This is a genomic window from Mesorhizobium sp. LSJC285A00 (genome assembly GCF_000503155.1).
Lineage (GTDB): Bacteria > Pseudomonadota > Alphaproteobacteria > Rhizobiales > Rhizobiaceae > Mesorhizobium.
This window is the reverse complement of sequence record NZ_AYVK01000001.1, coordinates 57,672-171,142: the sequence shown is the minus strand read 5'-3', so window position 1 is coordinate 171,142 and position 113,471 is coordinate 57,672. Positions and strand designations below refer to the sequence as shown.

General features: G+C 62.7%; 111 protein-coding genes, 1 tRNA gene and 2 pseudogenes (2 of these 114 cut by a window edge). 55 read left to right on the top strand and 59 right to left on the bottom strand.

The window, feature by feature from the left end:
• A protein-coding gene (locus X726_RS165755) for an S-(hydroxymethyl)glutathione dehydrogenase/class III alcohol dehydrogenase (protein WP_023667586.1) crosses the window boundary here: on the bottom strand, positions 1-974 show its 5' portion. Its footprint begins 154 nt before the window's first position; the window shows 974 of its 1,128 coding nt (coding positions 1-974); it begins with the start codon at positions 972-974; its stop codon lies beyond the left edge, outside the window.
• 237 nt (positions 975-1,211) lie between these two features.
• Between X726_RS165755 and X726_RS165760 the strand changes: the two genes are divergently transcribed.
• The 4 genes from X726_RS165760 to X726_RS165775 all read left to right on the top strand — a co-directional run bounded on the left by X726_RS165760 (position 1,212) and on the right by X726_RS165775 (position 8,610).
• Entirely contained in the window at positions 1,212-3,224 is a 2,013-nt protein-coding gene (locus X726_RS165760) for an acetyl/propionyl/methylcrotonyl-CoA carboxylase subunit alpha (RefSeq protein ID WP_023667585.1), read from the top strand.
• A gap of 259 nt (positions 3,225-3,483) precedes the next feature.
• Positions 3,484-7,011, top strand: a complete 3,528-nt coding sequence (dnaE, locus tag X726_RS165765) for a DNA polymerase III subunit alpha (protein ID WP_023667584.1) — start codon at positions 3,484-3,486, stop codon at positions 7,009-7,011.
• Positions 7,012-7,180: 169 nt separating this feature from the next.
• Entirely contained in the window at positions 7,181-7,579 is a 399-nt protein-coding gene (locus tag X726_RS165770; protein WP_023667583.1) for a nuclear transport factor 2 family protein, read from the top strand.
• A gap of 227 nt (positions 7,580-7,806) precedes the next feature.
• A complete protein-coding gene (locus X726_RS165775) occupies positions 7,807-8,610 on the top strand; it encodes a potassium channel family protein (protein ID WP_023667582.1) in 804 nt (267 codons plus the stop codon).
• 7 nt (positions 8,611-8,617) lie between these two features.
• Here the strand turns inward: X726_RS165775 and X726_RS165780 are convergent, their stop codons facing one another.
• On the bottom strand, positions 8,618-9,499 hold the full coding sequence (locus X726_RS165780; protein ID WP_023667581.1) for a DMT family transporter: 882 nt from the start codon (positions 9,497-9,499) through the stop codon (positions 8,618-8,620).
• A 183-nt stretch (positions 9,500-9,682) separates the two neighbouring features.
• Here X726_RS165780 and X726_RS165785 point away from each other — a divergent pair, with 183 nt between their 5' ends.
• Complete coding sequence (locus X726_RS165785) at positions 9,683-10,189, top strand: hypothetical protein (RefSeq protein WP_023667580.1); 507 nt, start codon at positions 9,683-9,685, stop codon at positions 10,187-10,189.
• Positions 10,190-10,195: 6 nt separating this feature from the next.
• Here the strand turns inward: X726_RS165785 and X726_RS165790 are convergent, their stop codons facing one another.
• On the bottom strand, positions 10,196-11,524 hold the full coding sequence (locus X726_RS165790; protein ID WP_023667579.1) for a DNA polymerase IV: 1,329 nt from the start codon (positions 11,522-11,524) through the stop codon (positions 10,196-10,198).
• A gap of 67 nt (positions 11,525-11,591) precedes the next feature.
• Between X726_RS165790 and X726_RS165795 the strand changes: the two genes are divergently transcribed.
• Together X726_RS165795 and X726_RS165800 are read left to right on the top strand one after the other, a co-directional pair.
• Positions 11,592-12,167 (top strand): GNAT family N-acetyltransferase, encoded by a 576-nt coding sequence (locus tag X726_RS165795; RefSeq protein WP_023667578.1) that lies wholly within the window; start codon positions 11,592-11,594, stop codon positions 12,165-12,167.
• A 100-nt stretch (positions 12,168-12,267) separates the two neighbouring features.
• On the top strand, positions 12,268-13,755 hold the full coding sequence (locus X726_RS165800) for a hypothetical protein (RefSeq protein WP_023667577.1): 1,488 nt from the start codon (positions 12,268-12,270) through the stop codon (positions 13,753-13,755).
• Between the two features lie 24 nt (positions 13,756-13,779).
• Here X726_RS165800 and X726_RS165805 read toward each other — a convergent pair whose 3' ends face one another.
• The gene (locus X726_RS165805; protein ID WP_023667576.1) at positions 13,780-14,433 is read right to left on the bottom strand and encodes a hypothetical protein; all 654 of its coding nucleotides are present in this window, start codon (positions 14,431-14,433) and stop codon (positions 13,780-13,782) included.
• Entirely contained in the window at positions 14,430-14,729 is a 300-nt protein-coding gene (locus tag X726_RS165810) for a DUF3572 domain-containing protein (protein WP_023667575.1), read from the bottom strand. The genes X726_RS165805 and X726_RS165810 overlap by 4 nt, the downstream gene beginning before the upstream one ends.
• A 238-nt stretch (positions 14,730-14,967) precedes the next feature.
• On the opposite strand from X726_RS165810, the gene X726_RS165815 reads away from it, so the two are divergent.
• Positions 14,968-15,339: a response regulator gene (locus X726_RS165815; protein WP_023667574.1), complete on the top strand. Its 372-nt coding sequence runs from the start codon at positions 14,968-14,970 to the stop codon at positions 15,337-15,339.
• A 24-nt stretch (positions 15,340-15,363) separates the two neighbouring features.
• Positions 15,364-16,737 carry a PleD family two-component system response regulator gene (locus X726_RS165820; RefSeq protein WP_023667573.1) on the top strand — a complete coding sequence of 458 codons (1,374 nt, stop codon included), beginning with the start codon at positions 15,364-15,366 and terminating at the stop codon, positions 16,735-16,737.
• A gap of 404 nt (positions 16,738-17,141) precedes the next feature.
• On the opposite strand, the gene rpmG is transcribed toward X726_RS165820, so the two are convergent.
• The 8 genes from rpmG to X726_RS165860 form a co-directional block, all read right to left on the bottom strand.
• Positions 17,142-17,309, bottom strand: coding sequence for a 50S ribosomal protein L33 (gene rpmG / locus X726_RS165825; protein ID WP_006201775.1), 168 nt, complete (start codon positions 17,307-17,309; stop codon positions 17,142-17,144).
• 420 nt (positions 17,310-17,729) lie between these two features.
• Positions 17,730-18,185, bottom strand: a complete 456-nt coding sequence (locus X726_RS165830; RefSeq protein ID WP_023667572.1) for a hypothetical protein — start codon at positions 18,183-18,185, stop codon at positions 17,730-17,732.
• A gap of 115 nt (positions 18,186-18,300) precedes the next feature.
• Entirely contained in the window at positions 18,301-19,476 is a 1,176-nt protein-coding gene (locus tag X726_RS165835) for an MFS transporter (protein WP_023667571.1), read from the bottom strand.
• Between the two features lie 79 nt (positions 19,477-19,555).
• Complete coding sequence (locus X726_RS165840; protein ID WP_023667570.1) at positions 19,556-20,296, bottom strand: NUDIX hydrolase; 741 nt, start codon at positions 20,294-20,296, stop codon at positions 19,556-19,558.
• An 87-nt stretch (positions 20,297-20,383) separates the two neighbouring features.
• On the bottom strand, positions 20,384-20,836 hold the full coding sequence (locus tag X726_RS165845; RefSeq protein ID WP_027050375.1) for a DUF983 domain-containing protein: 453 nt from the start codon (positions 20,834-20,836) through the stop codon (positions 20,384-20,386).
• Complete coding sequence (gene rnr, locus X726_RS165850; protein ID WP_023667568.1) at positions 20,836-23,142, bottom strand: ribonuclease R; 2,307 nt, start codon at positions 23,140-23,142, stop codon at positions 20,836-20,838. Before rnr ends, X726_RS165845 begins: the two co-directional genes overlap by 1 nt.
• Before the next feature lie 4 nt (positions 23,143-23,146).
• Complete coding sequence (topA, locus tag X726_RS165855; protein ID WP_023667567.1) at positions 23,147-25,825, bottom strand: type I DNA topoisomerase; 2,679 nt, start codon at positions 25,823-25,825, stop codon at positions 23,147-23,149.
• A gap of 316 nt (positions 25,826-26,141) precedes the next feature.
• Complete coding sequence (locus tag X726_RS165860; RefSeq protein WP_023667566.1) at positions 26,142-26,519, bottom strand: hypothetical protein; 378 nt, start codon at positions 26,517-26,519, stop codon at positions 26,142-26,144.
• Between the two features lie 217 nt (positions 26,520-26,736).
• On the opposite strand from X726_RS165860, the gene X726_RS165865 reads away from it, so the two are divergent.
• The 4 genes from X726_RS165865 (at position 26,737) to X726_RS165880 (ending at position 31,863) form a co-directional block, all read left to right on the top strand.
• Positions 26,737-27,486: a cytochrome c biogenesis CcdA family protein gene (locus tag X726_RS165865; RefSeq protein WP_023667565.1), complete on the top strand. Its 750-nt coding sequence runs from the start codon at positions 26,737-26,739 to the stop codon at positions 27,484-27,486.
• A gap of 122 nt (positions 27,487-27,608) precedes the next feature.
• Entirely contained in the window at positions 27,609-28,982 is a 1,374-nt protein-coding gene (glmU, locus tag X726_RS165870) for a bifunctional UDP-N-acetylglucosamine diphosphorylase/glucosamine-1-phosphate N-acetyltransferase GlmU (protein ID WP_023667564.1), read from the top strand.
• Positions 28,983-29,176: 194 nt separating this feature from the next.
• The gene (gene glmS, locus X726_RS165875) at positions 29,177-31,000 is read left to right on the top strand and encodes a glutamine--fructose-6-phosphate transaminase (isomerizing) (RefSeq protein ID WP_023667563.1); all 1,824 of its coding nucleotides are present in this window, start codon (positions 29,177-29,179) and stop codon (positions 30,998-31,000) included.
• 92 nt (positions 31,001-31,092) lie between these two features.
• The gene (locus tag X726_RS165880; RefSeq protein ID WP_031214500.1) at positions 31,093-31,863 is read left to right on the top strand and encodes a DUF502 domain-containing protein; all 771 of its coding nucleotides are present in this window, start codon (positions 31,093-31,095) and stop codon (positions 31,861-31,863) included.
• On the opposite strand, the pseudogene recG reads toward X726_RS165880, so the two are convergent.
• Positions 31,815-33,933, bottom strand: a pseudogene (gene recG / locus X726_RS01000000166570) (ATP-dependent DNA helicase RecG). The gene X726_RS165880 and the pseudogene recG sit on opposite strands and share 49 nt — an antisense overlap.
• Positions 33,934-34,247: 314 nt before the next feature.
• On the opposite strand from recG, the gene X726_RS165885 reads away from it, so the two are divergent.
• From X726_RS165885 to X726_RS165895, 3 genes are all read left to right on the top strand, one after another.
• On the top strand, positions 34,248-34,535 hold the full coding sequence (locus X726_RS165885; RefSeq protein WP_023667561.1) for a succinate dehydrogenase assembly factor 2: 288 nt from the start codon (positions 34,248-34,250) through the stop codon (positions 34,533-34,535).
• A gap of 10 nt (positions 34,536-34,545) precedes the next feature.
• Positions 34,546-38,043 (top strand): transcription-repair coupling factor, encoded by a 3,498-nt coding sequence (mfd, locus tag X726_RS165890; protein ID WP_023667560.1) that lies wholly within the window; start codon positions 34,546-34,548, stop codon positions 38,041-38,043.
• Between the two features lie 135 nt (positions 38,044-38,178).
• The gene (locus tag X726_RS165895; protein ID WP_023667559.1) at positions 38,179-39,552 is read left to right on the top strand and encodes a 3-deoxy-7-phosphoheptulonate synthase class II; all 1,374 of its coding nucleotides are present in this window, start codon (positions 38,179-38,181) and stop codon (positions 39,550-39,552) included.
• Positions 39,553-39,614: 62 nt separating this feature from the next.
• On the opposite strand, the gene X726_RS165900 is transcribed toward X726_RS165895, so the two are convergent.
• The 3 genes from X726_RS165900 to X726_RS165910 all read right to left on the bottom strand — a co-directional run bounded on the left by X726_RS165900 (position 39,615) and on the right by X726_RS165910 (position 41,916).
• The gene (locus X726_RS165900) at positions 39,615-40,385 is read right to left on the bottom strand and encodes an RES family NAD+ phosphorylase (RefSeq protein ID WP_023667558.1); all 771 of its coding nucleotides are present in this window, start codon (positions 40,383-40,385) and stop codon (positions 39,615-39,617) included.
• Positions 40,345-40,740, bottom strand: a complete 396-nt coding sequence (locus tag X726_RS165905) for an MbcA/ParS/Xre antitoxin family protein (RefSeq protein ID WP_023667557.1) — start codon at positions 40,738-40,740, stop codon at positions 40,345-40,347. The genes X726_RS165900 and X726_RS165905 overlap by 41 nt, the downstream gene beginning before the upstream one ends.
• A 105-nt stretch (positions 40,741-40,845) precedes the next feature.
• Positions 40,846-41,916, bottom strand: a complete 1,071-nt coding sequence (locus X726_RS165910; RefSeq protein ID WP_023667556.1) for a GGDEF domain-containing protein — start codon at positions 41,914-41,916, stop codon at positions 40,846-40,848.
• 338 nt (positions 41,917-42,254) lie between these two features.
• Here X726_RS165910 and X726_RS165915 point away from each other — a divergent pair, with 338 nt between their 5' ends.
• The 3 genes from X726_RS165915 to X726_RS165925 all read left to right on the top strand — a co-directional run bounded on the left by X726_RS165915 (position 42,255) and on the right by X726_RS165925 (position 43,740).
• Entirely contained in the window at positions 42,255-42,674 is a 420-nt protein-coding gene (locus X726_RS165915) for a GFA family protein (RefSeq protein WP_023667555.1), read from the top strand.
• Positions 42,675-42,749: 75 nt separating this feature from the next.
• Positions 42,750-43,109: a diacylglycerol kinase gene (locus X726_RS165920; protein WP_023667554.1), complete on the top strand. Its 360-nt coding sequence runs from the start codon at positions 42,750-42,752 to the stop codon at positions 43,107-43,109.
• A 43-nt stretch (positions 43,110-43,152) separates the two neighbouring features.
• Positions 43,153-43,740 (top strand): hemerythrin domain-containing protein, encoded by a 588-nt coding sequence (locus X726_RS165925; protein WP_023667553.1) that lies wholly within the window; start codon positions 43,153-43,155, stop codon positions 43,738-43,740.
• A gap of 3 nt (positions 43,741-43,743) precedes the next feature.
• On the opposite strand, the gene X726_RS165930 is transcribed toward X726_RS165925, so the two are convergent.
• On the bottom strand, positions 43,744-44,352 hold the full coding sequence (locus tag X726_RS165930) for a DedA family protein (RefSeq protein ID WP_023667552.1): 609 nt from the start codon (positions 44,350-44,352) through the stop codon (positions 43,744-43,746).
• Entirely contained in the window at positions 44,349-44,912 is a 564-nt protein-coding gene (locus X726_RS165935; protein ID WP_023667551.1) for a DUF1003 domain-containing protein, read from the bottom strand. The genes X726_RS165930 and X726_RS165935 overlap by 4 nt, the downstream gene beginning before the upstream one ends.
• A gap of 91 nt (positions 44,913-45,003) precedes the next feature.
• Here X726_RS165935 and X726_RS165940 point away from each other — a divergent pair, with 91 nt between their 5' ends.
• The 6 genes from X726_RS165940 to X726_RS165965 all read left to right on the top strand — a co-directional run bounded on the left by X726_RS165940 (position 45,004) and on the right by X726_RS165965 (position 52,046).
• Positions 45,004-45,720, top strand: coding sequence for a DNA-3-methyladenine glycosylase I (locus X726_RS165940; RefSeq protein ID WP_023667550.1), 717 nt, complete (start codon positions 45,004-45,006; stop codon positions 45,718-45,720).
• A 62-nt stretch (positions 45,721-45,782) separates the two neighbouring features.
• On the top strand, positions 45,783-47,498 hold the full coding sequence (locus tag X726_RS165945; RefSeq protein ID WP_023667549.1) for an NAD+ synthase: 1,716 nt from the start codon (positions 45,783-45,785) through the stop codon (positions 47,496-47,498).
• A 32-nt stretch (positions 47,499-47,530) separates the two neighbouring features.
• The gene (locus X726_RS165950) at positions 47,531-48,415 is read left to right on the top strand and encodes an SPFH domain-containing protein (protein ID WP_023667548.1); all 885 of its coding nucleotides are present in this window, start codon (positions 47,531-47,533) and stop codon (positions 48,413-48,415) included.
• A gap of 13 nt (positions 48,416-48,428) precedes the next feature.
• Entirely contained in the window at positions 48,429-49,379 is a 951-nt protein-coding gene (locus X726_RS165955) for an NAD(+)/NADH kinase (RefSeq protein WP_050588495.1), read from the top strand.
• A 70-nt stretch (positions 49,380-49,449) separates the two neighbouring features.
• Complete coding sequence (locus X726_RS165960) at positions 49,450-49,860, top strand: GNAT family N-acetyltransferase (protein WP_023667546.1); 411 nt, start codon at positions 49,450-49,452, stop codon at positions 49,858-49,860.
• A 389-nt stretch (positions 49,861-50,249) separates the two neighbouring features.
• Positions 50,250-52,046 (top strand): ABC transporter ATP-binding protein, encoded by a 1,797-nt coding sequence (locus X726_RS165965; RefSeq protein WP_023667545.1) that lies wholly within the window; start codon positions 50,250-50,252, stop codon positions 52,044-52,046.
• A gap of 42 nt (positions 52,047-52,088) precedes the next feature.
• Here X726_RS165965 and X726_RS165970 read toward each other — a convergent pair whose 3' ends face one another.
• The 7 genes from X726_RS165970 to X726_RS166000 all read right to left on the bottom strand — a co-directional run bounded on the left by X726_RS165970 (position 52,089) and on the right by X726_RS166000 (position 56,457).
• The gene (locus X726_RS165970; protein ID WP_023667544.1) at positions 52,089-52,502 is read right to left on the bottom strand and encodes a GFA family protein; all 414 of its coding nucleotides are present in this window, start codon (positions 52,500-52,502) and stop codon (positions 52,089-52,091) included.
• Positions 52,503-52,522: 20 nt separating this feature from the next.
• Entirely contained in the window at positions 52,523-52,987 is a 465-nt protein-coding gene (locus X726_RS165975; protein WP_023667543.1) for an SRPBCC family protein, read from the bottom strand.
• Entirely contained in the window at positions 52,984-53,304 is a 321-nt protein-coding gene (locus tag X726_RS165980; RefSeq protein WP_023667542.1) for a helix-turn-helix domain-containing protein, read from the bottom strand. Before X726_RS165980 ends, X726_RS165975 begins: the two co-directional genes overlap by 4 nt.
• Before the next feature lie 185 nt (positions 53,305-53,489).
• Positions 53,490-53,987, bottom strand: a complete 498-nt coding sequence (locus tag X726_RS165985; protein ID WP_023667541.1) for an NUDIX hydrolase — start codon at positions 53,985-53,987, stop codon at positions 53,490-53,492.
• A gap of 209 nt (positions 53,988-54,196) precedes the next feature.
• Positions 54,197-54,697, bottom strand: a complete 501-nt coding sequence (gene gpt, locus X726_RS165990) for a xanthine phosphoribosyltransferase (protein ID WP_023667540.1) — start codon at positions 54,695-54,697, stop codon at positions 54,197-54,199.
• A gap of 87 nt (positions 54,698-54,784) precedes the next feature.
• Complete coding sequence (locus X726_RS165995; protein WP_023667539.1) at positions 54,785-55,618, bottom strand: universal stress protein; 834 nt, start codon at positions 55,616-55,618, stop codon at positions 54,785-54,787.
• Positions 55,619-55,716: 98 nt separating this feature from the next.
• Positions 55,717-56,457, bottom strand: a complete 741-nt coding sequence (locus X726_RS166000; RefSeq protein ID WP_023667538.1) for a competence/damage-inducible protein A — start codon at positions 56,455-56,457, stop codon at positions 55,717-55,719.
• A gap of 173 nt (positions 56,458-56,630) precedes the next feature.
• Here X726_RS166000 and X726_RS29150 point away from each other — a divergent pair, with 173 nt between their 5' ends.
• Both X726_RS29150 and X726_RS166005 read left to right on the top strand, forming a co-directional pair.
• The gene (locus X726_RS29150) at positions 56,631-57,632 is read left to right on the top strand and encodes an alpha/beta hydrolase (protein WP_050588494.1); all 1,002 of its coding nucleotides are present in this window, start codon (positions 56,631-56,633) and stop codon (positions 57,630-57,632) included.
• A gap of 65 nt (positions 57,633-57,697) precedes the next feature.
• Positions 57,698-57,970, top strand: a complete 273-nt coding sequence (locus X726_RS166005; RefSeq protein WP_023667536.1) for a hypothetical protein — start codon at positions 57,698-57,700, stop codon at positions 57,968-57,970.
• 115 nt (positions 57,971-58,085) lie between these two features.
• Here X726_RS166005 and X726_RS166010 read toward each other — a convergent pair whose 3' ends face one another.
• From X726_RS166010 to X726_RS166025, 4 genes are all read right to left on the bottom strand, one after another.
• Positions 58,086-58,325 carry a DUF2188 domain-containing protein gene (locus X726_RS166010; RefSeq protein WP_023667535.1) on the bottom strand — a complete coding sequence of 80 codons (240 nt, stop codon included), beginning with the start codon at positions 58,323-58,325 and terminating at the stop codon, positions 58,086-58,088.
• 59 nt (positions 58,326-58,384) lie between these two features.
• Complete coding sequence (locus X726_RS166015) at positions 58,385-58,663, bottom strand: DUF982 domain-containing protein (protein WP_032891817.1); 279 nt, start codon at positions 58,661-58,663, stop codon at positions 58,385-58,387.
• Positions 58,664-58,747: 84 nt separating this feature from the next.
• Complete coding sequence (locus X726_RS166020; RefSeq protein ID WP_023667533.1) at positions 58,748-59,062, bottom strand: SH3 domain-containing protein; 315 nt, start codon at positions 59,060-59,062, stop codon at positions 58,748-58,750.
• 124 nt (positions 59,063-59,186) lie between these two features.
• Positions 59,187-60,284 (bottom strand): NADH:flavin oxidoreductase/NADH oxidase, encoded by a 1,098-nt coding sequence (locus tag X726_RS166025; protein WP_023667532.1) that lies wholly within the window; start codon positions 60,282-60,284, stop codon positions 59,187-59,189.
• Between the two features lie 143 nt (positions 60,285-60,427).
• On the opposite strand from X726_RS166025, the gene X726_RS166030 reads away from it, so the two are divergent.
• On the top strand, positions 60,428-61,006 hold the full coding sequence (locus X726_RS166030) for an NUDIX domain-containing protein (RefSeq protein WP_023667531.1): 579 nt from the start codon (positions 60,428-60,430) through the stop codon (positions 61,004-61,006).
• A gap of 89 nt (positions 61,007-61,095) precedes the next feature.
• A complete protein-coding gene (locus tag X726_RS166035) occupies positions 61,096-62,067 on the top strand; it encodes an ATP-grasp fold amidoligase family protein (RefSeq protein ID WP_023667530.1) in 972 nt (323 codons plus the stop codon).
• A gap of 279 nt (positions 62,068-62,346) precedes the next feature.
• Here the strand turns inward: X726_RS166035 and X726_RS1000000170315 are convergent, their stop codons facing one another.
• Both X726_RS1000000170315 and X726_RS166040 read right to left on the bottom strand, forming a co-directional pair.
• Positions 62,347-62,535, bottom strand: coding sequence for a hypothetical protein (locus X726_RS1000000170315; RefSeq protein WP_023688348.1), 189 nt, complete (start codon positions 62,533-62,535; stop codon positions 62,347-62,349).
• Between the two features lie 724 nt (positions 62,536-63,259).
• On the bottom strand, positions 63,260-63,481 hold the full coding sequence (locus X726_RS166040; protein ID WP_023667528.1) for a hypothetical protein: 222 nt from the start codon (positions 63,479-63,481) through the stop codon (positions 63,260-63,262).
• Positions 63,482-63,567: 86 nt separating this feature from the next.
• On the opposite strand from X726_RS166040, the gene X726_RS166045 reads away from it, so the two are divergent.
• Positions 63,568-64,431, top strand: a complete 864-nt coding sequence (locus X726_RS166045) for an ATP-dependent DNA ligase (protein ID WP_023667527.1) — start codon at positions 63,568-63,570, stop codon at positions 64,429-64,431.
• On the opposite strand, the gene X726_RS166050 is transcribed toward X726_RS166045, so the two are convergent.
• The 5 genes from X726_RS166050 to X726_RS166065 form a co-directional block, all read right to left on the bottom strand.
• Complete coding sequence (locus tag X726_RS166050; protein WP_023667526.1) at positions 64,428-64,676, bottom strand: hypothetical protein; 249 nt, start codon at positions 64,674-64,676, stop codon at positions 64,428-64,430. The genes X726_RS166045 and X726_RS166050 overlap by 4 nt on opposite strands.
• Positions 64,677-65,573: 897 nt before the next feature.
• Entirely contained in the window at positions 65,574-65,765 is a 192-nt protein-coding gene (locus tag X726_RS0134365; RefSeq protein WP_023667524.1) for a hypothetical protein, read from the bottom strand.
• 1,098 nt (positions 65,766-66,863) lie between these two features.
• Positions 66,864-66,949 (bottom strand) — tRNA-Leu (locus tag X726_RS166055).
• A gap of 128 nt (positions 66,950-67,077) precedes the next feature.
• Complete coding sequence (locus X726_RS166060; protein ID WP_023667523.1) at positions 67,078-67,740, bottom strand: outer membrane protein; 663 nt, start codon at positions 67,738-67,740, stop codon at positions 67,078-67,080.
• A gap of 127 nt (positions 67,741-67,867) precedes the next feature.
• A complete protein-coding gene (locus X726_RS166065; protein WP_023667522.1) occupies positions 67,868-68,719 on the bottom strand; it encodes an alpha/beta hydrolase in 852 nt (283 codons plus the stop codon).
• Between the two features lie 261 nt (positions 68,720-68,980).
• Between X726_RS166065 and ade the strand changes: the two genes are divergently transcribed.
• A complete protein-coding gene (gene ade / locus X726_RS166070; protein ID WP_023667521.1) occupies positions 68,981-70,792 on the top strand; it encodes an adenine deaminase in 1,812 nt (603 codons plus the stop codon).
• Between the two features lie 21 nt (positions 70,793-70,813).
• Here the strand turns inward: ade and X726_RS166075 are convergent, their stop codons facing one another.
• From X726_RS166075 to X726_RS166085, 3 genes are all read right to left on the bottom strand, one after another.
• Positions 70,814-71,977, bottom strand: a complete 1,164-nt coding sequence (locus X726_RS166075; protein WP_023667520.1) for an alpha/beta hydrolase — start codon at positions 71,975-71,977, stop codon at positions 70,814-70,816.
• Positions 71,978-72,110: 133 nt separating this feature from the next.
• Positions 72,111-73,184, bottom strand: a complete 1,074-nt coding sequence (locus tag X726_RS166080) for an alpha/beta hydrolase (protein WP_023667519.1) — start codon at positions 73,182-73,184, stop codon at positions 72,111-72,113.
• 100 nt (positions 73,185-73,284) lie between these two features.
• Positions 73,285-74,688, bottom strand: a complete 1,404-nt coding sequence (locus X726_RS166085; RefSeq protein ID WP_031214497.1) for a hypothetical protein — start codon at positions 74,686-74,688, stop codon at positions 73,285-73,287.
• A gap of 124 nt (positions 74,689-74,812) precedes the next feature.
• On the opposite strand from X726_RS166085, the gene ilvA reads away from it, so the two are divergent.
• From ilvA to X726_RS166100, 3 genes are all read left to right on the top strand, one after another.
• Positions 74,813-76,069 carry a threonine ammonia-lyase IlvA gene (ilvA, locus tag X726_RS166090; protein ID WP_023667517.1) on the top strand — a complete coding sequence of 419 codons (1,257 nt, stop codon included), beginning with the start codon at positions 74,813-74,815 and terminating at the stop codon, positions 76,067-76,069.
• Positions 76,066-76,644 carry a DUF1697 domain-containing protein gene (locus tag X726_RS166095; protein ID WP_050588493.1) on the top strand — a complete coding sequence of 193 codons (579 nt, stop codon included), beginning with the start codon at positions 76,066-76,068 and terminating at the stop codon, positions 76,642-76,644. The genes ilvA and X726_RS166095 overlap by 4 nt, the downstream gene beginning before the upstream one ends.
• 150 nt (positions 76,645-76,794) lie before the next feature.
• The gene (locus X726_RS166100) at positions 76,795-77,493 is read left to right on the top strand and encodes an outer membrane protein (protein ID WP_023667515.1); all 699 of its coding nucleotides are present in this window, start codon (positions 76,795-76,797) and stop codon (positions 77,491-77,493) included.
• 112 nt (positions 77,494-77,605) lie between these two features.
• Here X726_RS166100 and X726_RS166105 read toward each other — a convergent pair whose 3' ends face one another.
• Positions 77,606-77,899, bottom strand: coding sequence for a DUF2218 domain-containing protein (locus tag X726_RS166105; protein ID WP_023667514.1), 294 nt, complete (start codon positions 77,897-77,899; stop codon positions 77,606-77,608).
• Positions 77,900-78,032: 133 nt separating this feature from the next.
• Positions 78,033-78,473: a VOC family protein gene (locus X726_RS166110; protein WP_023667513.1), complete on the bottom strand. Its 441-nt coding sequence runs from the start codon at positions 78,471-78,473 to the stop codon at positions 78,033-78,035.
• Between the two features lie 357 nt (positions 78,474-78,830).
• On the opposite strand from X726_RS166110, the gene X726_RS0134360 reads away from it, so the two are divergent.
• The 6 genes from X726_RS0134360 (at position 78,831) to X726_RS166135 (ending at position 82,259) form a co-directional block, all read left to right on the top strand.
• Positions 78,831-79,427: a cold-shock protein gene (locus tag X726_RS0134360; protein ID WP_031201193.1), complete on the top strand. Its 597-nt coding sequence runs from the start codon at positions 78,831-78,833 to the stop codon at positions 79,425-79,427.
• A gap of 128 nt (positions 79,428-79,555) precedes the next feature.
• Positions 79,556-80,128 carry a DUF192 domain-containing protein gene (locus X726_RS166115; protein ID WP_023667512.1) on the top strand — a complete coding sequence of 191 codons (573 nt, stop codon included), beginning with the start codon at positions 79,556-79,558 and terminating at the stop codon, positions 80,126-80,128.
• A gap of 10 nt (positions 80,129-80,138) precedes the next feature.
• A complete protein-coding gene (locus X726_RS166120; protein WP_023667511.1) occupies positions 80,139-80,906 on the top strand; it encodes an alpha/beta hydrolase in 768 nt (255 codons plus the stop codon).
• 56 nt (positions 80,907-80,962) lie between these two features.
• Complete coding sequence (locus X726_RS166125) at positions 80,963-81,334, top strand: hypothetical protein (protein ID WP_023667510.1); 372 nt, start codon at positions 80,963-80,965, stop codon at positions 81,332-81,334.
• A 70-nt stretch (positions 81,335-81,404) separates the two neighbouring features.
• A complete protein-coding gene (locus X726_RS166130; protein WP_023667509.1) occupies positions 81,405-81,719 on the top strand; it encodes a hypothetical protein in 315 nt (104 codons plus the stop codon).
• A gap of 39 nt (positions 81,720-81,758) precedes the next feature.
• Positions 81,759-82,259: a GNAT family N-acetyltransferase gene (locus tag X726_RS166135; RefSeq protein ID WP_023667508.1), complete on the top strand. Its 501-nt coding sequence runs from the start codon at positions 81,759-81,761 to the stop codon at positions 82,257-82,259.
• Here X726_RS166135 and X726_RS166140 read toward each other — a convergent pair.
• Positions 82,256-82,870 (bottom strand): hypothetical protein, encoded by a 615-nt coding sequence (locus tag X726_RS166140; RefSeq protein ID WP_023667507.1) that lies wholly within the window; start codon positions 82,868-82,870, stop codon positions 82,256-82,258. The genes X726_RS166135 and X726_RS166140 overlap by 4 nt on opposite strands.
• Positions 82,871-83,002: 132 nt before the next feature.
• Between X726_RS166140 and cysE the strand changes: the two genes are divergently transcribed.
• On the top strand, positions 83,003-83,851 hold the full coding sequence (gene cysE, locus X726_RS166145; protein WP_023667506.1) for a serine O-acetyltransferase: 849 nt from the start codon (positions 83,003-83,005) through the stop codon (positions 83,849-83,851).
• Between the two features lie 255 nt (positions 83,852-84,106).
• Complete coding sequence (locus X726_RS166150) at positions 84,107-84,310, top strand: DUF3126 family protein (protein WP_006200852.1); 204 nt, start codon at positions 84,107-84,109, stop codon at positions 84,308-84,310.
• Between the two features lie 255 nt (positions 84,311-84,565).
• Here X726_RS166150 and X726_RS166155 read toward each other — a convergent pair whose 3' ends face one another.
• A complete protein-coding gene (locus X726_RS166155; protein ID WP_023667505.1) occupies positions 84,566-85,291 on the bottom strand; it encodes a hypothetical protein in 726 nt (241 codons plus the stop codon).
• A gap of 110 nt (positions 85,292-85,401) precedes the next feature.
• Between X726_RS166155 and X726_RS166160 the strand changes: the two genes are divergently transcribed.
• Positions 85,402-85,770, top strand: coding sequence for a hypothetical protein (locus tag X726_RS166160; RefSeq protein WP_023667504.1), 369 nt, complete (start codon positions 85,402-85,404; stop codon positions 85,768-85,770).
• Between the two features lie 85 nt (positions 85,771-85,855).
• Positions 85,856-86,383 carry a gamma carbonic anhydrase family protein gene (locus X726_RS166165; protein WP_023667503.1) on the top strand — a complete coding sequence of 176 codons (528 nt, stop codon included), beginning with the start codon at positions 85,856-85,858 and terminating at the stop codon, positions 86,381-86,383.
• A gap of 244 nt (positions 86,384-86,627) precedes the next feature.
• On the opposite strand, the gene X726_RS166170 is transcribed toward X726_RS166165, so the two are convergent.
• The 3 genes from X726_RS166170 to X726_RS166180 all read right to left on the bottom strand — a co-directional run bounded on the left by X726_RS166170 (position 86,628) and on the right by X726_RS166180 (position 88,906).
• Complete coding sequence (locus tag X726_RS166170; protein WP_023667502.1) at positions 86,628-87,236, bottom strand: transglutaminase-like cysteine peptidase; 609 nt, start codon at positions 87,234-87,236, stop codon at positions 86,628-86,630.
• Between the two features lie 289 nt (positions 87,237-87,525).
• The gene (locus X726_RS166175) at positions 87,526-88,143 is read right to left on the bottom strand and encodes a PilZ domain-containing protein (protein ID WP_023667501.1); all 618 of its coding nucleotides are present in this window, start codon (positions 88,141-88,143) and stop codon (positions 87,526-87,528) included.
• Positions 88,144-88,267: 124 nt separating this feature from the next.
• A complete protein-coding gene (locus tag X726_RS166180) occupies positions 88,268-88,906 on the bottom strand; it encodes a PAS domain-containing protein (protein ID WP_023667500.1) in 639 nt (212 codons plus the stop codon).
• Between the two features lie 400 nt (positions 88,907-89,306).
• Here X726_RS166180 and X726_RS166185 point away from each other — a divergent pair, with 400 nt between their 5' ends.
• From X726_RS166185 to X726_RS01000000166565, 4 genes and pseudogenes are all read left to right on the top strand, one after another.
• On the top strand, positions 89,307-90,074 hold the full coding sequence (locus tag X726_RS166185; RefSeq protein WP_023667499.1) for a rhomboid family intramembrane serine protease: 768 nt from the start codon (positions 89,307-89,309) through the stop codon (positions 90,072-90,074).
• A gap of 138 nt (positions 90,075-90,212) precedes the next feature.
• Positions 90,213-90,644, top strand: a complete 432-nt coding sequence (locus tag X726_RS166190; protein WP_023667498.1) for a CBS domain-containing protein — start codon at positions 90,213-90,215, stop codon at positions 90,642-90,644.
• 202 nt (positions 90,645-90,846) lie between these two features.
• Positions 90,847-92,346 carry an Asp-tRNA(Asn)/Glu-tRNA(Gln) amidotransferase subunit GatB gene (gatB, locus tag X726_RS166195; RefSeq protein ID WP_023667497.1) on the top strand — a complete coding sequence of 500 codons (1,500 nt, stop codon included), beginning with the start codon at positions 90,847-90,849 and terminating at the stop codon, positions 92,344-92,346.
• 4 nt (positions 92,347-92,350) lie between these two features.
• Positions 92,351-92,849: pseudogene (locus tag X726_RS01000000166565) on the top strand (GNAT family N-acetyltransferase).
• Between the two features lie 16 nt (positions 92,850-92,865).
• Here X726_RS01000000166565 and X726_RS166200 read toward each other — a convergent pair.
• The 5 genes from X726_RS166200 to panB form a co-directional block, all read right to left on the bottom strand.
• On the bottom strand, positions 92,866-93,747 hold the full coding sequence (locus X726_RS166200) for a hypothetical protein (protein WP_198037260.1): 882 nt from the start codon (positions 93,745-93,747) through the stop codon (positions 92,866-92,868).
• On the bottom strand, positions 93,677-94,342 hold the full coding sequence (locus tag X726_RS166205) for a glycosyltransferase family 39 protein (protein WP_023667495.1): 666 nt from the start codon (positions 94,340-94,342) through the stop codon (positions 93,677-93,679). The genes X726_RS166200 and X726_RS166205 overlap by 71 nt, the downstream gene beginning before the upstream one ends.
• A 182-nt stretch (positions 94,343-94,524) precedes the next feature.
• On the bottom strand, positions 94,525-95,685 hold the full coding sequence (locus X726_RS166210; protein WP_023667494.1) for a helix-turn-helix transcriptional regulator: 1,161 nt from the start codon (positions 95,683-95,685) through the stop codon (positions 94,525-94,527).
• Positions 95,686-95,909: 224 nt separating this feature from the next.
• Positions 95,910-96,767 (bottom strand): pantoate--beta-alanine ligase, encoded by an 858-nt coding sequence (gene panC / locus X726_RS166215; protein ID WP_023667493.1) that lies wholly within the window; start codon positions 96,765-96,767, stop codon positions 95,910-95,912.
• A gap of 11 nt (positions 96,768-96,778) precedes the next feature.
• Positions 96,779-97,609 carry a 3-methyl-2-oxobutanoate hydroxymethyltransferase gene (gene panB, locus X726_RS166220; protein ID WP_023667492.1) on the bottom strand — a complete coding sequence of 277 codons (831 nt, stop codon included), beginning with the start codon at positions 97,607-97,609 and terminating at the stop codon, positions 96,779-96,781.
• Positions 97,610-97,932: 323 nt separating this feature from the next.
• Between panB and X726_RS166225 the strand changes: the two genes are divergently transcribed.
• The 3 genes from X726_RS166225 to X726_RS166235 all read left to right on the top strand — a co-directional run bounded on the left by X726_RS166225 (position 97,933) and on the right by X726_RS166235 (position 99,457).
• On the top strand, positions 97,933-98,331 hold the full coding sequence (locus X726_RS166225) for an NADH:ubiquinone oxidoreductase subunit NDUFA12 (RefSeq protein ID WP_023667491.1): 399 nt from the start codon (positions 97,933-97,935) through the stop codon (positions 98,329-98,331).
• Between the two features lie 115 nt (positions 98,332-98,446).
• Complete coding sequence (locus tag X726_RS166230) at positions 98,447-98,998, top strand: DUF2155 domain-containing protein (protein WP_023667490.1); 552 nt, start codon at positions 98,447-98,449, stop codon at positions 98,996-98,998.
• Positions 98,999-99,073: 75 nt separating this feature from the next.
• Positions 99,074-99,457: a hypothetical protein gene (locus tag X726_RS166235; RefSeq protein WP_023667489.1), complete on the top strand. Its 384-nt coding sequence runs from the start codon at positions 99,074-99,076 to the stop codon at positions 99,455-99,457.
• Between the two features lie 42 nt (positions 99,458-99,499).
• On the opposite strand, the gene aat is transcribed toward X726_RS166235, so the two are convergent.
• From aat to X726_RS166265, 6 genes are all read right to left on the bottom strand, one after another.
• The gene (aat, locus tag X726_RS166240) at positions 99,500-100,117 is read right to left on the bottom strand and encodes a leucyl/phenylalanyl-tRNA--protein transferase (protein WP_023667488.1); all 618 of its coding nucleotides are present in this window, start codon (positions 100,115-100,117) and stop codon (positions 99,500-99,502) included.
• Positions 100,118-100,144: 27 nt separating this feature from the next.
• On the bottom strand, positions 100,145-101,488 hold the full coding sequence (gene accC, locus X726_RS166245; RefSeq protein ID WP_023667487.1) for an acetyl-CoA carboxylase biotin carboxylase subunit: 1,344 nt from the start codon (positions 101,486-101,488) through the stop codon (positions 100,145-100,147).
• Between the two features lie 10 nt (positions 101,489-101,498).
• The gene (gene accB / locus X726_RS166250) at positions 101,499-101,954 is read right to left on the bottom strand and encodes an acetyl-CoA carboxylase biotin carboxyl carrier protein (protein ID WP_023667486.1); all 456 of its coding nucleotides are present in this window, start codon (positions 101,952-101,954) and stop codon (positions 101,499-101,501) included.
• A gap of 26 nt (positions 101,955-101,980) precedes the next feature.
• Positions 101,981-102,415, bottom strand: coding sequence for a type II 3-dehydroquinate dehydratase (gene aroQ, locus X726_RS166255; RefSeq protein WP_023667485.1), 435 nt, complete (start codon positions 102,413-102,415; stop codon positions 101,981-101,983).
• A 150-nt stretch (positions 102,416-102,565) separates the two neighbouring features.
• The gene (locus X726_RS166260) at positions 102,566-103,369 is read right to left on the bottom strand and encodes a DsbA family protein (protein WP_023667484.1); all 804 of its coding nucleotides are present in this window, start codon (positions 103,367-103,369) and stop codon (positions 102,566-102,568) included.
• A 57-nt stretch (positions 103,370-103,426) separates the two neighbouring features.
• Positions 103,427-104,839 (bottom strand): M48 family metalloprotease, encoded by a 1,413-nt coding sequence (locus X726_RS166265; protein ID WP_023667483.1) that lies wholly within the window; start codon positions 104,837-104,839, stop codon positions 103,427-103,429.
• Between the two features lie 144 nt (positions 104,840-104,983).
• On the opposite strand from X726_RS166265, the gene X726_RS166270 reads away from it, so the two are divergent.
• Together X726_RS166270 and X726_RS166275 are read left to right on the top strand one after the other, a co-directional pair.
• On the top strand, positions 104,984-106,132 hold the full coding sequence (locus X726_RS166270) for an aminotransferase class I/II-fold pyridoxal phosphate-dependent enzyme (RefSeq protein WP_023667482.1): 1,149 nt from the start codon (positions 104,984-104,986) through the stop codon (positions 106,130-106,132).
• Between the two features lie 11 nt (positions 106,133-106,143).
• A complete protein-coding gene (locus X726_RS166275; RefSeq protein WP_023667481.1) occupies positions 106,144-107,073 on the top strand; it encodes a glutaminase in 930 nt (309 codons plus the stop codon).
• 93 nt (positions 107,074-107,166) lie between these two features.
• Here X726_RS166275 and X726_RS166280 read toward each other — a convergent pair whose 3' ends face one another.
• A complete protein-coding gene (locus X726_RS166280) occupies positions 107,167-110,085 on the bottom strand; it encodes a ribonuclease E/G (RefSeq protein ID WP_023667480.1) in 2,919 nt (972 codons plus the stop codon).
• A gap of 647 nt (positions 110,086-110,732) precedes the next feature.
• On the opposite strand from X726_RS166280, the gene X726_RS166285 reads away from it, so the two are divergent.
• Positions 110,733-111,992 (top strand): N-acetylmuramoyl-L-alanine amidase, encoded by a 1,260-nt coding sequence (locus tag X726_RS166285; RefSeq protein WP_023667478.1) that lies wholly within the window; start codon positions 110,733-110,735, stop codon positions 111,990-111,992.
• A 213-nt stretch (positions 111,993-112,205) separates the two neighbouring features.
• Positions 112,206-113,471: the 5' portion of a penicillin-binding protein 1A gene (locus X726_RS166290; protein ID WP_023667477.1), read on the top strand. It continues 1,191 nt past the right edge of the window; 1,266 of the gene's 2,457 nt are visible here — the first part of the coding sequence; its start codon is at positions 112,206-112,208; the stop codon falls past the right edge of the window.

The following is a 113,471-nucleotide window of genomic DNA, read 5'->3' as shown; positions in this document are numbered from 1 at the left end:
CCGCGCGCGCCGCCGAAGGCGGTGCCCATCCAGGTGCGGCCGGTGACCAGCTGGAACGGCCGGGTCGAAATCTCCTGGCCGGCGCCGGCCACGCCGATGATAACCGACTTGCCCCAGCCGCGATGCGAGGCTTCCAGCGCCTGGCGCATCACCTTGGTGTTGCCGGTGCAGTCGAATGTGTAGTCGGCGCCGCCGATCTGGTCGGCGCCGCGCTTGGTCAGGTTGACGAGGTGAGGAACGATGTCGCCGTCGATCTCCTTCGGATTGACGAAATGCGTCATGCCGAAGCGCTCGCCCCATGCCTTCTTGTCGTTGTTGAGGTCGACACCGATGATCATGTCGGCGCCGGCGAGTTTCAGGCCCTGGATGACGTTGAGGCCGATGCCACCGAGACCAAAGACGACAGCAGTCGCGCCTTGCTCGACCTTCGCGGTGTTGATGACCGCGCCGATGCCGGTGGTGACGCCGCAACCAATGTAGCAGATCTTGTCGAAGGGCGCGTCCGGGTTGACCTTGGCGACGGCGATCTCGGGCAAAACGGTGAAATTGGAGAAGGTCGAACAGCCCATATAGTGGAAGATCTTGTCCTTGCCGATCGAGAAGCGCGACGAGCCGTCCGGCATCAGGCCCTGGCCCTGCGTGGCGCGGATGGCGGTGCACAAATTGGTCTTGCGCGACAGGCAGGACGGGCACTGCCGGCATTCCGGCGTGTAGAGCGGGATGACGTGGTCGCCCTTCTTGACCGAGGTGACGCCCTTGCCGACATCGACGACAACGCCAGCGCCTTCATGGCCGAGGATTGCCGGAAACAGACCTTCGGGATCGGCGCCCGACAAAGTGAACTCGTCGGTGTGGCAGATGCCGGTCGCCTTGATCTCGACCAGCACCTCGCCTTCGCGCGGTCCGTCGAGGTCGACCTCCATGATTTCCAGCGGCTTTCCGGCGGCGACAGCGACAGCGGCGCGGGTTTTCATCAGGCAATTCCTCCCAAGGCGATTGGTCTTCAGGCTTTCAGGGTTTTTATACTGTTTCAACCCGATTTGGCGACCAAATATGGCGCAAATCTTGGCCCAGTCGTCGGCGAGCCCAACCTTCGCCCCTCGGCACGGGCCTGGCGGGCAGGGAGTGTCTTGATGGGTGCGCTGCCGGCGGTGCTTGAGCCCGGCTGCCGAAGCCCATAAGAAGGACGAAAGACCGAGGAAACGCCTTCGATGTTCACGAAAATCCTGATCGCCAATCGCGGCGAGATTGCTTGCCGCGTCATCAAGACGGCGCGCAGGATGGGGATTGCCACCGTAGCGATCTATTCCGACGCCGATCGCGACGCCGTGCACGTCGAAATGGCCGACGAAGCCGTGCATATCGGGCCATCGCCTGCCGCGCAAAGCTATCTTCTGCCTGAAAAGATCATCGCTGCCTGCAAGGAGACGGGCGCGCAGGCCGTGCATCCCGGCTACGGTTTTCTGTCGGAGCGGGCCGCCTTCTGCGAAGCGCTTGAGGCTGAGGGCATGGTCTTCATCGGTCCAAAAGCCAAGGCGATCAAGGCGATGGGCGACAAGATCGAATCGAAGAAGTTCGCCAATGCCGCAGAAGTGTCGACGGTACCGGGCTGGCTTGGTGTCATCGAAAATGCCGACCATGCCGAAAAGATCGCCGGCGAGATCGGCTATCCCGTGATGATCAAGGCCTCGGCCGGCGGCGGCGGTAAAGGCATGCGCATTGCCTGGAGCCAGTCGGAAGTGCGCGACGGCTTCGACCGGGCGCGCTCGGAGGCGAAAAGCTCGTTCGGCGACGACCGCGTCTTCATCGAAAAGTTCGTCGTCGATCCGCGTCATATCGAAATCCAGGTGCTGGCCGACGCGCATGGCACCGCCCTCTATCTCGGCGAGCGCGAATGCTCGATCCAGCGCCGGAACCAGAAGGTTGCGGAAGAGGCGCCGTCGCCATTCCTCGATGCCAGGACGCGCAAGGCCATGGGCGAGCAGGCCGTGGCGCTGGCCAAGGCGGTCGACTACCAGAGCGCCGGCACCGTCGAGTTCATCGTCGATGCTGAAAAGAACTTCTATTTCCTTGAAATGAATACACGATTGCAGGTCGAGCATCCGGTGACGGAGCTTGTTACCGGCATCGACCTAGTCGAGCAGATGATCCGTGTCGCCGCCGGCGAGAAGCTGGCGATCGAGCAGAGCGACGTCAAGCTGAACGGCTGGGCGGTGGAAAGCCGGCTCTATGCCGAGGATCCCTATCGCAATTTCCTGCCCTCGATCGGCCGTTTGACGCGCTACCGGCCGCCGGAGGAGGGCACGTTCGGCGACATCGTCATCCGCAACGACACCGGCGTCACCGAAGGTTCCGAGATTTCGATGTTCTATGACCCGATGGTGGCAAAACTCTGCACATGGGCGCCGACACGGCTGGCGGCAATCGACGCCATGTCGGAAGCGCTGGACAGTTTCGTCGTCGACGGCATCGAGCACAACATTCCATTCCTGGCGGCGCTGATGCAGCATCCGCGCTGGCGCGAGGGGCGGATATCGACGGGCTTCATCGCCGAGGAATATCCTGACGGCTTCGCGCCGATCGTGCCCAATGGCGATGAAAAGGCAGTGCTGGCGGCGATCGCCACCGCGGTCGAGCTTCTGCGCCGCGACCGGCTCGACCGGCTGGGCGGGCGGCTGGCGCCGCATTCGGGCGCACTCAAGCGCGATTGGGTGGTGAAGCTCGGCGACGACTATCTCCAGGCTTCGATCATCGAGGGCATGATCTCCATTCCGATGGAAATCGATCTGTCGGTCGATGGCGGCAAAGCGCTGACGGTGGCGTCCGACTGGCGGCCGGGCGACCTCATCTGGCGCGGCACTGTCGGTGCCCGCAAGGTCACGGCGCAGATCAGGCCGGCGCCGAACGGCCTGCGCATTGCCTGGAAAGGCATGTCGGTGAGGGCACGCGCCATGCTGCCGCGCACGGCTGAACTGGAAAGGCTGATGCCGGAGAAGGTGGCGCCGGACACGTCCAAGATGCTGCTTTGCCCGATGCCGGGCCTGGTCGTGTCGATCGCGGTTGCCGAGGGGCAGGAGGTCAAGGCCGGCGAGACGCTGGCCGTGGTCGAGGCGATGAAGATGGAAAACGTGCTGCGCGCCGACCGCGATCTTGTCGTGTCGAAGCTCAACGCCAAGCCGGGTGACAGCCTGGCTGTCGATGCGGTGATCATGGAGTTCGCCTAGAGATTGTTTGGAAATTCTACTCCGGCGGCCATCTGAAGGTGGTTCTGCGCTTCCCGTGCTCACGGACCAATGGCCGCTGCGCTCCGGTTCTCGAAACCACCATCATATGACTCGCCAGTGCGAATTTCGAACAATCTCTGAGCCGTGCGGCTGGGTACGGAAGCCTGTGGTCGGTGGTCATTTGTGCTGGACTGGCATCGCCCGGTCCGGGACAATACATCTCCATCGACTCAAAGCCCTTCGAGCAATTTGAAACATCATGGCGGATGACAAACTTCCACGCGATCCCCTGAGGCGCGAAGCAGCGCTCGCTGCTGCGCGCCCGGAGGCGCCGGCGCGGCCGTTCATCCATCTGCGGGTGCATTCGGCGTATTCGCTGCTCGAGGGCGCCTTGCAGGTCGCCGCCGTTGTCGGTCATGCCGTCAAGGACGAGTGCCCGGCAATCGCAGTCACCGACACAAACAATCTGTTCGGCGCGCTGGAATTTGCCCAGAAGGCGGTGAAGGAAGGCATCCAGCCGATTATCGGTTGCCAGATCGATCTCGCCTTTTCCGGCGAGACCAGCGACGCGCAGCGCGACCGCCGCCGCCATGGTCCGGAGATGCACGCCGTGGTGCTGCTCGCCGCCACCGAGGCCGGCTACAGCAACCTCGTCAGGCTGGTCAGCCAGGTCTATCTGGAGACGCCGCCGGGCGAGCCCGTGCATCTGACGTCAGCAATGCTGGAAGGCCATAGCGATGGCCTGATCTGCCTCAGCGGCGGGCCGCGCGGCCCGATCGGCCGGGCGCTGAAGGAGGATCGCCGAGATCTTGCCGAGACGCGGCTTCTGGCACTCAAGGCGCTGTTCGGCGACCGGCTCTATGTCGAGCTGGACCGTGTTTCCGGTTATGACCGCGCTATCGAGAAATCATCGGTCGACCTTGCCTATATCCATGATCTGCCGCTGGTCGCCACGAATGAGGCGTTCTTCGCCGCCCGCGACGACTATGACGCGCATGATGCTCTGATCGCCATTGCCGAGGGTTCGGTGGTTGCCGCCGACAACCGTCGCCGGCTGACTTCGGACAATTTCCTGCGCAGCCAGGCGGATATGGCGCGGCTGTTCGCCGACCTGCCGGAAGCGACCGACAACACCGTCGAGATCGCGCTGCGCTGTTCCTATTATCCCAAGACCCGCAATCCGATCCTGCCACGCTTTACCGGCGGCGATGTCGCCGACAATGAGGTGGCGCTGAAAGCGGAGGCCGATGAACTGCGCCGGCAGGCCCATGAAGGTCTCGACGCCCGGCTGGCGGCGCATGGACCCACCGCCGGCTACACGGTCGAACAATACCGCGAGCGGCTCGATTTCGAGCTCTCCATCATCGAGAAGATGAAATTTCCCGGTTACTTCCTGATCGTCGCCGACTTCATCAAATGGGCGAAGGCGCAAGGCATTCCGGTCGGGCCGGGCCGTGGTTCGGGCGCCGGATCGCTGGTCGCTTATTCCACCACCATCACCGATATCGATCCGCTGCGCTTCTCGCTGCTGTTCGAGCGCTTCCTCAATCCGGACCGCGTGTCGATGCCCGACTTCGACATCGACTTCTGCCAGGATCGGCGCGAAGAGGTCATCCGCTACGTCCAGCAGAAATATGGCCGCGACCAGGTGGGACAAATCATCACCTTCGGTACGCTGCAGGCGCGCGCGGTGCTGCGCGACGTCGGCCGCGTGCTGCAAATGCCTTACGGCCAAGTCGACAAGCTCTCCAAGATGGTGCCGCAGAACCCGGCCAATCCGGTCAAGCTGGCGGATGCCATCGCCAACGAGCCGCGCTTTGCCGAGGAGGCCGAGAAGGAGCCGATCGTGCAGACGCTGCTCGATATGGCGCAAAAGCTGGAAGGGCTCTACCGCCACGCTTCGACGCACGCCGCCGGCATCGTGATCGGCGACCGGCCCTTGTCGGAACTGGTGCCGATGTACCGCGATCCGCGCTCCGACATGCCGGTCACCCAGTTCAACATGAAATATGTCGAGCAGGCCGGGCTGGTAAAATTCGACTTCCTCGGCCTGAAGACGCTGACGGTGCTGGAGACGGCGGTGAAGCTGATCCGCCGGCGCGGCATCGAGATCGACCTGGCGACGATCCCGCTCGACGATCCTGAAACCTACGCCATGCTGTCGCGCGGCGAAGTGGTCGGTGTGTTCCAGGTGGAAAGTGCCGGCATGCGCAAGGCGCTGATCGGCATGCGGCCCGACTGCATCGAGGACATCATCGCGCTGGTGGCGCTCTACCGTCCCGGCCCGATGGAGAACATCCCGACCTACAACGCCAGAAAGCATGGCGAAGAGGAGATGGCATCGATCCATCCCAAGATCGACCATCTGGTGAAGGAGACGCAAGGCGTCATCGTCTACCAGGAACAGGTGATGCAGATCGCGCAGGAGCTGTCGGGCTATTCGCTCGGCGAAGCCGATCTGCTGCGTCGCGCGATGGGCAAGAAGATCCGCGCCGAAATGGACAAGCAGCGCGAGCGCTTCGTCACCGGTGCGGTCGAACGCGGCGTCGGCAAGCCGCAGGCCGACTTCATCTTCGACCTTCTGGCCAAGTTCGCCGACTACGGCTTCAACAAATCGCACGCGGCCGCCTACGCCGTCGTGTCCTACCAGACCGCCTATCTCAAGGCGCATTACCCCGTCGAGTTCCTGGCGGCGTCGATGACGCTCGACATGGGCAATACCGACAAACTCGCCGATTTCCGCCAGGATGCGCTGCGTCTCGGCATCGAGGTGGTGGCGCCGTCGGTGATGACCAGCTTCCGCAATTTCGAGGTCGGCGAGAACCGCATTTACTATTCGCTGGCGGCCCTCAAGGGCGTCGGCGACGCTGCGGTCGAGCACATCGTCGCCATGCGCGGCGAAAAGCCGTTCAAGAATCTCGCCGATTTCTGTGAAAGGGTCGATCCCAAGATCGTCGGCAAGCGCGTCTTCGAAAGCCTGATCATGGCCGGCGCGCTCGACTGCTTCGGCCACGACCGCGCCCAGATGATGGCCGGCGTCGAACGGATGATGGGGCTGGCTTCGCTGGCGCAGCAGAATGCCATTTCGGGCCAGCACGACATTTTCGGCGCGTCGCTCGGCGCGCAGCAGCAGGCGCTCAATTTGCCGCAGACCGATCCGTGGCTTGCCGCCGACCGGCTGCACCGTGAATTCCAGGTCGTCGGCTTCTATCTTTCGGCGCATCCGCTCGACGAGTACAAGGCGGCCCTGCAGAAGATGCGCGTGCAGAACTGGGGCGAGTTCTCGGCTGCGGTCAAACGCGGTGCCGCCGCGGGCCGGCTCGCCGGCACCGTCACCACCAAGCAGGAGCGCAAGACCCGAACCGGCAACAAGATGGGCGTCATCGCCTTTTCCGACACATCTGGCCAATATGAAGCCGTGCTGTTTTCGGAAGGGTTGGCGCAGTATCGCGATCTGCTCGAGCCCGGACGTTCGGTGGTGATCACCGTTTCCGCCGAGGATAGGCCCGAAGGGGTCAATCTGCGCATCCAGACGGTGCAGTCGCTGGAGGATGAGGCCAGCCGTATCCAGAAGGCGCTGCGCATCTTCGTTCGAAATGACGGGCCTGCGTCGGCGATTCAATCGCAGCTTACCCAGCGTGGGGAAAGTCAGGTAAGCATTATCGTCATCAAAGAAGAGGCGCAGGGCGAGATCGAGATCGAATTGCCCAACCGCTACCGCATCTCGCCGCAGATCGCGTCGGCCATGCGCGCGGTGCCGGGTGTGGTCGAAGTCGAGCTCGTCTAGGCTGCGCTGATATACACGGCAATCGCATCGACGTCGGCCAGTGCATGACGGCATAAAGATGCTCTGGGCCTGACATTGCAGCCGATAGGGCCAGCGTGCGGGGCGTGGTTGACCTGACCTTCCTTTGAACCACATGCGTTGAGCAGAAACTTCAAAGGAACGCACAATCATGCCCAGCCGCGAACGCGTCGAAGCCTTCCTCAAGGAGGTGGTCGAAGGCAGCCACGTCAAAGCGATCGCCGACTTCTACCATGACGATGCCACCATGCAGGAAAATCTCGGCGTCCCGCGGCGCGGCAAGGAAACACTGATGGCGCATGAGCAGGCAGCACTCGATCGGATCGAGAAGATGCACACCCATCCTGTCCAGACATTCCTGGTCGATGGCGACAATGTCGCCATCCGCTGGACCTTCGACCGTGTCGACAAGGCCGGCACCGTGCGCCGGCTGGAAGAGGTGGCCCTGCAGCGCTGGCGTGGTGACCGGATTGCGGAGGAGCGGTTCGTCTACGACACCGCCTCGGCCTGGCGCCTCGTCGGGCCGGACGGCAAGGTGGTGGAGGGGTGACGATCACCGGGTCAGATCATGATGAGATTTGGTTGAAATCTCATCATGATCTAACCCTTTGTTGGAGCATGATCTTTTCCAAAAACCGGNTAGATCATGATGAGATTTGGTTGAAATCTCATCATGATCTAACCCTTTGTTGGAGCATGATCTTTTCCAAAAACCGGCACCCACTTTTTGGGATCATGCTCTAGACGGCCCCGGCTGGGACAGTTACGCACTTGGTGATGAAAGCAGCCGAGAAGGACGGATTGCAGCAAAGCTCAGCGATGGCGCGGCTGCGTGACCGGCTGCGCAAGCTCTATCACGGACGCACGCCGGCGGCGTTCCGGTTTCAGCTGGTGGCGGTCATCATCGACCTCGCCATCATCGCCTTCTTCGTTGCCACGCCGGTGCTCCAGGACAAGCCGTCATTCCTGTGGCTCGACTATACCGTCGCCGCATTGGTCGCCGCCGACCTGATTGCCCGGCTGTTAGCCTCCAACGACATGCTGCGGCTGATGAAACAGCCGACATCCTGGGTCGATGTCTTCATCCTTCTGACGCTGCTGATGCCGACGGCGCTGGCAAATCTGGCGTTCCTGCGCATCCTGCGGCTGTGGTCGCTGTCGCGCAGCGGCTCGCTGTGGCGGCATTTCGAGATGCGCGGGCTAAGGCCATGGCGCGAGGCGAGCCAGGCGGTCATCAACCTTTTGACGTTTCTCTTCGTCATCACCGGTTTCGTCTACACCTTCTTCTTCCGCTCCGGCGCCGGCCTCGAAAACTATGTCGATGCTCTTTATTTCACCGTTGCCACGGTGACGACGACCGGTTTCGGCGACATCGTGCTGCCGGGAATTGCCGGCAAGCTGACCGCAATCGTCACCATGATCATCGGCATCTCGCTGTTCGTCAGGCTGGCGACAGCGATCTTCCGACCCGCCAAGGTGTTCTTTCCCTGTCCGCAGTGCGGACTGCAACGGCATGAGCCGGACGCCGTGCACTGCAAGGCCTGCGGGCATCTTCTCAACATACCGGATGAGGGGAATTGACCGACCGCTACGAGGCCGCGACCTCGGCCGGCTTTGGCGCCTTGCGCTGCAGGTTGAGCAGGTTGCCCATCAGGATCAGCAGGGCGCCGCCGGCTGTAAAGATGTCGATCTGTTCGCTGTAGAGCAGCCAGCCGATCAGCGCCGACAGTGGCATGCGCAGGAAATCCATCGGTGAAATCACCGTAGCGTCGGCATAGGTGAGGGCACGCGCCATGCAGAAATGCGACGACATGCCGGTGAAGGCAATCAGCAGGATCCATGGCCAGAGTTCGAGCGGTGGGTTGCGCCATTCATAAAGCGCCGGGATCAGGCCGACCACTGACTGGATGATCAGCATCCAGAAGATGATGCGCACGACACTGTCCGTGCGGGTCAGCGACTTGACCAACACCACCGATACGCCAAAGCACACGGCCGCGCCGAGAACGACGAGGTGACCCGGATCCATGGAGCCGACGCCGGGGCGAACGATGACCACCACGCCGATCAGGCCAAGCACGACCGCCGCAATTTTCGGGCGGGAGAGCCTTTCGCCAAGAAAGGTCACCGCCAGGATCGCGGTCCAGATCGGCGTGGTGAATTCGATCGATATGAGCACCGCAAGCGGGATCAGCGTCAGCGCATAGAGCCATGCCGCCTGGCCCGTATAGTGGATGACATTGCGAGCGATATGGGCCAACGGGCGCTGCGTGCGCATTGCGGCGAATCCGCCGCTCATCGTCACCAGCGGCAACAGGATGAAGAAGCCGATCACCGAGCGCAGTTCCAGCACCTGGAAGACGTTGAGCTCGGCGGTGGTTGCGCGGCCGGCGACCGACATCGCCAGAAACGAGGCGATCGACAGCGCCATCCAGAACGCGGCTTTGGGGATCGATGGGGAAGGTGCCATAGGCGCTATGTCGCAAGCCGGGACTTCTATCGCAACCGTTAGGCGACGCATTCGACTGGGCCAGACCCGTTGCAAAACAGCCATGCTGGAAGTGGAACCTGACGCAACGGCAGGCGTTGGTTCCCGGTATTGGCCAATTGCTGGACGCATCGTTTCTTCAACATCAACGGGGGAGAGATTCCGATGAAATCATTCGCGCGGTTTCTGCTAGCCGGCTGCCTGGTAACTGCAAGCGCCACGGCCGATGCCGACGAGGCGAATTTTCTCAGCTCCTTGCAAGGGAATTTCTCCGGCAAGGGGACAGTCAAGGTCACCACCGACGCACCGACGGTGAATGTGTCCTGCACCTTCAATTCCGACGCGACCTCGAGTTCATTGTCGCTTGACGGCAATTGCCGTGGTCTTGTCGTGGTGACGCGCGCCATCAGCGCCAATCTGAAGGCCCGCGGGGCGAAGTATACTGGCGTCTATGTCGGGTCGCGCACCGGGCCGGCACAGCTCGCCGGCAGCCGTTCCGGGAACGCGATCAGTCTCGGCATTCGCTGGGCGGCGGAGGTCAATGGCGATCGCAAGGCGCGGTTGACGGTCGAGAAAACCAGCGGCGACGGAATGCGGTTGACCGTTACCGACGTCGATCCGAAAACCGGCAACAACGTGGTGACGAGCCGCATCGATCTCAAGCGTATCTAAGCCGTCTCACTCCTCGATCGGCTCCGGCGGGTTGGCGTTGCGGCCTTTACCGAAGGTGTAGCCGGTTTCCACCGCCTTCTTGCCGAACTTGTCGCGCAGCGTATCGATGGCGCTTTCGGCCATGGCGCGCTTGCGCGAGCCGACGTCGACGAGATCGGGCGGATCGGCCTTCTCGTCATCCGAGAGATCGCTGACACCGATGCCGAGCAGCCGGTACTTTGTCCCGTCCGCCTCCTTGCGCAACAGGTCGAGCCCGGTCTGGAAAATACGGTCGGCCAGCCTTGTCGGGTCGCCGAGCTGGCGGTTGCGGGTGCGCAGCTTGAAATCCTGCGTCTTCAGCTTCAGCACCACGGTGCGCCCGGCAATGCCTGACTTCTTCAGCCGCGCCGAGACCTTTTCCGACAATCCCCTCAGCACTGGAACCAGTTCGCCCATTTCAGCTATGTCGGTGTCGAAAGTGGTTTCGGCCGACACACTTTTCGCATCCTGGTCGGGATCGACACGGCGGTCGTCCTGGCCGCGCGAGAGATGGTAGAGCCGGGTGCCCATCACGCCATAGCGGCGCATAAGATCGGCGCGCTCCATGCGCTGCAACTGGGCGATGCTGCGGATGCCGTCGCGTTCTAGCGTTGCGGCAAAAGCCTTGCCGACGCCCCAGATCAGCGTCACCGGCTGTTCGGCCAGGAAACCCAGCGCCTCGGCTTCGCCGATCACCGAAAAGCCGCGCGGCTTGCGGAAATCGGAGGCAACCTTGGCCAGGAACTTGCAGTAGGAAAGGCCGGCCGAAACGGTGATGCCGATTTCCTTTTCGACGGTCTGCGCAAAGCGTGCCAGCACCACTGCCGGCGGCATGCCGTGCAGGCGCTCGGTGCCGGCGAGGTCGAGAAACGCCTCGTCGATGGAGAGTGGCTCGACCAGCGGCGTCAGCGCCTGCATCAGCGCGCGGACCTCGCGGCCGACGCGGACGTATTTCTCCATATTGGGCGGGATGACAACCGCTTCCGGACAGGCTTCGAGCGCCTTGAACATCGGCATTGCCGAGCGCACCCCCTTGATGCGGGCGATGTAGCAGGCGGTGGAGACGACGCCGCGCTTGCCGCCGCCGATGATCAGCGGCTTGTCCTTCAGCGCCGGATTGTCACGCTTTTCGATCGCCGCATAGAAGGCGTCGCAATCGATATGCGCCAGATGCAGCTGGTAGAGCTCGGGATGGCGGGTGAGTCGAGGGCTGCCGCAACGCTCACAGCGCCTGGTATCGCTGCGCTGAAAGGTCAGGCAGTCGCGGCAAAAACCGTGCTCGGGATTGTTGACAGGGGCCGCCATCGCTGCGAACATAAAGAGAACAGATGCAATGGTACGTCAGGACGGAAGCCGCCACAAGCGGTTAGCCGGGAGATAACTCATGAGCACGACCATAGCGCCGCTGGCGCCCGACCTGTGGGCGGATTTCGAGGATCTTTTCGGCAAGCAGGGCGCCTGTTACGGGTGCTGGTGCACGCATTTCCGGATGGCGCCGGCGGTCCGGCGGGCCAGCGACAAACAGCGCAACAAGGATCATATCAAGGCGCGTATCGAGGCCGGGCCGCCGCCGGGGCTTTTGGCCTTCGAGGACGGCCAGGCGGTCGGCTGGATGCAGATCGGTCCACGCGCCGACGTGCCCGAATGGAACAATCGGGGCCGGGGCTCGGCGCCGGTCGATCCAACCGACGCCGTAGATCCCGGCGTCTGGGCCATCTCCTGCTTCTTCATCCGCGCCAGCGCGCGCGGCCGGGGCGTCAGCCACCGCCTGGTCGAGGGCGGCATCGCTTTTGCCCGCCAGAACAAGGCGCGGCTGGTCGAGGCGTGTCCGATCGACGTGTCGCGCGATTCGCGTTCGATCGGGCTGTTCGTCGGCTCGTCGCGTGTGTTCGAAAGGGCCGGCTTCGAGCGGCTTGTCGAACGCAAGGCCGGACGGCCGCTGATGCGGCTGGTGTTGTAGTCTAATTACCCGTCGGCGTTTGTTGATGTCCTGTGGAAGCTGTAGGTTGGTTTCATAGCAGACGAACGAAGCGTTCCTTTTTGGTCAAATGGAGAATTTTGTGAACCGTGTCTTGCCGCTTGCTTTCCTTCTCGCCCTCAGCGCTCCTGCCTTTGGCCAGGCTGTCGATGCCCAAGGTGCCAAGCAACTTTCCGATGAGCTCTCTCGCTATGTCGGCAAACAGGCGCTCAATGAAGGCATTTTGAAGATCTCAGCCGAGGAGGGTGCCTACAAGATCACCTTCGATGTGATGGCGCTTGTGGCGAAGATGCCGAAGCAGGATCTGAAGCGGTTCGATTTCCCGCCCGTCACGCTGCGGGTCAAACCGCGCAGCGACGGAGGCTGGGATGTCGCCTCGGATTTCTCTACGACTGGGTCCATCGAGGTAAATGGCCCAAATGGCCTGAACACCGGGCAAATCGTTGTCAAGGATGGCAAGTTCACGGGCGTCTATGACCCGGAACTGGCGGCATTTACCAGCGGCACCAGTTCGATTGCGGGCATGACGATGACGTCGCGCCAAGTCAGTCAATTGACCGATTTGAGCGTGGGGCTGGGCTCTTCCAAATTTGACGCCAGGAAGTCGGCCAACGGCGGCGTCGATCTTAAACTCACACAGGCGATGGCGGACTTCGTCGAAACGGTCAAAATCGATGACCGGTCAATCGCAGCGCTCCGGGCACCGGAGCTCGCTGTGAACGTGACCGCTAAGGCCATTCAGACCAAGCCGCTTCTGGATCTTTTGGCGTTCGCCGTCGCCCATGAGGACGAGGCCCGGCTGAAGGCCGATCAAGCAGAGTTCAAAACGCTTCTGCTCGGTGCGCTGCCGCTATGGGAACGGATCGATGGGACCTACGCATTCAAAAACCTTGCCATTGAAACATATGCCGGCAATTTCGGCGCGGCGCAGCTGAACACCGTTGTCGGCATGGACGGCATCAGCAAGGACGGCAAGATCAGCTACGCATTCAAGGTTTCCGGCCTGACAATACCGCAGCAGATGCTGCCCAGTTGGACCGTTGCGTTGCTGCCGACGGATCTCGACCTGAATTTCGGCGGCGCCAACATCGATCTCGACAGTATGGCCAGGAAAACCATCGACACCCTCGATTTCAGCAAGGATCCACCGCTGCCGCCAGATTTCGGCGACGAGATTTCCGCCAATTTCCTGGCCAAGATACCAAAATTCGTTCTCGGGCACAGCACGGTGAAGAACGGCGACATCGAGGTCGCCATGGAGGGCGAAATGACGTTCCCCGGCAAGAAGCCGGATGCGAGCGTGACCGTCAACGTAACCGGCTACGACAAGATCGTTGAAACCTTGCAGGCGGCGGCTAAATCTGACCCGGAGGCCTCGCAGGCTTTCACAGGGGCGCTTGCGATTAAGGGATTCGCCAAGACGCTGCCGGACGGCCGTATCGAATGGGTGATCAACGCCAGGCATGATGGGTCGGTGACGGTCAACGGCGCGATGCTGAAGGGGCCTGATCCGGTCGTGGAAGACAACGCCGATCCGGATGCGATCCCTGGGACAGCAACGAAGCCTTGAGCACTGACCTCGGGGGCGGCTAACTCAGAGTCCCAGCGCGCTAGCAATCTTTGGCGCGGCTTCGTGCCAGTCCTCGACGGAGATGATGTCGTCCGGCACCGGCGGCAGGAAGGCGCGCAGCGAATTGTCGGCCATCAGGTGGAAGAGATGGGCGTCGGCAACCGAGTTGCGTGCCGAGATGAGGTTGGCGGGCTGGTCGTCGACAAAGGCTACCGGCCGGCCTCTGCTACCACGCAATTTGGCCACCGCCGGTCCCTTGGCCATCTCGGTGGTCAACAGCGGATAGGGCAGCCCGAGCGCATCGAGATGGGCGCGGCGCGCAGCGCGATGCCGGTGCGGCATGGCGGTCAAAAGGACGATCTCGGCGCGGTCGCCAAGGCTGGCAAGCGCTTGTTCGGCACCATCGGTGACGCTCTGCCAGTCGGCCTGCGTATCGAAGAAATCTCCGAGAAGTGCCGTCACCTCCGGCTGTTCGATCAGCCGGCCGCTCGCCGTTTCGGCAATGTTGCCGGTGAGACGGAACGAGGCCAGCGTCAGGCCGAAGCCGCGCGATTTCAGGAAATGCGGAAACGGCCGGATGAATTCGAGCACGACATCGTCGACATCGAGGATCAGCAGAGGCCGGTCGTCGGCTGCAAGTTCGGCGATCTGGCGTGCCGTCTCGGGATCGTCGCTCATATCGAATGCTCATGGTCGTCGCCGCCAAGAGGCAGCGCGCGCAACGCCTTGCCGATGGCGGCCGGGGGGGTGCCGGTTTGCTCGGCAAAGCGCAGCAAGGTCGGCTCGTGGGCAAGGATGAACTGCAGCACTCCGGCCAGGAATCCCGGTTCGGCCGCGGCGCGGCGGATGGCGGACGCCTCGATGCCGGTGATGGCCAGGAAGCGCGGCAGGAGTTCGGGGTCGGCGGCGACGAAGCCCAGTGCCTTCACGGCAATGGTTCCCGCTTCCTCGCGCATTGACGCTGCGTTTGCCATCACTACCTTCTCGTTGCGGAAATGAGTCTCTTTTCCGCAGTAATCGCAAGCGTCGCCTGCGGCAAGCCACAGCCCCGATCCAATGTGGTTTTCGAGGTGGAATCCAAATGGCTTTTGCCGTTTCGGGTTTCCGTTTCGTCAATCATATTGCCTTAAGAGTGAGCGAGGGTTGGTGTGCTTCGACAAGGGCGCATAGCGGCAGGGCTTCGGGCAGAAGCCTGGCCGGGACGGGAAATCGATGCCTAAGAAGGTCATGATCGTCGAGGACAACGAGCTCAATATGAAGCTCTTTCGCGACCTCATCGAAGCCAGCGGTTACGAGACGGTGCGCACGCGCAACGGGCTCGAGGCGCTCGATCTGGCGCGCCAGCACAGGCCCGACCTGATCCTGATGGACATCCAGCTGCCCGAAGTGTCGGGGCTGGAAGTGACGAAATGGCTGAAGGAGGACGACGACCTCCATTCCATTCCGGTCATCGCCGTCACCGCCTTCGCCATGAAGGGCGACGAGGAACGCATTCGCCAGGGCGGTTGCGAGGCCTACATCTCCAAGCCGATCTCGGTGCCGCGTTTCATCGAGACCATCAAATCCTATCTCGGTGATGCCTGATGCCTTCAGCCGGAGCCTTGTGACATGACCGCGCGGATCCTCGTCGTCGACGACATCCCTGCCAATGTCAAACTTCTCGAGGTTCGGCTGCTGGCCGAATATTTCGAGGTGTTGACGGCCTCCAACGGGCCGGACGCGATCGAGACCTGCGAAAACGGCAAGGTCGATGTCGTGCTGCTCGACGTGATGATGCCCGGCATGGACGGGTTCGAGGTCTGCAAGCGGCTGAAAAGCGATCCGGCGACCGCGCATATACCGGTGGTCATGGTGACCGCGCTGGGCCATGTTGCCGACCGGGTGCGCGGCCTCGAGGCAGGCGCCGACGACTTTCTCACCAAGCCGGTCAACGATCTGCAACTGATGACGCGGGTGAAGAGCCTGGTCAGGCTGAAGTCGCTGACCGACGAGCTGCGGCTGCGCGCATCGACCACCCGCAACATCGGCATCGAGGCGCTGTTGAGCCGCAGCTTCGCGTCGGAGGACGCCACGCCGAAGGTGCTGTTGATCGACGAGCGCAAATCGTCGTTCGAGCGCATCCAGAACATGCTGCGCGGCAGCGCCGAGCTCGACATTGCCACCGATCCGCATGCCGGCTTCTTCCAGGCCGCCGAGGCGCCCTATGAGTGCGTGCTGATCTCGACCGGTTTTACCGATTTCGATCCGCTGCGGTTGTGTTCGCAATTGCGTTCGCTCGACCGCACCCGCTTCCTGCCGATCATCCTGATTGCCGACGAAGGCGAGGAGGGCCGCATCATCAGAGGCCTCGAACTCGGCATCAACGACTATCTGATGCGGCCGATCGACCAGCAGGAGCTGACGGCGCGGCTGCGCACGCAGGTGCGCCGCAAGCGCTACAACGACCAGCTGCGCGCCAGCGTCACCCAGACCATAGAGATGGCGGTGACCGACGCATTGACCGGGCTGCACAACCGCCGCTACCTCGACAGCCATTTGCAGACGCTGTTCGACCGCGCCGTGGCGCGGCGGCGGCCTCTGTCGGTGATGATCACCGATCTGGACCGCTTCAAGACCGTCAATGACTCGCATGGCCATGATGGCGGCGACGATGTGCTGCGCGAGTTCGCAAGGCGGCTGCGCAAGAACGTCAGGGGCATCGACCTTGCCTGCCGCTTCGGCGGCGAGGAATTCGTCGTTGTGATGCCGGACACGGACGGCGCGGTGGCGGAGAAGGTTGCCGAGCGCATTCGCGCCGAAATCGCCCAGCTGCCCTTTGCCATCGGCCCTGAAGGCAAGGCGATCGAAGTCACGGTCAGCGTCGGCGTGTCATCGGTTCTGAAGGGCGCGGACACGGTCGCGGCGTTGATGAAACGTGCCGACGTGGCGCTCTACGAAGCCAAAAGTGGCGGCCGCAACCGGGTCGTCGCCAAGGCAGCGTAGGCTAGACCACCGATTATGCAGTCAATCGGACAGGGTTAGGAATTTACCTTAATCCAAGCGATTCGGCAGGCTTGGTTAAGAAACTATTGATTTTCAAACATTGTTGCGCAAATGTGCGGTGCAAGAACAAGGGCGATGCGGCGCGAGGGTAGACAGCCGCATCGCTTCGCCGAATACCCCATGATGCTCAGGTCCGCCGCATCTCCTGGGTCCGTGGGGTCGGCCGGCCGGCGCTGGCACATAGTGGCCTCCTCGTACCGCTGCCATACGCCGACCGGCCCCCTTTTTTGCCAAAATTTGATGAGCACTTCGCGCCAAACAGCGGAGGGTTCTGGCTTTCGGGGCCTTGAATCAAAAACGCCGCCCGGAGGGCGGCGCTTTTGACAGAGCGTATGAAAACCAGATTACTTGATCTTGGTTTCCTTGAACTCGACATGCTTCTTGGCGACCGGGTCGTATTTGCGGAACGACAGCTTGTCGGTCTTGGTACGGCTGTTCTTGCTGGTCACGTAGAAGAAACCGGTGTCGGCGGTCGACAGAAGCTTGATCTTGATGTTTGCGGCTTTGGCCATTGTATCAGTCCGTTATGTTCGTGGGGTTTTGGCCGCTGGAGCGGGGGAAAACACCCGGACGCGGGAAACTTGGCGCGACACATAAAGAACGTGCCCGGAAAGTCAAGCCCGACGCCTTGCCTGTGTCGTAAGCACATGAGTTGTCCGGATTAGGTAGCACATGAGTTGTCCGGTTTTATCATCGGCCCGATGGAGGCTGAGGATGAGACGGACAGCATGGCTATAGGCCGGCGAATGCCGGGACGCTGCGAAGCGGCGGGGTTCGGCAGGGTGGATTGGTCACCCCGAACAACTCTTCGCAGGCTCAGGGCGTTCGAATCTCGAAAAAGCAAGCAATTGGCTTTTCGTCCGCTACGGACCGCTTCTCACCTCACAACGGGAGAAGGTAAGGTCGCTGCTTCCCCTCAGCGGGCCGGATTTCTAGGCTTCTTCCTTAACTGGAAGCGCTTTCTTCCAGTCCCCTGTGGTGTTCCACCAGCGATTCGGATTGGCGCGGTCGTCCAGGCCCTTGGAGCGGCTGGCGAGGATTGGCTGGATGCGGATCACCGGCTCCTGGTAGGAATGCGCCTGGAAAATCGCCTCGACGATGCGGGCGGCGAGCACCTGGTCGTCGGGCAACTCGAACGAGACCTCGACGGTGCCGGGGCGGCGGCGCAGTTCGGTTTCGACCCCGGCGGCTGCACCTTCCAGCGGTCGGTAGCGTTCGATGCCGTGCGCCGTTTGATAGGCGTTGCGGTCGTATTTGCCCATTGCCAGCGGCGCGATCGCGACCACGGCGTCCATGATGCGGTCGACATCGGCTGCCGGGGCCTGGAAGCTGACAAGCAGCAGAAGCGTCATGCGCAGAGATGTGGTTTCAAAGCCGCTGTCGATCATCGCCGTATCCTCAAACTCGGGTTTTTTGGGACACCCTTTTAGCTGAGGTCTCCTGACACGGTTCTGTCAGCAGGGGCGACATCCGGTCAGGATTGCGCAGGCTGCGGCGGACAGGCTACCAGATCTTGCGGATCAGCCTGGCGCTGACCAAGGCGATATAGGCGGCAAAGAACAGGCCGAGCGACCAGCCGAAGCCGGAGGGCCCGAAGGCATCCATGCCGATGCCGATCGCCTGCGGGCCAAGCACCATGCCGACGCCGTAGCAGAGCACGAAGGCGGCGTTGGCCGAGGCCAGTTCATGGCCGGAGAGCTGCGAGCCCAGATGGGCAAGGCCGATCGTGTACATGGCGGCCACCACGCCGCCCCAGACGAACAAAAGCGCCGCCATCAGGTGCCAATTGCCGGCGAAGAACGGCATGAAGATGGTGCCGGCAAGTCCGACCGTGGCGCAGGCCAAAAGCAGATAGCGGCGGTCTGAGACGCGGTCGCTGATCATGCCGATAGGGATCTGCAACAGCACGTTGCCGAGGCCGATCATGGTGAGCAGGAGGGCTGCATCCGCCTCGGAATAGCCGATGCGGTTGCCATAGACGGGGAACAGCGCAAAGCCGCCGGTCTCGACAGCGCCGAACACCAGCACGGCGGCGGTAGCTGTCGGCACCAGCCAGATATAGTGCAGGAAGTTGCTGGTTTCGCCGTCAACCACGATTGTGGGACTTTCATTCCGTGCGGCCAGCACCGGGATTGCGGCCAGCGCGACCAGGACGATGATGACGCCGAACGGCAAGAAGCCGGTGCTGCCGATATGGGCGAAGATCCATGGCCCGGCGGCGAAGCCGAGCGACAGCACGGTGGCGTAGATGCCGAGCACCAGGCCGCGCCGGCGCGGCGGCGCCGAGGTGCTGATCCAGAATTCCGACAGGATGAACAGCACCGTCAGCGCGATGTGCAGCACGATGCGTAGTGGGAACCACATCCAGAAGTCCGGCGCGAAGTGGAAGCCGACAAAGGCGAGCGCGCCGGCGGCGATCATGGCGATCATCGTCCAGGCGACGCCGAAGCGCATCGCCAGCGGCGTGGCCAGCGGGGCGCCGGCGATCGAGGCGAGGCCGGCGACCGCGGTGTTGAGGCCGATCATCGATGCCGAGTGGCCGCGGCTCTCGAGAATAACGCTGAGCAGCGGCATGCCGAGGCCTATGGCGATGCCGACGACGCTGATCGACGAGATCGCGGCGATCATCGGTAGCCAATGTACGCGCTCGTCGCCCTCTTGCTGGGTATCGACCGTCATGTGATGCCTGAATACTCTGTCTGTTTGATATTGCGTAATTCCGGACGGAAAACCGCGTCACACTTTTCCTGGAATTGCTCTAAAGAATTTCGCGAACGAAGCGGTTGCGGACAAGCCGGTAGAACGGCACGGACCCACCGGGTCGCAGGCGCGGATCGCCGGCAAGCCGCGTCTCCAGCTCCTGCAAGATCGTTCGGGTGATGTCGGGGATATCGGCCTCTCTGGCCTTGGCGAGCGGCAGCCAGACCAGTTCTTCCAGCTCATTGGTCGGGCCGCCACCCGGCAGTTCCACGGCGACATCGCTGCGCCAGGCGCTGAAGAAGCGGGTGTCGAAACGACGCAGGCGATTGGGCGGGGTGATGGCGCGGGCAATGAAGCGCAGCGGCGCCAGCGAAGGCTGGACGCCGTGCTCGACAAAGCCCTGCCAGTCGCGTTTGTCGGTTGCGAACGAGCCCTTGCGGCCGATGAGCAGGCCGGCTTCCTCATAAGTCTCGCGGATGGCCGAGAGCGCGATGGCACGGGCCCGCGACGGGCTGATGCGGCCGACGCCGGCGGTCAGCCTGGCTTCTTCCTCCGGAAGCAATGGGGTGGCAACGGCAATGCGGCTGTCGGCCGAATCGGTGCGGCCGCCGGGAAAGACGAACTTGCCGGGCATGAAGGCGTGGCCTGCATGGCGCCGGCCCATCAGCACCAGAATCTCGTCGCCCTCGCGGTCGAGCAGGATCAGGGTGGCGGCATCGCGCGGGCGTATGGGCAGGCCGCTGTGGGCGGCTGCGCCACGGTCCATCCTGCTGACTTCCGCCTTGGTCATACCTTCCATGCGCAGGACCTAGCGGAAACTTCTGGCAAACGAAAGTGGCCTTTCACGGTCGGCATGTTGCGCCAGGCGACATTGCCCTGACGCAAACTAGGTTCCGGGATGCGGCTCGGTGCCGTCTTTTTCGCCGCCGAAGCCGTGCATATAGAGCGCCCATTGCAGTCCGATGACGGCGCCCTTGACCGGTTGCAGCAGAGCGACCGACAGCACGATGGTCAACGGCACCCAAATGGCGATGTGCTGCCACATGGAGAGCGTCGACGTCGCCTCGACGCCCATGAAGGCGCCGAGAACGATGTGGCCGACGATGACGATGACGAGATAAGCGGGCAGGTCGTCGGCGCGGTGGTGGTGGAACTCCTCACCGCACGCGGCGCATTTGTCGACGCTTTTGGTGAAGCCGGCGAACAACCTGCCTTCGCCGCAATGCGGGCAGCGGCCAAGGGCGCCGCGCTTCATCGCCGTCCACAGCGGGCGGGCGACTCGGCCCGAATGATGTTCGCCCCCGAAAACCTGCTTCTGGATTCCCATTTCGCTTGCCATTATCGTCTCCTGCCGCGCGACCCCGGGCGCGATTGCGACGCGCGGGCGCGGCCTTTTGCCTTGTGAAACGACCGTTTGGAGCCGGGCAGGGGCTTCGGGTCGGTCAGCATCTCGAAACGCATCGCGCCGGCCATAGGCGCCACCTCGATCAGGCGAACCTCGACGCGGTCGGCAAGCTGATAGCCCTTGCCGGTGCGTTCTCCGAACAGCGATCGCGCGGTTTCGTCATATATATAGTAATCGCCATCCAGACTTGACACCGGGATGAAGCCATCTGCGCCAAACTGCGGCAATTGGACAAATAGTCCCGATTTGGTGACGCCCGAAATGCGGGCGTCGAAGCGGTCGTCGATGCGCTCGGCGAGGTAGGCGGCGATCAGCCGGTCGACGGTGTCGCGCTCGGCCGCCATGGCGCGGCGCTCGGTGCCCGAGATCAGCACCGCGACGTCTTCCAGCCGCGTCTCTTCGTCCTGCGTCAGCCCGCCGGGGCCGAGCTCAAGTGCGGCAATCAGCCCGCGATGCACGATCAGATCGGCATAGCGACGGATCGGGGAGGTGAAATGCGCGTAGCGCTTCAGGTTGAGGCCGAAATGGCCGATGTTCTTGGGCGAATATTCGGCCTGACTCTGCGAGCGCAGCACCACTTCGTTGACTAGCCCCTCATTGTCGGCGCCACGCACGCGCTCGAGAATGCCGTTGAACTGGGCGGGCCGCATCTGCGCGCCACGCGCCAGCGACAGGCCGAGCGTCTGCAGGAACTCGCGCAGCGATTCCTGCTTGGCCAGCGACGGCGCATCGTGGACGCGGTAGACCAGCGCCTGCTTCTTCGCTTCCAGCGTTTCGGCGGCGGCGACATTGGCCTGGATCATGAATTCTTCGATCAGCTTGTGGGCGTCGAGCCGCTCCGGGACGATGACGCGGTCGACGGTGCCGTCCGGCTTGAGCAGGATCTTGCGCTCCGGCAGATCAAGCTCGAGCGGCTGGCGGCCATCGCGGCCGCGCTTCAGGATGGCGTAGGCGTCCCACAGCGGCTTCAGCACCGTATCGAGGATCGGGCCGGTCTTGTCGTCAGGAAGGCCGTCTATCGCGGCCTGGGCCTGCGGATAGGCGAGCTTTGCCGCCGATTTCATCATGACGCGGTGGAAGGTGTGACGCAGCTTGCGGCCATCGGCGGCAAAAATCATGCGCACGGCAAGCGCGGGACGGTCCTGGCCTTCGCGCAGCGAGCACAGGTCGTTGGAGATGCGCTCTGGCAGCATCGGCACGACGCGGTCGGGGAAATAGACAGAATTGCCGCGTTTCAGCGCCTCGCGATCGAGTGCGGTGCCATAGCGGACATAGGCCCCGACATCGGCGATCGCCACTGTGGCGATCACGCCGCCGGGGTTCTTCTCGTCGAGGTCGGGCGTGGCGAAGACGGCGTCGTCATGGTCCTTGGCGTCGGCCGGGTCGATGGTCACCAGCGGCAGGTCGCGCCAGTCCTCGCGATGAGCAAGCGTCGCCGGCTTTACCGCCTCGGATTCGGCGATGACGTCGGCCGGGAAGATATGCGGAATGTCGTGCGCGTGGATGGCGATCATCGAGACCGCCTTTTCGCTGGTCAGCGAGCCCAGCACCGCCAGCACTTTTGCGCGCGGCAAACCATACCGGGAGGCCCGCGCCGGCTCGACCTCGACAAGGTCGCCGTTCCTGGCGCCGTTCTGGAATTCCTTGTCGACGATCAGTTCGGGCTGGCGACGTTCGACCGGCTCGATGCGGAAGGTGCCGTCCCTCAGGATCCGGAAGACGCCCAGCACGGCATCGGTGCGCTTCTCGAAAATCTTCATCACGCGGCCCGTATAGGCAGGCCCGGTCGCATCGTCGGTCGGGAAGGTCTTGGCCAGCACACGGTCGCCGATGCCCGGCTGCGGGCCATTGCCGCCGCGGGAGACGCGGATCGAGATGACCGGCGGTTCGCCGGTGCCGACGGCCTCCGCCGGATGCGCCAGCAGGATGCCGTCGCCGTCGCGGCCAAAAATGTCGAGTACGGCGACGTGCGGCAGAGCGCCGACGCGGGCCAGCCGCTTGCGCTCCTTGGTCAGGATGCCTTCGTCCTGCAGGTCGCGCAGAATGTCCTTCAGCCAGATGCGGTCGTCGCCGCGCAAGGCAAACGCCTTGGCGATGTCGCGTTTTCCCGCGCGGTCGGGGTTCTCGGCGATGTAGCGCAGGATTTCGTCACGCGAGGGCCTGTAGTCGTCCATGACCTTGGCCCTCGTGTCGGCGGTGCGCGGATCGCCGTGGCTTCTACCGGTGATCCTGCGCGCCACGCTGCTATCCCTTTTTCTTCGCCGCCGGCTTCTTGGTCGCCGACTTCTTGCCAGTGGTTGTCTTGCCAGTGGTTTTCTTGCCAGTGGTTGTTTTGGCAGTGGTTTTCTTGGCTGTGGGGGTCCTGGCGGCTGCCGCCTTGCGGAACGGCTTCTTGCCGCCGCCTTTGGCTTCCTTCTCGGCAATCAGCGCCACCGCGTCCTCGACGGTCACCGACTGCGGATCCTTGCCCTTGGGCAGTGTCGCGTTGACCTTGCCGTAGTTGACATAGGGCCCGTATTTGCCATCGCGCACGACGATCTTGCCGCCGCCATCGGGATGGTCGCCGAGTTCCTTCAGCGCCGCCGCAGTGCCGCCATTGCGGCCGCCCTTGCCCTTCAGCTGCTTCTCGGCGATCACGGTGACAGCGCGGTTGAGGCCGATCGAGAACACATCCTCTATGCTGTCGACATTGGCGTAGGTGCCATCGTGCAAAACGAACGGACCATAGCGGCCAAGCCCGGCGGAGATCATCTTGCCGGATTCAGGGTGCTTGCCGATATCGCGCGGCAGCGACAGCAGCGCCAAGGCCTTTTCATGGTCGATCGAGTCGGGCGTCCAGCCCTTGGGCAGGCTGGAGCGCTTGGCTTCCTTGCCGTCGCCGCGCTGGATATAAGGACCGAAGCGGCCTGAGCGCAGCGTGATTTCCTCTGCCGTGTAGGGGTCCTTGCCGAGCACCTTGGTGCCGTCCTCGCCCCCGCCATTCTCGCCATTCGGGTTGGCTGCGTCGCCGAGTTGGCGGGTAAAGGAACATTCCGGATAGTTGGAGCAGCCGACGAAGGCGCCGAACTTGCCGAGTTTCAGCGACAGATTGCCGGAGCCGCATTTCGGGCAGATGCGGGGATTCGAGCCATCCTCCCGCGCGGGGAACACCAGCGGCGCCAGTTCCTCGTTCAGCGCATCGAGCACGTCGGTGACGCGCAGTTCCTTGATGTCGGCGACGGCGCCGGAAAAATCTTTCCAGAAGTCGCGCAGCACGTCCTTCCAGGCGAGCTTGCCGTCGGAAATCTCGTCAAGCTTTTCCTCGAGTGAGGCCGTGAAGTCATATTCGACATAGCGCTCGAAGAAGCTTTCGAGGAAAGCCGACAGCAGCCGGCCCTTGGCCTGCGGCACCAGCCGGCGCTTGTCGATGGTGACGTAGTCACGGTCTTCCAACGTCTTCAGGATCGCGGTGTAGGTCGACGGACGGCCGATGCCGAGCTCTTCCAGCTTCTTGATCAGCGACGCCTCGGAGTAGCGCGGCGGCGGCTCGGTGGTGTGCTGGGTGGCATTGATCGCCTGACGGGCCAGCTGCTCGCCGGCACGGATCTCGGGCAGACGACGGTTTTCCTCGTCTTCGGCGTCGTCGTCCTTCTGGTCGGTGTAGGCGGCGATGAAGCCGTCGAAGCGAACGACGGAACCGACGGCGCGAAGCTCCGCGGTGCGAGCGCCATTGACCGCCTCGATTTCGACCGTGGTACGCTCGATCTCGGCCGACTGCATCTGGCTGGCGATGGCGCGCTTCCAGATCAATTCGTAAAGCCGCAGCTGGTCGGAATCGAGATACTGCCTGACCGAAGCCGGCGTGCGCATGAAATCGGTCGGGCGGACCGCCTCGTGCGCTTCCTGGGCATTCTTAGCCTTGGCTGTGTACTGGCGCGGCTTTTCCGGGAGGTATCGTGGGCCGAATTCCTTGGCGATGGTGTCGCGTGCGGCGTCGATCGCCTCCGGCGCCATCTGCACGCCGTCGGTTCGCATATAGGTGATCAGGCCGGTGGTCTCGCCGCCGATCTCCATGCCTTCATAGAGGCGCTGCGCCACTTGCATGGTGCGCGTCGCCGAAAAGCCGAGGCCCGACGATGCCGCCTGCTGCAGCGTCGAAGTGGTGAAGGGCGGGCCAGGATTGCGCCGCGTCGGCTTGGCTTCCACCGACAGAGCCTTGAAGGTCGCGCCTTCGAGCATGCCCTTGATATCGTCGGCCTGCGCCTTGCTGGCGATGTCGAGCTTCTGCAGCTTCTTGCGCTCGAACGCGGTCAGCCGCGCCTCGAAGCTGTCGTTACGTGGCGTGCCGAGGAGGGCAGCGATCTGCCAGTATTCCTCGCGGATGAAGCGCTCGATCTCGGATTCGCGGTCGCAGACCAGGCGCAGCGCCACCGACTGGACGCGGCCGGCCGAACGGGCGCCCGGCAATTTGCGCCACAGCACCGGCGACAGCGTGAAGCCGACGAGATAATCGAGTGCGCGGCGAGCCAGATAGGCATCGACCAATGGTGCATCGATCTGGCGCGGATTGGCCATCGCTTCCAGCACCGACGACTTGGTTATGGCATTGAAGACGACGCGGCTGACCGGCTTGTCCTTCAACACGCGCTTCTGCTTGAGCACCTCCAGCACGTGCCAGGAAATGGCTTCGCCCTCGCGATCCGGATCGGTGGCGAGGATCAGGCCATCGGCATCCTTGACCGCGTTGGCGATGTCGGTGAGACGCTTTCCGGACGCGGTGTCGACCGCCCAGGACATGGCGAAATCCTCGTCGGGACGCACCGAACCATCCTTGGCCGGCAGATCGCGGATATGGCCGAACGAGGCCAGAACCTTGAAGTTCTTGCCGAGATACTTGTTGATTGTCTTTGCCTTGGCCGGCGATTCGACGACGACGACGTCCATGAGGTCTCATATCAGCTGTGGGGCGGCAGAAGAATTCCGCTGCGTGACGCATTCAATTGGTCGCTCACATGGCCGCGCTTTTGCGATCGGTCAAGGGCAAGCGGCCAAAATGCGGAGGCGTGTGCCGCAATACACTCTTAGAGTGTATGGAGAAGATCACAAAATTTTTGTCTGGGAGGGTTCGTGTTTCGAGCCACCGGGAAATGCGCCGCGACCAGTTCGTGCTGCCCGTAAATGCCGAACTGGTCGCCGGGTCGCTTGGAGCCGGCGGCCAGCCGAGTCCCGCCGATGGGGTGCGGGATAGAGGTTCGGACGATCAGTCGGCCTTGACGATGTGCCAGACTTCGCCGACGCCGTCGCCGGTGATGTCACCGGCCTTCTTGTCCTTGATGAAGGTGTAGACCGGCTTGCCGTCATAGGCCCACATCTTGGTGCCGTCGGTGCGTTCGACGATGGTCCATTCGTCGTCCGCCTTGGCGCCATCCTCGGCCTTCAGCGGCGGCCAGTTGGTGGCGCATTTGTCATAGCAGTTGGTCTTGCCCTTCTCGTCCTTGTCATAGGTATAGAGCGTCATGCCATTGGCATCGGTGTAGATCTTGGTGCCACCGACTTCGGCTTCCTTCCACGCTTCGGCGGCGAAGGATGCGGCGGTGCTGAGCAGAAGGGCGGCCAGGCCGACAGTGATGCTTTTCATGGAAATCTCCCTGGTGATCCGACGAAGCGCGCAGAAATCGCGGCTTCGCTGTGTGAACGCTCGGCGAGGGGCATTTCTTCCCCGGCTTGGTCAACTTGGGATTGGCCGGTAACAATCCGTCCGCCGAACCGTATCTGTAGCCAAATGCCACACGATGGTGATTGGCGAACACGGTTTTGCACCGCTATATCGGCGCTAGGGAATCTGGAGTTCTGGAATGCCATTGGACATCGGCTATGTCAGCGCGGTCGGGGCGGGGGCGATCTCGTTCCTGTCGCCTTGCGTGCTGCCGCTGGTGCCGCCCTATCTCTGCTACATGGCCGGTGTGTCGGTTGACGACTTTCGGGGTGGCGATGCCGGCGTCACGGCCAAGGCCGGCGCCCGCGGCGCGCTCATCTATTCCTCGCTCGCCTTCGTACTCGGTTTCTCCACCGTATTCGTGGCGCTCGGCGCCGGCGCCTCGACCATCGGCCACTGGCTGCGCGTCTGGCAGGAACCGCTGGCGATGGCTGCCGGCGTGCTGATCATCCTGATGGGGCTGAATTTCCTCGGCATCTTGCGCATCCCGCTTTTGTCGCGCGAGGCGCGCTTTCAATCGCAGGGCAAGCCTGCCAGCATGGTCGCCGCCTATGTCATGGGGCTGGCCTTCGCCTTTGGCTGGACGCCGTGCATCGGCCCGGTGCTGGGGCCGATCCTGACCTTGGCCGGCGGCCGCGAGACGGTGGGCGAAGGCGCTCTTCTGCTTGCCGCCTATTCGCTTGGCCTCGGCATTCCGTTCCTGATTGCTGCCCTGTTCTCCGGCGCCTTCATGCGCTTCCTCGGCAGGTTCCGCGTCCATCTCGGCCGCGTCGAAAAAGTCATCGGCGCGCTGCTGGTCGTCGCCGGCGTGTTCTTCCTCACCGGCGGCGTGCAGACGGTGTCCTACTGGCTGCTCGAGAATTTTCCGGTGCTGGGCCGGCTGGGGTAGCGATCCGCTGATCGAGAGTGAACTGCCTCATCACCTCACCGGAATTTAACCGCATTGGTGCAGCATGCGCCAGATGCTACCACTCTCGGATTCCTGATCCCTTTTCAGATGGTTGTCCTTCCATGAGCCAGAGATCCTGCCTGTCCGTCATCCTCGCCGCCGGTGAAGGCACGCGCATGAAGAGCGCGACGCCGAAGGTGCTGCACCAGATCGCCGGACTGCCGATGGTCGCCCATGTGGTGAGGGCGGCAGAGGCCGCCGGCGCCCGCAGCCAGGCGCTGGTGATCGGCCATGGCGCCGAGGATATGCGCAAGGCAGCGGCGAAGTTCGCGCCCAAGGCCGAGACGTTCGTGCAGGAGAAGCGGCTCGGCACCGCGCATGCGGTGCTGGCCGCACGCGGTGCAATATCAACGGGTTATGACGACATTCTCGTGATGTTCGGCGACACGCCGCTGATCGATGCTGAAGCCCTGGTGACCGCGCGGCAAAAGCTTGCCGATGGCGCGGCCGTCGTGGTGATCGGTTTCCGTCCGCCCAGCCCGGCCGGCTATGGCCGGCTGATCGAAAAAGGTGGCAAGCTCACCGCCATCCGCGAGGAGAAGGACTGCTCCGCCGAGGAAAAGAAGATCGGCTTCTGCAATGCCGGCATGATGGCGGTGGCCGGCGCTCATGCGCTCGAACTGCTCGACAAGGTCGGCAACAAGAACGCCAAGGGCGAGTACTATCTCACCGACATCGTCGAGATCGCCAGTGCGAAAGGGCTCGATGTCGTCGCCACCGAAACGAGCTTCGAGAGCGCGCTCGGCATCAACAACAGGGCCGAGCTGGCGCAGGCGGAAGGCATCTGGCAACAGCGTCGTCGGGACGAGGCGATGCTGTCGGGCGTAACGCTGATTGCGCCGGACACCGTGTATTTCTCGCACGATACCGAAATCGGCGCCGACACCATCGTCGAGCCCAATGTCTGGTTCGGCCCGGGCGTGAAAATCGCCGGCGGCGCCAAGATCCACGCCTTCAGCCACATCGAAGGCGCGACCGTCGCTGCCAATTGCGACGTCGGTCCGTTCGCACGGCTCAGGCCAGGCGCCGATCTCCGCGAGAAAGCCAAGGTCGGCAATTTCTGCGAGGTCAAGCAGGCGGTCATCGAGGAGGGCGCCAAGGTCAATCATCTGACTTATATCGGCGATGCCCGTGTGGGCGCGGGGGCCAATATCGGCGCCGGCACCATTACCTGCAACTATGACGGCTACTCGAAGTTTTTCACCGACATCGGCGAGGGCGCCTTCATCGGTTCGAACTCGTCGCTGGTGGCGCCGGTTACGATCGGCAAGGGCGGCTACATCGCCTCGGGTAGCGTCATAACCGAAAGCGTGCCGGACGATGCGCTGGCCTTCGGCCGCGCCCGCCAGAAGACCATTCCCGGCAAGGGCAAGGAATTGCGCGAGCGCTTCGCGTCTGCCGCAGCGGCGAAGAAAAAGGCCGGCACCGGCCATTAACCGCCGAAGCAATTGAACAACCGAGGAATTGCGGTAACCGGATTGCAAGAGCGGTGTGTCATGGTGCATCGGGTTGAGAAGCGTTCCGTTACAGCAGACGAAACGCAAAGTGACTTTCGCGGCGGGCCGGCAATCCCTAGATAGCGCTGGTTTTCCATCGGGACTGGTTTTCCAGGTGAATCGGGGGCAGGCGCATGTGCGGTATCGTCGGAATTGTCGGCCAGAGCCAAGTCGCGCCGCTCATCGTCGATGCTTTGAAGCGGCTGGAATATCGCGGCTATGACTCGGCCGGTGTCGCCACGATCGAGCATGGCCGGCTTGGCCGCCGCCGCGCCGAAGGCAAGCTGATCAACCTCGAACGCCGGCTGAAGGACGAGCCGCTCGATGGCACGATCGGCATCGGCCACACGCGCTGGGCCACACATGGCGTGCCCAACGAGACCAACGCCCATCCGCATTTCTCCGACGGCGTCGCCATCGTTCACAACGGCATCATCGAGAATTTCGCCGAGTTGCGCGATGAGCTGATCCGCGACGGCTATTCCTTCTCGTCGCAGACCGATACCGAGGTCGTAGCGCATCTGGTGGCGCGGCAGCTTGCCAAAGGGCTGAAGCCGATCGAGGCGGCGCACCAGGCGCTGAAGCGGCTGGAAGGCGCCTTTGCTCTGGCCATCATGTTCACCGGCGACGAGGATCTCATCGTCGGCGCCCGCAATGGCCCGCCGCTGGCCGTCGGCCATGGCGATGGCGAGATGTTTCTGGGCTCCGACGCCATCGCGCTGGCGCCGTTCACCAATTCCATCACCTATCTCGAAGACGGCGACTGGGCGGTGGTGCGCCGCGATGGCGTCACCATCTTCGACATCGACGGCAAAGAGGTTGCCCGCAAGCGCCAGCAATCACTGTCGACCAGCTTCATGGTCGACAAGGGCAACCGCCGCCATTTCATGGAAAAGGAAATCCATGAACAGCCCGAAGTGATCTCGCACACGCTCGCGCATTATGTCGATTTCGTCTCTGGCGTGTCGAAGCCGCTGGAACTGCCGTTCGACTTCGCTAAGATCGGCCGGCTGGCGATCTCGGCCTGCGGCACCGCCTATCTCGCGGGGTTGATCAGCAAATACTGGTTCGAGCGCTATGCGCGGCTGCCGGTCGACATCGATGTCGCCTCGGAATTCCGCTATCGCGAAATGCCGTTATCGGCTGATGATGCTGCCTTCTTCATCTCGCAGTCCGGCGAAACCGCCGACACGCTGGCCTCGCTGCGCTATTGCCGCAAGGCGGGCATGAAGATCGGCGCCATCGTCAATGTGCGCGAATCGACCATGGCGCGCGAATCCGACGTCGTGCTGCCGACGTTGGCCGGGCCGGAGATCGGCGTCGCCTCGACCAAGGCTTTCACCTGCCAGCTTTCGGTGCTGGCCTCGCTGGCGGTGCGTGCGGGTGTGGCCCGCGGCACGATCTCGAAGGACGAGGAAAAGACGCTGGTGCGCGCTCTTTCGGAGGCGCCTCGCTACGCCAACCAGGTGCTCAAGCTCGAGGAGCAGATCGAGCGCATCGCGCGCGAAATCTCGCGCTACAAGGACGTGCTCTATCTCGGCCGCGACACCAATTTCCCGCTCGCCATGGAAGGCGCGCTGAAACTCAAGGAAATCTCCTACATCCATGCCGAGGGTTATGCCGCGGGCGAACTGAAGCATGGCCCGATCGCACTGATCGACGAAAACATGCCGGTCATCGTCATCGCGCCGCATGACCGCATCTTCGAAAAGACGGTGTCGAACATGCAGGAAGTGGCGGCGCGCGGCGGCAAGATCATCCTGATCACCGACGCCAAGGGTGCGGCGCAGGTCAGCGTCAAGACGATGGAGACGATCATCCTGCCCGACGTGCCGGAAATCATCTCGCCGATCATCTACGCGCTGCCGATCCAGATGCTGGCCTACTACGCCGCCGTCTTTATGGGGACAGACGTCGACCAGCCGCGCAATCTGGCGAAATCGGTGACGGTGGAGTAGTCGGCGCTCATCGGGGGTCTTAAAAACTTCGCAGTTCCAAAGCGCCGTCCGCTTCACTAGTGTGGCGCTGCAACCTGCGCCCCCGGTGAACCATGTCCGATGCTCCCAGAACTTCCGGCATGACCCGGCTGAGGAACTATTTCCTCACAGGCTTTATCGTCTGCGCGCCGCTGGCGATCACCGCCTATATCGCCTGGTCGTTCGTCGGCTGGGTCGATTCCTGGGTGAAGCCGTACATTCCGGCGCGCTACAGCCCCGACACCTATTTGCCGTTTCCGGTGCCCGGCTTCGGCCTGATCGTGGCGCTCGTGCTGATCACGTTGATCGGGTTCATGACCGCCAACATCGTCGGCCGCGCGATCGTCAATTTCGGCGAACGGCTGCTTGGCCGTATGCCGCTGGTGCGCGGCATCTACGGTTCGCTGAAGCAGATATTCCAGACGGTGCTTTCGAACAAGGGTGATATGTTCCGCCAGGTCGGGCTGGTCGAATATCCGCGAAAAGGCGTCTGGTCGCTGGTGTTCGTCGCCAGTGAAAAGGAAACCGAGATCAACCAGAAGCTCGACCATGCAGGCGACCCGATGATCGCCGTGTTCATGCCGTGCACGCCGAACCCTACCACCGGTTTCCTGATGTACGTGCCGAAATCCGACATCGTGCTGCTCGACATGACGATTGAGGACGGCGCCAGGCTGATCGTCTCGGCCGGGCTGGTGGCGCCCGAAGTCAAGCCGAAGATGGTGACGATGAACGGCCAGCCGATCGACGGAGATCTCGCCAACCCGCCGCTTGGCGGGCTGATCGCCGAGGGCGCTCAGCCGGCGCGCAAGAGCCGTACGGCCTGGTCCCGGCCGAACAAATAGAGCAGCAGGCGCAGCGCCTCGCCGCGCTCAGACTGTAGTTCCGGGTCGCGCGACAGGATCAGCCTTGCATCGTCGCGGGCTGCTTCGAGCAAGTCGGCGTGCACCTCGATGCGCGCCACCTGGAAGCCCGGCGTGCCGGACTGGCGGGTGCCGAGCAATTCGCCTTCGCCGCGCAGCTTCAGATCCTCTTCGGCGATCAGGAAACCGTCCTCGGTCTCGCGCATCACCGACAGCCGGCGCTTTGCCGTCTCGCCGAGCGGGTCCTTGTAAAGCAGCACGCAGGAAGAAGGCTTGTCGCCGCGCCCGACGCGGCCGCGCAACTGGTGCAGTTGCGCCAGGCCAAAACGCTCGGCATGCTCGATGACCATGATCGTGGCGTCCGGCACGTCGACGCCGACCTCGATAACGGTGGTGGCGATCAGGATGCGGGTTTCGCCGGCCTTGAAGGCGCGCATCGCCTCGTCCTTTTCGGCGCCCTTCATGCGGCCATGGACGAGGCCGATGCGATCGCCGAACAAGGGCTGCAGCGAGGCAAAACGGTCCTCGGCCGACATCAGCTTGATCTCTTCGGATTCCTCGACCAGCGGGCAGATCCAGTAGATCTTCTGGCCGTCGGCAACGGCATCAAGCATGCGCCCGACCAGCTCGTCCAGCCGTTCCAGCGGCAGCGTGACGGTGCGGATCGGCTGGCGGCCGATCGGTTTTTCCGTCAGCTTGGAGACGTCCATGTCGCCGAAGGCGGTCAGCACCAGAGTGCGCGGGATCGGCGTCGCCGTCATCACCAGCATGTCGGGGGCGTCGCCCTTGGCGGTGATGGCAAGCCGCTGGTGGACGCCGAAGCGGTGTTGCTCGTCGACCACGGCAAAGACGAGGTCGTGATAGGTTACCGTTTCCTGGAACAGCGCATGGGTGCCGACGACGATGTCGATCTCGCCGCTGGCGAGACCTGATAGCGTTTCAGTGCGTTCGCGGCCCTTTTCGCGGCCGGTCAGGATAGCGACGCGCAGGCCGGCCTGTTCGGCCAGCGGCGTGATTGTCGCCAGATGCTGGCGCGCCAGGATTTCGGTCGGCGCCATCAAGGCCGCCTGGCCGCCGGCCTCCACCGCGCGCCCCATGGCCAGCAGCGCCACCACCGTCTTGCCGGACCCGNCCGGACCCGACATCGCCTTGCAGCAGGCGCAGCATGCGCTCGGGGTCGGCCAGATCGGCATTGATTTCGGCAAGCGCGAATTCCTGGCTGCCGGTCAATGAATAGGGCAGGGCTGCGCGCAGTTTCTCGACGATGCGACCGTCGCCGATGAGCGGCCGGCCCGACAGGCGGCGCACTTTTGCCCGCACCAATGCCAGCGAGACCTGGCCGGCGAGAAGCTCGTCATAGGCAAGGCGGCGCCATGCCACCCCCTCGATGGCGACATCGATCGGGTCCGCGGGATAGTGGATGCGGGCGAGCGCGTCGGCGAAGGCGGGGAAAGTCTGCTTGCGCATGAAGGCGCCGTCCTGCCATTCCGGCAATTCCGGCAGCCGGCCGAGCGCCTGGCCGATGGCGCGGCGCAGCACCTTGCCCGACAGGCCGGCGGTCAGCGGATAGACCGGTTCGACCAGCGGCAGTGTTTCCGCCTCGCTCACCAGGGCGACATGGTCGGGATGGACCATGGTCGGGCGGCCGTTGAACCACTCCATGCGGCCGGAGACGACGACATGCTCGCCCACCGGCATCGCCTTTTCGAGATAGGCGGCATGGGCGTGGAAGAAGATCAGGCCGATCTCGCCGGTGTCGTCATGGGCATAGACGCGGTAAGGCACCGACCGGTTGCCGCGCGGCGGCGGCTGGTGGCGGTCGATGCGCACGTCGAGTGTGACGATGGCGCCGGCAGGCGCAAGCGCGATGCCGGGACGATTGCGACGGTCGATGACGGTGTGCGGCAGCACGAACAACAGGTCGCCCGCGCGCGCCGGCCGTTCGCCGAGATCGGCCGCCACTACCTTCTCGATCAGAGCGCCAACCTTGGGGCCGACGCCGGCAAGCGAAGTGATGGGGACGAAGAGAGGGTCGAGGAGGGAGGGGCGCATGGCTTTACTCTCCCCCCTGTGGGGAGGGTCGATCCGCGAAGCGGAGCGGGGTGGGGGTAGGTGCGCGTCTAACTTTCGAGGAAGTCGGTAGGTCAGCGCCGCACCCCCACCCCGTCTCACTCGCTTCGCTTTGCGAAGCGTGCTCGCCGACCCTCCCCACAAGGGGGAGGGTGAAGTGCGGGCGGTGTCCGGCACCAGCGTTGTCAGGAGTGTTCTTCACACCCGGGATGTTTAGCCGCCCACCCGTGCGTTGCAAGGCTGACACCGCCCTCTATCCACGCTATATGCGCCGCACCAAGCAAGGATGCGGCACGATGACCGGGACGAAACGATCGAGCGAGGGGCTGGATATCAGGCGCCGCAAGCTGTTGTTCCGCTCCTGGCATCGCGGGATGCGCGAGATGGACCTTATCCTCGGTACCTTTGCCGACAACGAGATCGGCGCCTTGACCGGCGATGAAATCGACCAATATGAAAAGCTCCTCGAAATTCCCGACACCGAATTCCTGCCCATGGTCACCGGCGAAGGCCCGGTTCCCGGGAATATCGACTGTGCCGTCCTGCAAAAGATCCTGGCATCGCGCCGGACCATGACATTTTAAACGTGCAACCATGAGCCTCATTCCCAAAATCGGTCTGCCGAAAGGCCGTGCCGGCCAGTTCATCGTCGACGGCGTTGCCGATGGCTACGAAGCCTTTGCGCTGGTGCAGGCGATCCATGAGATTGCGCCTGACAAACCGGTGCTGTTCGTGGCGCGCGACGGCCAGCGCCTGCCGTCGATCATCGAGGCGCTGACCTTTGCCGCCCCCGGCCTGCCGGTGCTGGAGTTGCCGGCCTGGGATTGCCTGCCCTATGACCGCGTTTCGCCAGGCTCCGATGCCGCTGCCAAGCGGCTCGACGCCCTGACGGCGATGATCGCGCTGGCAAAAAAGCCGCATCGCGCGGTCATCCTGACCACTGCCAATGCGCTGCTTCAGCGCATTCCGCCGGCCGATCTGGTCGAAGCGCAGACTTTCCACGCAAAGCCCGGCAACCAGATCGACATGAACGCGCTGGTGTCCCGGCTGGAGATTTCCGGCTTCGAGCGGGTGCCGACGGTGCGCGGTATCGGCGAATTCGCCGTGCGCGGCGGCATCCTCGACCTCTACGCACCCGGCTGGACGGAAGCACTGCGGCTCGATTTCTTCGGCGACACGCTGGAATCGATCCGCGTCTTCGACGCCGCCACGCAGCGCACCACCGGCCAGCGCAAGTCGATGGCGCTGCAGGCGATGAGTGAAGTGGCGCTGACCCCCGAAACCATCAGCCGCTTCCGCCGCTCCTATATCGAAGCCTTTGGCGCGCCGCAGCGCGACGACGGCCTTTATGCGGCGGTGAGCGAAGGGCGACGCTTTGCCGGCATGGAGCACTGGCTGCCGCTGTTCTACGAGCGGCTGGAGACAGTGTTTGATTATCTGCCGGATGCGCCTGTCATCTTCGACCATCTGGCGCACGAAGCGCTGGCTGAGCGTCACACGCTGATCCTCGACCACTACGAAGCGCGCCGCAAACAGGCCGACGCCGCCTTGAAGGACGCCGTGCCCTACAAGCCGGTGGCGCCGGACCTGCTCTATCTCTCACCGGAAAACCTCGTGGCGTCGCTCGGACCGCGCGAAGCCATCGACTTCACCGCCTTCGACGCGCCCGATGTCGGGGCCAAGAAGGTCTTCCATGGCGGCTCGCGCCATGGCCGCAGCTTTGCCGAGGAACGGGCTGACCCAAACATCAACGTCTTCGATGTCGTCGTAAAACACATCGCCGACGAGCGCGCGGCGCGCCGGCGGGTCATCGTCGCCGGCTGGACCGAAGGCTCGCTCGACCGGCTTGGCCAGATCCTGGCCGAGCACCATCTCGGCAATCTCGTGCCGGTGGCGACGCTGGCCGAGGCGGAAAAGCTCGAGCCGGGGCAGGCGGCACTCGCCGTGCTGCCACTGGAATCCGGCTTCGAGACCGAACAGCTGGTTGTCGTCGCCGAGCAGGACATTCTTGGCGACCGGCTGATCCGGCGATCGAAACGCAAGAAGCGCGCGTCCGACTTCATTGCCGAAGCATCGTCGTTGTCGGCAGGCGACATCGTCGTCCATGCCGATCACGGCATTGGCCGCTTCATCGGCCTGCGCACCATCGAGGCGGTCGGCGCGCCGCATGACTGCCTGGAAATCCACTATGCCGGCGACGACCGGCTGTTCCTGCCGGTGGAAAACATCGAGCTTCTGTCGCGCTACGGCTCTGACACAGCCGAGGCGACGCTGGACAAGCTCGGCGGCGGCGCCTGGCAGTCGCGCAAGGCGCGGCTGAAGAAGCGCCTGCTCGACATGGCCGGACAGCTGATCCGCATTGCCGCCGAGCGCCAGATGCGTACCGCGCCGCCCATGGTGCCGGCGGAAGGGCTTTACGGCGAATTCTCGGCGCGCTTTCCCTATGAGGAGACCGACGACCAGCAGGGCGCGATCGATGCCGTCGTGGACGATCTCGGCGCCGGCAAGCCGATGGACCGGCTGATCTGCGGCGATGTCGGCTTCGGCAAGACCGAAGTGGCGTTGCGCGCCGCCTTCATCGCGGCGATGGAAGGGTTCCAGGTCGCGGTCGTGGTCCCGACGACGCTGTTGTCGCGCCAGCATTTCAAGACCTTTTCGCAGCGCTTCTCCGGCCTGCCGATCCGCGTCGGCCAGGCCTCGCGGCTGGTCGGCGCCAAGGAACTGGCGGAAACCAAGAAAGCCATCGCCGAGGGGCAGGTCGACATCGTCATCGGCACCCATGCACTGCTCGGGTCGGCGATCTCGTTCAAGAATCTCGGCCTGCTGATCATCGACGAGGAGCAGCATTTTGGCGTCAAGCACAAGGAACGGCTGAAGGACCTCAAGACCGATGTCCACGTGCTGACGCTGTCGGCGACGCCGATCCCGCGCACGCTGCAGCTTGCCTTGACCGGCGTGCGCGAACTGTCGCTGATCGCCACGCCGCCGATCGACCGCATGGCGGTGCGCACCTTCATCTCGCCTTTCGACCCGCTGGTCATCCGCGAGACGCTTCTGCGCGAACGCTACCGCGGCGGCCATTCCTTCTATGTCGTTCCGCGCATCAGCGATCTCGCCGAAATCCATGATTTCCTGCGCGAATCCGTCCCCGAGCTGAAGGTGGCGGTGGCCCATGGTCAGATGCCGCCGGGCGAACTCGACGACATCATGAACGCCTTCTATGACGGCCAGTACGACGTGCTGTTGTCGACCACCATCGTCGAATCCGGGCTCGACATTCCGACCGCTAACACGCTGATCATCCATCGCGCCGATATGTTCGGCCTGTCGCAGCTCTACCAGCTGCGCGGCCGCGTCGGCCGTTCCAAGGTGCGGGCATATGCGTTGTTCACGCTGCCGGCCAACCGCAAGCTCACCGACACGGCCGAGCGCCGGCTGAAGGTGCTGCAGTCGCTGGACACGCTTGGCGCCGGGTTCCAGCTCGCCAGCCACGACCTCGACATCAGGGGCGCCGGCAATCTACTCGGCGAAGAACAATCCGGACACATCAAGGAGGTCGGCTTCGAGCTTTACCAGCAGATGCTGGAAGAGGCGGTGGCCGAGGTGAAGGACTCCGGCGAGGTCCAGGACGGCGGCTGGTCGCCGCAGATCGCTGTCGGCACGGCTGTCATGATCCCGGAAAGCTACGTGCCGGACCTTCAGCTCAGGCTGGCGCTCTACCGCCGCCTTGGCGATCTCGAAAACACCGAGGAGATCGATGCTTTCGGCGCCGAGCTGATCGACCGCTTCGGCCCGCTGCCGGAGGAAGTGAAGCATCTGCTCAAGATCGTCTTCATCAAGGCACTCTGCCGCAGGGCCAATGTCGAAAAGCTCGATGCCGGCCCCAAGGGCGTCGTCATCCATTTCCGCAAGCGCGAGTTTTCCAACCCGGTCGGGCTGGTCAAGTACATCGGCGAACAGGGCTCGCTGGCCAAGATCAGGGCCGACCACAGCGTGGTCTTCATCCGCGACTGGCCAACGGCGGAGAAGCGCCTGGCGGGCTCGGCGGTCGTCATGACGCAACTGGCGCGGCTGGTGGAGAAGGCCGCATAGCCCGCCGGCTACCATTCGCCACCGCTTGAATTCCGGTCTAGAATAGGAAATCGGCTTCGTGTATGGAGCCGCCATCCCCATATGGGGCGGGAATGGCGGGCAAAAGCCTGCTGGAAAGAGCGTTTGGGTGCAGCGATGACGAAATGGTCGCCGAATTCTTGGAGAGCAAAGCCGATCAAGCAGGTTCCTGCCTATCCGGACCTCGCCGCGCTGAAGAACACGGAAGCCCAGCTCGCCACCTTTCCGCCGCTGGTTTTTGCCGGTGAGGCGCGCAAGCTGAAGAAGCAGCTTGCGGCTGTCGCTGCCGGCGACGCATTCCTTCTGCAGGGCGGTGATTGCGCCGAGAGTTTCGCCGAACATGGCGCCGACAACATCCGCGACTTCTTCCGCGTCTTCCTGCAGATGTCGGTGGTGCTGACCTTTGCCGGCGCGCAGCCGGTGGTGAAGGTCGGCCGTGTCGCCGGCCAGTTCGCCAAGCCGCGCTCGTCTGACGATGAGACCAAGGGCGAGGTGACGCTGCCAAGCTACCGTGGCGACATCATCAACGGCATCGAGTTCGACCCCAAGTCGCGTATTCCCGACCCGGCCCGCCAGGAAATGGCCTACCGCCAGTCGGCGGCGACCCTTAACCTGCTGCGTGCCTTCGCCCAAGGCGGCTACGCCAGCCTGGAGAATGTGCATCGCTGGATGCTGGGCTTCGTCTCCGACAGCCCGCAAGGCGAGAAGTATGGCATGCTCGCCAACCGCATCACCGAGACGATGGACTTCATGAAGGCCGTCGGCATCACCTCGGAGACCAACTACGCGCTGCGCGAGACCGACTTTTACACCAGTCACGAGGCGCTGCTGCTCGGCTATGAAGAGGCGCTGACCCGCGTCGATTCGACCTCCGGCGACTGGTACGCAACGTCGGGCCACATGATCTGGATCGGCGACCGCACCCGACAGCCCGACCATGCGCATGTCGAATTTTGCCGCGGCATCAAGAACCCGCTCGGCCTCAAATGCGGCCCGTCGCTGACGACTGACGGCCTGCTGGAGCTCATCGACCTGCTCAATCCGGAGAACGAGCCGGGCCGGCTGACGCTGATCGCCCGCTTCGGCTCCGACAAGGTCGCCGACCATCTGCCGAAGCTGGTGCGCGCGGTGCAGAAGGAAGGTCGCAGCGTCGTGTGGTCGTCCGACCCGATGCACGGCAACACGATCGAGGCCGCCGGCTACAAGACACGGCCGTTCGACCGCATCCTCAAGGAAGTCCAGACCTTCTTCGAGGTGCATCGCGCCGAAGGCACGCATCCCGGCGGCATCCATGTCGAAATGACCGGCAAGAATGTTACCGAATGCACCGGCGGCGCCCGCGCCATCACCGCAGAGGAACTGCAGGATCGCTACCACACCCATTGCGACCCGCGCCTCAACGCCGACCAGGCGATCGAGCTGGCGTTCCTGGTGTCCGACCTCTTGAAGAAGACCCATCCGATCCAGCACAAGCAGGCCGTGAACGGCTGAGAGCCTGTTTTCAGAAACTGAAATGATAAGCGCCGCAGAAATCCGGCGCTTTTTCGTTTAGATCAACGCCCGCGTTCCCAGCGCAATCCGTTGAGCCGGGGATCGTTGGCAAAGGCGGTTCTGGAAAACTCGATCCGCTTCTCCGGAAATTCTGAGATGGCCTGGACGCCGAACGCGCCGAGCCGGATGCGCCAGGTATGCGGCTCCAGCGGCTTGGCCTTGGTAAAGCCGCGGCATGTCAGCAGCGCCACATTGACGCCCTTCGGGTCGCGCGCCGAACGGTAACGGATCGCCTCCAGCCCAGCCTCACGCGCGACATCGGCAATCGCCTGGCTGGCGGCATAGTCGGTCGGATGCGTCCAATGGGCCCGGTCGCGGTCGAGCGGCGGCCGCGTCAGGTCGATGGCATTGTCGGTACGGATCGCGGCGGCGAAGGCGGTGTATTCGGCGGCGTCGTGCGGCCATGGCGTCTCGGGCGAATCGGCGAAGAACAACAAGCGGTAGAAGGCCATTTCGGCGACCGCCGTCATGATCGTCTCCGCGGCATAGTAGACACCCAGGGTGCGGCCGGCGCGGCGGAAGCGCGAGCCGTAGGGATAGATCGAGCCGTAGCGGAAGGGCGTCGCCAGGAGATAGTGGAGATGCCGGCATTCCATGGGGATTTGCGGCTTGGTCTCCTCGATCAGATCCTCGAGCAGCGCCTGTTCGTCCAGCGTGTCGACGATCTTCAGCGTCGAGACGCGGTGCTGCGCCTCGACCATGCGCCAGTATTTGCCGTCGAGCCGGACGGCTTCAGACGAGAGCGCGTCGGGAGTCCAGATAGGCAATGACATCGACAAGCCCGGTAATGGTGAGGATCTTTTCAAGCGGGCTGCCATCGAAAGCCGTGTTGGCGTTCTTCAGCCATGCCCGGGCTATCGTCTCGTCACCGCCGACAATGGCATCGAGCGAACGGAACAGCCGCACGAACAGCACCGCGAGTTCGAACGGCTTGGTGCCGCGCTCCAGCAGGAATTCCTGCCTGCGCATGCGTGAAACCGTGGCTTCCGAGACGCCGATGATCGACGCAAGCACCCTGGCGGTTATATCCAAGAGTTCGGCGGCGCGCAGCGTGGCCTTGGTCAGAACCGCGTTTTCGGCCGCCGTCGCGGTGAGATCAGGGGCGGCATTGGGTTGTGTAACAGACATGGCCTCTCTCTTTCCATGGAAAATATAGTCCACTGAAATTCATATGGAAAGAGGCGGGATCCGATAAATTTGCCTGTGCCCGGGAATTGGCTGCACGCCGAAGCGTCAGTCTTTCTTGTATAGCAGCCAGTTCTTGCCGGTGCGGCCGGCCATTGTCGAGTGCCGGGTGACGCGGTTGCGCCCGCCAACCTTGGAGCGGTAGAGCGCCCGGTCCGCCTTGGTGTAAAGATCCTCCGGGCTTTCCGCTTCGGAAGCCATGCAGATGCCCATGGAAACGGTCACCGTGCCGTAATTGGCGCCGGTCTGGCTGCTGGTGAACGGCGTCTGTTCGATCAGCACGCGGATGCGTTCGGCGATCTCGTAAGTGGTATCCTCGCTGGCGCCCTCGACGATCAGCGCGAATTCCTCGCCGCCGGTGCGGGCAACGAACATGTCTTCACGGATGCTGGTCTGGAAGATTTCAGCGACGATCTGGATGATCTTGTCGCCGACCGGGTGGCCGTAGCGATCGTTGACACCCTTGAAATGGTCGATGTCGGCAAGGATCAGGGCGTTGAACAGGATCCCCTTGTTGGAGGTGTAAATCGCCGTGATTTGCTTGTCGAAGGCGCGGCGGTTCCAGATATGGGTCAAGGGGTCGGTGTCGGCGAGCCGCTTGTACTCCTCAAGCTTCGACTTGACGCTCTCCAGTTCCGCCGTCTTGTCGCTCAGCGTGGTTGCAACCTGCTTGCCGTGGTCGAGGGTCGAGTTGGTGGCCGCCGCCATGGCGCTGGCGACCTTCTGCAGCAGATCCTGCGAAAGCAGGCTGCGGTTGGCGAGGCCACTCGATGTCTCATCGAGGATCTTGCCGTATTTCTCGATATGGCTACGTTCGCTGCGCAGCAGCAAGGCGATGTCCTCGAGTTCCCTGGCCAGCACGTCGCGCGCCTGCTCGACAATGCCGGGACCGTGATGCTGGGCAAAGAAAGCGCGGCCGATGCGGTCGAGATCGTCCTGCGTCGGCTGGTTGCCCAGCGCGACGACGGCCAGGCCGAGTTCGCGATTGGTGCCTTTCAGTGCTTCGTAGAAGATTTCGTAATTGCGCGGCAGGCCAAGCACGCTGAGCTGACGCATGGTCGCCACAACGGCTGTTGCAATGTCGCTGTTTCGGTCGGTCTGGACGGCTGCCGGCTGCATGTTCTGTTCACTCTGCCTCTGGGAACCATCGCAGACCGTGCGAGATGCCGCCGACCGGAGAGTGCCAGCCGTATTTCGGATCATCCTGCGAAAGACACGTCCCCAATCGCGACATTCGCTTGGCAACGACCATAGATGCGCCGGCGCTAAAGTTTCCTTAATGTGCCGCTAGGTAACGCGTCCGTTCTACCGCAGGCTGCAGAAATGGTTTGCAAAGATCCTGAGGTCAGGTCCGAACACGCCCAGCCCATGTCGCATTTGCCGGTGCCCGGCTGCGGCAAAACTGAAATCCTCTCGGCCAGCGGCGAAGCCGTGGACGATGGCTGGTGGAGGTAGGGATGAGCAACAACCACAGCGGATCTTGCCTTTGTGGAGCCGTGCGTTTCCAGACGCGAGGGCCGTTGCGCGGCGTCATTTATTGCCACTGTTCGCAGTGCCGCAAGCAGAGCGGGCATTTTTACGCCGCGACCAACGTCGCCGACGGCGACATCACGATAACCGGCGCCGACAACATCAGCTGGTACGAATCGTCTTCCTTTGCCAAGCGCGGCTTTTGCAAGATCTGCGGCTCGGTGCTGTTCTGGAAGCCGGGTCAGGATGCCTATGTCTCAGTTCTGGCCGGATCGTTCGACAACCCGACCGGGCTCGAAGGCCAATGCCACATCTTTGTCGGCGACAAGGGCGATTACTATACGATCGACGATGGACTGCCGCAGTTCGAGAAGTCGACGCCGACGATCAAGGTTGCGGAGGAGTGATTTTGCGGCGGCTGCCTTATTCCCTTGATCCAGCCATTGCGATATCCCCTGCCGGTGATTCGAAGGGGATGCGGCATGCAGCGGCTGATCGGTGCTTACTTCAATTCTGTGCGAGCCTTTCGCAAGCTCGCCGCCAGCGAAAGGGCATTTCAGCAGGAACTGATGCTGCTGGTGCTGGCGCTGCCGCTCGGCTGGTTCGTCTCGGTCTCGTGGCGCGGCTACGCGCTGTTGATCGGCGCGGTGCTGCTGCTCATCATGGTCGAAGTGCTGAACACCGGCATCGAGGCAGCCTGCGATGCCTTCAGTCGCGAGTTCAACGTCGACATCCAGCTCGCCAAGGACTGCGGCTCGCTGGCGGTGCTGATTTCGGTTGTTATCGTCGCCGGCGTCTGGGGAATCGCCCTCATCGAGCGCATCACGGGACTACCGATCTGATCTGAACGCTCCCATATGTTAGTCACCAAAGGAGACTGACGTCGTGGAAGCCAATTTTCTGCTGCTTGAAAGAGCCGGCCTGCCGGAAGACCTGCGCTGGCTGGCGGAAAAATATCCGCGCGAGACATGGCAGGGCCACGCCAACATCCACGGCATGGCAAACATGTGGCTGCAGCGGCACGACATGTTCCGAGAGCTGGGCGGCATGCTCACCAACGGCATTGGCGACTATCGCGAAGGCAGGCTGACGGCGCCGGATTTCGCGCGCTGGTTCGCGCCGCGGCTGAACCACTTTCTCGGCAATCTCGACGGCCACCACAATGTCGAGGACTACCAATATTTCCCGGCTTTCGCCAAGGCGGAGCCGCGCCTGAAGCGCGGCTTCGAAATCCTCGATGCCGACCATCACACCATTCATGAGGGGCTGGAGCGCAACGCCGAGACGGCGAACGCCTTCATCCGCACGCTCGAGGAGAGCGAGGACAGGCAGCGCTTCGCCGCCGACGCCTATGCGGACGAGAACAGCCGGCTGATCGCCATGCTGAAGCGGCATCTGGCCGACGAGGAAGATCTCATCATCCCGCTGATCCTCGATCGCGGCGACCGGGCTCTGGTCGAGGACGACGACTGAACCTTACGATGTGGTTTCGCTGTCGCGGGCGTCCTTGGCGCGCTCCTTGCCGGCGACGGTGCGGGCGATGAGCCAGGCAATGATGGCGACACCCAGACCTATGGCAAGCGCGATCAGCAGCCGTTCGTGATGGAGCAGTGCCTTGCCTATCATCTGCTCGGCGCCGAGGCCGAAGACGTAGCCGATGCCGCAGAACAAAGCCGCCCAGACCAGCGACGACACCGCGTTGAGGATAACGAAGCGCGCTACCGAAATGCTGGCGAAACCGGCCGCGATGCCGCCGACTAGGCGCAGGCCATAGATGTAGCGGTTGGACAGGACGAATATGTTGGGATGGGACGAGACGAGACGGTAGGCGTGGTTGAAGCCGGGCCTCGCCTTCAGTTTCAGCACCCTGGGATGGTCGGCAAAGCTGCGGCCGAGAATGAAGAAAAACGTGTCGCCGACGAAGGCGCCAATGGCGGCCGTGAGGAAAGCCTTCCAGAGGATGAAGACATGCTGATGGGCGAAGAAGCCGCCGAGGATGGCCGCACTTTCGCCTTCGGCGACACAGCCCATGAAAACCGCGATCAACCCATATTGCTCGATGAGGTGATGGACGATCCCGGTCATTGAGAGGTTTGCCGGCCCGACAGTTTTTCGTCTATGCGGTTCACCTGTTCGGCCAGGCGCGCGATGTCCTCGCGCACGCCGATGATCTGGCTGTGGCGCAGTTCGTCCAGCTTTTCATGCAGAGCCATGATCTCGATCTCGGCCTTGAGGTTGACCTCATAGTCATGCGCGGCGTCGATGCGGTCGCGCGCGGCCTGGCGGTTCTGCGACATCATGATCACCGGCGCCTGCAAGGCGGCGATCATCGACAGCACCAGGTTTAGGAAGATGAAGGGGTAGGGGTCGAACGAGTCTCGCCCGAGCAGCCACCAATTGGCGCCGATCCACAGCACCAGGAAAGCAATGAAGGACAGGATGAACGTCCACGAGCCGCCGATGCGGGCAATGGCATCGGCGATCCGGTCGCCGGCGCCCTGAAGGCCGGTGAGGCTGTCGTTGATATCCTGCGAGATGGGCTTGCGGTCGACAGTGCTCTGCAACACCCGCCGCTCGAGCTCGCTGAGGGTTTCAGGCGTTCGCCTCAACCAGCGGTTGGCAAGTTCTGGCACGGTCTTGTGCATGGATGTCTCCATAGGAAAAGCGTCGGCTTGGCAGCCTTGTTTGCATATAGGAAGATGGCGTTTCGTCAAAAGCGCGGCGCGAGGATGCAGGATGCCCGATTTCGCGAAGATTCGCGCCCGTGCTGCAAAACGCAAAGGCGGCGACGCGGTGCTGACGTCGCTGCTCGGGCCGGCGTCTGACAATGCTGCTGTTGCCGACATTACGGACGATCGCATCCTGTCGACGATGGCCGAGCGGGTATTTGCCGCCGGCTTCGTCTGGCGCGTTATCGAACAGAAATGGCCCGGGTTCGAGGACGCGTTTCTCCATTTCGAGCCGAAACGGCTGTTGTTTCAACCTGATGACTTCTGGCACGACCTGACGGCTGATCAACGCATCGTGCGCAACCCGCAGAAGATCAAATCCGTCCGCGACAACGCCGCCTTCGTTGAGCGTGTGTCGAAGGAACATGGCGGTTTCGGCAAATTCCTCGCGGAGTGGCCTGACGACGACCAGGTCGGGCTGATGGCGTATCTCGGCAAGCATGGCAGCCGGCTTGGCGGCAACACCGGCCAGTATTTCCTGCGCTGGCTGCAATGGGACGCCTTCGTCATCTCGGCCGATATGGTCGCGGCTTTGCGTGACGCCGGCCTCGACATCGCGGAAAGTCCGACGTCGAAGAGGGATCTCGACAGGATTCAGGCGCAGATCAACAAATGGGCGCAGGAAACCGGCCTGCCGCGCCGGCACATTTCGCGCATTCTGGCGATGTCGATGGGAGAGAACCATTCGCCGCAATCGCTGCGCGAATATATGGGCGACGACTGATCACCGAATTGGTCCAAACGAACGCCATTGCTCGGGCAAATTTGCCGCGCTAAACCGCACAGATGACCCAGAAGACCGCACCCGATATTCTGCGCATCGCCGTTGCCCAGCTCAACCCGACGGTCGGCGATGTCGCCGGCAATCTTGCCAAGGCGCGCGAGGCGAGGGCGGATGCCGCCCGCCAGGGCGCCGACATCGTGCTCTACACCGAGCTTTTCCTTGCCGGTTATCCGCCGGAGGATCTGGTGCTGAAGCCGGCCTTCCTCAAGGTTTGCGAGAAGGCCGCTCAGGATTTCGCCGCGGATACCTCCGATGGCGGGCCGGGCGTCATCATCGGCACGCCGCTGAAGCGCAAGAGCGGCACCCACAATTCGATCATCGTCGCCGATGGCGGCAAGATCCTCGCCGAGCGCTACAAGCTCGATTTGCCAAACTATGGCGAGTTCGACGAGAAGCGCGTCTTCCAGGCCGGGCCCGAGGCTCAGGGACCCGTCAACTTCCGTGGTGTGCGCATCGGAATTCCGATCTGCGAGGACATCTGGGGCGACGTTGGCATCTGTGAAACCCTGGCCGAGAGCGGCGCGGAAATCCTGCTAGTGCCGAACGGCTCGCCCTACTACCGCGCCAAGATGGACGTGCGCCATCAGGTCGTTATCCGCCAGGTCATCGAGACCGGTTTGCCGATGATCTATGCCAATCAGATTGGCGGCCAGGATGAGCTGATCTTCGACGGCGCCTCTTTTGCCATCGGCGCCGACAAGACGCTCGCCTTCCAGATGAGCCAGTTCGAGGAAACTGTCGATGTCACCACCTGGAAGCGCAGCCGTGTCGCCGCAGGCGCGCAAAATGCAGATAACTCTGGCGGCTGGGTCTGCTCGGAAGGGCCGATGTCGAAAATCCCCGAGCGCGAAGAGGCGGACTACCGTGCCTGCATGCTGGGCCTGCGCGACTACGTCAACAAGAACGGCTTCAAGAACGTCGTGCTGGGTCTCTCCGGCGGCATCGATTCGGCGATCTGCGCGGCATTGGCCGTCGATGCGCTCGGCGAGGAGCGGCTGCGGGCGGTGATGATGCCCTACCGCTATACCTCGGAGGATTCGCTGAAGGATGCCGAGGATTGCGCCCGTGCGCTTGGCTGCCGCTATGACATCGTGCCGATCTTCGAACCGGTCGAGGGTTTCCTACACACGCTGGCGCAGCTTTTTGAAGGCACCAAGGAAGGCATCACCGAAGAGAATCTACAGAGCCGCGCGCGCGGCACGATCCTGATGGCGATTTCCAACAAGTTCGGCTCGATGGTCGTCACCACGGGCAACAAGAGCGAGATGTCGGTGGGCTACGCCACGCTTTATGGCGACATGAATGGCGGCTTCAACCCGATAAAAGACCTCTACAAGATGCAGGTCTATGCGCTGTCGCGCTGGCGCAACAGCCATGTGCCGCCGGGCGCGCTCGGTCCCTCAGGCGAGGTGATCCCCAGGAATATCATCGACAAGGCGCCGTCGGCGGAATTGCGCGAGAACCAGACCGACCAGGATTCGCTGCCGCCCTATCCGGTGCTGGACGACATTCTGGAATGCCTGGTCGAGAACGAAATGGGCGTCGACGACATCGTCGCGCGCGGCCACGACCGGGCGACGGTGACGCGCGTCGAACATTTGCTCTACATTGCCGAGTACAAACGCCGGCAAGCGGCGCCGGGTGTGAAGATCACCCGGAAGAATTTTGGCCGCGACCGCCGCTATCCCATCACCAACCGTTTCAGGGATCGCGGCTGAACTTCGTTTAATTAGAGAACCTTGGGGCTTTCATGTTTTTCAGCTATTTCAAGGGAACGCCTGAATATCACATCCTGCGCTTCAAGAACGGCAAGGTCCGTGAGCAGGGGCGCGGCATCTCCTTCTGGTACGGGACGTTCGGCACCACCATCGCCATGGTGCCGGTGACGTCGCTCGACAACCCTTTCATCTTCACCGAGACGACGGCGAATTTCCAGGATCTGGCAATCCAGGGGTCGGTCAGCTACCGCATCATCGATCCACTCAAGGCAGCCGAAGGTTTTGATTTCAGCGCCAAGCTCAGCCGTGCCGACGTCGTCGGCGACGGCCGGGAGAAGATCGCCGAGCGCCTGGTGCTTGCGATACAGAGCCGCGCCCGCGCGGTGGTTTCGAGCATGACGCTGGAACAGGCGCTGGCCGAGGTGACCAAGCTCGGCGGCAATCTCGCCGAACTCCTGCGCAACGATCCGATTGCGGCAACCGCCGGCCTGTCGATCGAGGAGGTCCACATCACCTCGGTCCAGCCGACGCCGGAGATCCGCAAGGCGCTCCAGACCGAATATCGCGAGGCGCTGCAGCGCCAGGCCGATGCGGCGATCTATGGGCGCCGTGCCTGGGGCGTGGAGAAGGAGCGCGAGATCAAGCAGAGCGAACTGGCGACCGAAATCGAGCTTGCCGAACGCAACAAGCTGCTGGTCGACACCGAAGCGCGCAACAAGCTGACGCTTGCCGAGGCGCAAGCCAAGGCGCAGCAGCTGGAACTGACCGTCTATTCGTCGGCGCCCGCCCACGTGCTGACGGCGATGGCCTTCAAGGCCTGGGCGGAAAAGGGCGGTTCGGTCGGCAATCTGTCGATCACGCCTGACATGCTCACCAGCGCGCTCAGCCAGCTTTCCACGCCGAAAGCCGGGTCCTGAAAGGCAAGCACGGGTGGCAAGCGACCAGAGCGGCAGGCCGATCGACCGGGTGATCGTCGTCACCCGCAAGACCGAGCTGGAGGAGCTGACGACGCGCTTCAACACGCAGGGACAGGCGCGCTTTTATCTCCGGCAGGCCGGCATGAATTTCGACCCGGTCAAGGCGGCGCATGACGTCTATCACCAGGCGCTCGACCGGGTGATGGGTTCGCTTCCCCAAGGCCTCAAACAGTTGCGGCTCGACCGCGAACTGGTACCGCAGTTCGAATTCGGCTCCGACGCGGTGATCGCGCTCGGTCAGGACGGGCTGGTGTCCAACACCGCGAAGTACCTCCCGTACCAGCCGCTGATCGGCATCAACCCGAACCCGGCGCTTTTCGACGGCGTGTTGCTGCCGTGGAATGCCGACGATACCGAAAAGGTCCTCGGCCTGACGATCGCCGGCAAGGCGAAGCGCCAGGCGGTGGTGATGGCCGAAGCGCGCTCCAATGACGGACGCCGGCTGATCGCCTTCAACGATCTGTACGTCGGCGCCTCGACGCATGTCTCGGCGCGCTACGAGTTGACCTATGGCGGCAGGACCGAGCGCCAGTCGTCGAGCGGCATTATCATCTCCACGGGCGCCGGCTCCACCGGCTGGCTGCGCTCGGTGATGGCGGGCGCCGCGGGACTGGCCGCGGCCTATGGTGACAACTCCGTGCCGACCGTGCCGCCGCAAGGCTATGACCGCGAAGGCGAACAGCTGTTCTTTTCGGTGCGCGAACCGTTTCCGAGCAACACGACCGGCGTGTCGCTTGTGCATGGCGTCATCACCCGCGACCGGCCGCTGGTGGTTTCTTCGCGGCAGAGCAGGGGCGGCGTCATCTTCAGCGACGGGATGGAGCTCGATTTCGTCGAGTTCAATTCCGGCACCGACGTGACCATCGCGATCGCCGACCAGAAGGCCTATCTCGTGGTGCCATAAGCGCGCCACGTGGGCAGCCAAACCACCGGCCGGACTGAATTCGGCCGCCCTCCATTCTTTGCGAGGCACCATGCCCGACTGTGAGATCAGCTTCGACATGTCACGGATCGATTTCCGGGCGACCTCCGACCTGTTGATGGCAAGTTATTGGGGCGCCGGCCGCAGCGATGAGTTTCATCGCCGCGCCTTTGCCAACTCGTTCTGCACCGCGGCCTATATCGACGGGAACCAAGTCGGTTTTGGCCGGGCCATCACCGACCGTACGGTGTTTGCCTATCTCGCCGACATCATCATCTGGCCGCAGTATCGCGGCCAAGGCATTGGCTTGCAACTGGTGCAGGCGCTCATCGACCACCCTGAACTCAGCACGGTCTCGCACTGGAGCCTGTCGACCAGTGACGCGCATGGCCTTTATGAGAAGCTGGGCTTCAAGGCATCAACCGACGGCCGCTACATGCGCCTCGATCGCAACCCGGAATGAGGCATAGCGAGGGGGGTTGACCGGCTGTTGTTGCAAAATAACCTCACTGGTTGGACCAGTTACGCTTTGCCACGTGCCCGGCCTTGGCGATCCTTCATGGCGTCTCTATAAGGACCTCTCCGCAAGTGTCTTGCGGGAGGTCTGAATGGCAGTATTTCACATGGTAATGTGAGGCCGCGAAGCCTAGGTCTCACCTGGCGTCCGGCGAAGGTTTGCCCTTCGCACCGATGCCGGGTCGAGTACAGGCTTCTGCCGATGCCGGTCGCCACCCGACAACCCGGGGCGCGCCGCCACCTATGCCGAACCTCCGCAGCCGGGCGAATTGCCCAGCGCGGTTTTCAATTTTCAGACCTTACCGGGACCGGGCAGATTTGCGCCCGGATGACATCATGACTCGTTTTCGAATCGATCTGCGTGCAAGCGCCTTTCGCAGCGTTCTTGGCTTCACGCTCAGCCACTGGCGGCGCCAGCCGTGGCGGCTTTCGCTGATCATGGGCAGCTTCCTGCTGTCGACCCTGGCCGACGTCTTGACGCCGCTCTATTCCGGCCGGCTGGTCGACGCCGTCGCCAGCAGTGCGTTGGCTGACGATGTCGCGTGGAATGCGGCAATGGCGGCGTTCTTCGCGCTCATCGCTTTGGCGCTGACCGGCGTGGTGCTGCGCAACCTGGCTTTCATGGGCATTGTCGAGCTGACGCTGAAGATGATGGCCGACATCGCCGCCGACGCGTTCCATCGCGTGCAGCGCTTCTCAACCGACTGGCACGCCAACAGCTTTGCCGGATCGACGGTGCGCAAGGTCACGCGCGGCATGTGGGCTCTCGACCTGCTCAATGACACCATCCTGATTGCGTTGCTGCCGTCGGCCGCCATGCTGGTCGGCTCGACGTTGCTGCTCGGCTGGTTCTGGCCGCTGATGGGGCTGGTCGTGGCAGTCGGCTCGGTGCTGTTCATCACGGTGACGGCGCTGCTGTCGCTCGGCTATGTCGCGCCCGCGGCACGGCTCGCCAACAGCTGGGATACGCGGCTTGGCGGCTCGCTTGCCGATGCGGTGAGCTGCAATGCCGTGGTCAAGGGTTTCGGCGCCGAGACGCGCGAGGAAACGCGTCTTGCCAAGGTCGTCGCCAAATGGCGCGCGCGGACCAGCCGCACCTGGGTGCGCGGCACCATCAACGGCACGACGCAAGGCGCCATGCTGCTGGTGCTGCGGACGGCAGTAATCGGCCTGTCGCTGATGCTGTGGGCCTGGGGCCAGGCAAGTGCGGGCGATGTCGCCTTCGTGCTGACCTCGTTCTTCGTGCTGCAGGGCTACCTCAGGGACATCGGCACGCATATCCGCAATTTGCAGCGTTCGGTCAACGACATGGAGGAACTGGTCGATTTCCAGTCGCAACCGCTCGGCATCGAGGACCGGCCCGGCGCCAAGCCGATCCGGATCACGCATGGCCACATCGCCTTCGATAACGTCACCTTCCACTATGGTAGCCATCGCTTGCCGCTCTACCGCGACTTTTCGGTGGAGATAGCGGCGGGCGAGCGGGTCGGACTGGTCGGCCATTCCGGCTCGGGCAAGACGACCTTCGTGAAGCTGATCCAGCGTCTCTATGATGTCAGCGGCGGCAGGATACTGATCGATGGCCAAGACATCTCCCAGGTTGCACAGGCGTCGCTGCGCGCGCAGATTGCCATCGTCCAGCAGGAGCCCATCCTGTTCCACCGCTCGCTGGCGGAAAACATCGCCTACGCCCGTCCGGACGCCACGCAGGCCGAGATCGAGCATGCCGCCAAGCTCGCCAGCGCGCACGACTTCATCACCAGCCTGCCGAAGGGCTACGGCACGCTGGTCGGTGAACGCGGCGTGAAGCTGTCGGGCGGCGAGCGCCAGCGGGTGGCGATCGCACGCGCCTTCCTGGCGGATGCGCGCATCCTGATCCTGGACGAGGCGACATCGAGCCTCGATTCGGAATCGGAAGTGCTGATCCAGCAGGCGATGATGGTCGGCCGCACGACGCTGGTCATCGCACACCGTCTGTCGACGGTGCGGGCGCTGGACAGGCTGCTCGTGTTCGACCGTGGCAAGATCGTCGAGGAAGGCTCGCATGACGAGCTGATCCGGCTGAAGGGCGGCATCTACCGCCGCCTGTTCGAGCGGCAGGCGCTGGAACTGACCAAGGGCCTGGTGATCTGAGCTGAACGCGAGCCCTATCCGAGGGATAGGGCTCTGCCTGGTTCATCCAGGCATTCGCTCGAATGGCTGAAGCGCTGGGTCGATCGTGTCCCAGGCGTGGCCGCGCACGGTGTAGGTGACCGCCTGCGGGTCGAACTGGCCGGGATCGTCGAGGCTCGTGGCCTGGATCGCCGTCACCTCCGGCATGGCGACGAACGTTACGTAGACCGGCGTGCCGCAGGTCGGGCAAAAGGCCTGGGCTTTTTCATTGCCGCTGTCGGCGATCATCCGCCATGTGCTCGGCTCGCCGGTGATCTTTACGTCAGCGCGCCGGCCGAAGGTCACATAGGAACAATGGCCAGTGCCGCTGCGCTTCTGGCAATCGAGGCATTGGCAGTGGTTCTGAAAGATCGGCTCGCCGGTGGCCTCATAGCGGATCGCGCCGCAGGCGCAGCCGCCGGTAAAGTGCCTGGTCATCGTCGTTCTCCGCGGTTGCTTCAGGCCGATTTCGGCTTGGCGAACAGGTCGATGCCTGTGCCGGTTTCGAGGAAGGATTTCATGCTGGACAGCACGGCCGGCCAGCCCTGGCTGATGCCCTTGGCCATGCCGCTGCCGGCTTCGAGCTCGTCATGGCTGACGGTCAGCTTGACCATGGTGTCGTATTCCTCGATGGCGAACGTCACCCGGCTGTGCTTGGTCGGATCGTCGGCCTGCGAGGCGTTGGCCCAGCTCATGACCAGCCGGGTTGGCGGCGAGATTTCGACGACCTTGCCAACGAGTTCGACGGTCCGTTCGTCATTGGCGCGGATGTGTTCCCATTTCGAGCCGGGCTTCCAGTCGGAGACGTTCTCGTGGCCCCAGTAGCGCTTGGCGATATCGGGCCTGGTGATGGCTTCGAACACCTTTTGTGGCGTCGATCTGATGTAGGTCACGTAGACAAAACTGGTGGTTTCCCGGCTCATTGGTCGTCTCCTTCGAGTTCTTGTTTCAGGTCGTGCAGCAGGCTCAGCCGCTGCCGTTCGAATTTTCGCACCCACCGCTCGTAGACTTCGTGCAGCGGCACGGGGTTGATGAAATGCAGCTTCTCTCGGCCACGCTTGACCGTGCTGATCAGATTGGCCGCCTCCAGCAGATCGATGTGCTGCGTGGCGGATTGCCTCGCCATGTCGAGGGTTTGGCAAAGCTGGCCGAGCGTCTGTCCGTTCTTCTCACACAGAAGATCGAGCAGCATTCTGCGGGTCGGGTCGCCCAGCGCTTTGAAAACCTTGTCGGCGTCCATCGGTCTCACTCATCTTGAAGACACAATATGCAGGTAAATGCCTGCATGTCAAGCTGTGGCTAAGCTTGGCCTGAAGGGGAGGGATTTATAGTGTCGGATTGCTGGCGCGCGGAGCGAAGCACCGAGCCCGGAATCGGGGCAAGAACCGGTGCGGGCGCGCAGGACTATGCAGCGGTGGCTGTGAGCTAGGCTCTAACGACGAACTTGTCGGGATCGGCGCAGAAATGGGCGATGATCTGGCAGAGGTCCGGCTCGTTGACCATGCGTACGGCCTCGGCCCCATTGACCCATTTGCGGGTGCGCGCGCGCTTTTCCTTCCAGCGGTCGGCAACGTGCTCGACCTGCAGCGGAAACACCAGCACTTCGCAAGGGACTTCCTCGCCGGACGCGAGGGCCTTGGCGTAGAAGTAACGACCGGCCTCGAAAAGCGAAATCTTGCCACGCAATCCGGCTTCCTCGCCCGCCTCGCGCGCCGCTGCCTCGCAGAGCGGCTCCCTGGCCTCGGGCCAGCCCTTCGGCAGCACCCAACGCCCGGTGTCTCGGCTGGTGATCAGCATGATCTCGACGCCGTCTTCGTTATTGCGCCATGGCAAAGCGGCAACCTGCAGGCGACAAGGCGAAGTGCCGAAGAGCTTGCGGACCCTTTCAGCCAGATGGTCGTGTGTCGCCGGTGTCGTCAGCATCAGTGAAAGCTACCCCAGCCCTCAGAATCGTTAGCCGCCGTATGAATCTTACCGACAAGTGTAAGTCTTAAAAGTAAAAAACCTCACACCGACCCGTCAAACTCCGCCAACAGCTGTCCATTCGACAGAATATTGTCCCTTCCAGTGCCTGTTTTCATAGCAAACGGGGCGGGTTTGGCCGTCTGGGCAGAAATGGGGGCTGGCGCGAATCAGCCTGCGTGATCGTCGGCGATCGGCTTCTGGTAGGTAAAACCCATGTCCCAGGGAAAGTAGATCCAGGTGTCCTGACTGACTTCGGTGATAAAGGTGTCGACCAGCGGCCTGCCTTTCGGCTTGGCGTAGACGGTGGCGAAATGCGCCTTGGGCATCATGGCGCGCACGATGCCTGCCGTCTTGCCGGTGTCGGTGAGGTCGTCGATGATCAGCACGCCCGCGCCATCATCGGCGAGCAGCGCCGGGGTGATCTCCTTCAGCACCTGCAACTGCCCTTGGCTGGTGTAGTCGTGATAAGAGGCGACGCAGACCGTCTCGATGACGCGTATTCCGAGTTCGCGCGAGATGATGGCAGCGGGAACCAGGCCCCCACGGGTGATGCAGACGATGGCCTTCCACTGACCCTTGTTGGCGCCGGCAAGCCGCCAGGCGAGCGCCCGGGCATCGCGGTGGAACTGGTCCCAGGAGACCGGAAAGGCTTTTTCGGGAAGGGACATTCTGCACTCCGCGCGCAACATTGTGGAATGCGCGCGGAATTAACTGGAAAGTCAGGGCATTGGCAAGGGCGGGGCCAGTCTGTGGAGTTAACGCGACAAAAAGGCCGCCACCGGCACGCTGCGCAACACGGTGCGCGTGACGCCGCCGAACAAAAGCTGACGCAGCCAGGAATGGCTGTAGGCGCCGAGCACCAGAAGGTCGGCTCCGGTCTCGGCGATCCGGGTCTGGATGACGTCATCGACCGAGGCGTTGCCCGATTTCTGCACCGACACGCTGACCGTTGCGCCATGCCTGGAGAGTGCTGCGGCGATCTCGGCGCCGGCGGCTTCCGGGTTGTCATCCAGCGTATCCGGCGGATCGATGACCAGAATGTCGGTTTTCTCGGCCTCGATGATGAAGGGCAGCGCGTCGAAGGCGGCACGCGCCGCCTCCTTGCTGCCGTTCCAGGCCAGCAGCACATGTTTGAATGTGGTGACCAACGGCCCCTCATGCGGCACCACCAGCACCGGCCGGCCGGCATCGTAAACCAGCGCGTCGACATCGGCGCTCTGGTCGCCGCCGGTCTCGCGCTGCGCGGCGATGATCAGGTCGGCGGCGCGCACGCTGGAAATACCCGTCAGCGCGCTGTCGCCGGAAAAGCTCTCGAGGCTGCGCCATTCGAAGGAAAGGCCGGAATTCTCGATCTGCCCAACGAAAAGCGCCTGCAGTTTCTCGGCGCGCTCGCGGTTCATGTCGGCGGAGACCTGCAGGAACTCGGTGTCGGGGAAGCCGGTTGCCGAGGTGTAGGGAACGGGCAGCGCTTCGGCATGGATGCCGATGAGATGGCTCTCGAACCGGTCGGCAAGCGGGATGGCGCAGTCGAGCACGCGTTCGGCGTCCTGTTCGTTCTGCAATATGGCGACGATGGTCTTGAAGCGCATGCGAAATCCCTCAAATCTGCCGGCGCGTGCTGCGCCCGAGGGAAAACGTGGGAGTGCGGTGCTTGGTTCCGGCCCGGCGATGGGCCGCGAACCCAGGGTCAATTGGCGGCGGTGAAGCCGGCCACCATCGCCTCGACGTCCTTGCGTGCCGAATCCAGCGCCTCCTGGCTGCGGGCGCGGACGACCAGCTCCGTCCAGAACTTGCCGTCGCCATATTTCGGATACGAGCCGATGATGGTGTCGGGATGCGCCTTCTGGATATCGCCCAGGGGACCACCGATCAGGCCTTCGCCGAACGGGCAATGGACGGTGGCCGACAGCATCTTGGTGCCGGCCTTCAGCGTCGGCACGACATTGTCGAGCATGGCCTGGAAAATCGCCGGTACGCCGGCCATGACATGGACGTTGCCGATGCGAAAGCCGGGCGCGACGGAGACCGGATTGTCGATATGGTCGGCGCCGCGCGGCATGCGCGACATGCGCTTGCGGGCCTCGGTGTATTCGATGCCGCGCGCGGCATAGCTCTCGCCCAGCATGGCATAGGCCTTGGCGTCGTATTCGCACGGCACCCCAAAAGCCTTGGAAATCGAATCGGCGGTGATGTCGTCATGCGTTGGGCCAATGCCGCCGGTGGTGAAGACATAGGTGTAGCGGGCGCGCACGGCATTCACCGCAGCGACAATCTCGTCCTCCTCGTCGGGAACGATCCGCACTTCCTTCAGGTCGATGCCGATGGCCGTCATGATGTCGGCGAGGTGGCCGATATTTTTATCCTTGGTGCGGCCGGACAGAATCTCGTCGCCGATGACAAGCATGGCGGCAGTGACGATTTCAGGCATGGAAGGCTCCGGCAAACAGGCCCGTTGGCAGACAAGGTCGCCTGAGGCAGAAAGAAGGTCGCCTGAGATAGCGCGACATCGAACTGGCGGCAATGCCGACACAAGCCGCCATCTGCCTTGCCGAGCGTTCGTCAGTGGGTGATGGTGCGCGCCGGTCCGCTCCCGGGTGAAACATGCTGGTATCGATTCTGCTGTGGCTTGTTGCCGGCCTGTCCGTGCTGGCTCTCGTCATCGTAGCCTGCCTGGTCGCGGCAACGCTCTGGATTGCCGCCAAGGCCGAAAGGCTGGTGCCGGCCAGCGGAAACTTCGTCGAGATCGACGGCAGCCGCATCCATTATGTCGAAACGGGCGAGGGACGGCCGATCCTGTTCGTGCACGGACTTGGCGCCCAGCTTCATCAGTTCCAGCACACGCTGTTCAACCGCTTCGGCCCCGGTTGCCGGCTGATCGCGCTCGACCGGCCGGGATCGGGCTATTCGGTGCGGGCCAAAGGAGCCACCGGCCGCTTGCCTGAGCAGGCCGAGATCATAAGGCGCTTCATCGAAACGCTCGCGCTGGAAAGGCCGCTTGTGGTCGGGCATTCCCTGGGCGGCGCCGTCGCGCTGACCCTGGCCGTGGAACATCCCGGCGCGATTTCCGGCATCGCTTTGCTGGCGCCGCTGACGCATCTGGAAGCCGGCGTCCGCGAGAAAGCGGGCCTGCTCTATATCCGTTCGCGGCTTTGGCGCTGGATCATGGCCTACACCGTCGCGATACCGACAAGCCTCAGATATGCGCGGCAGACACTGGAGTTCATCTTCTCGCCGCAGGCCGTTCCCGCCGACTATATGGTCAATTGCGGCGGATGGCTCGGGCTGCGGCCTGTCCATTTCCATGCGACCTCCACCGATTTCGTGGCGGTCGAAGAGGATCTTGGCCGCATCGAAGAGCGCTATGGAGAGATCGCCATGCCGGCCGGGATTTTCTTCGGGACAGCCGATAGCGTCATCGCCATGCGCATACATGGGGAGCCGATGAAGGACAGGATCGAAGGCCTCGATTTCGAGGCGGTCGAAGGCCTCGGCCACATGCCGCAATTCGTCGAGCCGGACCGCGTCATCGCCTTCATCAAGCGCATTGCCGAGCGGGCATTCGCCGGCCAAGACCTCACCACAGCCTCACAACAATTTCACTGAACCATTCGGCTGATATCCGGTTTTACCCCGTGTCGCACCCAAGGCGGCGGATACGGAGTAATTCAATGTACAGGAAAGTTTTTGCAGCATCCGTGCTGACGATCGGTCTTGCCACATCGGCGATGGCGCAGTCATCGGACGGCACGTATTCCAACCATCACAGCTGGTGGCCCTTCGGGAACGAGCAGTCATCGACCGTCGACCAGAGCACCACCGGCAGCATCAATGCCGACGGCAGCCAAGGCTATGGCGGCGCTACGGGGCCGTGCGCCTCCGACCCGTCAGGACCCTATGGAAATGTGAGGCCCAACGTGAACGATCAATATTGCGGCAAGTGATCAAGCCGCGGGCGACTGACCGGCAGGATGTCCCGCCTGTTTGTTTTGACGCAATTCCCAAGGGAATTGCTTAGGCGAGCATCCACGGCCGGCAGCGAAAGCTGAGGGGCAAGGATCAGTCGGAAACTTCGGTCTGCGGCCGGTCGCGGCCGTCGGCCAGTTCGTCGTGCCACTTGCCTTCGGCATCCTCATACTGGATGCCGTCCGTGGCGCCGGCGATCTGCTGTTCGGCCGAGGCGATCTCGGCGGCGCGCAGCGCATCCTGATGGGTCGGGAATGTCTCCGAGAATGTCGAACCGACCTTGTAGGCCCAGCCCCCGTCATGCTCGACGATCTTGTAAGTCAGCTTCGCCATGAAATCCTCCGGTTCGTCCGTCCGCTCAATGCGGCCCGTTTTTCATTGCAATTTGGGCTTCAATGCAACTTGGCGTCTGGCAGCCGGTCTTCGGGAACCAGCACTTCCGATTCCTTGGCCGCTTCGATCAAAGCCCTGCGTGCATCGGCCGTCGAACGATAACCTTCCAGCACTTTGAGGCAAGTGTCGAGAGCATCACGATGGCGCGGGCCGCGGTTGAGCGGCCACACCGTCATCAGACACTCCGCCGCTTCCTGGGTGCTGCGGATCTGGCGATATTTGCCGACATGGCCGAGTTCGACCACGACCGGGGTTTCAAAAGGTTTGTTATCCATGATGGCCGCAACGCAAAGCAGCCAATATGGTTGCAAAAATGGCCGTCAGCCTGCGCCCAAACGTCTCACCAACAGCAATCGTTGGTCTCAGTAACCGCAGTCGTTGCGCAGCCAGCGGGCGTTGGCCCAGCCGGTCCGTCCGCCGATTTCGACCTGGTACCAGTTGCCGCGGCGGTCGAAAATCTCGGTGTGGTCGCCATTGAACAATTGCCCGATCATGTGCGACGACAAGTTCGGCCGTGCGCGCACGGCGAGAAACCCGCTGCCAGTATCGAGATCGTAGTGCCTGGACAGGCCGTGCACCGTGCCTTCGCAATATTGCGCGCCGACCGGAGACGACGCGGCGAACGACAGTGCGACCACCAGAGCGGCTGCCGCCGGATAGATTGCCCTTGATGCCATGGACTTTGCTCCCAATCCGGCCGCCAAGGCGGCCTGCCCCCAGGGACTATAGCGGGCGGATTAAAGCGAAGCTGCGGCAATCTGTCCAGCAGATGCGTTTGGCGCATCCGTCGGCGCTGCCTGTTCAGCCCTTCGTCCAATGCTGCATCGTCGTCACCGAGCGGGCGAGCTGTGGCGCGGGATGGATTTTCTCGCCGAAGGTGGCGGCGGCGCGCCAGCCCCAGCGCGGATCGGCGAGGAAGGCGCGGGCCAGCGCCACCATGTCGGCGCGGCCGTCGGCGACGATCGCCTCTGCCTGCGCGGGATCGTCGATCAGGCCGACAGCCCGGGTCGGGATGCCGGCGCCCTTGCGCACCGCTTCGGCCAGATGCACCTGATAGCCGGGGCCGGTCGGCAGCTTCTGCAACGGCGAATTGCCGCCGCTCGAACAGCAGAGATAGGCAACATCAAGCGCCTTCAAGGCTTTGGCCACCTCGATCGCCTCGTCGACCTCGAAGCCGCCATCGACCCAGTCCTTCACCGACAGGCGGGCGCCAAGCATCAGGTTTGGAACTGCCTTCCTCACCGATTTGGCGATCTCGATGAGGAAACGCATGCGGTTTTCCAGCGAGCCGCCCCAGCGGTCGGTGCGCTGGTTGGAAAGCGGCGACAGGAACTGGAAGATCAGATAGCCGTGCGCGGCGTGCAGCTCGAGGAAGTCGAAGCCGGCGCGCTCGGCCCGCCTCGCGGCTTGAGTGAAGCGCTCGATAAGCTGCAGGATTTCATCCTCCTCCAGCGCATGCGGCACATTCCAGCCGGTGTCATAGGCGATGGCCGAGGCCGAGACGGTCTGCCAGGGATCCTCGCCCGGCTGCAATGGGCCGCCGCCTTCCCAGGGCTTTCGGTTGGATGCCTTGCGGCCGGCATGGGCAAGCTGAATGCCGAATTTCGTTTCCGGCGCGGCGACGCGCCTTGCTGCATCCAGCGTGCGCCGGGCGGCCGCCTCGTTGTCGTCGGAATAGAGGCCGAGGCAGCCATGGGTGATGCGGCCGCGCCGTTCGACGTCGGTCATCTCGACGGTGACCATGCCGGCGCCCGACATCGCCAGGTTCATCCAGTGATAGAGATGCCAGTCGCTGGCCGAGCCGTCTTCGGCGGAATACTGGCACATCGGCGCCACCGCGATACGGTTCGGAAAGGTCAGGCCGTCGAGGGCGATCGGCTGGAAAAGCGCTGCGGTCATCAAAAAACTCCGGAGAGGGACTGCAGCTATTTAGGCGATGGCAGTTGCCGGCACCAGACACGAGGCGGTGAAAGCTTCGCCGTTTCGGTTGCGCGCAAAACCGTTCGCGGTTACGCCATGGCGCCGACAGCTTGGAGCTCATCATGGAAGATCGTATCCGCATCCGCTCGGAGGAAGTCCTGTCCGACGACTGGGCGGTCCTGAAGAAGACCGTCCTCGATTATCGCCGGCGCGACGGGCAGTGGGAGACGCAGATTCGCCAGACCTACGATCGTGGCGACGGCGCGGTGATCCTGCCTTTCGATCCCGAGCGTCAGACGGTGCTTCTGGTGCGGCAGTTCCGCTACCCCGCCTACGTCACCGGCCACCGCGAACCGCTGATCGAGGCCTGCGCCGGCCTGCTCGACAAAAACGATCCCGAAACCGCCATCCTCAAGGAGGCCGAGGAAGAGCTCGGCTATCGCTTACAGAACATCGAGCGGCTGTTTTCCCCCTATATGAGCCCGGGCAGCGTCACCGAACGGCTGTGGTTCTTCGTGGCGCGCTATTCACCCGCCGACCGCATCTCGGCCGGCGGCGGCGCGGCCGACGAGGGCGAGGACATCGAGGTTCTGGAAATGCCTCTTGATGAAGCGCTGGCCGGCATTTCAGACGGCCGCATCATCGACGCCAAGACGATCATCCTGATCCAGCATTTGAAACTGTACCCGATGAAGGGCTAGCTCGGCGAAGCTCGACGTGCCTCACTGCTGCGGGCAGGGTGGCACGTCCACTTCGCGGATGAAGTTGCGCAGGTTGCAAGGACACCGGAATGGCGCGTGGCGCAAAGGCATGGCTGAAGCGAAACAGCGCGCGGGCATCTCTCCTGTTGCTGAACGCCGCGCTGCTTGTCCGCTACCGCCGGTTGACCCAGCGTTTCCTGGAGCGGATGCGGCATCTGCCGAATTTTGCAGCCCCGGTGACGTTCACGGAAAAGATCCACTGGCGCAAGATTTTCGATGACGATCCTCGCTTTGCCGGTCTTCTCGACAAGCTCAAGTCCAAGGAAATCGTCAGGGAGCGGCTTCCCGGGCTCGCCATCCCTGAGGTGCTGTGGCAGGGCGACGATCCGCGCCAGATCCCCTTCGATGACCTGAAAATCCCCTACGCCGTCAAATGCAACCACGGTTGCGCCATGAATGTCATCGTTCGCGATCCGGCCAACGCCGACCGGGAGGCGATCATTGCCGAGATGACGGAATACCTTGGCCAAACCTATGGCGCCCGCAAGCTGGAGCGCAGCTATGCGCACATAGAGCGGCGGGTTTTCGTCGAAGCACTTGTGGGCAAGGACCAGGGCTATGACCCGGTCGACTACAAATTCTGTGTGCTGGCTGGCCGCGTCGCCTACATCGTCGTCGTCGCCTTCCGTTCCACGGTCAAGAATACCGCCCACCTGGATCGCGATTGGCGCCCGCTGAACATTGCCCAGGGCGCGATCGACTCGAGCCTGGAAATTCCCCCTCCCAAGAGCCTTGCGCGGATGATCGAGGCAGCCGAGGCGCTCGGCAGCGAGTTCGACATGGTGCGTGTCGATTTCTACGAGGAGGAGGGGGAGCCGATCTTCGGAGAATTCACGGTCTACCCACGCAGCGGCTTGCTGCAATTCGACCCGGCTGCCTTCGACCGCGAACTGGGCGCGCATTGGGATATTGGCGCGTCAAGTTACCTCAGCCGTTTGCCCAGCCGATTTGCCCAACGGTACAAGGCAATGCTCGTCGCCGCCGGCTATCTCGACGTTTGAGATGGCTGCCTTGGTGGCGTGCTACCCGAAGCTCGAAGAGCGAAGGGTGGTGCGGAGAACCCATACCATTAGAGATCGAGGGAAACTGATAGCTCAGCAGGTCAATAGCCGTGATTTCGAAGTGCTGCCTCAACTGAGCCGTAGCGTTCATAGCGACGCCGCAGTCTTCGTCGAGCAAGTTTTCGGCGCGCTTCCTGCTGCGACTCGGCCGATTGCCGCTAAGGTTACCGGCAAGCTCTCCCACGTCCCGACTGGGTCGAGATCATTTGAAGAACTCTTTCAGCTTGTTGAGTCGACTGTCGCCAGAGGCCTTCCGGCCTTCAGGACACGCCGCCTCGCCGATCGTATCCTGCTGGATAAAGCGAGGTTCTCAGCCACCATTTTCTCGCTGAGTACCAGCGCGAACTCGGTCTGTTTGATGCGCTGCTGAGCATCAGCGAGTTGCATCGTGAAAAGATCGGTTGCCATTGTTGATCCGGGATCCGCGAGATTCATGATTGCGTAACACATGGCGGCCGAAATCGTTCCTAGTTGTCGGGCGAAGCCGGTGCCGCAAAGGGCGGCTGAGTTTGAACTTCCCACCCGACCAGACGTCCGCGAGCGCCAAGGCATCGAGAGCCCAGTGATCGGAGGGCCACTACGAGCGGGCGCAACCCGATCACTTAAGTGATCAGCCTCGCTACAGCCTTGACAGGTACAGTCGCGGCCTCATCAAGGGGAGGTATCAATGGTCTCGGCGATTGGAAACCAACATCGGCAGGCAGCTGAAACTCGACCGAAACCCGCAAAGACAGAACCGGGCGAAGGATTTGCGCCAGGCAAAAGCGCAGACAGCGTAGGACATCGCGCCAAGGCAATGGCGGCAGAAAGTGGCGACACGGATTCTGGCGCCCAGGGGCGCGCCGCATCGACATCCGCCAGGATGGATATCACCGTTTTGGCTCCACAGAGCGAAGAGCCGCCTTTGGAGTAACCCGGGCGGCCGTGCCGCTGCCTCGGTCCTTGTGCAGCACGACGCGCGCTGGCTACGCTCGGTGGACATCGTCGTCTCGAAACACTTCGGGCGTTGCACTGCCGCGAGCCGCCTTCGCTGCTGGTCGAGGGGCTGTAACCCTTGGTGAGGCCGGCATCGCCTCGCCGGTCGTTGCGAGCCCACGATCGCGCGGCCAAGCGACCTTCCCTGTGTCGGTCTCTATTTGATACTAGGGGGCGGCGGTTTCATCACGTGCAATTGCAGCTGGTCAATGGTTGCGACGATGCCGGCGGCAATGGCTTCCGCCTCATGGATCAGTTCCGGACCATAGAGCCCATTGACCATCTCTTCGCTCGGCAGCACGCCAGGAGGACAGTGCTCTTCCATTGTGCGCCGGATGAGCGTCAGCGCTGCCCGGCATTGGTCGGCTTCGATCTTCATAGCCCTTCAAACATCCAATTCGTCTAAAATGTTCCGGAACTAATTTAGCGATAGCTAATTGACGTCGTGGTTCTGCGAGTCAGTGCATGCGTCTGAAATTCATCAAGCCTATGGAACCCGAACTGGTCGACACGCCGCCGATGGGCGATGATTGGATTCATGAGATCAAATTCGATGGCTACCGCACCCAGGTCATCAAGGATGATGACGGGATTCGGCTGATCACCAAGAACGGTTATGATTGGACGGGCCGCTACATCCAACTTGCCGGTGAGGCGGAAGCGATCGAGGCGAAAGACTTCATCATCGACGGCGAGACCATTACGATCAATGAGGCTGGCCTATCCGACTTCCATGCGCATCAATCAGCCGCGACCAGCCGCAAGCCGTCGCGCGATCTGTATCTGCTAGCATTCGACCTCTTGCATCTGAACGGGCATGACTTGCGGAACACGCCGGTGGAAGACCGTCGCGAGATCCTCCGGGCGTTGATCCCGGACGGCGGCCGAATCCAGTTCAGCGAAGCGATGCCGGGCACTGGCGACGCCGTCTTTCATCTGGTCGACCAGGCTGGGCTTGAAGGTATCGTTTCAAAGCGGAAGGGCAGCAAGTATCGGTCGGGTCCGACGACGAACTGGCGCAAGATCAAGTGCTATGCCGAAAAGGAGATGGACATCATCGGCGTGCAGCGCGAGGCCGGCAAGCCTGCCATGGTGCTGATGGCCGACAAAGGCCACTATGCCGGCGGCGCCTTCGTCACCTTCAAGGCGGACAAGCGCCAGCGCCTATGGGACCGCGTGCAAGGCAAGATTGGCGGGCCGGCGCCGAAAGGGCTCAAGAGTGACAAGGCCGAATGGCTAAAGCCGGGCCTGGTCGGCCGCGTGCGGTTCCTGAAGGGCGAGGAGAAGCTTCGCCATGCCAAGCTGCTGGATTTCCGGGAGGAGACTTAGCCCGGAGGCTTGTCCCGGGGCTGTGCCGGTCCTGTCCCGTTCCACTGGATGAACTTCGCCCTCTGGCCGGTGATGGTCTCGATCGACTTCAACAGGGGTCCATGGACCTTACGTAGAGCTTGGTAGTGCTCGCCGCGGTACGCCAGGAGCGGCCCGACGATGCTCTTGTGCAGCGCTTCGGCTGCCGCCAGGAAGCGCTCGATTTCAGCCCGGGAAAGTTGTTCCGAAGGTTTGGTTCTGGCCATTGGCGCTCTCCATTGAGGGTCGCCGCAACGAGGACTATAATCCTACATGCCGGACTGCCTGACAAGAGGGCTCGCCGGCCTTACCCCGCAGGTAGCAGTAGGGCGACGGCGCCAAGCGCAGCCATCAGGAGCAACCACCAGCAAAGATGAGCAACGGCAGGCCCGGCGACCTCCTTTGGCACACGGGACAAACAAGAAGGTCGCCGAGCCTTACCGGCGCTGCTTTGTGAGGGAGACGACGCCGGATGAGATGAGAGTATGCGATCGTGCTAATCTCTGCGAACCATGCGAACGAAGGAAAGCCTTGTGGCACCGACGTTGAGATCAAGGTCGGCGGGGCGCTGATCGCTGCGGCAGGATTCTTCCAAAGCGGTAGTGAGTCCAGAGCGGAACATTAGCGTCGGCTAACGGTTAATTCGGCAGTGTTCCGAACCGTGATTGGTAGAGCGATGGTGACGTTTCATTTTGTCTATTTTTCCGGCCTGACGGCAGACCAGCTGCTAGGCAGCGCCGTTTCTATCCTGGCGTGTTTGCTGCTTTATAACGCTCTGGCTTCGGACGCCTGACTGATAGGTCGGCCAGCGGCCCGGCATCCTTGGCAGCCGGCGATTGCCATCCCGATGCCAACTTCAAGACCTGTCACGAGGCCAAAGACAAGCTTGCCGACGAAATCAATGGCGAGGGCCGGACAGGACGCCACACGTCCAGGCAGGGCTCTCTGAGGGCATTGGCGATCCCCGTTGCCTCAAGGTGGCGAGCTTTTTCGTTAATAGGCCTCCGCGCTGGGCAATCTGTTCCGAGAGCTTCTGTGATGCCTCTATGACGCGGCAAACCTTGGAGAAGGTTTCCGTGGCAGGACCGGGGTACGATTCTAACCAACTAGGGCTGTATAGGGCACTAGCGCCCGACGATCCGGCTAATCATGTCGTCGTCAGGTGCGCTGTCGGTGAATTCCCGTAGGAGCGCCTTCGCGTGGTCTACCCAATGCTCTTCAGCCAGGTTCAGCTCCCGAACGGATCTCCTGAAGGTCTCGCACACCACATCGAAATCGAAGGCGTCAATGCTGTAGCCTTCCTCGTCATGGTCCATCGACCGCCTCCCCCAATGGGGGAAACTGTACGGAATCGTACGAAGCAAGTGCAAGGGCATTCAAAAGCAATTGGCTGATGCCGCCCGATCGTTCCACAATGTGTTGCTAATATGCAGCACCGACTGAATCTCCGATCAGCGGCACTTGTGGTTGGTTCCAACAGCTGCGCGTTGACGGCAAGATGCCAAAGCCAACGACATGCGGGCGACGAAGATGGACAAGCGACAAAACACAAGAAATGTTGAGTTGGTCGGTCTTCTGGCCGTGCCGTTGTCAGTTCTAATCACGCTGCTGATAGCTGGAATGATCCTTTGCTGAGATGTTTGAGTGGCAAAAGGCTGGGGCGGCGGGTTTTTCCCCTTTGAAAGAAGTCACGATGTCCCAATCCGTCGAACCCCCGATATTGCCAGAGGATAGCCCAGACCGTGAGGTGAACTGTGAAGTCGCATTAGAAGCCGCGTTTGCGGCCTTGGTGACTGCGTCAGAAGCGCAAGGTTGGACGCCACAGGAAACGGCTGCAACTCTTCTTAAAATCGCGACGGGGCATGCCCACCGGGTTGAGGCCGCTGCGGCCCCAGCCGGCTCCCGTTCTGCGGCCACATCCTGATCTCATAATGACCGTCAAGGCCGGACGACGGGTATTTCTCATGTCGGCCTTCATTGTAAGTTCCGGTACTTCGGAAGGCATCCTCGATGTCGACATGCTCCATAGCGTATGAAGAGCTACCAGCACGCTTGTAATATTGCTTTTGATCGCTGAGATGTGGTCGACGTTCCGACCGTGGCACGTCGATGACTATGAACTCGGCGTTTTGGTCGGCATTCGATGCAAATCCAGCGACACGGATACCGTCGTTTTTCGGCTGCATTAGATCCCCAACTGCCGAGCTTACGACCGAAAAGGCTACAGGTTCGGGATTTGGCTCAAGCGCAGTTGCGCCGTCAGCCCCGTCACTGTTCTTACGGCAGCCAATACCGAACACCAAAACTCCAGCATGGCAGTTCCCGGCTTTGTATCCCGGCTCTACGGCTACCCGCGTCAGCCTTTTCTATGGTAGCCAGTGAGTTCTTACAGAACGAATCCTAAGCATTTCAATTGGTGCGGACGACGGGAATCGAACCCGTACGATCAGAGATCGAGGGATTTTAAGTCCCTTGCGTCTACCAATTCCGCCACGTCCGCAGGCCAGCCCTTTTCAGACGCCAGCGAAAACCCGTCAAGCCATCTTTTGCCGAGTGTCGAACTCATGAAAGGGGGTTCGTGATTTCAAAACAATTGGTTGTCGCGAAAATCTCAGTCGCCGAGAACGCTCAGAATTTGTAGCTGAGATTGATACCGACCGCGTTCAGTTTCACATCCTGATCCCGATCGTTGAAGGGTTCCGCCACGTCATAGTGCTCGGAGCCGAAATCATAATAGCGATATTGCGCGCCGACGATGAATTTGTCGGTCAGCGCATAGTCGACGCCGGCGCCCAACGTCCAGCCGACATTCGTGCGTGTGCCGGCGAACGACGCGCCCGCGACTTGCGAAGTTTCGATGCCGGCAAAGGCGACGCCGCCGACGCCGTAGACCAGCACGCGGTCCATGGCGAAGCCCGCTTTGGCGTCGACAGATCCGAACCACTTGATGTCCGTGCGGAATGTGCTTCCAAGGCCTGATACGGCCGTACCGTCGACGGCGGAATAATTGAGCTCCGCCTCGGCGCCGAGCACTGCCTGGTCGAACTGCCACAGGCCGGCGACATGGCCCCCGACGAAACCGCCGTCAATGTCGGGCGCGATGGAAAACGGCGCGCCTTCCGTCACTGATATGTCGGACTGGCCCCAGCCGTAGCCGGCCTGCAGGCCGGCATAGTAGCCGGTCCAGTCGAAGCCTGGTTCGGTCATCGGCACCGCCATCGGGTCGGCGGCGAATGCCGGCGCGGCCAGAGCGATCAGAAATCCGGCACTGGCAATCGTCAGACAGCGCATCGAGTTCTCCGAAAAGGCGGTTCAGAAGGCGCCTTGCCGGAAGGTAATCCTATTCGCCGCAAAACGGAACCCATTGTTCAACAATCGGAATGTACCCGTTGCTGCGCTGGGTGCTCAGCTGGGGGCGCTATTTGGCGTCGATGAAGTCCAGCGCCGCCTGACTATATTCGTCCGGCGCCTGCAGCATGGCGAAATGACTGGCGTTGGGCAGGATGATGAGCTTGGCGCCCGGAATGACGGAGGCCATGTATTCGGTGTGTTCGCGCTTGATCGCCTCGTCATGGTCGCCGGCAACGATCGCGGTCGGCGTGGTTATCTTGCCGAGCTGTTCCTTGGTCCAGGCCGGCTCCGACTCACACATGTGGCTGATCTGCGCCACGAAGGCATCGTACTGGTCGGGAGTCTTCGACAGTTTCTTGTAGTCGCTGCCCGAGCGGTCGATATAGGCGGCAAAGGTCTTGTTGGTCAGCACACCCGGATCGACGCCATCGGTGGTGACGTTGGCGGCCTGCGCAAAGAGCCGTGTCAGCCGCTCCGGATGATGCAGCGCGATGTCGATGCCGATAATGCCCCCGTCGCTCCAGCCGACAAGAGCGGTCTTGTCGATCTTGAGATAGTCGAGCAGCGCAAGATAGTCCGACGCCATGAGGTCATAGCCGTAAGCTTGCTCGGTGCGGGTAGAACGGCCATGGCCGCGGCTGTCGGCAATGATCACCTTGTGCGTCTTGGACATCGTCGCCACCTGGCTTGCCCAGATGTCGCCATGGCCAAGGCCGCCATGGATCAGGAGAATCGGATCACCGGCGCCGAAAACGGCGTAGTACATCTGAATGCCGTTGACCGGCGCATATCCGCTCTGTTCAGGCTTGGGCATGGCCGCCGGTTCGGGCAGCGTCAGCCAGCGCTCCTCGGCGGATGCAAAGCCGGCCGAGATCAGGAACAGGGTGACGAAGGCGAGTGCTTTCAGGAACCGGGTCATGACTTCACCTCAGGAGGTTTCGGCCTCATCACAACAAAAACCCGCCTCGCGGCGGGTCGTCGGCGCAAATCAGCACCGTCGGAAGAATAGTAGCATAAGTGCCGGCACAAGCCAAACTGAATGACTGCACCGTTGATGCTGTCATCGGGGTGAACAGGTGCAGCGCATCCGCCCGGGCGAGTTCTCATCGACCGGATTTCGTCCGCAATCGCTGGTCAAAACGTTGCCGGCTTGGCACAGTCGGGCAAACAGGAGTCTTTCATGGCCAAGCAGCCGTCGGCGACGAAACCCAAGCCCTGGACCGAGATGGCGACGCATCTGGTCGACGTCGCGACGGGGCGCAAGCCTGCCGATCTCGTCATTCGCAACGGCCGCTGGGTGAACGTGCACTCCGGCGAAATCATAGCCGGCACCGACATCGCCGTTGCCGGCGGCCGCTTCGCCTATTGCGGGCCGAATGCCAGTCATGCCATCGGCCAGGGCACCAAGGTGGTCGACGCCGGCGGCCGCTATCTCGTGCCCGGCCTGTGCGACGCGCACATGCATGTCGAGAGCGGCATGGTGACCGTCACCGAGTTCTGCCGCGCCGTCATCCCGCACGGCACCACCTCGATGTTCATCGATCCGCACGAGATCGCCAATGTGCTGGGTCTGCCCGGCGTGCGGCTGATGCATGACGAGGCCGTCGCCATGCCGATCAACGTCCATGTCCAGATGCCGTCCTGCGTGCCGTCCGCGCCGGGGCTGGAGCATGCCGGGGCCGAACTGACGGTCGCCGATGTCGCGGAAGCGATGACCTGGGAAAACATCGTCGGGCTCGGCGAAGTGATGAATTTTCCCGGTGTCGTGGCCAACGATCCGGTGATGTCGGGCGAGATAGCCGCCACGGTGCGAGCGGGCAAGACGGTCGGCGGCCACTATGCGTCGCGCGATCTCGGCCTGCCGTTCCATGGCTATGTCGCCGGCGGGCCGGAGGACGACCATGAAGGCACACGCGCCGAGGACGCAATCGCCCGTGTGCGCCAGGGTATGAAGGCAATGCTGCGGCTGGGCTCGGCCTGGTACGATGTTGCCTCGCAGATCAAGGCGGTGACCGAGAGCGGGCTCGACCCGCGCAACTTCATCCTGTGCACCGACGACAGCCATTCCGGCACGCTGGTGCATGAAGGCCATATGGACCGGGTGGTGCGCCACGCCATCCAGCAGGGATTGAAGCCGGTGACGGCGATCCAGATGGCGACGCTGAATACCGCCCAGCATTTCAAGCTGGAGCGCGAACTGGGCTCGATCGCGCCGGGACGGCTGGCCGATCTGCTGATCGTCTCCGATCTTGCCGCCATGACCATCGACGAGGTCTATGGCCGCGGTATCAGGCTGGCCAAGGGCGGCAAGCTCGAGATCGACATTCCGGCCTATGATTACCCCAAATCGGCGAAGAACACCGTCAAGCTCGGCAAGAAGCTGAAGCCAGGCGACTTCGACATTGCGGCGCCCAAGGGCGCCAACGAGGTGCGGGTGCGGGTCATCGGCGTGATCGAAAACCAGGCGCCGACAAGGGCGCTGGAGGCCGACCTGCCGGTCGAGGACGGGCTGGTCGCCATGGACCGCCGCAACGACATCTGCCAGATCGCGCTGGTCGAGCGCCACCGCGGCACCGGCGGCGTCACCAATGCCTTCGTCTCAGGCTTCGGCTATATGGGCGACTGCGCCATGGCGTCGAGCGTCGCACATGATGCCCACCACATCATCTGCGTCGGCACCAACAAGGAAGACATGGCGCTGGCCGTCAACCGGCTGGGCGAGGTCGGCGGGGGCGTGGTGCTGTTTTCGAAGGGCAAGGAGCTTGCGCTGGTCGAAATGCCGATCGCCGGGCTGATGTCGGACGAGCGGGCGGAAATCGTGGCGGCCAAGGCGGAGAAACTGACCGAGGCGATGCGCAAGATGGGCTGCTCGCTCAACAACGCCTACATGCAGCACTCGCTGCTGGCGCTGGTCGTCATTCCGGAGCTCAGGATTTCCGATGTCGGCCTGATCGACGTGACGACGTTCCAGAAGGTCGATCTTTTTATCTGAGATCAGCCCGCTGCTTGGCTCTCATCCGCCGGTGGCGATGGTCAGCACCTTGAATGGCGTGGTGATGATGATCTCGGCGACGGATCCGACTGCCTTGCCGAGGCCTCGGCCGAGATTGTCGATCTGGCCCTGCGTGGGTTCGTCCGATGCCAGGCCGGCTGGAGCGCGCAGACGGTCGCCGAGCAATTGCACCAGGAACGGGTTGTCGGCGAATTTGGCGTGGTTCAGGCGGTCGCCGCCCTTGATCTGGCTGAGGTCGGCCACAACGACGCCGTAACTGGCAATGTCGGCGGCGTTGCCGTAGTCGCCGACGCGCGGCTTGTCGCCGGATAGCAGGCTGGACAGTCTCAGAGCACGGTCGTCGGCGGAAAGCAGGATGACGAACGGCCTGTCGGGCTTGCCGTAGCGGATCATCTGCTTCTTGAAGACGTCGACATCGATATCGGGCGAAGCCAGGACGACACGGCCGAGCTTGCCGTCGAGATCGCGGTCGCCGGTGATGGCGAGCTGGCGCAGCGCTTCCATCGTCACCCAGGTTCCCATCGAATGCGCGATGATGTCGATGCTCTTGACCTTTGTCTTGGCGAGCATCCTGAGCGTCGCCTCGAGGTCGTCGCGCGCGGCGTTGGCGCTGTCCTTGTCGTAGATATAGCCCGTGGTCTTGCCGCTCGAAGCCCACGAAAACAAGATCGGCGTACCCGGATATTCGGTGTCGTGGGCGATCTGCGTCAGCCGGTAGACCCCATCGTCGAAGCCGTTGTTGAAGCCGTGGACGAAGACCAGCGCGCGGTCGCCATTCATGGTGATGTTGGCACCGACGGCCTTGGCGAATTGCGAGGCGTCGCCAAAGTGGACGACGTCGGTGGCGGTGAATTGCTTGGCCGGGTTCGAATTGGCCGAGCCCTTGGCGCGCTCGATGGCGCCGACCTGGTGGACCTTCGGCACGGTGACGTCGACGCGGGCGTAGCTGGTGGTCAGCGAGCGATCGCCATCGAACACCTGGCGTGGGTCCTTGGTCGCCTGCTTGCGGGTGGTGGCGACGAAGATTTCGTGGGTGGCCGCGATGTCGGAGGCAGGCACCGAAACCGTCGTCTTGTTCAACAGGTCATGGGTGTTCGGGCCGGCGCAGCCGGCGGCAGCTAGCGCGAACGCAAGGACCAGGACAGTCTTCCATCGCTCGTTCACGCGGACTCCCGCTGGCGCATTGGCGCCGATTTCAATGTCGTAGAGGCAGAGACCGGCCCGGTCCAGTTGAAAGTGATCGGGCCGAGCGGCATTCGCGACCTCACGCGGCGACGGTCGCCGCAAGGCAACAGCCTTATTGTCCGAGCGCGCTGATGCGGTCGGTCACCGTCTGGTCGCTGGCAAAGCCGTCATCCTCGCGCAGCCGTTGGCCGATCATCTTCACCAGTTCGGGATTGTCGGCGAACTTGGTGTGGTTGAAGCTGTCGCCTCCCTTGACCTTGGAAAGGTCGACCACGGTGACGCCATAAGCGGCGAGGTCGGCGGCATCCTTGTAGTCGCCGACGCGTGGCCGCGAGCCGGCAATCAGGCCTGAGAGCCGCAGCGCCCGGTCGTCGTCGGAGAGCAGCAGGATGAACGGCTTGTCCGGCTTGCCGTAGCGGCGCATCTGGCTCTTGAAGACGTCGACGTCGATGTCGGGAGAGGCCAGCACGACATCGCCGAGCTTGCCGCCGAGATCGCGGTCGCCGGTGATGGCCATCTGGCGCAGCGTTTCCATGGTCACCCAGGTTCCGAGCGAGTGGGCGACGATGTCGATGCGCCGCGCGCCGGACTGCTGCAGCATGCGCAATGTCACCTCCAGCTGATCGCGGGCGGCGCTGGCGCTTTCCTTGTCATAGACATAGTCGGTGGTTCTGGCGCCGGATGCCCAGGAAAACAGCACCGGCGTGCCGGGATAGCCGGAATCGTGGACGATCTGGGTCAGGCGGTAGACCGCGTCGTCGAAGCCGGTGTTGTAGCCATGCACGAAGACCATGACGCGGCCGCCGCGCGCGGCAATGTCGGCATTGAGCGCGCTTGAGAACTGAGGCTGCGCATCGTAGCCGACGACCTCGGAAGCCATGAAGTATTTCGCCGGGTCGTTCGACTTGCCGCGCGAGCGGCGCTCGATCTGGCCGGTCTGGTGGATGCCGGGAACGGTGACGGTGACGCGGGCGTAGTTCAGCGTCGCCGAGCGTTCGCCGTCGAAAACTTTGTTGGGATCGTCGGATTTCTTGCGTGTGGTGGCAATGAAGATCGAGTGATTGCCCGAGATTTCGGTCACCGGCGTGGACATGACGGCGCTGCCGAGCAGTTCCTCGGTTTTGCGGCCGCCGCAGCCGGCGATCAACAGGGCAAGTGCAAGAATGCAAATCGTCTTCAAACGCACGTCAAAAATTCCACTCCGGCCAAAAGGCCCATATACCCCCGCGGCACCTCCCGGACAGTGAGAGTGCGGCAGAAGTAAGTCGTGTCCAGCCGAAATGTGGTCAGCGTCGAGCCACGGCCATCGCACTGTTGCGCGAAAGCCAGAATGGCGGCAGGAACGCAGGGATGTTGGAGAAGGGCAATACCTCGGGCTTGAGCCTGATGCCGAGCACATCGCCCATGAAGGCGCGGCGCGCCTCGATGCGGCGCCATGCCTCGGGATAACGGGCCGCGATCTCCTCGCGCAACGCCTCATCGGCAAGCGCGATACCGTCTTCGATGTTGGTGGTGAAATAGCTGGTTCCGGTCGCCGGAATGATGTCGACCTGCAGCGCCATGCCCGATTGCAGCTTGATGTCCGAGCCCGAAAACACCGGCGAATGCATCCATTCGTCGATATGGACGAGATGGCCGGGGTTGAGCGAGACGCCGAAGAACGGGTCGCCTATGCGGTCGTGCACGGCTTTCCACAGCACGCCGCCGGCAACGCCGATGCCGATGGTCTCGTACCAGTCGACGACGGCGGCGAAATAGGGCGCGACCAGCTTGTCGACATAATCGTCTATCTCGCGCGGCAGTTCCGCGGCGCTCTCGACCAGGAAGCCAGCGCGGGCGTTGAGCGAGCCCTGGATGCCATAGGCCATGGTGACGGGATCGCCGCGCTTGATGATGTCGAGGCGCGGGCTAGGCAAGCCGTAGGGCGCACGCCTGCCGGCGGACAGCATCGGGTGGCAGCACAGGGGCAGGCCGTTGATCCCCATCAGCCGCGCGGCCTGCAATTCGCTCATGCCGGGCTCAATATTCCCAAGCACGTTGCGCAGGCCCTGCGAGGAAAAGGTCGCGGCGAATTCGAAGGACGCCAATTGGTCTGCCTCGTTGATGGCGCGTAGGCCGTCGGATGGGTTCATCAACAGGTTGGCGGCGTTGACCACCGCGCCTCTGTCGCCGGCCAGTGTGCGCAGCGTATCGGCGATGAAGGACGGCAGGTCGAGCGTCGTCTCGCCAAAGCCGCCATCGCCGGGCCCGAACGGCTTCCAGCCGATGGCGCCGATCTTCTGGCCGGCTATCAGGCCGCAGGCGGCAAGCGTGTCGGCAAGCGAGGCGGAGCGGTCGCGTGGCTGCGCCGGCAGCGAGAAGGTCTGGTAAAGGACGCGCTCGTAAGGCCCGTCGCAGATTTCGGCATAGCCCCAACCCTCATTGCCGACGAGAAGTTTTGGCTGGCTGCCGGGGACGATGACCAGCAGCGTCTCCTCGAAACGCGGATCGTAACCACTGAGATGGGCGACATTGGCCGCGTGCTCGCGGTCGCCATAGACGGCGAAGGCATCGAGCCCGGCCTCGGCGCCGCGCGCCAGCAGAGCCTCGATGCGCGCTTCGTAGGTCCGCCGCTGAACCAGCGGCATCACTGTTGGCTCGCCGAATTCAGGCAGGTCTACGGTCTTCAGGGCGACAGCCGAAACAGGCATGAAGATGGCTCCAATGGATTTCCTGCTGGCGCGCCAAAGCGGCCGCGCCGCATCGGTGGCTGCAAACGGCGAATTGTGCAATAGGCTTCGCCTTCGAACCATTCGATCCAGAGGTGACGGCGCCATGAACAGTTTCTCCTCCCGTGTCGCCACCGCCGCAGCCGCGATCCGCGAGATCTTTCCCGAAACGCCGCTGCAGGAAAACGACTATTTGTCGAAGAAGACGGGGGCTCGGGTGCTCTTGAAGCGCGAGGATCTTTCGCCGGTGCGCTCCTACAAGATCCGCGGCGCCTTCAACTTTTTCCGCAAGGCGCTTGCCGCCGGCAACGAGGCCGAGCTGTTCGTCTGCGCCTCGGCCGGCAACCATGCGCAAGGCTTTGCCTTCGTCTGCCGCCATTTCGGCAAAAAGGGCGTGGTCTTCATGCCGGTGACGACGCCGCAGCAGAAGATCGACAAGACGCGGCTGTTCGGCGGCGATTTCGTCGAGATCAGGCTGGTCGGCGACTTCTTCGACGACTGCTACCGCGCCGCCTTCGAATTCACCGAAAGTTCCGGCGCGCATATGGTGCCGCCCTTCGACCACAAGGACATTATCGAGGGGCAGGCGACGGTCGCCTATGAGATCGCCGGCCAGATGCCGGGCGCGCGCATGCCCGACATCATCATGCTGCCGGTTGGCGGCGGTGGCCTGGCGGCCGGGGTGACGCACTATTTCGCCGAGCAGCAACGTGACGCGCGGTACGTCTTTTGCGAACCGGCCGGTGCGCCGAGCCTGCATCAGAGCCTCGCCAGCGGCAAGCGCGTCCGGCTCGCCAATGTCGACAATTTCGTCGACGGCGCGGCGGTGGCCGAGATCGGCCGCGAGCCGTTGCGCCACCTCAAGGAGTTCGCCGCTCAGGCGGTGCGGCTGATCCCTGAGAACCGGCTCTGCGCCACCATGATCGAGATGCTCAACATCGAAGGTGTGGTGCTGGAGCCGGCCGGTGCCTTGGCGATCGACGCGTTGAAGGATTTTTCGCGCAAGGAAATCCGCGGCAAGACCATCGTCGCGGTGGTGTCGGGCGGCAATTTCGATTTCGAGCGGCTGCCCGACGTGAAGGAGCGGGCGCTGCGCTTCGAGGGGCTGAAGAAATACTTCATCATCCGCTTTCCGCAGCGGCCGGGCGCGCTGCGCGACTTCCTCGAACTGCTCGGTCCCGACGACGACATCGCGCGCTTCGAATATCTGAAGAAATCGGCGCGCAATTTCGGCTCTGTGCTTATTGGCATCGAAACCAAAGACCGGCGAAACTTCGATTTGCTGAGGGCGAATTTCGAGGCCGAGGGCGTGCACTATCAGGACATCACCGACAACGAGACCCTGGCCGGGTTCATCATATGAGCGGTACAGCCTGCCACCCGAAGCTCGAAGAGCGAAGGGTGGTCTTCGTCGCACTGTTTTCCGGCATCAATGTCGGCGGCAACCGCATCGTCAAGATGGCGGAGTTGCGGGCGTTTTTTGAGGAGCTCGGTTTCTCCGACGTAGCCAGCTATGTACAGAGCGGCAATGTCGTGTTCCGGGCCGAAAAGGGCGACGCCGCCACGCTGGCGAAACAGATCGAAACGGCGTTCGAGAAAAAATGGGGCTTTCACTCGCGCATCATGGTGCGCGATCTCTCCTGGTTCGAACGGCTGGTGGGCGAAAATCCCTATCCGGAGGTCGCCGGCGATCCGACCAAGCTGCACGCCTACACGCTGGAGCGCCAGCCGACGGCGGACGAGATCGCCAGGCTTGCCGAAAAATGCACCGGCCCGGAAAGCTTTGAGGTCAAGGGTGACGTGCTCTACCTCAAGGCGCCGGACGGGCTCGGCAAATCGATGTTCGCCAATCTCATCCCGCGCACGTTGAAAGTGCCCGGCACCGCGCGCAACTGGCGCTCGGTGCTTGCGTTGCTGGAGATGATGCAGAACCCTTAATCTTTCTCCCCCGTGCTGGTGGATGTCGCCGTTTTGCAACAACGATCTGATTTTTGGCTGCCCGGTTGTGGTGGTTTCAACATTTTCTATTGATCTATCTCTCGCCCCGTTGGTAGCTCAAGACAGGTACGGGCATTTCGGGGAAATTTCATGAAACGACTGCTTCTTGCATCGACTTTTCTGGCGGCAGCCTGCGGCGGGACTTTCGCCGCCGACGTGATCGAGACAGCACCAGCGGGATTTGTCTGGTCCGGCGGCTATGTCGGCATCAACGCCGGCTACGGCTGGGGACGCGGGAACGCCGTCGACCCGACCGGCGATTTCTTCGAAGAAGATGCCGGCCAGACGTTGGACGTCGATTCTCACGGGTTTCTGGGTGGCGTCCAGGCTGGTTACAACTGGCAGTCCGGTGCATTCGTCTATGGCGTTGAAGCGGATTTGGGCTATCTCGGGGTCAAAGGTGACAACTTTGTCGTTGAGGACCCCGATAACTTCGGATCGACGAAACTGGGCGTCTACGGCGATCTGACCGCACGCCTGGGCTTTGCGACCGACAGCCTGCTGATCTATGCCAAAGGCGGTGTCGCGGCGACCCACTACAAATTGAGCTACGGCGACCTCGACGGCGGTGATATTGACCCAGACAGCAATGCATCGAAAAGCGGCGGTCGTGTCGGGTACACGATCGGCGGCGGTGTCGAATGGGGCTTTTCCGATAAATGGACCACGAAGCTGGAATATCAGTACTTCGATTTCGGCAAGGTTGGTCTGACCGACAACGATGGCGACAAGGCGAAAGTGAAGATCGACGCCCATACGATCAAGATCGGCCTAAATTACAAGTTCTGATCGATCGGCCGCTCCGAAAGTTCTGATGGCGTCGCTACCATGCGACGCCATAGCTTTATTTGGATCTGGGGGCTGCTAGCTTCCGGTGTTCGCCGTCGCGCCTGATCTGAGGTCAGGTCGCCGGAGCCTGCTTCCACTCGAAAGTCAGTTCCTCGCGGAAGGCAAAGCGCTTGATGTGATCGGCAACGACGCTCTCCATGCGCTCCAGCGATCCGCTTTCATCCGTCGACACCGTGATATGCAGCGCTGCCGCATCGGCATCGAGAACCGTGCGGCCGAGCGACAGATCGATGGCGCCGTGGTTCGGATCGAACTCGACGGGAAATTTGTGCGCCCAGTGCTTGCACAGCTGCTGCAAATAGCGGCTGGCGTATGCGGTGGTGACATCGGCACGGCTGGTCGGCATGAACGAATTCTCCTGGATGAGCCACTGGCTTTGCTTGGCTGGCGCGACAGGCAGGTAAATAGGTGCCGTTGGTCGAAATGGCAAAGGCGGCCGGCTTGTCGGCGCGGCCGCCTCGCTCAAGATGGCGTGATCGCTACCAGGTGCCGGTGTTCGGCATCGATGCCCACGGCTCGGCTTTGGGTTTGGCCGGGCCCTTCTGCAGCAGTTCGAAGGAGATGCCGTCCGGCGACTTGACGAAGGCCATGTTGCCGTCGCGCGGCGGCCGGTTGATGATGACGCCATTGTCCATCAGATGCTGGCAGGTGGCGTAGATGTCGTCGACCTCATAGGCGAGATGGCCGAAATTGCGGCCGCCCTTGTACTCCTCCGGATCCCAATTGTAGGTCAGTTCGATCAGCGGCGCCTTCTCAGTGATGCCGCTTTCTACATCCTCGGAGGCGGCGAGGAAGATCAGCGTGAAGCGGCCCTGCTCGTTTTCGTAGCGGCGCACTTCCTTAAGGCCGAGCTTGTTGCAGTAGAAATCAAGCGAGACGTCGACGTCGGCGACACGGACCATTGTGTGGAGGTAGCGCATGGGATTTCCTCGGGGATGTTTGGGTTGCGAGGCAACATAAGGTCCACCCCGCCGAAGGGCAACGAGCATCGGACTGGAAAAGTGGTCACCGGTTTTGGAAAAATCAGATTGCTCTGACAAAAGCGTCGAACACAAGTGGTTGCCGATTTCGGCAAAATCCCTTGCAAATTGCCGACCGGTTGACCGCCTTGATGGATCGTCATTGCTGCCGGCAGCGACGCCGGCAAACAACAAGTCAGCTATTCCTGTATTCAACCGTGAAAAAAGGCACGGCAGGTCTTGCACACCCCGGAAGCGGCGGTGTTAATCTAATGTCAAGAATCACTTGCGGTTTTCTTGAAAAAAGGGGGCGTTCTTATGGGGGATAAGGCCTCTTTCACGAGGCGGGATGAGAACCTTGACGGCGCCCTGAAGCGCGACAGTGGCGGCGATAGCGCCGACCTTGTCGAAATCGCCGGCGCCATCAAATGGTTCGACGTGGCCAAGGGCTACGGTTTCATACTTCCCGATGACGGTTCTTCGGGCGACATCCTCCTCCATGTCACCTGCCTTCGAAAGGACGGTTTTCAGACGGCATTGGAGGGCGCGCGTGTCGTGTGCCTTGTCAAGCATGGCGACCGTGGTTTGCAGGCGTTCCGGGTGCTGTCCATGGACACCACCACCGCGGTCCATCCGGCTGAGATGCAGGAACAGCGCACCCATGTGGCGGTGACGCCGGAAAGCGGGCTCGAGCGGGCGCTGGTCAAGTGGTTCAACCGCACCAAGGGTTTCGGCTTTCTGACGCGCGGCGAGGGCACCGAGGATATCTTCGTTCATATGGAGACGCTGCGCCGCTATGGCATCACCGAGCTCAGGCCCGGACAGGTCGTGCTGGTGCGTTTCGGACGCGGTGACAAGGGCCTCATGGCTGCCGAGATTCACCCCGATATGGGCACCTTGCCGGTCGCGCATTAGGACGCGAGCCCTTACGATGAACTCCAGCCGACCAATTCAGGACGGCTCTTTTTCTTGGTTTCACCACGATCTTATCCGAATACCTGAGACCACTTTTAGGGATCATGGTCTTTGGTCGAGGATTTCCAATGGCGTACAGGAACTGGCTGACAGCGGGCGCGCTCTGCGTCATCGTTGCGGTAGCCGCAGGCGCTTACTTCTATTCCGGGCAGCCGACCGCATCCCAGCAGACGATCGCCGGCGGTCAGGCGATGATCCTTCCCGTCGATCCGACACCCTTGGTCGTGGCGACGGAAGGCGGCGATAAATCCTTTTCGATCGAAGTCGCCGACACCGACTCGGAACGCGAGGCCGGCCTGATGTATCGCCAGGATATGGCCGACAATCATGGCATGCTGTTCGTCTTCGAGATGCAGAAGCAGGTCGGCTTCTGGATGCACAACACGCCGATGCCGCTCGACCTGATCTTTGTTGGACAGGACGGCAAGGTCCGGGCCGTCAAGCACGGCACTCCATTGTCCGATGCAGTTATCTCGCCGGGTGTGCCAGTGCGCTTCGTGCTGGAGCTCAAGGCCGGCACTGCCGCCAAAAACGGCATCGACCATGGCGATCTGCTGCGCCATCCGGCCGTCGGCACGGTGTCCGGCCCCGGCATGCCGCCATCGGACAAGGGCAACGCGCCCACGCCCGGCGCCGGCTGAGCCGCTCCCGATGCAATTCTTCTCCCATGACGGGTTCGACTTCGCCTTCCTCGACCGCCAGCCGGCGTCGGGGCCGGGCGATCCGGTGCTGATGATCCACGGCTTTGCCTCCAGCCACTATGTCAACTGGGTATCGCCCGGCTGGTTCAAGACGCTGAACGATGCCGGCTATCGCGCCATCGCCTTCGACAATCGCGGCCACGGCTCGTCGTCGAAAAGCTATGACGAGGCCGACTACACCCCGGCCAAGATGGGCTCGGACGCGGCGGCCCTGCTCGACCATCTTGGCATCGGCCGCGCGCATGTCATGGGCTATTCGATGGGCGCGCGCATCGCGGCGTTCCTGGCACTGTCGGATCCCGACAAGGTGGCGACGCTTGTCTTCGGCGGGCTCGGGATCGGCATGGTCGACGGCGTCGGCGACTGGGATCCGATCGCCGAGGCGCTGCTGGCCAACGATCCGGCCGCCACCAGCCATCCGCGCGGTCGCTCGTTTCGCGCCTTTGCCGATCAGACGCGCAGCGACCGCCGCGCGCTGGCCGCCTGCATCGCCACGTCGCGCGAACTGCTCAGCGAAGACGACATGACGCGCATCGCCCAACCAACGCTGATTGCGGTCGGGACGACAGACGATATCGGCGGCTCGCCCGACGAGCTCGCCGCGCTGATGCCGAACGCCAAGGTGTTTCACATAGACGGCCGCGACCATATGCTGGCTGTGGGCGACAAGACCTTCAAGCAGCGGGTTTTGGAGTTTTATGCCGAAAATCCGCTTTAACCGGTAAGCGATTTTCGGGCGATATGGATTGGGCGGCCGGCGAGGGGTGGCAAACAATGGCACAATGGGGAAGAAGCGCCGACGCTCTGCCGGGCGCCGTCGTGACAAGCATGTTCGGCAAGCGTTCCGTCATCCTGGCGCTGCTCGCCTTCGGTGCCGGTGTGATGGCGCTGACCACAATGGTGGCGCTTCCGACCCACGCATCCGAGCGTGCCCAGAACATCGCCACGGGTTTCTTCATGGCGGTTTTCCTGCTGGCAGGGCCGTTGGCGCATATTGCCGGATTGATTTTCGGGCTGATGGCGCTGGTGCGTTCGAACGATAGCCGCGTGCTTGGGGTCGTCGGCATCCTGCTCAACGGCGGCTCCCTGGCGGTTGGCTTCCTGCTGCTTGTGGCAATGGCATCGACGATCGGCGCTTTCACCTGATCGGGGACGAGTAATGGCCGGATGGGGAAGAAGCACGATAGCAATGCCCGGCGTGGCGGGGCGGAGCAGCTTGGGCAAACGCTCGGTGATCCTGGCCCTGCTGGCGTTCGCAATGGATTTTGCGGCGGTGGTCACGCTGGCGTTGATGCCAGGCGAGGCGTCGCTGGCCGCTCAAAACGTCCTCGGCGGGGTTTTTCTGCTGGTGTTTCTCGTTGCGGCGCCGCTGGCGCACATCACCGGCGTGGTTTTTGGCTTGATGGCACTGGGACGTTCAAACGACAATCGTGTCCTCGGCATCGTCGGTATCATCCTCAACGGGCTGTCGTTGGTGATCGGCCTGTTCTTTGTTTGGGCGGCCACCAAGTCCGTTGGCGCCTTCAGGTGATCGATCTTCGTCTGGCTTGCAGCCGGAGGCGGTGCCGCTTTGGTTGACCTTCTCGTCACCTATATGGACATGCGCGAACCGAATTCGGCGCCGGCTTTCGACTGCCCGCTATCGGGCGCCACGGTGGCGCGTGAAACACTTGATGTGGCCGACTATATCAGCCTCTACCACGCGGTCGGCGAGCCCGTGCAATGGGACCAGCGGCTGCGCATGCCGGCGGAAGACCTCGAGCGCCTGCTGGCGCTGCCCTCGACACATATCCACGTGCTGCGCGTCGAGGGCGTGGCCGCTGGCCTGTGCGAATTCAACGGCGTCGGCCAGCCTGAGGTCGAACTGGTTCATTTCGGGCTGATCCCCGTCTTCCACCGCCGCAGGCTTGGGCCATTCCTGCTCGACCAGGCGCTTCGCGCCGTCTGGTTGCATGCGCCGCAAAGGGTCTGGCTTCACACCGACACCTTCGATCACCCTGGCGCGCAAGCGGTTTACCGGCGCGCCGGTTTCAAAGCCTATGCGCAGCGCATTGAGACCTTTCCGGATTAGGGTTTGAGCGTTTCGAGCGACCGCGCCATGTTTTGCCTGGCCTGGGGCTCGAACCTCTGGCGGAATTCCTGCGAGTGAAAAATATGCTGGCGCGCGAGGAAAGTCTTGAGAATCACGCCGCGGCCGGCGCGCCACATCGGCTCCTCGACCCAGCCATATTCGCGTCGGACCGCTTGTTCATAGGCGTCGAAAGCGCCGGGTGACGCACCCAGGATCGCCAGGTCCATGTCGAGGAAAAGCGCTGCGTCGCGGAGGGCGTTCTCATCGGCGAGGCCCCGTGGTTGAAGGCTGGGCAGTTCATGCGTGGCGGTGGCGACGATCATCGCCGCGATGCGGCCGAGGCGCTCCGGATCGGTGCGGGCGCCAAGTTTGTCCTGCGCAAGTGCCGCACTCCTGGCCTCGTTGTCCTTGGCGCGGCTGTCATAGATGGCGTCATGGAACCAGATTGCGGCTTCGACGGCGCCGGAATCATGCAGCGATGCTCGATATTCGTCCGCCAGCGCCAGCAACGCCTCGATATGGGCGAGGTTGTGATAGTGGCGATCCGGAGCTTGATAGAGCGCGGAGAGCGCGCGTTTCAGCGGAGCGTCGATCAAGGGTTCGTTTTCCATGGCGGCTTGAATTTCCGTGAACCAAATCCATTTCACCGAGCACTAAGGAAAATTGAGTTCAATCGTGCTATGATCTGGCTTATATGTGCCGCCGGAGAATAGGCAGCGGCCAGGACGCAGGACAAGACGTCGATGAACAGCATCAGCATTTCCCGCCCCACAATGGTCCAGCCGGTCGATCCGATCTGGCGTTCGGTCCGCGACGAGGCGATGGAAGCGGTCAATCGCGACCCGCTTCTGGCGGCGTTCCTCTATTCGACAATCCTCAACCAGGAGAGCCTGGAGGAAGCTGTCATCCATCGGCTCGCCGAGCGGCTCGCGCATCAGGACATCGGCTCCGACCTCATCCGCCAGACGTTCAAGTCGATGCTGGCCGACGACAAGGAATGGTCGTCGATCGTGCGTGTCGACATCCAGGCCTATTACGACCGCGATCCGGCCTGCGACCGCTTCATCATGCCGGTGCTCTATTTCAAGGGTTTCCATGCCATCCAGACGCACAGGCTGGCACATTGGCTGTGGAATCAGGGCCGCAAGGATTTCGCGCTCTATCTGCAGAGCCGCTCGTCCTCGGTGTTCCAGACCGACATCAACCCGGCCGCCCGCATCGGCAAGGGCATCTTCATCGACCACGCCACCGGCCTCGTCGTGGGCGAGACGGCGGTGATCGAGGACGATGTGTCGATCCTGCATGGCGTGACGCTGGGCGGCACCGGCAAAGCCGGCGGCGACCGTCACCCCAAGATCCGTTACGGCGTGCTGATCGGCGCCGGCGCCAAGATTCTCGGCAATATCGAGATCGGCCATTGCTCGAAGATCGCGGCAGGCTCGGTCGTGCTGTCGCCGGTGCCGCACAACAAGACGGTTGCCGGCGTACCGGCCCGCGTCGTCGGCGAGACCGGTTGCGACCAGCCTTCGCGGCAGATGGACCAGCTTTTGCCGTCGCAGTCGATGGATCAGGTCGTCAGCTTCGACATCTGATTTGCAACACCCGGCGTGCCGGACTGAGTCCGGTTGCCGGCGCCGTTGCCCCTGGAGCATGATGCCGAAACGTGTGAGGCGGTTTTCGGACGACATCATGCTCTACCTCCTTGATTTAGAGGCGGATTTGGATTCGACCTGAAATCATCCGGCCCCAGGGTTCGCGTTCTATCCAGCCGGCTTGCCTTTACATCGCCATTGTCGACGTGCCAGAAGCGCGTTCCAACGAGCAAGCCCGACGATCGGAGAAGACTTTTGAAGCCGGACGAAATCAGAAAGCTGGACGCCTATTTCAAGCGCGTCTTCCAGAATCCCAAACTCGAGGTGAAGGCGCGGCCGCGCAAGGAAGATTCGGCCGAGGTCTATGTCGGCGACGAGTTCCTCGGCATCGTCTTCAAGGACGAGGACGACGGCGACTATAATTTCTCGATGGCGATCCTCGACATCGATCTGGCCTGAGCCCAGACGGCTACGGACTTCGGCGATTGGCGGCAGCCAGCTGCGCCATCGTCATCCCGGGGAGAAGCAGCCGCACAGCGGCGTCGCTGAGACCCTGGGATATATTCCAGGCCTCGGCTCAGGAATGTGGCGGTCCAGAACTTCCTCTGCTGTTTCCCAACAGTAATTCTGCACCGCTTCGCTGCCTTAAGCGCATGGAACGGATCCTCGGGTCCGCGCGGCTTCGCGCCCATGTATGACAAAAGCAGAGGGCCGCTACCGTGCGGTCTTTAAGACGCGCGTGGCCTCGGCGACGATAGCGGCGTCAAGCGCCGGCCAGTTGCCCAGCAACTCCCGGGGAAAGCGGTAGGTCAGGCTGAGGCTGTCGCCGACCTGGATGTCCCGCTCGCAGGGCGCCAGCGATTCCTCGGCGCTCGGTCCGCTCAGGCAGCGGGCGACGAACGGGTCCTTGCCGGCCCGGCCGGCGACCGCGAGCACCTCGTTGAGATAGCCTGATTTTTCCGTAAAACCGTAAATCGTCGTGCCGCCGGGGCCGGGCGCGCCGGGCTGGCTGATGAGCGCGCTATAGATCGGCGCGAAACGGCCGCTCATGTCGCGCGACATCATCTGCGGTTCAAACGACAGGAAGATGATGTTTTTGGCGGCCCCCGTGTGGTTGAAATCGTCGCGGGCGGCTTCGCTGTAGCCGTCCATCTGGGGATAGCGCAGATAGAGGTCGAGGCGCGAAGCGATGCCGTCGCGCCGCGCCTGCAGGAAGCGGATGGCGTTGGCCGGCACGGCAATGACATTGTTGCCGATCACTACCCTGTGGACCGTGGTGTCGTCGGTGTAGCCGGCCATGGCGATCGAGCGGCCGAACCACTTTCCGCCAAGGCTGATCGCCAGCGACAGCAGCGCCAATGCGGCAAAAGCATAGAACACCCGCTTCATCAGCACGGAATCGACGACGTTGAACTCTTCTGCGGTCGCTGCCTGCTTCATCGCAATCCCCATAGTCGCCGCCCTCTGTCCCTGGGCGGCACACATGCCGCGGCATGGCTCTTGCTGCGCTGGACGCGACTGTGCGATTTCATGGTAAACGGAAGGTAAAGATGAGCCTGCTACTGCCCGTTCTCTTCGCTTTCGCCGTCGGCCTCACCGCCTGCGGGCTTACCGGGTCCGTGATGGAACTGGCGGCGGGCCGCCGGCTTGCCTTTGCCGAGCCTTATGTGTCGCCAGCGTACATCCTGCGCTCGCTGGCCGCGACCGCTTGCGCCGGGCCGTTCATGCTCGCCAACGATGCGCTCGATGCGCGGCGCGAGGGCCGCATTTCGACGCTGATGCTGATGTCCTGCGGCTGCACGGTGATCGCCTGGGCGCTGACGCTGGGCATCGTGCTGATCGCCATTGCCTCCTGGGGCATCGGCTCTCCTGGTGCGCTTCAGCTTTTGGTGGAATCGCTGGCGCGGTATTTGCCTTGAGGCAATTGCGGGAGAAAACCGGCACGCGGTTTTCCTCGGATTGTTCTAGGGTTTGTCCCGGCCTGCGACGAATCGGAGACTGCAAATGCCGACCTACGCAATCGACGGAAAAGCGCCCCGTTTCGAGGATGCCGACAGCAACTGGATCGCGCCGGACGCTACGTTGATCGGCGACATCAGCGTCGGCCGCAATGCCGGCTTCTGGTTTGGCGTGGTCATCCGCGGCGACAACGAGGCGATCGTCATCGGCGCCGACAGCAATGTCCAGGAACACACGGTGATGCACACCGATCCCGGTTTTTCCCTGACGATCGGGCAGGGCTGCACGATCGGCCACCGCGCCTTGCTGCATGGCTGCACGATCGGCGACAACAGCCTGATCGGCATGGGCGTCATAGTCCTCAACGGCGCCAGGATCGGCAAGAATTGCCTGGTCGGCGCCGGCGCGCTGGTCACCGAAGGCAAGGAGTTCCCCGACAATTGCCTGATCGTCGGCTCGCCCGCGCGGGTGATCAGGACGCTGGACGACGCCGCGGTCGCCAGGCTGCGCGCCTCGGCCGCGCACTATGTCGCAAACGGCAAGCGCTTCAAGGCGGGGCTGAAGAAGGCCTGAACTCTATTCCTGTTTGACGATGATCTTTTCCGAACGGCAGGTCAGCGCAGCAAAAACCGGTTCTCACTTTTCGCTGCCGCGGTCCTTCGGCTCGGGATCATGGTCTGAAATGGTGGAGCCGGCCCGGGGACGGGGCCGGCTCCTTAAAACCCGGTCGTTGGGGACGGGGAGGGTGGGGACTCGACCGGGCTTTCTCGTTAGGCACGTCGCATTATTCGATGTGCTTGACCTCTGTGATGGCGTCCTAGCGGACGCTGGCAACCGCGTCGGCGCGACCGTCATTGATCGTCACCCACACGCCGGAATTCTGGTCGGACTGGCGCTTCAGGTATGTATAGTCGGTGTCGGTCCAGGACAGCACCTTGGACTCCAGATTGTCGAGGATGAACTCGCCGAGGCTGGTGCGCACGGTCAGCACCGCGTGGCCGTCGCCATTTTGTTGGCGCGCCACGGTCATCAAGAGATTGCCGGCGGGAACGCCGATCGCCATCAATTCGCGGCGCTTCTCCAGCGCATAGTCCTCGCAGTCGCCGAAGCCGCTGTCGGGATAGGACCAGACCTCTTCCTTACCCCACATTTCCATGTCGGTGCGCGGCACGATCCGGGTGTTGACCGAATTGTTGACGTCGACGATCGCCGCCCACAGCTTGCGGGTCAGTTCGACCGGTGCCTGCTTCGGCGTGCGCTGAGCGCACTCCTGCGGCAGCTTCTGGCAGAATTCGTAGTGACCGACCGGCTGTGTCGTGCGGCCGCCAGTGTGCATGTAGGCCGGTCCTGCTGCTTGCGCCGTTCCCCAAGCGGAAAGCTGCATCGCCATTGCCAAGAGCAACAGCTTGCCCCAAATCTTTGCCATTCGTCAGTCTCCCCGTTTGAGGAGACAATGACAGCGTTGGATTTATTTGACGCAAAAACCCGAAGTAGACATTGAGTAAAACCTCAATAGAATACGCGTAAAATTTGATCTATTTGAGTATAAAATCGTTCAGGGTCTCGGCGTAAAACCGCGGTGTCGGGGCGCGGATTTCCGGGTGGAGCCGTGGATTTGCTGCGTGCCGCTACAAGCTGCAGAGGCAGGCGGAACGCCGGCAACAAAAAACCGGCCGCGCAGGGCCGGTTCGTTTTTGCTGCCTGTTGCCGATCGTTCAGGCGCGCGGGGCGTTGAACTCGGAATCGAGCGTTTCCGGGCGCTGGATGACGGCGAATTCGATGGCGACGCCATCCTCGAAATGACGCACCACCTGGCCACGCATGGTGCCTAGCATCACCTGGATGCCGAGCGCCGGCTTGACGTCGATCTCGACCGCCGCGCCCGATAGCGACAGGTCGATGATGCGGCACTGATACTGGCGCCCATCGGTGAGCTGCAGGACGCTTGTCGGGTTGCGCGGCGCCACGCGTTCGTGGCGGCGGTCTTCCGGCAGGTCGAGTTCATGCTTGTTGGCGAGCCAGGTCAACTGCGCGGCCAGCTTGTCCTTCTTGCGATCCGAGGCAATGACGGTCATGGCAAAGCCGTCCTGCGAAGTGCGCGTCACCACGCCCTCGATGCGGCCGATATGATCGATATAGGCAATGATTTTTTCGCCCGGCATGCCGACGCGCTCGGTGCGCAACGCGACATTGCCCGGTGACATATCGACGACCTGGCAAGGGTGTTCGGTGCGGTCCTCCAGCATGAAGCGCCCGTAGATCTTGACCCGGACGCGCTGAAAGTTACGCCTTTCGGCGCGGGACGGTGCGTATTCGACCGCCGCTGACCTCATGACTGCCTACACCCCGTTGGCATTCCCGCGTCGTGCGTGGAATCTCGGCCAAAACTACAGCCAAGCAGGTTAACAAAGGAGAAAAGTGGGTCGCCGATAGTTAAGATTAGCGCCGGCTTGGAGACTATTGCTCGCGCCCGCCGTCGAACACGACGAGGTGGCGGATACGGCGCGACCGACCGAGCGCCGAGATGGTCTCCGCCGCTTCGAGTTCGGTGGGAGCCAACGACGGAACGGATATTTCCGGCCGGTTTTTCAGGAACATCGGGTCCTTGTCGGGATCGATGACGCGGATGGCATCGATCAGCGCATCGGTGATCGGGTCGGCGCCCAGCCAGAACGGCTTTTCCACGGCGCTGATGACGCCGAGGCAGCGCGGGTTCTCGACGCCGCCGTCGAGCGGCAGCGCAAGCAACTCGAAGTGGTTGGACCGGCCGCTGCGGCTGAACCCCTCATAAGTGATCAGCACCACGGATTTCTGCTCGAAAACGCCGTGAATGAGGCGCGACACCAGCCGCTGGTCCTTCTCGCGCCATAGCGAGGGGAACGAAAAACCCTTGAGCTCGCGGCCGTAGCCGGCGCAAAGCCTGGTGCCGGCAAGCCGGAACACCGCTTCGCCGCGCGTATCCCTTTCCAGGATGAAGGTGTCGGCCAAAAGCGCCTTGATATCGGCCGGTTCGACTTCCGAACGCTTTGGGGCAGGACGTCCATGACGCAGGCGATTCCAATAATGGAACAGCGCGATTGATCCGTTCTGGTTCATGCTATGAAACTCCGCGCATTCTGCCGTCTGATGGTCCCATCGGTGAACAGAAAGGGCGCCCTCCGATGACCTACATGCGTTCCGGAGCAGGATGCGTGCCAGCGTCGTTAAGACTTGTTCACGGGTCGGGGACGTTAAGGTTAACAAACGGTTTACGTTGCGCGCACAGGCTCGCCATGGCACACCAAAACCACTCCAGAAGCGGTCGTTTCGCGACGACCAACAGCACTTCGGTCAATAGTTTTAGGGGAGCAGGGGGCTCGACCAGCCGTTCAAGGGAAACCTTGGACGGCTTCTTTTTGATTCGCGGTTTGTGATTCGCGCTTTGTGATTCGTAGTTTGTGATTTGTCCGGGCATGGCCTAGATGCTCGCGACACGCAAATCCCTGGATCAGAGCATATGAGCGAACCGGCCGGCCCCCTGGAGACCGAACAGACCGCGGAGGCGCCGCCGCCGCGCCGCGAGCCGGTGTTCAACCTGCCACCGGTGGTGCTGGCGGTGATCGGCATCTGCGTCGCCGTCTTCCTGCTGCAGCAATATGTGCTGACCGAAGAGCAGCAGATAACATTGCTCACCGATGGCGCCTTCATTCCGGTCCTCTACACCGGCCAATACGGTTTCGACTGGTTCCTCTTCACCCGTCCTTTCACCTATGCCTTCATGCATGGCGGCGTTGCTCACATTGCCATCAACATGGTTGCGCTGGCCGCCTTCGGGTCGCCGCTGGCCAACCGTCTCGGCTGGTTCTGGTTCGCCTTGTTTTTCGCCGCCACCGGGCTGGCCGCGGTGGTGCTGTTCTGGGCGGTCCATCCATATGGCGAAGCACCGCTGGTCGGCGCTTCCGGGGCGATATCGGGCATGATGGGTGCGGCGGCTCGCTTCGGGTTCCGTACCGACCGCTCCTCCGGCAGGGCGGCCTTTGCCGGTCCCGTGCTGCCGATCGCAATGGTTTTGCGCATGCGCGGCGTCGTCAATTTTCTCGGCGCCTGGATGGTCATCAACCTCGCCACCGGCCTTTACGGTCTCGGGCTCGGAGAACCCGGCCAGATCGCCTGGGAAGCGCATATTGGCGGCCTCGTCGCAGGCTTCTTCGGGTTGCGCTGGTTCGACCGGCGCTGGCGGGCGCCTGAATGGGAGATCCCCGACGACCAGCGCACCCCCGACTAGCGCACTCTATTGGCGCAGCCCACTGGCACACCCCACTGGCACACTTGAAAAGCAACCGATCACGGCGCACGATGTTCACTCTTATGTGAAGCCGGTCAGGGCGGGAGCTGGCTAGCCAAGCAGGAGGAGGAGGACGCCATGACGGTTAAGGCAATTCTCGAGAGAAAAGGCCATGACGTGTTCACGCTCGGGCCGAATGTAAAGCTCAGCGAAGCCATTCGAATCCTGGCCGACCACAAGATCGGTGCACTGGTCATCACCAATGGCGATCGCAAGATCGTCGGCATCCTTTCCGAGCGTGACATCGTGCGGGTCGTTGCCAGGGAAGGCGCTGCCGCACTTGATATAACGGTACGCTCGGCGATGACGCCGAAAGTGAAGATCTGCAACGAGAACCACACGGTCAACGAGGTGATGGAGATCATGACCAAAGGCCGTTTCCGCCATCTGCCGGTGGAAAAGGATGGGCTGCTCGACGGCATCGTGTCGATCGGCGACGTGGTCAAGCGCCGCATCGAGGATGTCGAGCGCGAGGCCGACGAAATCAGGGCCTATATCGCAACGGCCTGACCTGACGAAGAAACCGCCGACCGAATACCGGCCGGCGGCGTTCATTCTATCGGTTGCCGAGCGGCCGAAAGGGGCTGAAAAGGCCAGCCCGCTGGTCTGCGCTGCTTTGGGCGCTTGTCTCGCGAAGCGGTTTGCACTAGCGAAGACCGATTACCCAAATCACGAAAATCGCAGTTTTCGCGAGCCAAAAGCGCAGGCCACCATGACCCTTATCGATACCCGCACGCCCGATGCCAAACGTTTTATTGCCGGCGCTACCGGCGATTGGGAGATCATCATCGGCCTCGAGGTCCATGCGCAGGTGACCTCGGAAGCAAAGCTGTTTTCCGGGGCGTCGACGACTTTCGGCGCGGCGCCCAACGCCAATGTCAGCCTCGTCGACGCGGCCATGCCCGGCATGCTGCCGGTCATCAATGAGGAATGCGTCAAGCAGGCGATCCGCACCGGCCTCGGATTGAAGGCGCAGATCAACCACAAGTCGGTGTTCGACCGGAAAAACTATTTCTATCCCGACCTGCCGCAGGGTTACCAGATATCGCAGTTCAAGCAGCCGATCGTCGGCGAAGGCACGATCGTCATTTCGGTCGGTCCCGACCGGCAGGGCGAGTTCGAGGACATCGAGATCGGCATCGAGCGCCTGCACCTGGAGCAGGACGCCGGCAAGTCGATGCACGATCAGCATCCCACCATGTCCTATGTCGATCTCAACCGCTCCGGCGTGGCGCTGATGGAGATTGTCTCCAAGCCCGACATGCGCTCCGCCGACGAGGCCAAGGCGTATGTCACCAAGCTGCGCACCATCGTGCGCTATCTCGGCACTTGCGACGGCAACATGGACGAAGGTTCGATGCGCGCCGACGTCAACGTCTCCGTTCGCAGGCCCGGCGGCGAATTCGGTACGCGCTGTGAGATCAAGAACGTCAACTCGATCCGCTTCATCGGCCAGGCCATCGAGTTCGAGGCGCGCCGCCAGATCGCCATCCTCGAGGATGGCGGCAAGATCGATCAGGAAACCAGGCTGTTCGACGCCGTCAAAGGCGAGACGCGCTCGATGCGCAGCAAGGAAGAGGCGCATGACTACCGCTACTTCCCCGATCCCGACCTTTTGCCGCTGGAATTCGATCAGGCCTATGTCGACGCGCTGGCCAAGGAGTTGCCGGAACTGCCCGACGACAAGAAGGCGCGCCTGATCTCTTCACTTGGCCTGTCGACATACGACGCCTCGATCCTGGTGTCGGAAAAGCCGATCGCCGACTATTTCGAGCAGGTGGCCTCGGGCCGCGACGGCAAGCTTGCCGCCAACTGGGTCATCAATGACCTGCTCGGCCAGCTTAACAAGGCCGGCAAGGACCTTGAAAATGCTCCTGTAACACCGGAGCAGCTCGGTGCCGTGATCGACCTGATCAAGGAAGGCACCATCTCCGGCAAGATCGCCAAGGATCTGTTCGAGATCGTCTGGAACGAGGGCGGCGATCCGCGCCAGCTGGTCGAAAGCCGCGGCATGAAGCAGGTCACCGACACCGGCGCCATCGAGAAGGCGGTCGACGAAGTCATCGCCGCCAACCCCGACAAGGTCGAGCAGGCTCGCGCCAAGCCGACCATGGCCGGCTGGTTCGTCGGCCAGGTGATGAAGGCCACCGGCGGCAAGGCCAACCCGCAAGCGGTTAACGATCTGGTCAAGGCCAAGCTCGGTATCGAATAGAACAATGTTCGTCCGCACCGCCAGCGAACGTGACCTTGCTGCCGTCCGCGCGCTGCTGGTCGAAACCTGGCACGCAACGTACGACACGATCTATGGCGCCGAGCGGGTGACCGAAATTACCGACGACTGGCATTCGATCGCCTCGCTCAAGGCGCGGCTGACAAGGCCGAACTCGGAATTCCTGGTCGCCGATGACGGCAAGCGTATCGGCGGCATGGCTTTTGCCGCCGCAACGACGGATACGAAGATCGTGCTGCTGAANGCTGCTGAACCAGCTCTATGTACTGCCGGCCTGCCAGCGGCAAGGCATCGGCCAGGCCTTGCTGGACGAGGTCGAAGCCAGCTTTCCCGAGGCGAACAGGTTGCGCGTCGAGGTGGAAGAGGCCAACGTGCCGGCCATCGCCTTCTACCGTTCGAAGGGATTTTTGCCGGTCGGCAGCACCGCCGATTGCGGCGGCGGTTCGGGGTTGCCGGCGCTGATCTTCGAGAAGCCGCTGGGATAGGCGTCCGACGAAACGTTCAGTGCTGTCCCTTCAGGACGACCAGATAGCCGCGTTCCACCGGCTGCCGGAAGGCGATCTGTTCGGATGTGCCCGGATCTTTCGATTGCTTTTCGATGACGTAGCCGCCGGGATGAGACTTGAGCCATTCCTCAGGCTTGTCGGCGTTCTCGAATGGCTTCTCTATTCGCCCAAGGAAACCGACCTCGCCCTGATAGTCGTAAGCGACGGCCCAGTCCGCGTCCTTTCGTTCGTCGATGAAGCTCGCCAGCGGCGTGAGATCGTAGCGTTTGAACACGGTTGCCGAGGCGGCGGCGTGGCCGATGGCGAAAAGGGCAAGCATGACAAAGGCCGTAGCCCTCAGCCTGGCGACTGAAATCTCGGCCATGAAGTAGCCCAGCAGAATGGTCGCGAATGGTAGTGCCGGCACGACATAGTGCGGCTGCTTGCCGGATATGGCGCTGAAGACCAGCAGCACCGCAATGAACGAGAACGACAGCAGGCGCAGGGCACGCAGATCCGGGGATTTCGTGCCGATCAGGCTGCGTATCCGGGCAGCCGGCTTCAGCCGCCACACCGGGGGGATAAAGGCCCAGGGCACGAACATGAGCGGCAACAGCATCAGGTAAAAGTAAAACGGCCGGCCATGCGAATTGTGCAGGCTTCCGGTAACCCGACCTGCCGACTGGTTCCACACGAGATCGTAGACGAAACTGCCCTTGGTCAGGATGGTCGCGGGCGCCAGCCATATGGCGACCGGGACAAGGGCGGCGAGAATTGCCAGGCCGGCTCCGGCAAAGAACTGCAAAGGGGCAAGGCCGGCTCGCCGGTCACGCCAGAGAGGATAGAGCAGGACGGGCGCGCCGATGTGAATGAGCACGACCGGGCCTTTGGCCAGCACGCCGAGCCCGATGAACAGACCCGCCAGNGACGGGCGCGCCGATGTGAATGAGCACGACCGGGCCTTTGGCCAGCACGCCGAGCCCGATGAACAGACCCGCCAGCACCGCCTGCCACCGGTTGCCGGTCCTGGCGAAGGCCAGCAACGACAGCAGTGCGGCGACCACACAAGCCGTCAAAAGCATGTCGAACAGGATCAGGGTCGAATAGATGACAAAGACGGTGCTGCCGGCCACCAGCCAGGGGATGCGACTGGCGATGTCCGGGCGCTCGGGAAACAGGGTTTTGGCCAGAAGTGTCGTCAGCCAGATGACCAGCGACGAGGCGGCGAAGATGACGAGCATCGCCGCCGCGCGGCTCACACCGAAGATGTTCCAGACGAGATCGATGAGCCAGAACAACAGCGGCGGCTTCTGCAGATAGGGCGCAAAGTTCATCGTCGGTACGAAGACATGTCCACCGAGATACATCTCCCAGGCGACGCTGAGATAACGCGTCTCATCGACCGGCAATAGCGGACGAAAAGCGAGCGCGATGCAAAGCAGGGCCAGCAGGAAGAGGTAAGGCAGCAGCCGTTCAATTCGTGTCGGTATCAAGTTCGGGGACCGCCCAGGAAATGGTTTCCACGTCCGGTCGTGCACGATGCACCGTCTCCGGACCGGAGCAGAACCGCACCATGATTTTGGCCGAATTGCAACGATGCCGGCTTGGTATTGTGGATTACGCCTGCGTACCGGCAAATAGTTGAAAAATCTGACGATTGGCTCCGAGTATGGCTTCAGGCCGAGCGCAGCGGCGGCGTCAATTCGCGCATCAGGAGTTCCAGCTCTCGCTGGTCGCCAGTGGCGGTCTTGTCGAAGATCGTCGCCAGCTGTGATTTGACGGTGCCGTCCGAGACGCCGCTGGCAGCCGCGATTTCACGCCGTGTCAGCCCGGCGGCGACATGGCCGGCGACACGCTTTTCCGCTGCTGTCAGTCCGAACAGTGCAGCGATCGCTTCCAGCGCCGGCACTGATGTGGCGCCGGCGGCGGCAATGAAGATGGCCGCGGCGGCGCGCGGCGATATGCGGGCCGAAATGTCGCGTCGCGCCAGAGGCATGACATGCGCCACCGCCGGAGACATGGCCTTCACCAGCGGAATGTTGATGCCGGACGGTCCGAGCGCGAATTCGTCGCGCGTGCCGAGCTGGACGGCGCGGCCGATGGCGGTGTTGGCGTTGGCATAAGCGAAGGACAGCTGGCCGCGCACCGAGGACACTGAGGCGGTTTCGGTGAGCAGGGCTTCGGCTGCCCGATTGGCGAAAATGATCTGCATATCGTCGGCGACGATCAGCACCGGATGGTCGAGGCTCTCAAGGATCGAGCGAAAGACGTCGGCCTTGCGCCGCTCGGCCTCGAACAGGTCGCCGATGGTCACCGCACGCCGGACATGGGGGGCGAGCGTGGACATCAGGTCGATATCCCTGGCTGAAATCTGGGGCCTGTCCTTGTCGGTAACCACCATCAGCGTGCCGGCGCGCGCCGGCTGCTTCATCAGCGCCACCCAGAAGAAATCGTCGAGACGGTTGGGTTCCACCCACTCGCGCACGATGCGGCTTTCGAGCCAGTTCTGGCGGGCGTCAGGGCCTTGCAGGGCGTAGACGCTATCGACGGTGAACGGCATGTCGATTTCCATCTTCGGCACCGCCTTGAAGAAGGGCACCTCGCAGGCGTAGTCGCGCTGCAGCGGCTCAAGCAGGACCGGATCGCCGCAGGAAGTCGAAAACCGGGCCGAGTTTCTCGCCGTATCGACGACCGCCAGCATGGCAAGCCGGCCGAGCGCCAATTTGCAGATTGATTCAAGCGTCGATGGCCAACGGCCGACATCGGCAATCGAATCGTAAATCGCTTCGACGATCTGCGGCAGGGCGCGACCGAATATGTTGGCCTGGACAGACACGTAGAGCCTCGTAAGGATTGCAGCGTAGTGGCAGGTCACACACTGTCTCCGCCTGAGGTCGCACACAACATAGCCGGCTTGGTTACGTCTGTGAAACGTCTCACAGCGGCGTTCGGTGTATTGTGAGCGCTTACGGGCTGGCCAGAACGTGCCTGATGAGCCGTTGTCTAAGAGCACTCGGGCCGCTCTGCGATACAAATCAAAGTGAACGGAATTGCAATTTTTCAGGGAATAAATGAGGAAACTTCCACATTGTCGATCAACCTGGTTCTGCCAAGCCACGCCGCGGCAAGCAGGCGGCCATCGCCGTCACGCCGCCACGAGGTGAGCGTCAGGCTCTTGCGCGCGGCGACATAGTCGACGCTGTCGAAGCCTGCCTCGAGAAGCGCGGCAGTGGCTTTGCCGGTGACGCCGTTTTCATCGGCGCCGGCCGCGAGCGCTGCCGCCGTCTGGCGCAAGATGACATTGAGCTGTCGCGCGACGTCGAGTTCGGCGGCGTCGAGATAGGCGTTGCGCGACGACATTGCCAGGCCATGCGCATCGCGCACGGTTGGCGCGCCGACGATTTCCACCGGAAGGTCAAGATCGCGGCAGAGCTTTCGGACGACGCAAAGCTGCTGGTAGTCTTTTTCGCCGAAGATGGCGTAGTCGGGCAGGGCTTGCAGAAAGAGCTTGGCCACGACCGTGGCGACGCCCTCGAAGAAGGTCAGCCTGAAATCCGATTCCAGGCCAGAAGACGGGCCGCCGACCGAAATCTTCGTCGCAAAGCCTGCCGGATACATCTCGGAAACCGTAGGCGTGAAGGCAAGCTGTGCGCCGGCCTCGGTCAGCCGGTCGAGATCGCGGGCCAGCTGACGCGGATACTTGTCGAGATCTTCAGTGGGGGCGAACTGGGCCGGGTTGACGAAGATCGAGACGACGCAGCGATCGGCCGTTGCGAGCGCGGCCCCGACCAGCGAGATATGGCCGTCATGCAAAGCGCCCATGGTCGGCACCATGGCGACGCTCAGGCCTTCGCGCCGCCATTCGCGGATCTGCGCGCGAAGGCCGGGCACGGTGTCGACGACGAGCGGCTGGCTGATGGGGGGCCGGTTCATGCCTTGTCCTTGTCGCTCGCGGCTGAAAAGACGTGGCCCGGCCCGGGGAAGGTGCGGCTGCGCACCTCCGCTGCGTAGCGCGCCGCGGCATCGGCGACCGCGCTGCGCAAATCGGCGTATTCCTTGACGAATTTCGGCACCCGGTCGACCGTCAGGCCGACCATGTCGTCGATGACCAGGATCTGGCCGTCGCAATCGCGGCTGGCGCCGATGCCAATGGTGGGAATGGCAATGCGCCGGGTGAGGTCGGCGGCAACGGTCTCGACCGTGCCCTCGATGACCAGCGAAAACGTGCCGGCTTTCTCGACCGCGTCGGCGTCGCGCATGAGCGCGGCCACATTCTCCGGCGTGCGGCCCTTGATCTTGTAGCCACCGTCCTTTTCCACCGATTGCGGCTGCAAGCCGATATGGCCCATCACTGGAATGCCGGCCGCGACGATTGCCGCGATCTGGAGGGCGACTTCGACGCCGCCTTCCAGCTTCACCGCCTGGCAGCCGGTTTCCTCAGAGATGCGGCGCGCCGAGGCAAGGGCTTGCGCGGCCGAAGTCTCGTAGCTGCCGGCCGGCATATCGACCACCACGCAGGCCTTTGATGAACCGCGCATCACGGCCTGGCCATGGGCGATCATCATCTCCAGCGAGGCGCCGAGCGTGGTCTTGTGGCCATGCAGCACCATGGCAACGCTGTCGCCGACCAGGAGAAGGTCGACATGATCGTCGAGCAGGCGGGCGACGGGATAGGTGTAAGCGGTAAGGCATACGATCGGCACGCCGCCCTTGCGGGCGCGTATTGTCTCCGCACTGATCCTGGCGACAGCTAAGGCCATTCCTCACCTCTCGCAGCCGGCGTTACTACAGCGCCGCGCGTCCCGTGGACGCGCAAAGGACGCTGTAGCACTTGGGTTTGCGCATGATCCTTTCCGAAAATCGATTTCGATTTTCGGGGTCATGCGGCAGCGCCGGGCGATGAGAGCTTTAGGAAGACGCAGCCGGCTTGGCAAGCGTCGGTTCGCAGGTGCGAAATGGATCGGCCAATGACCGAGCGTTTCGGCATGCCGTCAGTGCCGCAGGCGCCGCAAAACCCTTGCCTTCGCCAAGGCCTGACGCCATAAGCAGGGACAGCCACCGCCGCGCGCCCGCGAGGATCTGAATGAAAACTTTCCTTCTGCAGTTTTTCACCTGGTGGAACCGCCAGACGCTGGGAACCCGTTTTCACACCTGGCGCCACGGCAACAAGGTCGGCCAGGATGGGGCCGGCAACGTCTACTACGAAGGCGGCGTTGATTCGGAAGGCCGCACCCGCCGCTGGGTCATCTACGCCAATTATTCGGAGGCGTCGGCGATCCCCCCGGGCTGGCACGGCTGGATGCATCACCGCGTCGATGTGGCGCCGCCAAGCGACGACTATCGGCCGCGCGAATGGGAAAAGGCGCATGAGCCGAACCTCACGGGAACACCGGCGGCTTATCGCCCAAAGGGTTCCGTGCTCACCAATCAGCACCGTCCGCAGGTGACGGGCGACTACGATGCGTGGACGCCTGGTTCTTGACCGCCGGCCGGTCCTTTGTCGCCACAATTGGCGTTTAGCTGCTTGCTGATATGACAACGGCGAATAGCCTTGGGCGTGACAGAATCACCCGGGCCCAAACCACCGGTATCTCCGCATGAACATTTTCAGCCTGACATCGATGGCCGGACTGGCGGCAATTGGCGCTATCGCCATGTTCCCGACAGCGTTTGCCGCGGCGCAGGCGCCTGCGGCAGCACCCGCAATCTCCGATCGCATCACCAATCCGGTCGCCGAATTTGCCGGCATCGACAAGATCACCGGCCGTATCATCACCTTCGATGTCTACATCGACGAAACCGTGCAGTTCGGCGCTTTGCAGGTGACGCCGCGCATCTGCTATTCGCGGCCGGAGAATGAAGAGCCGAAGACCGATTCCTTCGTCGAAGTCGACGAAATCACGCTCGACCGCAAGATCCGCCGCATCTTCACCGGCTGGATGTTCGCCGAGAGCCCCGGCCTAAACGCCGTCGAGCACGCCGTCTATGACGTCTGGCTAAAGGGCTGCAAGCAGAAGTCGGATGTGCCGCCGCCCGACGCGGCCAATGCCGAGACGCCCAAGGTCGACACGTCCAAGCCAAAGCCCGCCGCTGCTCCGGCCGCCGAACAGCCGGACCCCACGGAGCCTGACGCGACCAACACCAACTGATCCTCCGGAACCGTCATGGCCACCATGCGTTGGGCCATGGACGACCGCGCATTTGCGCGCTTGGAGGATATTCTGATGTCGGACAGCAAACGGATCACGGCCAGCAAAGACGACCTGCTCGAACTCGAAAAGGGGTTCTGGACGGGCGACGAAGCTTACTACGCCGCCAATGTCGACACAGAATGCCTGGTGGCATTTCCTGAGATGGCACAGGCAATGGACAATGCCGATCTGGCCAAGACCGCGACCAAGCCCAACCGCTGGCGCGACCTTCAGATCGACCTCAAGGGTATCATCGAGCCCGGCAGCGACATTATTATGCTGACCTATGAGGCTCATGCGACACGGGAAAACGGCGAGCCCTACGCGGCGCTGGTCAGCACTGGCTATGTCCACCGTGTCAACGGCTGGAAGATGATGTTCCATTCGCAGACGCCGATGGAAACCGCGAAGGGCTGACCCCTTTCACCGGTCGAGCCGGCTCGGCCGCTCGGTCTCCGATCAGGGATAAAAAACGGCTTCGCCCTTCAGCGCCTCGGCCAACATCTTCTCGTATTTGACGCGCGGCACGTCGACCGCGCCGAAGCGTTTGAGATGCTCAGTGGTGAATTGCGTGTCGAGCAGGGCAAAGCCGCGCGCCTTCAGCCGCTCGACCAGATGATACAGGCAGGTCTTGGACGCGTCGGTTTCCCGGGCGAACATGCTTTCGCCGAAGAACACGCGACCGAGCGAGACGCCATAGAGGCCGCCGACCAGCCGTTCCTCGCGCCATGCCTCGACCGAATGGCAGTGCCCAAGACGGTGCAGCTCGATATAGGCTTCGCGGATCGGCGCGTTGATCCAGGTCGAGCGGCGCTCCTCGCGCTTTTCGGCGCAGCCGTCGATCGTCGCCTCGAAATCGAAATCGAAGCGGATGTCGAACGGGTGCTTGCGGATCGTCTTCTTCAAGCTCTTCGGCGTGTGGAAGCCATCGAGCGGAATGATGCCGCGCGTCTCCGGCCGCACCCAGAACACTTCCGGGTCGGAAGCGCTCTCGGCCATCGGGAAGACGCCCGAGGCATAGGCCTTGAGCAACAGGTCGGTCGGAATGCGATAGCCGGGAGCGTAAGGGCGGGTCATCGCGGCATCATAGCGGCAATTCGGGCGCTATTCCTCTTTGGCCAGATACTTCTCCAGCCAGTGGATGTCGTAGTCGCCATTGGCGATATCGGCATTGCCGACCAGGTCGCGAAACAGCGGCAGCGTCGTCTTGATGCCGTCGACGACGAACTCGTCGAGCGCCCGCCGCAGCCGCATCATGCATTCGACGCGGTTGCGGCCGTGCACGATCAGCTTGCCGATCAGGCTGTCATAATAGGGCGGGATCTTGTAGCCGGAATAGACACCGGAATCGACGCGGATGCCGAGACCGCCAGGCGTGTGGAAATGTGTAATCGTGCCGGGCGAAGGCGTGAAGGTGCGCGGGTCCTCGGCATTGATGCGGCATTCTATGGCGTGGCCGTTGAACTTGATGTCCTCCTGGCGCACCGAAAGCCCGCCGCCGGAGGCAACGCGGATCTGTTCGTGGACGAGATCGATGCCGGTGATCGCCTCCGTCACCGGATGCTCGACCTGCAGCCGCGTGTTCATCTCGATGAAGTAGAACTCGCCATTCTCGTACAGGAATTCGATGGTGCCTGCGCCGGAGTAGCCGAGGTCGGCGATGGCCTTGGCACAGATATTGCCGATGCGGGCGCGCTCCTCGGCGTTGAGGGCCGGCGAGGGCGCCTCTTCCCAGACTTTCTGGTGGCGGCGTTGCAGCGAACAGTCGCGCTCGCCGAAATGCACGCCGCGGCCGGCGCCGTCGCCGAATACCTGCACCTCGATGTGGCGCGGCTTTTCCAGGTATTTCTCGATGTAGACGGCATCGTCGCCGAAGGCCGCGCCGGCCTCCGTGCTGGCTGTCTGCAAGCCGATCTCGAGATCGGCTTCGGTAAGGGCGACCTTCATACCGCGCCCGCCACCGCCTGCCGAAGCCTTGATGATCACGGGATAGCCGATCTCGGCGGCAATGCGCCTGGCTTCCTTCTGGTCGGTGACGGCGCCGTCGGAGCCCGGCACAACCGGAATGCCGAGCCGCTTTGCCGTGCGCTTGGCCTCGATCTTGTCGCCCATGATGCGGATGTGGTCGCCCGATGGGCCGATGAAGGTGATGTTGTGGGCGGCGAGAATGTCGGCGAACTTGGCGTTTTCCGACAGGAAGCCATAGCCCGGATGCACGGCATCGGCGCCTGTAATCTCGCAGGCTGCGACGATCTGGTGGATGTTGAGATAGCTGTCGCGCGACGGCGGCGGACCGATGCACACGCTTTCGTCGGCGAGCCTGACATGCATGGCGTCAGCGTCGGCGGTCGAATGCACGACCACGGTCTGGATGCCGAGTTCCTTGCAGGCGCGCAGCACCCGAAGCGCGATTTCGCCGCGGTTGGCGATGAGGATCTTCTGGAACATCCGGCCCGCTCTACTCGATCACGACGAGCGGCATGCCGTACTCGACCGGCTGGCCGTCCTCGAACAGGATCGCCGTCACCGTGCCGGCGCGCGGCGAAGGGATCTGGTTCATCGTCTTCATCGCTTCGATGATCAGCAGCGTCTGGCCTTCCTTGACCTTCTGGCCGACTTCGATGAAGGCCTTGGCGTCGGGCGAGGGCGCGAGATAAGCGGTGCCGACCATCGGCGAGGGGACCGCGTTCTTGGACGGATCGGCCACTGCTGGTGCGGCAGCCGCGGGCTGCTGCGCTGCCGGAGCATAACCGGCCTGCGGTGCGGCGATGGCGTGGACGGCCGGCGCCTGGCGCGATACGCGCACCTTCAGGTCGCCGAGCTCGACTTCGATCTCGGTGAGATTGGTGTCGTTCAGTATGCCCGCCAGATCGCGGATCAGTTGCTGGTCAACACCGGTCTTCTTTATCGACATTTTCGAGCCTTCTGTTTGTGGGCCGGTCATAGGCGTGCCGCCAGCGCCTGCAGCGCCAGCGAGTAGCCAAGCGGCCCGAACCCGCAGATCATGCCGACAGCGACCGGCGCGACCATGGAGACGTGGCGGAATGGTTCCCGCGCGTGGATGTTGGAGAGGTGAACTTCGGCGACGGGCAGCGGCGCGACAGCGCGGATGGCGTCGTGAATGGCAATCGAGGTGTGGCTGTAGGCACCCGGATTGATGACGATGCCGGCTGCCTTGTCGCCGGCTTCCTGGATCCAGTCGACGAGGTCGCCCTCATGGTTCGACTGGCGAAAATCAATCTCGAGGCCAAGCGCGGCGCCCGCCTGCTTGCAGTCGTCGGCGATCGCGGCAAGCGTCTTGCCGCCATAGATGCCCGGCTCGCGCTTGCCGAGCGCGTTCAGGTTGGGGCCGTTCAGGACGAAAATCGTTTTCAAAAATGCCGACCTTTTCCGACGCCGGCCTCAAGCCGGCGCGCAGGGCCTTCTATAATGGGCATAGCCGCCCGCGGAAAGAGCACAAGTGCGATCTTTCACTGTCCACAACAGGCGGAAATGTGCCCGTGAGAAATAGGCTCGCGTGCAAGATCAGAGCGCGGCTTTCGCCGCCTCGATCTTTTCAGCCAGCACTTCCTGGCCGAGCGCCCCGAACACCACCTCATTGCCGACCACGTAGGAAGGCGTTCCGGTGATGGCCAGCTTGTTGGCGAGGTCGAAGGTCTTGGAGAAAGCCTCGGTGATGGTCGGATCCTTCATCTTCTCGCGCAATTTCGCCTCATCGGCGCCTAGCGACAGCGCAACCTTGATGGCCGCCGCCTCGGTGGCGCGGCCCTGGCCGCCGAGCAGGGCGTTGTGGAACTCGCCGTATTTCTCCGGATGCATCAGGTGGAAAGCCATCGAGACGACGCTGGCCTTTTGCGAATCCGGCCCGAGGATCGGGAATTCCTTGAGCACGAAGCGCAGCTCCGGATCGGCCTTTGTCAGAGCCTGCATGTCGTCGATGGCGCGTTTGCAGAAGCCGCAATTGTAGTCGTAGAATTCGACGATGGTGACCTTGCCCTTCGGATTGCCGACGACGCCGTCGAAGGTCGAGTTGAAAATCTCGGACTTGGCCTTCTCGATGACGCCGAGGCTGGCTATGCGCTGCTCTTCCTTCTGCTTGGCCTCGAGCGCCTCCTGCACTTCGAGCAGCACTTCAGGGTTCTTCAGGAGATAGTCGCGGATAATACCCTCGACCTCGGTGCGATCGATCTTGGTGTCGGCAGAGGCGGTCTGCACGGTCTGCGCCGTGCCGGCCTTGGCCACCTGCGGACTGCCGGCGACGAACCCGAAAGCGAGCATGGCAAGAGCAGCCGCCACTCCCGTCGTGCCGAGCAATATTGCCTTGTTCATCGTCTGATCCTCTTGCCGGTTCCGATCTATCCTAGTCGCAGCGGGCGACCGGAAGGTTCATTTCTTGAGTTTGCCTGAAGGGTTGTAGTTTATGATGTCCTGCGCCCGAATCCAGCCGGGCTCGCCGCGCTTCAAGTCTTTTTGCGCGCGCATGGCGAAAATTTTCGCATTCGTGTAATCGCCGGAATAAAAGTGGCCCTCGGCGGTGGCGAGTTCCGCCGCCGGAATGTTGCCAAGCTCGCCATAGGCCTGGGCGAGATAGCGGTATCCGACCGTGTTTTCCTTGTCGCGCCCGAGGCCGTTGTTGATCTGCACCACCGCCTTCTTCAGCGAATCGGGCGTGCCGATGGCCATCAGCGCCTGGCCGAGAGAAACGGGCAACAGGCCCGACCTCACCGGATCGAGGCTGACCGCCTTGGCATAGGCGTCCGCGGCGTCCTTGGGCTTGTTGGCCTTCATCAGTATGTCGCCGCGCATTTCCTGGAAGTAGGGGTTCTTCGGCTGTTCCTTGATCAGTGCATTGGCCTTGGTCAGCGCCGCACCCAGATTGCCGTAGAGATAGGCCATCTGCGCTTCGCCATAGCGCGAGGCGAGGCTGCCCGGGGCCTTGCGGATCAGCCGCGTGGCCGCGGCCTGGCCGCCCATATAGGCGGCGATCTTGATGCGCATCATGTCGTGCCGCTGCTGCAGTGCCGGCGGATCGACCTTGTCGACGTTAGGGCTCTGCTTGACCAGCACTTCGAGATTGGCGATGCGCTCCTGCGGCATCGGGTGGCTGATGCGGTAGGGATCGACCTGCGTGCCGGAAAGCGACAGCGCGCTCTGGAAGCGGGCGAAGGTCTTCAGCATGCCCATGCCGGACTGGCCGGTGGCATTGAGATAGGTGATGGCAGAGCGGTCGGCGGTCGACTCTTCGGTGCGCTGGTAGGCAAGAATGCTGCGCTGCGCCATCTCGCCGCCGCCCGCGGCGACACCCATGCCGGCGCCGGCAAGGCCGCGGCTGTTGGTGGTGGCGCCGGCAACGATGGCGCCGGCGCCAAGCAGCGTGGCGATGATGGCCATGGTCTTGGCGCGCTCGAGCTGGTCGCGCAATTTCTGCTGATGGCCGCCTGCGATGTGGCCGGCCTCATGGGCGATGACGCCGATGATCTCGTTGGGCGTTTCGGCCTGCATCAGCGCGCCGGTGTTGATGAACAGCCGGCGCCCGGTAACGAAGGCGTTGAAGCTCTGATCGTTGACCAGAACGATATCGACACCGTCATTGGCAAGACCGGCCGCCTTGAAGATCGGCCGCGCATAGTCGCGCACCAGCGCCTCGATCTCGGCATCGCGCACGACCGGCACCGCCTGGGCGAAGGCCGTCACCGAGCCGGTGACAGCGATGGCGGCCGCAAGCAAAAGCGTCGCGAAGCCGCGCGCTGTCTTCCCGATGGAAGATTTGGACATCGTCGATTTGGGTCGGCTCAGCATGAGGTACACTGGTAAACGAGCGGGCGAACGATGAAAAGTCACGGCACCGAAACTAGGCGAACTTGTGATCCTCACATCAATCGGGCATTTGTGCGGCGCTGCCGCCGGTTCATGGCTTCGAGCGGCGGGCCGGACGGAGGTCAAATGGTAGTTTCGCTGTCGCGCCGCGGTGAAGTCGAGCCGTTTCACGCCATGGACATTCTGGCCGAAGCCAACCGGCTGAAGGCGACGGGCGTGCCTGTCGTCTCCATGGCCGTCGGCCAGCCATCCGATCCGGCGCCCGTGGGCGCGAGGGAAGCAGCCGCAAATGCGCTGAGGATCGGACGCATCGGCTATACCGACACGCTCGGTCTGGCGGATCTGCGCAAGGCGATCGCCGCGCATTATGGCGACCACTACGGGATCGATGTCTCGCCGAACCGGATCGCCGTGACCACGGGATCGTCGGCCGCCTTCAATCTGGCCTTCCTGGCGATGTTCGATCCCGGCGACCGCGTCGCCATCGCATCACCCGGCTATCCGGCCTACCGCAACATCATGGCCGCGCTCGGCATCGAGATCGTCGAGATCGAGCTCGGCACGGACGCCTACCTGCACGCCGAGCATTTGAAATCGGCGCACCAGGAAAAACCGCTGAAGGGCGTGTTGTTCGCCAGCCCGGCCAATCCGACAGGTGCGGTCATTCCCGTCGACGAGTTGTCCGCACTGGTGAGGACAGCCGAAGAACTCGGCATCGCGGTGATATCGGACGAAATCTATCACCGCCTGGCCTATGCCGCGCCCGACACCACTGCGCTGGCCTATGGCTCAGGCGTGGCGGTGATCAATTCCTTCTCGAAATATTATTGCATGACCGGCTGGCGCATTGGCTGGATGGTGCTGCCGGAAGCTCTGGTGAGGCCGATCGAGCGCATCGCCCAGAGCCTCTACATCTCGCCGCCGGAACTGTCGCAGATCGCGGCGATCGAAGCCTTCAAGGCGACGCAAGAGCTGGAAGCGGTAAAGGCGCGCTACGCCTGGAACCGCGAGCTGTTGATGCGGCGCCTGCCGGAACTCGGATTTCCCTTGGCGGCGCCGATGGACGGCGCCTTCTACGCTTTCTGCGATGTTACCCGGCATACCAATGACAGCATGGCCTTTGCGCGCAAGATGCTGGCCGAGGCGCATGTGGCGGCTACGCCCGGCCGCGATTTCGATCCACTTCAGGGCCACCGCACGATGCGCTTTTCCTATGCCGGCAGCCATGACGACATGGTCGAGGCGATGGCGCGCATCGAGCGCTGGCTGAAATAGCGGGGACGAGCATGCCGGATCTTGAACAAGCGCTGGCCGATGTCGCCGCCGAGATGGCCGAGCGCACCGATCGCGGTGACGTCGCCACCTACATTCCGCAGCTCGGCAAGGTCGATCCGAAGAAATTCGGCATTGCCGCCGTGACCAATGACGGCCGCGTGCTGGTCGCCGGCGACGCCGACCAGGCGTTTTCGATCCAGTCCATCTCCAAGGTGTTTACGCTTACGTTGGCGCTCGGCAATGTCGGCGACGCGCTGTGGCAGCGTGTCGGACGCGAGCCGTCGGGCAATCCGTTCAACTCGATCGTGCAACTCGAGCATGAGAACGGCATTCCGCGCAATCCGTTCATCAATGCCGGCGCCATCGTCGTGTCCGACATACTGCTTGCCGGCCACCAGCCGCGCGAGGCGATCGGCGAAATCCTGCGCTTCATCCAGTTCCTTGCCGATGACGAAACCATCATCATCGACCGCGAGGTCGCGGCTTCCGAACGCGCCACCGGCTATCGCAACTTCGCGCTTGCCAACTACATGAAATCCTTCGGCAATCTCAACCATGCACCGGAGCTGGCGCTGGGCGTGTACTTCCACCATTGCGCCATCGCCATGAGCTGCCGGCAATTGGCGCTGGCCGGCCGCTTCCTCGCCAATGGCGGCAGAAACCCGGCAACCGGGCACTCCGTGGTGTCTGCCGAGCGGGCGCGGCGCATCGGCGCCATGATGCTGACCTGCGGCCACTATGACGGTTCCGGCGATTTCGCCTTCCGTGTCGGCATTCCCGGCAAAAGCGGCGTCGGCGGTGGCATATTGGGGATCGTGCCGGGTGTTGCTTCGCTCGCCGTATGGTCGCCGGGCTTGAACGCCAACGGCAATTCCAAGCTGGGGTCGATCGCCTTGGAAAAACTGGCCAGGATGATGAACTGGTCGATTTTCGCCCCCTGACGCCTTCCGTCATTCGCGCATGCAAAAATCCCGCGCCGTGGTTTGAACGGCGCGGGATTTTTGTCAGGAACCTATCTTAATCGGCTGAATAGCTTAGAAAAAGCCCTTCCGCTGCCACCAGCCGGCGCGCTTCGGCTTTTCCTCGGCCTTTGCCTCGTCGGCAACGCTGGAGGAAACCACCGGCACCGCGGAGGTATCCGCGGCCACGGCTTTGCGCCGTGACGGGCGAGCCTTGGCGGGCTCGTCGTCGACGGTCGTTTCCGTGGCGGCATCGGCCGCAGCGGGGGCGGCAGCTTCGACGGCAGCTTCCGGTGCAGCCTCGGCCGCCGTCTCATCGGCGACTTCCACCACAGCCTTCTTTGCCCTTGAAGCGCGCTTCTTCTTCGGCTTTTCGGCTGGAGCGTCGTCGTTCGCCGCGGCGGGAGCCGCTGCTTCTTCAACCGCTACGGCTGCTACTGGCTCGCTTGCGGCCGTTCCGACTTCAGCGGCCTCGGCCACCGAGGCGGTTTCGCCGGCTTCGGTCTCCGTGCCGTCTTCGCGACGATTGCGCTTGCCGCCGCGCTTGCCGCGACGGCGCTTCTTGCCCTGGGCGTCATCTGATGCTTCCACCGTTTCGACGGCGCCAACCTGGGCTTCGTCTTGCTGTGTTGCATCGTCATCGCCTGGTTCAGCGGCAAAGTCGTCGCTTGCCGCCGAAACCGAAGCACCTTCGGCGCCATGCTCGCGATCGCCATGTTCGCGTTCGCGATCCTTGCCGCCGCGCCGCCTGCGGCGCTTGCGACGCTTGCGATCGCGGCCTTCGCCGTCCTCAGCCGATCTCGGCTGCTGCTGCTGCGACTGCGGCTGCGCCTGGCGCGGCTGCTCGGCCTGTACCACAACCTCGTCGTCTTCCTCCTCGATGACGATCTCGTCCTCGGGCTCTTCCGGCTCGACATAGGCCGGGAAGGTTCGCGCTTCGACAAAGCCTTCCGGCTTTTCGGCAATGGCGCCGCGGAAGATCGCGTAGTGCTGCACACCGACCGTATCATCGGCCTCGACGGTGATGGTCAGGCCAAAGCGGCTTTCGAGTTCCACCAGCGTGCCGCGCTTGTGGTTGAGCACATAGAGAGCGGTCGCCGCCGGGGTCCGCACCGTGATGTGGCTGCGCGAATCCTTGAGCAGGAATTCCTCGATCGCCCGCACCACCATCAGCGCCACCGACGAATCGGAGCGCACATGGCCGGTGCCGCCGCAATGCGGGCAGGGCTTCATGGTCGATTCCAGCACGCTGGCGCGGATGCGCTGGCGAGACATCTCCATCAGGCCGAAATGCGAGATGCGGCCGACCTGGATGCGGGCTCGGTCGTTCTTGAGGTGATCCTTCAGCCGCTTCTCGACGGAGCGGTTGTTGCGGTTCTCCTCCATGTCGATGAAGTCGATGACGATCAGGCCGGCGAGATCGCGCAGCCTCAATTGCCTGGCGACTTCTTCCGCCGCTTCAAGGTTGGTGTGGAGAGCGGTGTCCTCGATCGAGTGCTCCTTGGTGGAGCGGCCCGAATTGACGTCGATGGCGACCAGCGCCTCGGTCTGGTTGATGATGATGTAGCCGCCGCTCTTCAGCGTCACCTGCGGCTGCAGCATGCGGTCGAGCTGCGCCTCGATGCCGTTGCGCACGAAGATCGGCGTCGTGTCGCGGAACGGCTGAACCACCTTGGCGTGGCTCGGCATCAGCATGCGCATGAAATCCTTGGCCTCGCGATAGCCTTCCTCGCCGGAGACAAGAATCTCGTCGATATCCTTGTTGTAGAGGTCGCGCACCGAGCGCTTGATCAGGCTGCCTTCCTCATAGACGAGGGCAGGGGCGGTGGATTGCAGCGTCAGGTTGCGGACGTTTTCCCAAAGCCGCATCAGATATTCGTAGTCGCGCTTGATTTCCGCCTTGGTGCGGCTTTCGCCGGCGGTGCGCAGGATGACGCCCATGCCCTGCGGCACTTCGAGATCGGCAACGACCTCCTTGAGGCGCTTGCGGTCGACCGCACTGGTGATCTTGCGCGAAATGCCGCCGCCGCGTGCGGTGTTGGGCATCAGCACGGAATAGCGGCCGGCAAGCGACAGATAGGTGGTGAGTGCAGCGCCCTTGTTGCCGCGCTCTTCCTTGACCACCTGCACCAGCAGAATCTGCCGGCGCTTGATGACTTCCTGAATCTTGTACTGGCGGCGCACCGGCTTGCGGCGGCTGCGCACCTCTTCCAGCGCATCCTCGGCGCCTACGGATTCGATCTCGTGGTCGTCCGGATGCGAGGACTGCACCTCTTCCAGCATGCCGCGATCATTGTCCTCGGAGGTGGCTTCGCCACTTGCCTCGCTGGACGACCTTTCGTCACCCGGCTCCGCCGCAGGGACAGCTTCGGAGATCACATCCGCTTCGACGCTTGCCGCGATCGATGTCGGGCCGCCTTCCGACGGTTCGGTCCCGGATGTCTCGGCGTCGGAGGCTTCGCTGTCGCCATGCCCGCCATGATCGTCATGCCCGGCGGTATTGGCCGCGGCATGCTCGGAAGCAGGCGCTTCGGAGACGGCATCGCTGCCGGCATCGCCATGTTCGCCGTTCTCATCATCGGCGCCGGCGTCGCGCTTGTGTTCGCCCCGCTCACGACCCTTGCCGCCGCGCCGGCGGCCGCGCCGGCCGCGATCGCGGCTCTGGCGGTCGTCGCCGTCATTGTCCTCGTTCTCCTCGTCCTCGGCTTCCTGCGCTTCAGCGCGCAGCAAAGCCTGACGATCGGCGACCGGGATCTGGTAATAGTCGGGGTGAATTTCACTGAAGGCGAGGAAACCGTGACGGTTGCCGCCATATTCGACAAAGGCTGCCTGAAGGGAAGGTTCGACGCGCGTTACGCGGGCGAGATAAATGTTTCCTTTGAGCTGCTTCTTGTCCTGAGATTCAAAGTCGAATTCTTCAATACGGTTACCGCGGATAACGACAACGCGTGTTTCCTCCGGGTGGGAGGCGTCTATCAGCATTTTGTTGGGCATTATTTCGTTTCCTCCCGGCAGCCGTCAGCCGCAGCTTGCGAGGCAAAGCCCGCTGCTGCGTGTCTGGGATGTGGGTGCCGGATGTCTGAATGTCCGCCGGACGCCGCTTGAGCGCCATGGCGGTGCCGCCCGCAGCCACAATGGCGCGGTTTGATGCGGACCTTTCCATGATTGCGCTTGAAGCCATCGTCACCAGCAGAACCTTTTGAACCAAAGCCCGGACGAACCGGACCAGCTTGTTTGCTCATACAGAGCCGGCACGGGAACAAACCCGGCCGTTTTCCTCACGCAGGCGATTCCCCCGCCACGGGCGCACACCTGCGAAATTCGTCGCGATCACCTGAAGCCTTTTCGCTGGAGCGAAAGGAGCCGCCTTTCATCTGACCTGTAGCAGGAAGCTGCGGGAGAAGCGGTTCCAGGATTGCAGTGATCCACCATCGCTTTTATGATTTGACGGGGTGGAAGGCAACCCCGATTTCGGATGCCGGCAAAAAGCAGTGCCGTAACGGAAGCACAGGCCTTAATCCTCGATGAAAAGGCTTGGTTAACCTTCTCTGGATACCAATCGTTAATCGAGTCTGCGGCCTGACCGGCATTTCGACCAACCACGCGGGCGCAAGCGCCAAACCGGGAGCGACTGCAAAGAAATGGGACTGGCGGGCATCATAGACAAGGGCCATGGCCGTGCAGGCCGTTTCCTGCGCGCTGCCGGTGTGCTGTTGCTGCTGGCGCTTTGCCTTGCTTTTGCGCCGGTTTCACGCGCCGCCGATGCGCCACTCGGCGCCACCGCCTACAAGATGGCCGGCGACGCTACCAAGATGCGCATCGTCATCGATTTCGACCGCGAGCCCGACATCAAATGGTTCCTGCTGCGCGGCCCCAACCGGCTGGTCGTGGACCTGCCGCGCACCCGATTCGCCATTGGCGCGAAGGACGCCAAGGCCCGCGGCCTGGTCAAAGCGGTGCGTTATGGCGATCAGGGCGAGGGATCGCGGCTGATCCTGACCGGCAAGGGGCCGTTCTCGGTCGACAAGCTCGAGGTGCTCAAGAACGAGGACGGCGCAGGCTATCGCATCGCCATCGACATGTCGGCAGCCTCCGACCGCGAGTTCGACGAAGCCCTTGCCAACCAGGCGCTGACCACTGGCTCGACCGTCTCCACCGACAAGGGCTCCAGGGTCGGCACAGGGCCGATCTCCAATCCCGGGCATCGCTTCACCATCGTCATCGATCCCGGCCATGGCGGCATCGACGGTGGCGCCGAAGGCCTCAACGGCACCATCGAGAAGAACGTGACGCTAGCCTTCGCCACCGAATTGCGCGACAAGCTCGCCGCCGTCGCCAACTACGACGTGTTCATGACGCGCGATACCGACGAGTTCCTGCGGCTCGATGACCGCGTGCGCATCGCCCGGCAGCACGAGGCCGACCTTTTGATCTCGATCCATGCCGACACGATCAGCGTCAAGGGTATCAGAGGCGCCACCGTCTATACCGTCTCCGACAAGGCATCCGACCCGGAAGCGCAGGCGCTTGCCGACCGCGAAAACCTCTCCGACCAGTTCGCCGGCATGGTGATCAAGGACGACAACAAGGAAGTCACCGACATACTGATCGACCTGATCCGCCGCGAGACGCATAATTTCTCGATGAGCTTTGCCCACACTCTGGTCGGCCAGTTGTCCACCAGCGTCGGCCTGATCAACAATCCGCAGCGTTCGGCCGGTTTCAAAGTGCTGAAAGCGCCCGATGTGCCGTCGGTGCTGGTGGAACTCGGCTATCTCTCCAACGCCAAGGATGAAGCGCAACTGCTCGACGCCGACTGGCGCGGCAAGGCGGCGGAGAGCATCACCAACGCCGTCGCCCTGTTTGCCTCCGCCAAGATGGGAACGGGAACCGGAGGCTGAGATGGTCGCCGCCGCCCACGACCGGAGGCAGCGTTGCACGACGACAACACCAGGCGCTTTTATTTCAGGTGGGGGATGCCTAAACCGGGCACTGCCGTATTTTGCCCACATGGTGGCGACATGGGTTTTCCATCACGGATCGGGACAGTTGCGAAGGCTTGCGCGAAAGGCGGCTTCGTCTAGGAAATTCCCGGACCTCGGACTGGAGCGGGCATGATTCGTCTTATCGGCTATTTCTTTGGTATCGGCACGACGCTGGCGCTTATCGTCGCCGCGGGCGTGGCGATATACATCAGCCATCTATCGAAAGACCTGCCCGACTACGAGGTTCTGGCCAAGTACGAGCCGCCAGTGACGACCCGCATCCATGCTTCCGACGGCTCGCTGATGGCCGAATATGCGCGCGAACGGCGGCTCTATCTACCGATCCAGGCGGTTCCGGACCGGGTCAAGGCGGCGTTCCTGTCGGCCGAGGACAAGAATTTCTACAACCATCCCGGCATCGACATCACCGGGCTTGGCCGCGCCATCTACGTCAACCTGCAGAATCTGGGTTCGGGCAGGCGCCAGGTCGGCGCCTCGACCATCACCCAGCAGGTGGCGAAGAACTTCCTCTTGTCCTCGGACCAGACCTACGAGCGCAAGATCAAGGAGATGATCCTGGCCTTCCGCATCGAGCAGGCTTATTCGAAGGACCGCATCCTTGAGCTCTATCTCAACGAAATCTTCTTCGGTTTCGGCGCCTATGGCGTTGCGGGCGCGGCACTGACCTATTTCGACAAGTCGGTCAACGAACTCACCGTCGCGGAAGCCGCTTATCTGGCGTCGCTGCCGAAGGGGCCCAACAACTACCATCCCTTCAAGCATGCCGACCGCGCCATCGAGCGCCGCAACTGGGTCATCGACCAGATGGTCGAGAACGGCTACGTGACGCGCGAGGAAGGCGACAAGGCCAAGGCCGAGCCGCTTGGCGTGACGCCGCGCCGCAATGGCTCCTATCTGTTTGCGGGTGAATATTTCACCGAGGAAGTGCGCCGCCAGATCATCTCGCGCTATGGCGAGAACGCGCTCTATGAGGGCGGCCTTTCGGTGCGCACGACGCTCGATCCGAAGATCCAGCTCATCGCCCGCAAGTCGATGCAGAACGGCTTGCTCAAATACGACACGCTGCGCGGCTATCGCGGACCGGTGACGCATATCGATGCTTCCGGCGACTGGGGCGTGGCGCTGGGCAACGTCAAGGGGCTGGAAGACGTGCCGGAATGGTCGCTTGCCGTCGTGCTCGACAGCTCGGCGACCGGCCTTTCCATCGGCCTGCAGCCGACGCGGCAGATATCAGGCGACATCGTCAAGGAACGCGTCGAAGGCGCCGTCAGCAAGGAAGACATGAGCTTTGCCATGCGCCATGTGGTCGATGGCAAGACGGTCAAGGCCAAGTCTCCGGCCGATGTACTGCAGCCCGGCGACGTCATCTTCGTG

Bases quoted from the DNA above. Each gene is read 5' to 3' on its own strand.
- X726_RS165760 (WP_023667585.1), top strand. From the start codon at position 1,212: ATGTTCACGAAAATCCTGATCGCCAATCGCGGCGAGATTGCTTGCCGC.
- dnaE (WP_023667584.1), top strand. From the start codon at position 3,484: ATGGCGGATGACAAACTTCCACGCGATCCCCTGAGGCGCGAAGCAGCG.
- X726_RS165770 (WP_023667583.1), top strand. From the start codon at position 7,181: ATGCCCAGCCGCGAACGCGTCGAAGCCTTCCTCAAGGAGGTGGTCGAA.
- X726_RS165775 (WP_023667582.1), top strand. From the start codon at position 7,807: ATGAAAGCAGCCGAGAAGGACGGATTGCAGCAAAGCTCAGCGATGGCG.
- X726_RS165780 (WP_023667581.1), bottom strand. From the start codon at position 9,499: ATGGCACCTTCCCCATCGATCCCCAAAGCCGCGTTCTGGATGGCGCTG.
- X726_RS165785 (WP_023667580.1), top strand. From the start codon at position 9,683: ATGAAATCATTCGCGCGGTTTCTGCTAGCCGGCTGCCTGGTAACTGCA.
- X726_RS165790 (WP_023667579.1), bottom strand. From the start codon at position 11,524: ATGTTCGCAGCGATGGCGGCCCCTGTCAACAATCCCGAGCACGGTTTT.
- X726_RS165795 (WP_023667578.1), top strand. From the start codon at position 11,592: ATGAGCACGACCATAGCGCCGCTGGCGCCCGACCTGTGGGCGGATTTC.
- X726_RS165805 (WP_023667576.1), bottom strand. From the start codon at position 14,433: ATGAGCGACGATCCCGAGACGGCACGCCAGATCGCCGAACTTGCAGCC.
- X726_RS165810 (WP_023667575.1), bottom strand. From the start codon at position 14,729: ATGGCAAACGCAGCGTCAATGCGCGAGGAAGCGGGAACCATTGCCGTG.
- X726_RS165815 (WP_023667574.1), top strand. From the start codon at position 14,968: ATGCCTAAGAAGGTCATGATCGTCGAGGACAACGAGCTCAATATGAAG.
- X726_RS165820 (WP_023667573.1), top strand. From the start codon at position 15,364: ATGACCGCGCGGATCCTCGTCGTCGACGACATCCCTGCCAATGTCAAA.
- rpmG (WP_006201775.1), bottom strand. From the start codon at position 17,309: ATGGCCAAAGCCGCAAACATCAAGATCAAGCTTCTGTCGACCGCCGAC.
- X726_RS165830 (WP_023667572.1), bottom strand. From the start codon at position 18,185: ATGATCGACAGCGGCTTTGAAACCACATCTCTGCGCATGACGCTTCTG.
- X726_RS165835 (WP_023667571.1), bottom strand. From the start codon at position 19,476: ATGACGGTCGATACCCAGCAAGAGGGCGACGAGCGCGTACATTGGCTA.
- X726_RS165840 (WP_023667570.1), bottom strand. From the start codon at position 20,296: ATGGAAGGTATGACCAAGGCGGAAGTCAGCAGGATGGACCGTGGCGCA.
- X726_RS165845 (WP_027050375.1), bottom strand. From the start codon at position 20,836: ATGGCAAGCGAAATGGGAATCCAGAAGCAGGTTTTCGGGGGCGAACAT.
- topA (WP_023667567.1), bottom strand. From the start codon at position 25,825: ATGGACGTCGTCGTCGTCGAATCGCCGGCCAAGGCAAAGACAATCAAC.
- X726_RS165860 (WP_023667566.1), bottom strand. From the start codon at position 26,519: ATGAAAAGCATCACTGTCGGCCTGGCCGCCCTTCTGCTCAGCACCGCC.
- X726_RS165865 (WP_023667565.1), top strand. From the start codon at position 26,737: ATGCCATTGGACATCGGCTATGTCAGCGCGGTCGGGGCGGGGGCGATC.
- glmU (WP_023667564.1), top strand. From the start codon at position 27,609: ATGAGCCAGAGATCCTGCCTGTCCGTCATCCTCGCCGCCGGTGAAGGC.
- glmS (WP_023667563.1), top strand. From the start codon at position 29,177: ATGTGCGGTATCGTCGGAATTGTCGGCCAGAGCCAAGTCGCGCCGCTC.
- X726_RS165880 (WP_031214500.1), top strand. From the start codon at position 31,093: ATGTCCGATGCTCCCAGAACTTCCGGCATGACCCGGCTGAGGAACTAT.
- X726_RS165885 (WP_023667561.1), top strand. From the start codon at position 34,248: ATGACCGGGACGAAACGATCGAGCGAGGGGCTGGATATCAGGCGCCGC.
- mfd (WP_023667560.1), top strand. From the start codon at position 34,546: ATGAGCCTCATTCCCAAAATCGGTCTGCCGAAAGGCCGTGCCGGCCAG.
- X726_RS165895 (WP_023667559.1), top strand. From the start codon at position 38,179: ATGACGAAATGGTCGCCGAATTCTTGGAGAGCAAAGCCGATCAAGCAG.
- X726_RS165900 (WP_023667558.1), bottom strand. From the start codon at position 40,385: ATGTCATTGCCTATCTGGACTCCCGACGCGCTCTCGTCTGAAGCCGTC.
- X726_RS165905 (WP_023667557.1), bottom strand. From the start codon at position 40,740: ATGTCTGTTACACAACCCAATGCCGCCCCTGATCTCACCGCGACGGCG.
- X726_RS165910 (WP_023667556.1), bottom strand. From the start codon at position 41,916: ATGCAGCCGGCAGCCGTCCAGACCGACCGAAACAGCGACATTGCAACA.
- X726_RS165915 (WP_023667555.1), top strand. From the start codon at position 42,255: ATGAGCAACAACCACAGCGGATCTTGCCTTTGTGGAGCCGTGCGTTTC.
- X726_RS165920 (WP_023667554.1), top strand. From the start codon at position 42,750: ATGCAGCGGCTGATCGGTGCTTACTTCAATTCTGTGCGAGCCTTTCGC.
- X726_RS165930 (WP_023667552.1), bottom strand. From the start codon at position 44,352: ATGACCGGGATCGTCCATCACCTCATCGAGCAATATGGGTTGATCGCG.
- X726_RS165935 (WP_023667551.1), bottom strand. From the start codon at position 44,912: ATGCACAAGACCGTGCCAGAACTTGCCAACCGCTGGTTGAGGCGAACG.
- X726_RS165940 (WP_023667550.1), top strand. From the start codon at position 45,004: ATGCCCGATTTCGCGAAGATTCGCGCCCGTGCTGCAAAACGCAAAGGC.
- X726_RS165945 (WP_023667549.1), top strand. From the start codon at position 45,783: ATGACCCAGAAGACCGCACCCGATATTCTGCGCATCGCCGTTGCCCAG.
- X726_RS165950 (WP_023667548.1), top strand. From the start codon at position 47,531: ATGTTTTTCAGCTATTTCAAGGGAACGCCTGAATATCACATCCTGCGC.
- X726_RS165960 (WP_023667546.1), top strand. From the start codon at position 49,450: ATGCCCGACTGTGAGATCAGCTTCGACATGTCACGGATCGATTTCCGG.
- X726_RS165965 (WP_023667545.1), top strand. From the start codon at position 50,250: ATGACTCGTTTTCGAATCGATCTGCGTGCAAGCGCCTTTCGCAGCGTT.
- X726_RS165970 (WP_023667544.1), bottom strand. From the start codon at position 52,502: ATGACCAGGCACTTTACCGGCGGCTGCGCCTGCGGCGCGATCCGCTAT.
- X726_RS165975 (WP_023667543.1), bottom strand. From the start codon at position 52,987: ATGAGCCGGGAAACCACCAGTTTTGTCTACGTGACCTACATCAGATCG.
- X726_RS165980 (WP_023667542.1), bottom strand. From the start codon at position 53,304: ATGGACGCCGACAAGGTTTTCAAAGCGCTGGGCGACCCGACCCGCAGA.
- X726_RS165985 (WP_023667541.1), bottom strand. From the start codon at position 53,987: ATGCTGACGACACCGGCGACACACGACCATCTGGCTGAAAGGGTCCGC.
- gpt (WP_023667540.1), bottom strand. From the start codon at position 54,697: ATGTCCCTTCCCGAAAAAGCCTTTCCGGTCTCCTGGGACCAGTTCCAC.
- X726_RS165995 (WP_023667539.1), bottom strand. From the start codon at position 55,618: ATGCGCTTCAAGACCATCGTCGCCATATTGCAGAACGAACAGGACGCC.
- X726_RS166000 (WP_023667538.1), bottom strand. From the start codon at position 56,457: ATGCCTGAAATCGTCACTGCCGCCATGCTTGTCATCGGCGACGAGATT.
- X726_RS29150 (WP_050588494.1), top strand. From the start codon at position 56,631: ATGCTGGTATCGATTCTGCTGTGGCTTGTTGCCGGCCTGTCCGTGCTG.
- X726_RS166005 (WP_023667536.1), top strand. From the start codon at position 57,698: ATGTACAGGAAAGTTTTTGCAGCATCCGTGCTGACGATCGGTCTTGCC.
- X726_RS166010 (WP_023667535.1), bottom strand. From the start codon at position 58,325: ATGGCGAAGCTGACTTACAAGATCGTCGAGCATGACGGGGGCTGGGCC.
- X726_RS166020 (WP_023667533.1), bottom strand. From the start codon at position 59,062: ATGGCATCAAGGGCAATCTATCCGGCGGCAGCCGCTCTGGTGGTCGCA.
- X726_RS166025 (WP_023667532.1), bottom strand. From the start codon at position 60,284: ATGACCGCAGCGCTTTTCCAGCCGATCGCCCTCGACGGCCTGACCTTT.
- X726_RS166030 (WP_023667531.1), top strand. From the start codon at position 60,428: ATGGAAGATCGTATCCGCATCCGCTCGGAGGAAGTCCTGTCCGACGAC.
- X726_RS166035 (WP_023667530.1), top strand. From the start codon at position 61,096: ATGGCGCGTGGCGCAAAGGCATGGCTGAAGCGAAACAGCGCGCGGGCA.
- X726_RS1000000170315 (WP_023688348.1), bottom strand. From the start codon at position 62,535: ATGGCAACCGATCTTTTCACGATGCAACTCGCTGATGCTCAGCAGCGC.
- X726_RS166040 (WP_023667528.1), bottom strand. From the start codon at position 63,481: ATGAAGATCGAAGCCGACCAATGCCGGGCAGCGCTGACGCTCATCCGG.
- X726_RS166045 (WP_023667527.1), top strand. From the start codon at position 63,568: ATGCGTCTGAAATTCATCAAGCCTATGGAACCCGAACTGGTCGACACG.
- X726_RS166050 (WP_023667526.1), bottom strand. From the start codon at position 64,676: ATGGCCAGAACCAAACCTTCGGAACAACTTTCCCGGGCTGAAATCGAG.
- X726_RS0134365 (WP_023667524.1), bottom strand. From the start codon at position 65,765: ATGGACCATGACGAGGAAGGCTACAGCATTGACGCCTTCGATTTCGAT.
- X726_RS166060 (WP_023667523.1), bottom strand. From the start codon at position 67,740: ATGCGCTGTCTGACGATTGCCAGTGCCGGATTTCTGATCGCTCTGGCC.
- X726_RS166065 (WP_023667522.1), bottom strand. From the start codon at position 68,719: ATGACCCGGTTCCTGAAAGCACTCGCCTTCGTCACCCTGTTCCTGATC.
- ade (WP_023667521.1), top strand. From the start codon at position 68,981: ATGGCCAAGCAGCCGTCGGCGACGAAACCCAAGCCCTGGACCGAGATG.
- X726_RS166085 (WP_031214497.1), bottom strand. From the start codon at position 74,688: ATGCCTGTTTCGGCTGTCGCCCTGAAGACCGTAGACCTGCCTGAATTC.
- ilvA (WP_023667517.1), top strand. From the start codon at position 74,813: ATGAACAGTTTCTCCTCCCGTGTCGCCACCGCCGCAGCCGCGATCCGC.
- X726_RS166095 (WP_050588493.1), top strand. From the start codon at position 76,066: ATGAGCGGTACAGCCTGCCACCCGAAGCTCGAAGAGCGAAGGGTGGTC.
- X726_RS166100 (WP_023667515.1), top strand. From the start codon at position 76,795: ATGAAACGACTGCTTCTTGCATCGACTTTTCTGGCGGCAGCCTGCGGC.
- X726_RS166105 (WP_023667514.1), bottom strand. From the start codon at position 77,899: ATGCCGACCAGCCGTGCCGATGTCACCACCGCATACGCCAGCCGCTAT.
- X726_RS166110 (WP_023667513.1), bottom strand. From the start codon at position 78,473: ATGCGCTACCTCCACACAATGGTCCGTGTCGCCGACGTCGACGTCTCG.
- X726_RS0134360 (WP_031201193.1), top strand. From the start codon at position 78,831: ATGGGGGATAAGGCCTCTTTCACGAGGCGGGATGAGAACCTTGACGGC.
- X726_RS166115 (WP_023667512.1), top strand. From the start codon at position 79,556: ATGGCGTACAGGAACTGGCTGACAGCGGGCGCGCTCTGCGTCATCGTT.
- X726_RS166120 (WP_023667511.1), top strand. From the start codon at position 80,139: ATGCAATTCTTCTCCCATGACGGGTTCGACTTCGCCTTCCTCGACCGC.
- X726_RS166125 (WP_023667510.1), top strand. From the start codon at position 80,963: ATGGCACAATGGGGAAGAAGCGCCGACGCTCTGCCGGGCGCCGTCGTG.
- X726_RS166140 (WP_023667507.1), bottom strand. From the start codon at position 82,870: ATGGAAAACGAACCCTTGATCGACGCTCCGCTGAAACGCGCGCTCTCC.
- cysE (WP_023667506.1), top strand. From the start codon at position 83,003: ATGAACAGCATCAGCATTTCCCGCCCCACAATGGTCCAGCCGGTCGAT.
- X726_RS166155 (WP_023667505.1), bottom strand. From the start codon at position 85,291: ATGAAGCAGGCAGCGACCGCAGAAGAGTTCAACGTCGTCGATTCCGTG.
- X726_RS166160 (WP_023667504.1), top strand. From the start codon at position 85,402: ATGAGCCTGCTACTGCCCGTTCTCTTCGCTTTCGCCGTCGGCCTCACC.
- X726_RS166165 (WP_023667503.1), top strand. From the start codon at position 85,856: ATGCCGACCTACGCAATCGACGGAAAAGCGCCCCGTTTCGAGGATGCC.
- X726_RS166170 (WP_023667502.1), bottom strand. From the start codon at position 87,236: ATGGCAAAGATTTGGGGCAAGCTGTTGCTCTTGGCAATGGCGATGCAG.
- X726_RS166175 (WP_023667501.1), bottom strand. From the start codon at position 88,143: ATGAGGTCAGCGGCGGTCGAATACGCACCGTCCCGCGCCGAAAGGCGT.
- X726_RS166180 (WP_023667500.1), bottom strand. From the start codon at position 88,906: ATGAACCAGAACGGATCAATCGCGCTGTTCCATTATTGGAATCGCCTG.
- X726_RS166185 (WP_023667499.1), top strand. From the start codon at position 89,307: ATGAGCGAACCGGCCGGCCCCCTGGAGACCGAACAGACCGCGGAGGCG.
- X726_RS166190 (WP_023667498.1), top strand. From the start codon at position 90,213: ATGACGGTTAAGGCAATTCTCGAGAGAAAAGGCCATGACGTGTTCACG.
- gatB (WP_023667497.1), top strand. From the start codon at position 90,847: ATGACCCTTATCGATACCCGCACGCCCGATGCCAAACGTTTTATTGCC.
- panB (WP_023667492.1), bottom strand. From the start codon at position 97,609: ATGGCCTTAGCTGTCGCCAGGATCAGTGCGGAGACAATACGCGCCCGC.
- X726_RS166225 (WP_023667491.1), top strand. From the start codon at position 97,933: ATGAAAACTTTCCTTCTGCAGTTTTTCACCTGGTGGAACCGCCAGACG.
- X726_RS166230 (WP_023667490.1), top strand. From the start codon at position 98,447: ATGAACATTTTCAGCCTGACATCGATGGCCGGACTGGCGGCAATTGGC.
- X726_RS166235 (WP_023667489.1), top strand. From the start codon at position 99,074: ATGTCGGACAGCAAACGGATCACGGCCAGCAAAGACGACCTGCTCGAA.
- aat (WP_023667488.1), bottom strand. From the start codon at position 100,117: ATGACCCGCCCTTACGCTCCCGGCTATCGCATTCCGACCGACCTGTTG.
- accC (WP_023667487.1), bottom strand. From the start codon at position 101,488: ATGTTCCAGAAGATCCTCATCGCCAACCGCGGCGAAATCGCGCTTCGG.
- accB (WP_023667486.1), bottom strand. From the start codon at position 101,954: ATGTCGATAAAGAAGACCGGTGTTGACCAGCAACTGATCCGCGATCTG.
- X726_RS166260 (WP_023667484.1), bottom strand. From the start codon at position 103,369: ATGAACAAGGCAATATTGCTCGGCACGACGGGAGTGGCGGCTGCTCTT.
- X726_RS166265 (WP_023667483.1), bottom strand. From the start codon at position 104,839: ATGCTGAGCCGACCCAAATCGACGATGTCCAAATCTTCCATCGGGAAG.
- X726_RS166270 (WP_023667482.1), top strand. From the start codon at position 104,984: ATGGTAGTTTCGCTGTCGCGCCGCGGTGAAGTCGAGCCGTTTCACGCC.
- X726_RS166275 (WP_023667481.1), top strand. From the start codon at position 106,144: ATGCCGGATCTTGAACAAGCGCTGGCCGATGTCGCCGCCGAGATGGCC.
- X726_RS166280 (WP_023667480.1), bottom strand. From the start codon at position 110,085: ATGCCCAACAAAATGCTGATAGACGCCTCCCACCCGGAGGAAACACGC.
- X726_RS166285 (WP_023667478.1), top strand. From the start codon at position 110,733: ATGGGACTGGCGGGCATCATAGACAAGGGCCATGGCCGTGCAGGCCGT.